The organism is Acinetobacter guillouiae CIP 63.46, from assembly GCF_000368145.1.
GTDB classification, from domain to species: domain Bacteria; phylum Pseudomonadota; class Gammaproteobacteria; order Pseudomonadales; family Moraxellaceae; genus Acinetobacter; species Acinetobacter guillouiae.
On the sequence record NZ_KB849282.1, the window covers coordinates 193,791 to 309,133 of the forward strand.

106 protein-coding genes and 8 tRNA genes (1 of these 114 only partly in view) are annotated in these 115,343 nt (G+C 39.1%); 38 read left to right on the plus strand and 76 right to left on the minus strand.

What is annotated here, in order from left to right:
• The 4 genes from F981_RS03150 to tpiA all read right to left on the minus strand — a co-directional run bounded on the left by F981_RS03150 (position 1) and on the right by tpiA (position 1,405).
• Positions 1-77, minus strand: a tRNA-Met gene (locus F981_RS03150).
• Between the two features lie 44 nt (positions 78-121).
• A tRNA-Leu gene (locus tag F981_RS03155) sits at positions 122-206 on the minus strand.
• Between the two features lie 53 nt (positions 207-259).
• Positions 260-601: a preprotein translocase subunit SecG gene (gene secG / locus F981_RS03160; RefSeq protein ID WP_004718341.1), complete on the minus strand. Its 342-nt coding sequence runs from the start codon at positions 599-601 to the stop codon at positions 260-262.
• A 9-nt stretch (positions 602-610) separates the two neighbouring features.
• The gene (gene tpiA / locus F981_RS03165) at positions 611-1,405 is read right to left on the minus strand and encodes a triose-phosphate isomerase (protein ID WP_004718343.1); all 795 of its coding nucleotides are present in this window, start codon (positions 1,403-1,405) and stop codon (positions 611-613) included.
• Between the two features lie 277 nt (positions 1,406-1,682).
• Here tpiA and pilB point away from each other — a divergent pair, with 277 nt between their 5' ends.
• The 4 genes from pilB to coaE are packed head-to-tail and all read left to right on the plus strand — an operon-like array spanning position 1,683 to position 6,168.
• Complete coding sequence (gene pilB / locus F981_RS03170) at positions 1,683-3,398, plus strand: type IV-A pilus assembly ATPase PilB (RefSeq protein WP_035371771.1); 1,716 nt, start codon at positions 1,683-1,685, stop codon at positions 3,396-3,398.
• A gap of 27 nt (positions 3,399-3,425) precedes the next feature.
• Complete coding sequence (locus F981_RS03175; protein WP_004718347.1) at positions 3,426-4,658, plus strand: type II secretion system F family protein; 1,233 nt, start codon at positions 3,426-3,428, stop codon at positions 4,656-4,658.
• A gap of 2 nt (positions 4,659-4,660) precedes the next feature.
• Complete coding sequence (locus F981_RS03180; RefSeq protein ID WP_004718349.1) at positions 4,661-5,542, plus strand: prepilin peptidase; 882 nt, start codon at positions 4,661-4,663, stop codon at positions 5,540-5,542.
• 26 nt (positions 5,543-5,568) lie between these two features.
• Positions 5,569-6,168: a dephospho-CoA kinase gene (gene coaE / locus F981_RS03185; RefSeq protein ID WP_004718351.1), complete on the plus strand. Its 600-nt coding sequence runs from the start codon at positions 5,569-5,571 to the stop codon at positions 6,166-6,168.
• A gap of 68 nt (positions 6,169-6,236) precedes the next feature.
• Here coaE and F981_RS03190 read toward each other — a convergent pair whose 3' ends face one another.
• The 3 genes from F981_RS03190 to ppnP form a co-directional block, all read right to left on the minus strand.
• Positions 6,237-7,148: a DMT family transporter gene (locus F981_RS03190; protein ID WP_004718353.1), complete on the minus strand. Its 912-nt coding sequence runs from the start codon at positions 7,146-7,148 to the stop codon at positions 6,237-6,239.
• A 38-nt stretch (positions 7,149-7,186) separates the two neighbouring features.
• Positions 7,187-7,942 carry a 23S rRNA (guanosine(2251)-2'-O)-methyltransferase RlmB gene (gene rlmB, locus F981_RS03195; RefSeq protein ID WP_004718355.1) on the minus strand — a complete coding sequence of 252 codons (756 nt, stop codon included), beginning with the start codon at positions 7,940-7,942 and terminating at the stop codon, positions 7,187-7,189.
• 160 nt (positions 7,943-8,102) lie between these two features.
• Entirely contained in the window at positions 8,103-8,426 is a 324-nt protein-coding gene (gene ppnP, locus F981_RS03200; RefSeq protein ID WP_004718357.1) for a pyrimidine/purine nucleoside phosphorylase, read from the minus strand.
• A 530-nt stretch (positions 8,427-8,956) separates the two neighbouring features.
• On the opposite strand from ppnP, the gene recN reads away from it, so the two are divergent.
• The 4 genes from recN (at position 8,957) to F981_RS03220 (ending at position 12,656) form a co-directional block, all read left to right on the plus strand.
• Entirely contained in the window at positions 8,957-10,618 is a 1,662-nt protein-coding gene (gene recN, locus F981_RS03205; protein WP_004718358.1) for a DNA repair protein RecN, read from the plus strand.
• Positions 10,619-10,937: 319 nt separating this feature from the next.
• Positions 10,938-11,492, plus strand: coding sequence for a YqgE/AlgH family protein (locus tag F981_RS03210; RefSeq protein ID WP_004718361.1), 555 nt, complete (start codon positions 10,938-10,940; stop codon positions 11,490-11,492).
• Positions 11,485-11,928 carry a Holliday junction resolvase RuvX gene (gene ruvX, locus F981_RS03215; RefSeq protein WP_004718362.1) on the plus strand — a complete coding sequence of 148 codons (444 nt, stop codon included), beginning with the start codon at positions 11,485-11,487 and terminating at the stop codon, positions 11,926-11,928. The genes F981_RS03210 and ruvX overlap by 8 nt, the downstream gene beginning before the upstream one ends.
• 14 nt (positions 11,929-11,942) lie before the next feature.
• The gene (locus tag F981_RS03220; RefSeq protein WP_004718364.1) at positions 11,943-12,656 is read left to right on the plus strand and encodes an SDR family NAD(P)-dependent oxidoreductase; all 714 of its coding nucleotides are present in this window, start codon (positions 11,943-11,945) and stop codon (positions 12,654-12,656) included.
• A gap of 53 nt (positions 12,657-12,709) precedes the next feature.
• Here the strand turns inward: F981_RS03220 and F981_RS03225 are convergent, their stop codons facing one another.
• The 3 genes from F981_RS03225 to F981_RS03235 are packed head-to-tail and all read right to left on the minus strand — an operon-like array spanning position 12,710 to position 16,065.
• The gene (locus F981_RS03225) at positions 12,710-13,720 is read right to left on the minus strand and encodes an HlyD family secretion protein (protein ID WP_004718366.1); all 1,011 of its coding nucleotides are present in this window, start codon (positions 13,718-13,720) and stop codon (positions 12,710-12,712) included.
• A 51-nt stretch (positions 13,721-13,771) separates the two neighbouring features.
• Complete coding sequence (locus F981_RS03230; RefSeq protein WP_004718368.1) at positions 13,772-13,978, minus strand: DUF1656 domain-containing protein; 207 nt, start codon at positions 13,976-13,978, stop codon at positions 13,772-13,774.
• A gap of 2 nt (positions 13,979-13,980) precedes the next feature.
• Positions 13,981-16,065 carry an FUSC family protein gene (locus F981_RS03235; protein ID WP_004718370.1) on the minus strand — a complete coding sequence of 695 codons (2,085 nt, stop codon included), beginning with the start codon at positions 16,063-16,065 and terminating at the stop codon, positions 13,981-13,983.
• Positions 16,066-16,611: 546 nt separating this feature from the next.
• On the opposite strand from F981_RS03235, the gene F981_RS03240 reads away from it, so the two are divergent.
• On the plus strand, positions 16,612-17,400 hold the full coding sequence (locus F981_RS03240) for an IclR family transcriptional regulator (protein WP_004718372.1): 789 nt from the start codon (positions 16,612-16,614) through the stop codon (positions 17,398-17,400).
• Between the two features lie 313 nt (positions 17,401-17,713).
• Complete coding sequence (locus F981_RS03245) at positions 17,714-18,415, plus strand: NAD(P)H-dependent oxidoreductase (RefSeq protein WP_004718374.1); 702 nt, start codon at positions 17,714-17,716, stop codon at positions 18,413-18,415.
• Here F981_RS03245 and F981_RS03250 read toward each other — a convergent pair.
• Entirely contained in the window at positions 18,400-19,023 is a 624-nt protein-coding gene (locus F981_RS03250) for an alpha-ketoglutarate-dependent dioxygenase AlkB family protein (RefSeq protein ID WP_004718376.1), read from the minus strand. The genes F981_RS03245 and F981_RS03250 overlap by 16 nt on opposite strands.
• A 291-nt stretch (positions 19,024-19,314) precedes the next feature.
• Between F981_RS03250 and F981_RS03255 the strand changes: the two genes are divergently transcribed.
• Positions 19,315-21,117: an ABC transporter ATP-binding protein gene (locus F981_RS03255; protein WP_004718377.1), complete on the plus strand. Its 1,803-nt coding sequence runs from the start codon at positions 19,315-19,317 to the stop codon at positions 21,115-21,117.
• 199 nt (positions 21,118-21,316) lie between these two features.
• Here the strand turns inward: F981_RS03255 and F981_RS03260 are convergent, their stop codons facing one another.
• Genes F981_RS03260 through F981_RS03270 form a run of 3 tightly spaced genes read right to left on the minus strand, consistent with a single transcriptional unit; the run spans position 21,317 to position 23,726 of the window.
• Entirely contained in the window at positions 21,317-21,568 is a 252-nt protein-coding gene (locus F981_RS03260; protein ID WP_004718378.1) for a DUF6587 family protein, read from the minus strand.
• 29 nt (positions 21,569-21,597) lie between these two features.
• Positions 21,598-23,460: a ferrous iron transport protein B gene (feoB, locus tag F981_RS03265; protein ID WP_004718379.1), complete on the minus strand. Its 1,863-nt coding sequence runs from the start codon at positions 23,458-23,460 to the stop codon at positions 21,598-21,600.
• Positions 23,457-23,726: a FeoA family protein gene (locus F981_RS03270; RefSeq protein WP_004718380.1), complete on the minus strand. Its 270-nt coding sequence runs from the start codon at positions 23,724-23,726 to the stop codon at positions 23,457-23,459. Before F981_RS03270 ends, feoB begins: the two co-directional genes overlap by 4 nt.
• A gap of 168 nt (positions 23,727-23,894) precedes the next feature.
• Between F981_RS03270 and xerD the strand changes: the two genes are divergently transcribed.
• From xerD to thrC, 4 genes are all read left to right on the plus strand, one after another.
• Positions 23,895-24,812, plus strand: coding sequence for a site-specific tyrosine recombinase XerD (gene xerD / locus F981_RS03275; protein WP_004718381.1), 918 nt, complete (start codon positions 23,895-23,897; stop codon positions 24,810-24,812).
• A 122-nt stretch (positions 24,813-24,934) separates the two neighbouring features.
• Positions 24,935-25,747 (plus strand): thioredoxin fold domain-containing protein, encoded by an 813-nt coding sequence (locus tag F981_RS03280; protein WP_004718384.1) that lies wholly within the window; start codon positions 24,935-24,937, stop codon positions 25,745-25,747.
• Between the two features lie 125 nt (positions 25,748-25,872).
• Positions 25,873-27,177 carry a homoserine dehydrogenase gene (locus F981_RS03285; protein WP_004718385.1) on the plus strand — a complete coding sequence of 435 codons (1,305 nt, stop codon included), beginning with the start codon at positions 25,873-25,875 and terminating at the stop codon, positions 27,175-27,177.
• Positions 27,178-27,312: 135 nt separating this feature from the next.
• Complete coding sequence (gene thrC, locus F981_RS03290) at positions 27,313-28,452, plus strand: threonine synthase (RefSeq protein WP_004718388.1); 1,140 nt, start codon at positions 27,313-27,315, stop codon at positions 28,450-28,452.
• A gap of 288 nt (positions 28,453-28,740) precedes the next feature.
• Here the strand turns inward: thrC and pbpG are convergent, their stop codons facing one another.
• The gene (gene pbpG / locus F981_RS03295; RefSeq protein ID WP_004718389.1) at positions 28,741-29,796 is read right to left on the minus strand and encodes a D-alanyl-D-alanine endopeptidase PBP7/8; all 1,056 of its coding nucleotides are present in this window, start codon (positions 29,794-29,796) and stop codon (positions 28,741-28,743) included.
• A 232-nt stretch (positions 29,797-30,028) separates the two neighbouring features.
• Between pbpG and gacA the strand changes: the two genes are divergently transcribed.
• The 3 genes from gacA to F981_RS03310 are packed head-to-tail and all read left to right on the plus strand — an operon-like array spanning position 30,029 to position 33,702.
• Positions 30,029-30,664, plus strand: coding sequence for a response regulator transcription factor GacA (gene gacA, locus F981_RS03300; RefSeq protein ID WP_004718392.1), 636 nt, complete (start codon positions 30,029-30,031; stop codon positions 30,662-30,664).
• A 36-nt stretch (positions 30,665-30,700) separates the two neighbouring features.
• Positions 30,701-32,269, plus strand: coding sequence for a sensor histidine kinase (locus F981_RS03305; protein WP_004718393.1), 1,569 nt, complete (start codon positions 30,701-30,703; stop codon positions 32,267-32,269).
• 17 nt (positions 32,270-32,286) lie between these two features.
• The gene (locus tag F981_RS03310; RefSeq protein ID WP_004718395.1) at positions 32,287-33,702 is read left to right on the plus strand and encodes a sigma-54-dependent transcriptional regulator; all 1,416 of its coding nucleotides are present in this window, start codon (positions 32,287-32,289) and stop codon (positions 33,700-33,702) included.
• A 201-nt stretch (positions 33,703-33,903) separates the two neighbouring features.
• On the opposite strand, the gene F981_RS03315 is transcribed toward F981_RS03310, so the two are convergent.
• From F981_RS03315 to lptF, 4 genes are all read right to left on the minus strand, one after another.
• The gene (locus tag F981_RS03315; RefSeq protein WP_004718396.1) at positions 33,904-35,082 is read right to left on the minus strand and encodes a S41 family peptidase; all 1,179 of its coding nucleotides are present in this window, start codon (positions 35,080-35,082) and stop codon (positions 33,904-33,906) included.
• A 30-nt stretch (positions 35,083-35,112) separates the two neighbouring features.
• On the minus strand, positions 35,113-36,660 hold the full coding sequence (gene gpmI / locus F981_RS03320; RefSeq protein WP_004718399.1) for a 2,3-bisphosphoglycerate-independent phosphoglycerate mutase: 1,548 nt from the start codon (positions 36,658-36,660) through the stop codon (positions 35,113-35,115).
• A gap of 154 nt (positions 36,661-36,814) precedes the next feature.
• Entirely contained in the window at positions 36,815-37,885 is a 1,071-nt protein-coding gene (lptG, locus tag F981_RS03325; protein WP_004718401.1) for an LPS export ABC transporter permease LptG, read from the minus strand.
• Positions 37,885-38,985, minus strand: coding sequence for an LPS export ABC transporter permease LptF (gene lptF, locus F981_RS03330; RefSeq protein WP_035371793.1), 1,101 nt, complete (start codon positions 38,983-38,985; stop codon positions 37,885-37,887). Before lptF ends, lptG begins: the two co-directional genes overlap by 1 nt.
• Positions 38,986-39,129: 144 nt before the next feature.
• Between lptF and F981_RS03335 the strand changes: the two genes are divergently transcribed.
• The 4 genes from F981_RS03335 (at position 39,130) to F981_RS03350 (ending at position 42,047) form a co-directional block, all read left to right on the plus strand.
• The gene (locus F981_RS03335) at positions 39,130-40,578 is read left to right on the plus strand and encodes a leucyl aminopeptidase (RefSeq protein WP_004718405.1); all 1,449 of its coding nucleotides are present in this window, start codon (positions 39,130-39,132) and stop codon (positions 40,576-40,578) included.
• Positions 40,571-40,978, plus strand: coding sequence for a DNA polymerase III subunit chi (locus F981_RS03340; protein WP_004718406.1), 408 nt, complete (start codon positions 40,571-40,573; stop codon positions 40,976-40,978). Before F981_RS03335 ends, F981_RS03340 begins: the two co-directional genes overlap by 8 nt.
• A 35-nt stretch (positions 40,979-41,013) precedes the next feature.
• Positions 41,014-41,640 carry a cell division protein BlhA gene (blhA, locus tag F981_RS03345; RefSeq protein WP_004718409.1) on the plus strand — a complete coding sequence of 209 codons (627 nt, stop codon included), beginning with the start codon at positions 41,014-41,016 and terminating at the stop codon, positions 41,638-41,640.
• Between the two features lie 188 nt (positions 41,641-41,828).
• A complete protein-coding gene (locus F981_RS03350) occupies positions 41,829-42,047 on the plus strand; it encodes a hypothetical protein (protein ID WP_004718412.1) in 219 nt (72 codons plus the stop codon).
• A gap of 102 nt (positions 42,048-42,149) precedes the next feature.
• Here F981_RS03350 and F981_RS03355 read toward each other — a convergent pair whose 3' ends face one another.
• From F981_RS03355 to F981_RS03370, 4 genes are all read right to left on the minus strand, one after another.
• Positions 42,150-43,310 carry a hypothetical protein gene (locus F981_RS03355; protein WP_004718413.1) on the minus strand — a complete coding sequence of 387 codons (1,161 nt, stop codon included), beginning with the start codon at positions 43,308-43,310 and terminating at the stop codon, positions 42,150-42,152.
• A gap of 214 nt (positions 43,311-43,524) precedes the next feature.
• On the minus strand, positions 43,525-44,112 hold the full coding sequence (pgsA, locus tag F981_RS03360; RefSeq protein WP_004718416.1) for a CDP-diacylglycerol--glycerol-3-phosphate 3-phosphatidyltransferase: 588 nt from the start codon (positions 44,110-44,112) through the stop codon (positions 43,525-43,527).
• 105 nt (positions 44,113-44,217) lie between these two features.
• Positions 44,218-45,012 carry a thioesterase family protein gene (locus F981_RS03365; protein ID WP_004718417.1) on the minus strand — a complete coding sequence of 265 codons (795 nt, stop codon included), beginning with the start codon at positions 45,010-45,012 and terminating at the stop codon, positions 44,218-44,220.
• 455 nt (positions 45,013-45,467) lie between these two features.
• Positions 45,468-46,361: a LysR family transcriptional regulator gene (locus F981_RS03370; protein WP_016539274.1), complete on the minus strand. Its 894-nt coding sequence runs from the start codon at positions 46,359-46,361 to the stop codon at positions 45,468-45,470.
• A gap of 108 nt (positions 46,362-46,469) precedes the next feature.
• On the opposite strand from F981_RS03370, the gene F981_RS03375 reads away from it, so the two are divergent.
• Together F981_RS03375 and F981_RS03380 are read left to right on the plus strand one after the other, a co-directional pair.
• Positions 46,470-47,120, plus strand: a complete 651-nt coding sequence (locus F981_RS03375; RefSeq protein WP_004718422.1) for an NAD(P)-dependent oxidoreductase — start codon at positions 46,470-46,472, stop codon at positions 47,118-47,120.
• A 23-nt stretch (positions 47,121-47,143) separates the two neighbouring features.
• Complete coding sequence (locus F981_RS03380) at positions 47,144-47,569, plus strand: hypothetical protein (protein WP_004718424.1); 426 nt, start codon at positions 47,144-47,146, stop codon at positions 47,567-47,569.
• Positions 47,570-47,625: 56 nt separating this feature from the next.
• Here F981_RS03380 and F981_RS03385 read toward each other — a convergent pair whose 3' ends face one another.
• From F981_RS03385 to F981_RS03420, 8 genes are all read right to left on the minus strand, one after another.
• Positions 47,626-48,666, minus strand: coding sequence for an IS481 family transposase (locus F981_RS03385; protein WP_004717791.1), 1,041 nt, complete (start codon positions 48,664-48,666; stop codon positions 47,626-47,628).
• A 154-nt stretch (positions 48,667-48,820) separates the two neighbouring features.
• Entirely contained in the window at positions 48,821-50,620 is a 1,800-nt protein-coding gene (gene uvrC, locus F981_RS03390) for an excinuclease ABC subunit UvrC (RefSeq protein WP_004718427.1), read from the minus strand.
• A 110-nt stretch (positions 50,621-50,730) separates the two neighbouring features.
• Positions 50,731-51,558, minus strand: coding sequence for a hypothetical protein (locus F981_RS03395; RefSeq protein WP_004718428.1), 828 nt, complete (start codon positions 51,556-51,558; stop codon positions 50,731-50,733).
• Positions 51,559-51,750: 192 nt separating this feature from the next.
• On the minus strand, positions 51,751-52,248 hold the full coding sequence (locus F981_RS03400; protein WP_004718431.1) for a hypothetical protein: 498 nt from the start codon (positions 52,246-52,248) through the stop codon (positions 51,751-51,753).
• 62 nt (positions 52,249-52,310) lie between these two features.
• Complete coding sequence (locus tag F981_RS03405; protein ID WP_004718433.1) at positions 52,311-52,730, minus strand: PH domain-containing protein; 420 nt, start codon at positions 52,728-52,730, stop codon at positions 52,311-52,313.
• A gap of 135 nt (positions 52,731-52,865) precedes the next feature.
• Positions 52,866-53,489, minus strand: a complete 624-nt coding sequence (locus F981_RS03410) for a PH domain-containing protein (RefSeq protein ID WP_004718435.1) — start codon at positions 53,487-53,489, stop codon at positions 52,866-52,868.
• A 110-nt stretch (positions 53,490-53,599) separates the two neighbouring features.
• Complete coding sequence (lpxO, locus tag F981_RS03415) at positions 53,600-54,544, minus strand: lipid A hydroxylase LpxO (RefSeq protein ID WP_004718437.1); 945 nt, start codon at positions 54,542-54,544, stop codon at positions 53,600-53,602.
• A 227-nt stretch (positions 54,545-54,771) separates the two neighbouring features.
• Positions 54,772-55,764, minus strand: coding sequence for a hypothetical protein (locus F981_RS03420; RefSeq protein ID WP_004718439.1), 993 nt, complete (start codon positions 55,762-55,764; stop codon positions 54,772-54,774).
• A gap of 432 nt (positions 55,765-56,196) precedes the next feature.
• On the opposite strand from F981_RS03420, the gene fadB reads away from it, so the two are divergent.
• The 3 genes from fadB to F981_RS03435 all read left to right on the plus strand — a co-directional run bounded on the left by fadB (position 56,197) and on the right by F981_RS03435 (position 60,552).
• Positions 56,197-58,350 carry a fatty acid oxidation complex subunit alpha FadB gene (gene fadB, locus F981_RS03425; protein WP_004718440.1) on the plus strand — a complete coding sequence of 718 codons (2,154 nt, stop codon included), beginning with the start codon at positions 56,197-56,199 and terminating at the stop codon, positions 58,348-58,350.
• A 12-nt stretch (positions 58,351-58,362) separates the two neighbouring features.
• Positions 58,363-59,535: an acetyl-CoA C-acyltransferase FadA gene (gene fadA / locus F981_RS03430; RefSeq protein ID WP_004718442.1), complete on the plus strand. Its 1,173-nt coding sequence runs from the start codon at positions 58,363-58,365 to the stop codon at positions 59,533-59,535.
• 165 nt (positions 59,536-59,700) lie between these two features.
• Complete coding sequence (locus tag F981_RS03435) at positions 59,701-60,552, plus strand: YajG family lipoprotein (protein ID WP_004718443.1); 852 nt, start codon at positions 59,701-59,703, stop codon at positions 60,550-60,552.
• Between the two features lie 122 nt (positions 60,553-60,674).
• Here F981_RS03435 and F981_RS03440 read toward each other — a convergent pair whose 3' ends face one another.
• Complete coding sequence (locus tag F981_RS03440) at positions 60,675-61,184, minus strand: hypothetical protein (protein ID WP_004718446.1); 510 nt, start codon at positions 61,182-61,184, stop codon at positions 60,675-60,677.
• A gap of 239 nt (positions 61,185-61,423) precedes the next feature.
• Here F981_RS03440 and F981_RS03445 point away from each other — a divergent pair, with 239 nt between their 5' ends.
• Positions 61,424-61,789 carry a MerR family transcriptional regulator gene (locus F981_RS03445; RefSeq protein WP_004718448.1) on the plus strand — a complete coding sequence of 122 codons (366 nt, stop codon included), beginning with the start codon at positions 61,424-61,426 and terminating at the stop codon, positions 61,787-61,789.
• 12 nt (positions 61,790-61,801) lie between these two features.
• Here the strand turns inward: F981_RS03445 and F981_RS03450 are convergent, their stop codons facing one another.
• A complete protein-coding gene (locus F981_RS03450; protein WP_004718449.1) occupies positions 61,802-62,617 on the minus strand; it encodes a DKNYY domain-containing protein in 816 nt (271 codons plus the stop codon).
• A 50-nt stretch (positions 62,618-62,667) separates the two neighbouring features.
• Complete coding sequence (locus F981_RS03455) at positions 62,668-63,417, minus strand: hypothetical protein (RefSeq protein WP_004718452.1); 750 nt, start codon at positions 63,415-63,417, stop codon at positions 62,668-62,670.
• A gap of 191 nt (positions 63,418-63,608) precedes the next feature.
• On the opposite strand from F981_RS03455, the gene F981_RS03460 reads away from it, so the two are divergent.
• Both F981_RS03460 and F981_RS03465 read left to right on the plus strand, forming a co-directional pair.
• Positions 63,609-64,310: a DsbA family oxidoreductase gene (locus F981_RS03460; protein ID WP_004718454.1), complete on the plus strand. Its 702-nt coding sequence runs from the start codon at positions 63,609-63,611 to the stop codon at positions 64,308-64,310.
• Positions 64,311-65,032: 722 nt separating this feature from the next.
• Entirely contained in the window at positions 65,033-66,178 is a 1,146-nt protein-coding gene (locus tag F981_RS03465; protein ID WP_035372393.1) for a hypothetical protein, read from the plus strand.
• Between the two features lie 81 nt (positions 66,179-66,259).
• Here the strand turns inward: F981_RS03465 and F981_RS03470 are convergent, their stop codons facing one another.
• From F981_RS03470 to F981_RS03495, 6 genes are all read right to left on the minus strand, one after another.
• Positions 66,260-66,601: a hypothetical protein gene (locus tag F981_RS03470; protein WP_016539693.1), complete on the minus strand. Its 342-nt coding sequence runs from the start codon at positions 66,599-66,601 to the stop codon at positions 66,260-66,262.
• Positions 66,602-66,730: 129 nt separating this feature from the next.
• Positions 66,731-68,662 (minus strand): molecular chaperone HtpG, encoded by a 1,932-nt coding sequence (gene htpG, locus F981_RS03475; RefSeq protein ID WP_004718460.1) that lies wholly within the window; start codon positions 68,660-68,662, stop codon positions 66,731-66,733.
• 92 nt (positions 68,663-68,754) lie between these two features.
• On the minus strand, positions 68,755-69,096 hold the full coding sequence (locus tag F981_RS03480) for a lysozyme inhibitor LprI family protein (protein ID WP_004718461.1): 342 nt from the start codon (positions 69,094-69,096) through the stop codon (positions 68,755-68,757).
• Positions 69,097-69,263: 167 nt separating this feature from the next.
• Positions 69,264-69,875 carry an OmpW/AlkL family protein gene (locus F981_RS03485; protein ID WP_016539694.1) on the minus strand — a complete coding sequence of 204 codons (612 nt, stop codon included), beginning with the start codon at positions 69,873-69,875 and terminating at the stop codon, positions 69,264-69,266.
• 378 nt (positions 69,876-70,253) lie between these two features.
• The gene (locus F981_RS03490; RefSeq protein ID WP_004718465.1) at positions 70,254-71,672 is read right to left on the minus strand and encodes a Na+/H+ antiporter family protein; all 1,419 of its coding nucleotides are present in this window, start codon (positions 71,670-71,672) and stop codon (positions 70,254-70,256) included.
• Positions 71,673-71,816: 144 nt separating this feature from the next.
• A complete protein-coding gene (locus F981_RS03495; protein ID WP_035372395.1) occupies positions 71,817-72,692 on the minus strand; it encodes an alpha/beta fold hydrolase in 876 nt (291 codons plus the stop codon).
• A 119-nt stretch (positions 72,693-72,811) separates the two neighbouring features.
• On the opposite strand from F981_RS03495, the gene F981_RS03500 reads away from it, so the two are divergent.
• Complete coding sequence (locus F981_RS03500; protein WP_004718468.1) at positions 72,812-73,300, plus strand: PaaI family thioesterase; 489 nt, start codon at positions 72,812-72,814, stop codon at positions 73,298-73,300.
• A 173-nt stretch (positions 73,301-73,473) separates the two neighbouring features.
• On the opposite strand, the gene F981_RS03505 is transcribed toward F981_RS03500, so the two are convergent.
• The 30 genes from F981_RS03505 to F981_RS03650 all read right to left on the minus strand — a co-directional run bounded on the left by F981_RS03505 (position 73,474) and on the right by F981_RS03650 (position 103,283).
• Positions 73,474-73,830 (minus strand): hypothetical protein, encoded by a 357-nt coding sequence (locus F981_RS03505; RefSeq protein ID WP_004718470.1) that lies wholly within the window; start codon positions 73,828-73,830, stop codon positions 73,474-73,476.
• A gap of 396 nt (positions 73,831-74,226) precedes the next feature.
• The gene (locus F981_RS03510) at positions 74,227-74,790 is read right to left on the minus strand and encodes a hypothetical protein (protein WP_004718472.1); all 564 of its coding nucleotides are present in this window, start codon (positions 74,788-74,790) and stop codon (positions 74,227-74,229) included.
• 83 nt (positions 74,791-74,873) lie between these two features.
• Positions 74,874-79,067 (minus strand): DNA-directed RNA polymerase subunit beta', encoded by a 4,194-nt coding sequence (gene rpoC / locus F981_RS03515; protein WP_004718473.1) that lies wholly within the window; start codon positions 79,065-79,067, stop codon positions 74,874-74,876.
• Positions 79,068-79,221: 154 nt separating this feature from the next.
• Positions 79,222-83,310 carry a DNA-directed RNA polymerase subunit beta gene (rpoB, locus tag F981_RS03520; protein WP_004718475.1) on the minus strand — a complete coding sequence of 1,363 codons (4,089 nt, stop codon included), beginning with the start codon at positions 83,308-83,310 and terminating at the stop codon, positions 79,222-79,224.
• A gap of 304 nt (positions 83,311-83,614) precedes the next feature.
• Complete coding sequence (gene rplL, locus F981_RS03525) at positions 83,615-83,980, minus strand: 50S ribosomal protein L7/L12 (protein ID WP_004718477.1); 366 nt, start codon at positions 83,978-83,980, stop codon at positions 83,615-83,617.
• A 48-nt stretch (positions 83,981-84,028) separates the two neighbouring features.
• Positions 84,029-84,535 (minus strand): 50S ribosomal protein L10, encoded by a 507-nt coding sequence (gene rplJ / locus F981_RS03530; RefSeq protein WP_004718479.1) that lies wholly within the window; start codon positions 84,533-84,535, stop codon positions 84,029-84,031.
• A gap of 361 nt (positions 84,536-84,896) precedes the next feature.
• A complete protein-coding gene (rplA, locus tag F981_RS03535; RefSeq protein WP_004718482.1) occupies positions 84,897-85,592 on the minus strand; it encodes a 50S ribosomal protein L1 in 696 nt (231 codons plus the stop codon).
• Between the two features lie 3 nt (positions 85,593-85,595).
• On the minus strand, positions 85,596-86,024 hold the full coding sequence (rplK, locus tag F981_RS03540; RefSeq protein ID WP_004718484.1) for a 50S ribosomal protein L11: 429 nt from the start codon (positions 86,022-86,024) through the stop codon (positions 85,596-85,598).
• A gap of 117 nt (positions 86,025-86,141) precedes the next feature.
• On the minus strand, positions 86,142-86,675 hold the full coding sequence (gene nusG / locus F981_RS03545) for a transcription termination/antitermination protein NusG (RefSeq protein WP_004718486.1): 534 nt from the start codon (positions 86,673-86,675) through the stop codon (positions 86,142-86,144).
• A gap of 7 nt (positions 86,676-86,682) precedes the next feature.
• On the minus strand, positions 86,683-87,123 hold the full coding sequence (gene secE, locus F981_RS03550; protein WP_004718489.1) for a preprotein translocase subunit SecE: 441 nt from the start codon (positions 87,121-87,123) through the stop codon (positions 86,683-86,685).
• Between the two features lie 74 nt (positions 87,124-87,197).
• Positions 87,198-87,273, minus strand: a tRNA-Trp gene (locus tag F981_RS03555).
• 50 nt (positions 87,274-87,323) lie between these two features.
• Positions 87,324-88,514: an elongation factor Tu gene (gene tuf / locus F981_RS03560; RefSeq protein ID WP_004718491.1), complete on the minus strand. Its 1,191-nt coding sequence runs from the start codon at positions 88,512-88,514 to the stop codon at positions 87,324-87,326.
• A 144-nt stretch (positions 88,515-88,658) separates the two neighbouring features.
• Positions 88,659-88,733: transfer RNA gene (locus F981_RS03565), tRNA-Thr, on the minus strand.
• Positions 88,734-88,744: 11 nt separating this feature from the next.
• Positions 88,745-88,820, minus strand: a tRNA-Gly gene (locus F981_RS03570).
• Between the two features lie 33 nt (positions 88,821-88,853).
• A tRNA-Tyr gene (locus F981_RS03575) sits at positions 88,854-88,937 on the minus strand.
• 53 nt (positions 88,938-88,990) lie between these two features.
• A tRNA-Thr gene (locus tag F981_RS03580) sits at positions 88,991-89,066 on the minus strand.
• Positions 89,067-89,164: 98 nt separating this feature from the next.
• Positions 89,165-90,658 (minus strand): anthranilate synthase component I, encoded by a 1,494-nt coding sequence (trpE, locus tag F981_RS03585; RefSeq protein WP_004718493.1) that lies wholly within the window; start codon positions 90,656-90,658, stop codon positions 89,165-89,167.
• A 130-nt stretch (positions 90,659-90,788) separates the two neighbouring features.
• Positions 90,789-91,457 carry an HAD-IA family hydrolase gene (locus F981_RS03590; RefSeq protein ID WP_004718496.1) on the minus strand — a complete coding sequence of 223 codons (669 nt, stop codon included), beginning with the start codon at positions 91,455-91,457 and terminating at the stop codon, positions 90,789-90,791.
• A 94-nt stretch (positions 91,458-91,551) separates the two neighbouring features.
• Positions 91,552-92,274, minus strand: a complete 723-nt coding sequence (locus F981_RS03595; RefSeq protein WP_004718498.1) for an FHA domain-containing protein — start codon at positions 92,272-92,274, stop codon at positions 91,552-91,554.
• 184 nt (positions 92,275-92,458) lie between these two features.
• Positions 92,459-94,702 carry a type II secretion system secretin GspD gene (gspD, locus tag F981_RS03600; RefSeq protein WP_004718501.1) on the minus strand — a complete coding sequence of 748 codons (2,244 nt, stop codon included), beginning with the start codon at positions 94,700-94,702 and terminating at the stop codon, positions 92,459-92,461.
• Positions 94,703-94,743: 41 nt separating this feature from the next.
• Positions 94,744-95,589, minus strand: coding sequence for a type II secretion system protein N (locus tag F981_RS03605; protein ID WP_004718502.1), 846 nt, complete (start codon positions 95,587-95,589; stop codon positions 94,744-94,746).
• Positions 95,589-96,332: a type II secretion system protein N gene (gene gspN, locus F981_RS03610; protein WP_004718504.1), complete on the minus strand. Its 744-nt coding sequence runs from the start codon at positions 96,330-96,332 to the stop codon at positions 95,589-95,591. The genes F981_RS03605 and gspN overlap by 1 nt, the downstream gene beginning before the upstream one ends.
• Before the next feature lie 163 nt (positions 96,333-96,495).
• Complete coding sequence (locus F981_RS03615; protein WP_004718506.1) at positions 96,496-96,822, minus strand: H-NS histone family protein; 327 nt, start codon at positions 96,820-96,822, stop codon at positions 96,496-96,498.
• A gap of 225 nt (positions 96,823-97,047) precedes the next feature.
• Entirely contained in the window at positions 97,048-97,485 is a 438-nt protein-coding gene (locus F981_RS03620) for an acyl-CoA thioesterase (protein ID WP_004718508.1), read from the minus strand.
• Positions 97,486-97,494: 9 nt separating this feature from the next.
• Positions 97,495-98,688: a YfgM family protein gene (locus F981_RS03625; RefSeq protein WP_004718509.1), complete on the minus strand. Its 1,194-nt coding sequence runs from the start codon at positions 98,686-98,688 to the stop codon at positions 97,495-97,497.
• A gap of 4 nt (positions 98,689-98,692) precedes the next feature.
• On the minus strand, positions 98,693-99,523 hold the full coding sequence (locus tag F981_RS03630; RefSeq protein WP_004718512.1) for a hypothetical protein: 831 nt from the start codon (positions 99,521-99,523) through the stop codon (positions 98,693-98,695).
• Positions 99,520-100,302 (minus strand): uroporphyrinogen-III synthase, encoded by a 783-nt coding sequence (locus F981_RS03635; RefSeq protein ID WP_004718513.1) that lies wholly within the window; start codon positions 100,300-100,302, stop codon positions 99,520-99,522. Before F981_RS03635 ends, F981_RS03630 begins: the two co-directional genes overlap by 4 nt.
• Positions 100,303-100,315: 13 nt before the next feature.
• Positions 100,316-101,239, minus strand: a complete 924-nt coding sequence (gene hemC, locus F981_RS03640) for a hydroxymethylbilane synthase (RefSeq protein WP_016539115.1) — start codon at positions 101,237-101,239, stop codon at positions 100,316-100,318.
• 96 nt (positions 101,240-101,335) lie between these two features.
• Positions 101,336-102,073, minus strand: a complete 738-nt coding sequence (locus F981_RS03645; protein WP_004718516.1) for a LytR/AlgR family response regulator transcription factor — start codon at positions 102,071-102,073, stop codon at positions 101,336-101,338.
• A 49-nt stretch (positions 102,074-102,122) separates the two neighbouring features.
• The gene (locus F981_RS03650; RefSeq protein WP_016539114.1) at positions 102,123-103,283 is read right to left on the minus strand and encodes a sensor histidine kinase; all 1,161 of its coding nucleotides are present in this window, start codon (positions 103,281-103,283) and stop codon (positions 102,123-102,125) included.
• Here F981_RS03650 and argH point away from each other — a divergent pair.
• Both argH and F981_RS03660 read left to right on the plus strand, forming a co-directional pair.
• A complete protein-coding gene (gene argH, locus F981_RS03655; RefSeq protein ID WP_004718519.1) occupies positions 103,274-104,704 on the plus strand; it encodes an argininosuccinate lyase in 1,431 nt (476 codons plus the stop codon). The two genes, F981_RS03650 and argH, sit on opposite strands and share 10 nt — an antisense overlap.
• 11 nt (positions 104,705-104,715) lie before the next feature.
• Positions 104,716-104,985 carry an oxidative damage protection protein gene (locus tag F981_RS03660; RefSeq protein ID WP_004718522.1) on the plus strand — a complete coding sequence of 90 codons (270 nt, stop codon included), beginning with the start codon at positions 104,716-104,718 and terminating at the stop codon, positions 104,983-104,985.
• 379 nt (positions 104,986-105,364) lie between these two features.
• Here the strand turns inward: F981_RS03660 and F981_RS03665 are convergent, their stop codons facing one another.
• Complete coding sequence (locus F981_RS03665; protein ID WP_004718523.1) at positions 105,365-106,003, minus strand: sterol desaturase family protein; 639 nt, start codon at positions 106,001-106,003, stop codon at positions 105,365-105,367.
• A 152-nt stretch (positions 106,004-106,155) separates the two neighbouring features.
• Between F981_RS03665 and F981_RS03670 the strand changes: the two genes are divergently transcribed.
• Together F981_RS03670 and aqpZ are read left to right on the plus strand one after the other, a co-directional pair.
• The gene (locus F981_RS03670) at positions 106,156-107,163 is read left to right on the plus strand and encodes an AraC family transcriptional regulator (RefSeq protein ID WP_004718525.1); all 1,008 of its coding nucleotides are present in this window, start codon (positions 106,156-106,158) and stop codon (positions 107,161-107,163) included.
• Between the two features lie 275 nt (positions 107,164-107,438).
• Positions 107,439-108,131, plus strand: coding sequence for an aquaporin Z (gene aqpZ / locus F981_RS03675; protein ID WP_004718527.1), 693 nt, complete (start codon positions 107,439-107,441; stop codon positions 108,129-108,131).
• A 108-nt stretch (positions 108,132-108,239) separates the two neighbouring features.
• Here aqpZ and F981_RS03680 read toward each other — a convergent pair whose 3' ends face one another.
• From F981_RS03680 to F981_RS03690, 3 genes are all read right to left on the minus strand, one after another.
• The gene (locus F981_RS03680) at positions 108,240-108,485 is read right to left on the minus strand and encodes a hypothetical protein (protein ID WP_004718529.1); all 246 of its coding nucleotides are present in this window, start codon (positions 108,483-108,485) and stop codon (positions 108,240-108,242) included.
• 79 nt (positions 108,486-108,564) lie between these two features.
• Positions 108,565-109,587 (minus strand): DNA/RNA non-specific endonuclease, encoded by a 1,023-nt coding sequence (locus tag F981_RS03685; RefSeq protein WP_228129017.1) that lies wholly within the window; start codon positions 109,585-109,587, stop codon positions 108,565-108,567.
• Between the two features lie 598 nt (positions 109,588-110,185).
• A complete protein-coding gene (locus F981_RS03690) occupies positions 110,186-112,066 on the minus strand; it encodes a potassium transporter Kup (RefSeq protein ID WP_004718533.1) in 1,881 nt (626 codons plus the stop codon).
• 121 nt (positions 112,067-112,187) lie between these two features.
• On the opposite strand from F981_RS03690, the gene F981_RS03695 reads away from it, so the two are divergent.
• Positions 112,188-112,278: transfer RNA gene (locus tag F981_RS03695), tRNA-Ser, on the plus strand.
• Between the two features lie 244 nt (positions 112,279-112,522).
• Positions 112,523-113,350 carry a TIGR02391 family protein gene (locus F981_RS03700; protein ID WP_016539111.1) on the plus strand — a complete coding sequence of 276 codons (828 nt, stop codon included), beginning with the start codon at positions 112,523-112,525 and terminating at the stop codon, positions 113,348-113,350.
• A 43-nt stretch (positions 113,351-113,393) separates the two neighbouring features.
• Here F981_RS03700 and F981_RS03705 read toward each other — a convergent pair whose 3' ends face one another.
• The gene (locus tag F981_RS03705; protein ID WP_004718536.1) at positions 113,394-113,609 is read right to left on the minus strand and encodes a hypothetical protein; all 216 of its coding nucleotides are present in this window, start codon (positions 113,607-113,609) and stop codon (positions 113,394-113,396) included.
• Between the two features lie 98 nt (positions 113,610-113,707).
• Between F981_RS03705 and F981_RS03710 the strand changes: the two genes are divergently transcribed.
• A complete protein-coding gene (locus tag F981_RS03710) occupies positions 113,708-114,454 on the plus strand; it encodes an LEM-3-like GIY-YIG domain-containing protein (protein ID WP_004718539.1) in 747 nt (248 codons plus the stop codon).
• Between the two features lie 136 nt (positions 114,455-114,590).
• On the opposite strand, the gene F981_RS03715 is transcribed toward F981_RS03710, so the two are convergent.
• Positions 114,591-115,343, minus strand: the 3' portion of a protein-coding gene (locus tag F981_RS03715; protein ID WP_004718541.1) for a hypothetical protein. The gene runs 81 nt beyond the window's last position; only the last 753 of its 834 coding nucleotides appear in the window; the start codon falls outside the window, past its right edge; it ends in the stop codon at positions 114,591-114,593.

The following is a 115,343-nucleotide window of genomic DNA, read 5'->3' on the forward strand; positions in this document are numbered from 1 at the left end:
TGGTAGCGGGAGCTGGATTTGAACCAACGACCTTCGGGTTATGAGCCCGACGAGCTACCAGACTGCTCCATCCCGCATCAATGTTTTTTCAGCTGCTAACACCAACAATCTGGTTCATTGTTGGTGCGGAAGGGGGGACTTGAACCCCCACGCCCGAAAGCACTACCACCTCAAGGTAGCGTGTCTACCAATTCCACCACCACCGCAGCTGTGACGCATTCTAGTCGCATCATTCAGAAAAAGAAAGAACTAAATGGCATTATTCGCCAGTTTTTGGTGCAGTTGGTGAAGTTTCACCCGTATTGGCTGGCGCAGCTGGTGTCGTTTGAGAACTGGTCTGTACAGATTTTAAACCATACGCATCCGAAGTTTGTTTTTTAGCAAACACCGCCAAACTTAAACTGGTGATAAAAAACAAAGCCGTGAGAATCGCAGTTAAACGAGTTAAAAAGCTTGCAGAACCTGAAGCACCAAATACTGTTGCAGCACCACCGCCACCAAATGATGCACCTGCATCTGCACCCTTACCATGTTGAACGAGGATAAGCCCGATCATCAAAACGGCCAAGATGATATGTACAACCAGCACAAATGTATGCATGCTGAACTCCTATTCTTCTGTTTTAGCAAATGCTTGAGCAATTTTATAAAATGACTCAGCATTAAGTGATGCACCACCAACCAGCGCACCGTTGATATCTGGACAAGCAGCTAACTCTACTGCATTTTCAGGTTTGACACTACCGCCATACAAAATCGCTGTATGTTGAGCTTGGGCCGTAATTTGAGTTAAACCTTCGCGAATTTTTGCATGCATTGTCTGAGCATCTTGTGGAGAGGCTGTTTTACCTGTTCCAATCGCCCAAATGGGTTCATAGGCAATCACAATATTGTGCCACTGCTCTGCTTTTACAACCGCCGCGAGATCACAAATTTGTTGTAAGACCACTTGCTCTGCCTGCCCTGCTTCACGTTGTTCTAAGCTTTCACCTACACAATAAATCACTTGAAGCCCAGCATTTAAAGCATTTGATAATTTCGCTTTAATTTTTGCAACATCATCGCCAAAAATTTCTCGACGTTCTGAGTGACCAATCAATACATAATCAATCTGGCTGTCTTTGAGTAGTTCAGCACTCACTTCGCCGGTATAAGCGCCTGTGCCTGGTATTTGAGAAAGATCTTGTGCGACAACTTTGACTGGTGAATGTGCATCTTTAAGTAATTTTTGCACAGACAGTAATGCAATAGAAATAGGCGCAACACCAATATGACATTGTTGTTCTGTAATCGGTGATTGTTGTAAATACTGATTTAAATCTTGAATGAGCTGTTGCGAATTCGCTTGCATTGGGTTCATTTTCCAATTGCCGACAACCCAAGGAGTAATAGTCGAACCCGACATACATCTAACCTTTTATCGAAAATGTGCACATTCTACACGGAATTTATATTTTTAAAGTATTTTTTCTTTATCAATTCAGTCATCTCATTTAAAGTTATAACTTAATATAAAGCAAAGAAACATAAATCATTTCAAAGATAATGTTAAAAAGCCTGATTGGCTCAAGTTATTTTCAAATATGTTTCTATAAAAAATACGTTTAATTCTAGATATTTCTAAGGATCATCGTATAATTTTCGTATTCAAATTATAAAATGAAATTTAATGTGTTTTGGGGATGTCTATGCAAAATGGTTCACCTAAGTTTTCGGGGTATATCCGTCGCTTAGTCGACGAAGGTTTTTTATCTGCCCAGCAAATGAAAGATGCGCTGAGTAATGCTCAAAAAAATAAAGTGAGTATTGTTGCCTATCTCAGTGAAAAACTAAATATACCGCCACTGATCATTGCTGAAATGATCTCCCAAGAATTTGGAGAACCCATTTTTGATCTGGACAGCTTTAATCCTGAAATGCTGCCCAAGGAGCTTATTGAGCCAAATTTAGTCACTAAACATAAAGTGATTCCTTTGGTACAACGTGGCAATATTTTATATGTCGCCACCAGTGATCCGACCAATATAGAAGCGCTGGATGCCATTCGTTTTAACTGCGGTCTGAATATTGAACCGATCATTGTTGAACATCATAAATTAGAAAAATATTTAGAAAAGCACTTTACTGTAGAGGAAAGCTTTAATTTTGGTGATGAAGATTTTGACGTTGATATCATTGCCACTGATGACAATCCTCCATCAAAAGATGATGACGATGAGGCTTCAGAAGAAGAAGCACCTATTGTTAAATATATCAATAAACTCTTGATCGATGCGATTCGTATGGGTGCATCAGATTTACACTTTGAACCTTATGAAAAAAGTTATCGGGTGCGTTATCGTGTAGATGGTGTACTGAGAACCATTACCAATCCGCCCTTACAATTGGCAAGTCGTTTGGCATCCCGCTTAAAAGTGATGTCTAGAATGGATATTTCAGAAAAGCGTGTTCCACAAGATGGTCGTATTAAGTTAAAACTCTCAAAAACCAAAGCCATTGATTTTCGTGTGAACTCATTACCGACATTATTTGGCGAAAAATTGGTACTGCGTATTCTTGATCCTTCCAGTGCCATGTTGGGTATTGATGCATTGGGTTATGAAGAAAAGCAAAAAGCACTATTTATGGAAGCCTTAGAAAAACCTCAAGGCATGTTACTCATTACAGGACCCACGGGTTCAGGTAAAACTGTTTCTCTCTATACGGGCTTAAATATCCTCAATACAGAAAGTTCAAATATTTCCACAGCCGAAGATCCAGTCGAAATTAACTTGGAAGGGATCAATCAAGTCAATGTCAATCTTAAAGCAGGCCTCACATTTTCTGTGGCACTAAAATCATTCCTACGTCAAGATCCAGACATTATCATGGTCGGTGAGATCCGTGACCTCGAAACTGCTGAAATTGCGATCAAGGCGGCTCAAACGGGGCATATGGTGATGTCTACCCTACATACCAACAGCGCACCTGAAACATTAACCCGTTTACGTAATATGGGCGTGCCTTCCTTTAACATTGCCACTTCAGTCAATCTTGTGATTGCACAACGGTTGGCAAGACGTTTATGTAATCATTGTAAAGCACCCGTTGAAATCCCTAGACAAAGTCTGTTAGAAATGGGCTTTACCGAACAAGACTTAAGCAATCCTGACTTACAAATTTTCCAACCTGTGGGCTGTAGTGAATGCCGTGAAGGCTATAAAGGTCGTGTCGGGATCTACGAAGTGATGAAGGTAACACCTGAAATTTCAAAAATTATCATGGAAGATGGCAATGCACTTCAAATTGCAGCGGCATCGGAGAAATTGGGGTTTGATAATCTAAGACGTTCAGGCTTAATTAAAGTCATCAATGGTTTAACTTCTTTACAAGAAATTAACCGTGTGACCAGCGAATAAATATAATCAATATTCAAGGAAATTATGATGGCAGCTAAAAAAGCTCAAATGATGCCTACATTTGCTTATGACGGGGTTGATCGTAAAGGGATCAAGGTCAAAGGGGAACTACCTTCACGTAATATGGCGCTTGCCAAAGTCACCCTACGTAAACAAGGCATTACCATTAAAACTATTCGAGAAAAAAGGAAAAATATTCTTGAAGGTTTAATGAAAAAAGGCATATCCACTTTAGATATTACCATTTTCACACGACAACTCGCCACAATGATGAAAGCAGGTGTTCCTTTAGTACAAAGCTTTGAAATCGTTGCAGAAGGACTAGAAAATCCCTCTATGCGTGAAATTGTACTCGGGATTAAAAGTGAGGTTGAAGGAGGCAATACATTTGCTGGTGCGTTAAGAAAATATCCACGCTACTTTGATAACTTATTTTGCTCTTTGGTCGAATCTGGCGAACAATCGGGCGCCTTAGAAACCATGCTCGATCGGGTGGCAATTTACAAGGAAAAGAGTGAACTTCTTAAACAAAAAATTAAAAAGGCCATGAAATATCCAATCTCGGTCATCGTTGTTGCGATCATTGTTACCATTATTTTAATGGTAAAAGTTGTGCCTGTGTTTCAGGAATTATTTAACTCCTTTGGTGCAGATCTACCTGCTTTTACCCAACTTGTCGTCAATATGTCGAACTGGATGCAAAAATATTGGTTTATTCTAATCCTTTTTATTGGTGTCGTAATTACTGCTTTTTTAGAAGCAAAAAAGCGTAGTAAAAAATTCCAAAATTTTTTAGATCGTACAGCACTGAAACTGCCTATTTTGGGTGATCTGGTCTATAAAGCCATTATTGCCCGTTATAGCCGTACACTTGCCACGACATTTGCAGCAGGGGTACCGCTCATTGAAGCGTTAGAATCCACCGCAGGTGCAACCAATAATGTAGTTTATGAACAAGCGGTAATGAAAATTCGCGAGGATGTCGCCACTGGGCAACAACTAAATTTTGCCATGCGTGCAACCAATAAGTTCCCCTCTATGGCTATTCAAATGGTGGCAATTGGTGAAGAATCGGGTGCATTGGATGCGATGTTAGATAAAGTTGCGTCACATTTTGAAAATGAGGTCGATAATGCCGTGGATGGCTTAACTTCAATGATGGAGCCTTTAATTATGGCGATATTAGGTGTACTTGTGGGTGGCCTAGTGATTGCGATGTATCTGCCTATATTCCAAATGGGTTCAGTGGTTGGTGGATAATGATGAATATGTTCAATGATTTGTTAAATTTCCTTATTCAATCACCAACAGCACTCTATTTGACAGTTGGTGTTTTAGGGCTATGTGTTGGTAGTTTTTTAAATGTAGTGATTTATCGCACCCCCAAGATGATGGAAAAAGAGTGGCGACAGGAATGGCATGCAGAATGCCAACTACTGGCAGGCTCACAACAGATTGTGATTGATGAAGAGAAACTCAGCCTGAGTCAACCAGCCTCTACCTGTCCCAAATGCAAAACTCCAATTCGTTGGTATCAAAATATCCCCATTATCAGTTGGTTGGCTTTAAGAGGCAAATGCGCTTCGTGTCAAAACCCGATTAGCATCCGTTATCCATTTGTTGAGCTTTTGACTGCGGTGTGTTCATTAACAGTCGTTGTTGTTTATGGCCCCACTTTAGAAATGGTTTTTGGTGTACTACTGACTTGGGTACTGATTACACTTACCTTTATTGATTTTGACACTCAGTTACTTCCAGATCGATTTACCTTAACCTTGGCGGCAATAGGTTTAGGTATTAACTCATATGATCTCTATACAACAGCAAGTGCGGCAATTTGGGGTTATATTATCGGTTTCCTATGTCTTTGGATTGTCTACTATCTATTCAAAATAGTGACAGGCAAAGAAGGCATGGGCTATGGTGACTTTAAGCTGCTTGCTGCACTTGGCGCGTGGATGGGGCCATTGATGTTACCGTTAATTATCCTACTGTCTTCTGTAGTGGGTGCGATCATTGGTATTATTTTACTTAAGATTCGTAAAGAAAATGTGCCTTTTGCCTTTGGTCCTTATATCGCAATTGCAGGATGGATTGCATTTTTATGGGGTGAGCAAATTATGAAAGTATATTTGGGTCAATAATTTCAACACAGTATTAGGAATGCGCAATGACGTTTATCTTGGGTTTAACAGGTGGAATTGGTAGCGGTAAATCCGCAGCAAGTCAGTGGTTTGAAACCCAAGGGATTACAGTTGTTGATGCTGATATTGTTGCAAGAGAAATTGTTGAAAAAGGACAACCAGCACTTCAAAAAATTAAAGAGGTTTTTGGGGATTGGGTATTATTAAGCAATGGTGAACTTGATCGTCGTGCATTGAGAGAACATATTTTTAAAGACCCATTAGCACGACAACAACTGGAATCGATTACCCATCCTGCGATTCGTGCTGAGATTATTCGACAATTACAAGCAGCAACCAGCCCTTATGTGATTTTGGTTTCACCACTACTGTTTGAGACCAACCAATATGAACTCACTCAGCACACGCTACTGATTGATGCCAGTGAAGACATGCAAATCTTACGTGCTTCACAACGAGATGGCCAATCCATCGAACAAATTCAAAAAATTATTGCAGCCCAAATGCCGCGTCATGAAAAACAAAAATTAGCAGATGATATTGTGCTAAATAACGGGCATATTGATCATCTATATGCAAAATTAGAATCTTTACATCAACAGTATCTTAAACAGGTACAGCAGTAAATTGTGTGTCTCATCATTTTAAAATAGGTTTCTATCAATCAATTTTGTATCGATTTAACCTGTTTGATCTATTTCTTCTCGTCCAACTGCTTTTGCAAACTGTCTTTATGTGTCAACCAACGCCACGGTTGTAAAGCACCAATGCCCATACCAATCAAACCACACAGCATTGCAAGGCTTATCGGTTCATTTAACAAGGGTACGGCGATAATTGCGGCAATAAAAGGGGCAAGTGTAACGATACTGCCTGTTTTAAAAGCACCTAATCGTTTAATTGCTTCAACATAGGCCAAAGTCGCAATGATCACCACAAAAATACCGTGAAACAACGTTTGCATGACCAAATGTGCTGTGGACACTTGATCTAAATGTTTAGGCAAAAACAACAAATAAATTGGGACATAAACGATCGCTGACCAAATCGCAACACCTGCCATGGCGTGCCATGCGGATAGTTGCCATTGACGCAGTAATACAGTAAAAGTCCCCCACCAAATTGCACTGATAAAAAACAGTAAATCACCAATACCAAAAGCAACGCCTGTTTCGCTATACATCAAAAAACTCATCACAGCAATCGCAGAGAGCATGATGATTAAACTGATCCATATATGTTTATCAAATGGTTGGCGATAAAGTAAAAAACCAGCTAAAGCTGTACACAATGGAATACAGCCATTTAAAAAAATGGCAGCATGCGCCGCAGGGACAAAGTGAAACGCGCTATATGACGTCAAACAATAGGCAACACCGCCAATCATCGCCAAAATAAACGGTTGTTTGTTAAATAGAAAAGCCGTGTCTTTTTTATAGATTAAAATCGGCATCAGAATACAAAATGCCAAAGAAAAGCGTAATGCGGTGATATCCCATGGACTGATATGCCAAATTGCATTCAGTCTTGAGGTAATCGTAAAACCTCCCCAAATACACATTGTAATGGCGACAAACATGTAGCCTTGGGTACGGGAGGTCATCATGTTGCTTCTCTAATCTTACCGATATAATTTAAATTAAATTATTCACTTTGTTGACGTTGACGGCATGCCTCATACAACGCCATACCAGTAGCCACACTTACATTTAAGCTTTGTAAGTTTCCAGCCATCGGAATAAATACAGTTTGATCACATTGCGATTGGGTGATTGGACGCAATCCAGTATCCTCCGCACCCATCACCACACATACCGGTGTTCCTGTAAAATCAAACTTCTGAATAGGCAACGCCTTTTCATCAAGCATAGTGCCGACCACACGAACATTATAATTTTCTTTGATTTGTCCAAGCGTACGCGCCAAATTGGTGACTTGAATAAACTTCACCTTTTCAGCACCGCCTGCTGCAACTTTACGGGCAGTCGGGGTTAGTGTTGCTGCACGGTCTCGCGGAACAATCACCGCCTCTACACCCATAGCTGCCGCTGTACGGATACATGCACCCAGATTATGCGGATCAGTGATATGGTCTAAAGCCAACAATAAAGGTTGCTGGCTTGACTCTAGAAGCTGATCTAAATCTTTTTCATTTAATACAGGATGTGGGCGAACAGCTGCGACCACGCCTTGGTGAAAAGGTTGACCTGCCAACTTTTCCAAGCTGTCACGACTTGCTTTTTGGACACTGATTCCAAAAGGCTCTGCAAGCTGGAGAATGCGCTGTAAACGCTGATCATCACGACCTTTTAAGGTAAATAAGGTTAAAACACGTTCAGGTTCTAACTCCAATAATGACTCCACTGAATGAACGCCATAATAATATTCGGACTTCGCCATGAACAACCTCATTAACAACATGATGATAGAAATGAAAAATCCTGCAAAGCCAACTTTACAGGATTCTATTTGATGCTTTAGTTTAACCGATTTCGCTTAAAAATTCTTTGCTTAATTTAAAAACGATAGGATAGATATGCTTTAAGCAAAGCTTTTTTCATTAGCCTTCTAAATGGCAAACGTAGTCTAAAACATCATCCGTTTCAATTTTAAAACGACTATTACCAGGCACATAGAATGACTGACCTGCGCGGAACAACTCACTTTCTTCACTGTCTGCGATTTTAACGCGACATTCACCAGAAATAATTTCCATGCGTTCAGGCACATGTGTTTCAAATGTTAAAGCTTCTTCTGTTGGAAGAATGACCCCTAAAGTCTTTTTGGTTCCGTCTTCAAACTGCACAGTGTGGCTAATACATAAACCGCCAAAATATACATTAGATTTTTTAACTACTGATACATGATCATACTGAGCTGACATGCGTATTCTCCAGATAATGCGCATTTATAAAAATTATGTTCGATGTAGTTTAATGTTGCTCCGCAAACTAATCAATCTATGTTTTTAAGCTTAAGCTATTTCTATTTTTAGTCTGTTTTATCAGTTCGCTTAGATCAAAGCTTAAGCTTCTCTAACAATAAAGACCCAAAACCACAATACTTGTCACCAAGCATGCCCACCCAATGCACGATCAATTCATTCCCTACTTAGACTGAAGAAATGTCTTGTTTCAATATTGGCCGATAAAAGATGCAGATCAATAGATTCAAATGTCTATTGCATAAAATCAGTCATAAAAAATCTAGATACCTGCTTCATTTTTTATTTAATTCAATAAGATTTATCTATTTTGATGTTTTTACTGGCAACTTAAGCAAAGGAAATTACATTTTCATATTAAAATTATTTAGAATGCTTAAAATTACTTCGTATTAGAATACGTTCTGACTTGTGACCACAACAAAACTTCACTATCTTAGAACTTCACCGTTCGCAGCTTGGATGCGTTTATGCTGACACACTTAAATCTGATCAATTTTGCTTTAGCCGATAACCTTGCTATTGATATCGAGCAAGGGTTCAACGTGCTTACAGGTGAAACAGGTGCGGGTAAATCATTATTATTAGATGCGTTGTCAGCCTGTTTAGGAGAGCGTACCGATACCAATTATGTGCGTTATGGTGCTGAAAAAGCCGATATTACGGCGGTTTTTAGCTATCAAGTACAGAGTCCAGAAGCCAATTGGCTGAACACTCATGAATTAGATGATGAATCTGGTGAAATTCATTTAAGACGGGTGATCTTTGCAACAGGTCGCAGCAAAGCATGGATCAATGGCCGTCCCAGTAGCCTCGCTGAATTAAAAGAACTTGGACGCCTCTTGGTACAGCTATACAGTCAACATAGCCAACAACAACTGCTTGAACCGCCCTACCCAAAGCATTGGTTAGATCGTTATAGTAATTTTTATCAGCCTGCGCAAGATGTGCGGGATGCGTATAGCACTTGGCAAAAAAATATTCGTACACATCAAGCAGCGATTGATGCACAAGCCAATCGCCTGCAACGTATTGACACTTTAAAATTACAACTTGAAGAACTAGAAGATGTCATTCGTATTGATTATAAAGAAATCGAACAAGAATTTGATCGTTTAAGTCACCATGAACACATCATGCAAGACTGTGGCTATAGCTTAAATGTTCTTGATGAATCTGAACAAAATATTACCCAAGAAATTTCTTCAATTATTCGACGTTTAGAATCGCATGCTGGACGAAGTGAACTGCTGTCTGAAATTTACAATTCATTGATCAACGCACAAAGTGAAATTGATGACGCAACGGCAAATTTACGTCAGTTTATAGACCGTCAAAGTTTTGATCCTGAACGTATGGATGAGCTAAATACACAACTCGAAGTCTTTCATCGCTTGGCACGTAAATACCGTATTCAGCCCGATGAACTCAAACAGCAATATGAAACATGGCAAAATGAATTAGAGCAACTACATCAACTTGAAGATCCTGAAACCCTCGCTGAGCAAGTTGAACAATCTCATCAAGTGTTTGTAGAGAAAGCACAACATTTAGATCAGATTCGTCGTGATGCTGCTGAACCTTTAGCCAAGCAACTGACTGAGCAAGTCAAACAACTGGCGCTACCAGAAGCACATTTTGAATTTAAATTTGAACCGCTGGAACAAGTTTCTGCTGAAGGTTTAAGTTTTATTCAGTTGCTCTTTACTGCCAATAAAGGGATTCCACCTCAACCGCTGGCACGTGTTGCTTCTGGTGGTGAGCTGTCACGTATTGCATTGGTCATGCAAGTGATGAATGCCGAAAAAACTGAAGCAGAAGTATTAGTGTTTGATGAGATTGATGTCGGAATCAGTGGCGGTACCGCTGAAATTGTCGGGCGCTTATTGGCAGGCTTGGGGCAACACGTTCAAATTTTATGTATTACCCACCAAGCTCAGGTTGCGGCCCAGTCCGATCAACACCTATTGGTGAAAAAACTACAAACAGATCCTGCAAGTAGTACCATCGTTGCACTAGAAGAAGAGCAACTTATTTTAGAATTGGCTCGTATGACAGGTGGTATTGAAATCGGTGAAACTACCTTGCAACATGCAAAACAATTAAGACAATTGAAATTTCAGCAGTCTTAATACCTCAATCTAGTGTATAAAAAATAATACCCATATAAAAAACCAGTCAGCACGCGACTGGTTTTTTATTCCTATTTTGGAATAGAAGCACTTTCATCTATTCATTCGCCCTATTGTCATCGCTTTTATAGAGACGCACATTTTTATTTGGACACCATTTTGTTTATATTTTAAACATATTGATGAAAAACTTAGGCTGTTTTTGCAGGCTTTTAAAATATTCACAACCTATTGATATTAATTGTGCTATTTATATAGATATAGATTTTATTTAAACAATTAAAAATATTTAAGCGGATTGAAAAGGAGTTGCATATCGGTGCCAAAACAATATCTTTCTCATCGCTGCTTGATTGCACCACCTGATCTTGCTGATGATTTCTTTGCCAATACAGTAATCTATCTTGCCCGTCATGATGAAGATGGTGCGCAAGGTATTATTATCAATCGACCTTCAGGTATTCAAGTCAAAGAACTTCTGAATGACTTAGAAATTGAAGCAGATAATGTGCATCCGCATGAAGTCTTACAAGGTGGTCCATTGCGCCCTGAAGCGGGTTTTGTGATTCATACAGGACAACCAACCTGGCACTCTTCGATTGCCGTGGGTGAAAATCTGTGTATTACCACCAGCAAAGATATTTTAGATGCGATTGCACACAATGAAGGTGTTGGTCGTTATCAAATTGCATTGGGCTATGCCAGCTGGACTAAAAATCAACTTGAAGATGAAATTACCCGTGGCGATTGGTTGATTTGTGATTCGGATATGGATTTGGTGTTTAATTTGCCTTATACCGACCGTTGGGATGCTGCTTATCGTAAAATAGGGATTGATCGTACTTGGTTATCTTCTGAGATTGGACATGCCTGATTTTAATTCCCCACAACTGATTATTGCATTTGATTTTGGTACACAAAAAACGGGAATGGCTGTAGGCTCCTCCATGATTGAAAGTGCAACACCGCTTGCACTTTTCCCAATGAAAGATGGTATCCCCAATTGGGATGAACTGCTTAAGATCATCAAACAGCATCAACCGAATTTATTTCTGGTTGGCTTACCGTTAAATATGGATGATTCCGAGTCAGAATTATCCACACGCGCACGCAAATTTGCACGACGTTTACGTCATCAAACCAATATTGAAACCCTAATGGTCGATGAGCGCTTAACCACACGTGAAGCACGAGATGAACTCGATCATTACCACGCGCAAGGTCGAGCAAAGAAATTAGCAGCGGATAGTATTGCAGCTGCTTTATTTATTGAAAGTTGGTATCGAAACCCTGAAGGAATTACCCCTTAAGCTGAGCATTAAAAATGTCAAAAACTTATGTCATCTACGGTGTAAGCAAAGGCTTGGGACAAGCTATTTTACACGCAGTACCTCAAACACAAGATCTGGTTTTTGGTATTTCACGTTCTCAACCACAGTGTGAGCATCCTCATTTCAAATGGATCTCTGCTGATTTATCAAAACCTGAACATGCTCGGGATTTAGTTAAAAATCAAATTCAAAACCAGCCTATAGATTATCTGATTTACAATGTCGGGATCTGGGAAACAAAAGCCTTCCAAGCAGATTATGACTTTGAACAATGCACTGACATTGAAATATCAAATTTAATTTATACCAATATTCAGTCCTGTATTTTGGCAATTCAATCCTTGATTGAGAATCTTAGACTGTCTCCAAATGCAAAAATTATCTTGATTGGTTCAACCTGGGGACTAGATAATCATAACGGCAAAGAAGTGGTGTTTTCAGCCAGCAAATTTGCCCTCAGAGGCATTGTCCACGCCCTCCGAGAAAGTTTACGCAAAGACCAGATTGGAGTAAGCATATTAAATCTAGGCTACTTGGCCACTGAGTTTGATCTGGATACATCTGTAGATGAAGTTTTACAACAGAGTGGTCATGAGTTAATTCCCTTACAAGACGTTATTCTTGCCATCAAATTTATCTTATCCACCAGTCAAGCCAGCTGTGTTAAAGAAATTAATATGCCCGCTATGGCAGACCTAAATCTATAAAAAAACCCATTTTTCAATGGGCTTCAAGATCAAAGTTTAATGATGGATACTGCTTATTTTTTTGCTTTTTCCAAAATATGTACTGTCACGGTACGCCCTGCAACAAAGGCCAATGAATCATGGGGAACTTCATCTAAAATAATTTTCACAGGTACCCGTTGGGCCAAGCGCACCCAGCTGAATGTTGGATTCACATTGGCCAATAGACCCGATGAAGTTGTTCGTTCGCGGTCTTCAATCCCAGACGCAATCCCTTGAACATGGCCTTTATATTTCAAAGAATCGCCCATGAGTTGTACTGTTGAAGGATCACCTAGATGTATTTTATTGAGTTTGGTTTCTTCAAAATATCCCACAACATAGAGCTGTTTACGATCAAGTAAAGCTGCAACAGCTTGCCCAACTTTGACATAATTCCCTGCACGCAAATCAAAATTTGATAATGTTCCATCTGCTGGTGCAATCACTTCTGAACGTTGCATATTCAATTGAGCCAAATGCACACTACTGGTTGCTGCCTCAATCAAAGCTTTTTGTTGTTTGATATTGGCTTCTGCTTGTTGTACCGCAGCTTGCAATTGTTGATGCTCTGCATGGGACTGATCTCGTGTAGCAAACATCTGATCTTGTTCTTGTTTAGAGATCGCACCATTCATCAGGTCTGCATATCGATGTGCATTTTTATCTGCAAGATTGATATTGGCTTTTGACTTCACAATATTGGCTTTTGCCTCAGCAAGCCCCGCTTCTGCTTCAGCCAGTCCTGACTGGGCTTTTGCAAGATCTGATTTTGCTTGTTCCACGTCTAAAGTTTGGCGTGCTAAATCAATTTTAAAAAGCACCTGCCCTTTTTTCACTGTTTGGTTATCTTGAACCATCACCTCTGTGACTAAGCCAGCAATATCAGAAGACACTTGAATAACATCGCCACGGACACGCCCATCACGTGTCCAAGGTTCTGCATTATAGTAATTCCAGATATGCAGCGCACAAAATATCGCAATAATCACCACGATACCCAATGATATCGGCCGGATTGCCTTACGTATATCAAACGTATTCATTTCAATTTTCCAATCATTAAACTTAAAAGTAAATCAGCTCTATTGCAGCGGCTAAGTCGTCACCTGAATAAATACCCAATGAATCGACCATAATAAAATCAAATAGATACAGATGTTAAAAATTCCAGGTAATGCAATCCATTCTTTTTCAACCAAGCGATCTGTGCCAATACACACCACTTTCCAGATGATGAATGCCAGAATTGCTTGAATTAAAAATATTGGGACATAAACACCATAAATGTTGAGCTCACCCATATTTATGCTCCCAATAAAACAGTTGAAGGTTGCGCATCAACCAGATGAATATGACAAATACTATTGCGAATATTATTCACAGAAATTTCTATACGCTGTCGGATATCTTGATCACCTACCGCTTGCGCATCTTGTAAGACTTGATCAAATTGCTGAATCAATGCTTGTCGTAAGTTATCATCAGGCTGAGTTACTGCTTTTTCGCTTAACCACTGGTTAAGTAAGCCTTGTAATTTAACAATTGCACTGGTCGTCGTAGATTCAGGCGACAATTTTTGGACCAACTCCTGCAAACGAGTTAAATCAATTGCGGCACTCGACTCAATCAAAGCATTGTTAATTTCGATTTTGAGCTGTTCTGACTGAATCAATTTGGTATTTAACACGCCAATACGATCAAGCATGCTGCGTAAATGAATTCTAAAGCCCGTTCCATAAGACATCGCAATACTTTCCCGCATGGCTTTATAGTGTAAAGCCAACATCCGTTTTACTGTCATTTCAGGGGACATTGAACGTACCATTTGCATAATACAAACCGTGATAATCGGCCCAATCACGGTTGCAATCGAAGCATCAAAAAAGGTGATCTGATCCATCAAATAACGGTTTTGCAGATTTAACCCCATAATCGTACTCATAATCAGCGGTAAGCCCAGTGCATGCAAAGGCGGATGTAAATACAACATCACACAGAACATAATAAAGGGGGCTAATACAACGGCTAACTCCCAAAATGCGGTGATATGCGGAAAAATCCCATATGCATAAATAAAAACCAAAATAGCGGCATAAATACTGGAGCGGATAAATATTTTTAGCGCAGGTACAGGGTCATCTAAAAAGGTCAAAATACATGCTGTAATTGCGGCCATTTCTGCCACCATAAAGCCCATTTTCCAGCCACTTAAAATCCAAAATGCACAGGCAATGTTGGTGGTTAAAAATGCCGATATCCCGCCACGAACCGCAACGCCATAATCACGATGTAAACTGGGATAGGTTGTGGTTAAAGGTACAATGGACTCAGGTAAGCTATGATTGCCTTGTTGCATGCATTGCCAAATAAACTTCACTGCACGAACATTTTGAATAAAATGGCGAATATCCATTTTTAGACTGCCCAAAATCACCTGTTGTTTAGCAGTTGCATGTTCAGTGATGGTTTGAAATTCTTGGTCAAAATGTTCAGGTAAGTGCTTGAGCTCATCTTCAAGAATGGCATTCTCACCTTCTAAAAAATCATCAATCTTTTGATGAAACTCAAGCAGATACGGACGATAAGTTAAATCAATTTGATCCAGTTGCTTGATCCGTTCTGACATTGCGACCAAGTTAGCCACTAACATCGTCACTTGATGTAGCAACTCTTGGAGTGGTTTGGTCATGCCCTTAAATTTTGAAGTTTCATAACTTAAATGCACAGCCATACTATGAATATCTGTTGTATCACGCGTGATATTGGTCAATAGCTGAGTATAATTATCTGTATGTGCCGGATCAGACAAAATTGAGTCAAAAGCCTGTTTAGTGTCTTGCATGGTTTTAGTGACACGGAGTTCGACCACAGGCCCAATATGCATAGGAAATATAGTGGCAGAGACCACAGCACTACACACCACACCCAATGAGATTTCTAAGAAACGACCCACAGCCATGTCGAAAATAGACACCGTCTCGATATAATAAATCGAGTTAAAACAAATAATCACTGCGGTATAACCCGCTAACATCACCACATAACTGCGTGGTGATCGGTCAATTAAAGACAGATATAGACAGATCCCCACCCAAGTTGCCAGTACAAAGGTAAATAACCAAGGGGTATTAACCAAATGAGGCATCACTGCGATAGCAAAAATTGCTCCGATCAAGGTTCCTAAAATTCGATAGATACTTTTTGATGCCATCATGCCCGAATAAGGATTGGCAATCACAAAGACTGTACCAATCGCCCAAATCGGATAGCTCAGGTTGAGTTCAAATGCAATATAAAGTGCCAGCATTCCTGCAATGAAAGTTTTGCTCGCAAAAATCCAATCGAGTTTATTGGGTCTAAAAGCCAATAAGGGTTTGATCAGTAACATGCAAGCAACTCACTATAAATTCAATTTCATTGATTTTCTCTGTCATCTCTAGCTCTCTAAGATCTAGGAAGCTGATATTCACCACTTTTATAAGGGCTTGTTGTACACATCACATTTTCTTTTCTTAGCGACCAAAAAACCGCACTGCTTAGTCAAATAAACAGTGTGGTTTTAAATAAAGATGTGAATAGAAGAACAAATTTAGGCATTTGCTCAAATACAACGATTGAGTAGAGAAGGACTCAATTTATGATAAAAATTTATACTTCTAGAAAAGTATAAATTCACCATTGGATATTCATATCAGCAATAATCTCAAAAAAAACACAAATAATCAATAAAAATATCTCATTTTGATAATACAACCAAATATAATTTACTTTAATGTTCAAATGTAGTGCTTTTTCTCAAAATAACCACTAAAGTTAAAAATGTAGAATCATTTGCATTTACAATGCAAATTCCACTGTTTTTTCTTGAACAATTTGTTATAAAGTAACATTCATTATTATTTTTTTTGATTCTCACTAATTGAGTAGGTCATCAATGGCACTTTCCAGTTTTGGCAAAATTCTCACCGTATTGGATTTATTTTCGGTGTCTCGCCCAGTAATTAATGTCGATGTGATTTGTGAAGAGCTTGGTTTATCTAAACCGACCAGCTATCGCTATTTAAAAGAATTAGTTTCGGCTGATATTTTGCAACGCTTAAATGGAACTTCAGGCGATTACACCCTTGGTCCTAAAATTGCTGTGATGGACTATATTTCTAGAACCACCGATCCATTGGTTCAAATCAGCAAACCATTTATGCAAGAAATTTCAGAACGTACAGAGCTTTGCTGTTTACTGACATATTTAAATGATGACTATTGTATTGATGTTCATCATGAGGTGTATCGTGATGAAACTTTACTTTCTTATGGTCGTGGTTGCCCTCGTCCCGTATTTATGGGCTCTTCACCTAAAGTGATCATGGCGCATTTATCTAAACAGAAAATTCATGAATATTACCTTCGCTTTGCAACACAATTAACTGAAGTTGGTTTTGCTGAAAATGAAGAAACCTTTGTTAATAAAATGAAAAAAATAAAAAAACAAGGTTATTATTTTTCACAAGGCGAACTTGATCCAAATGTTTCTGGCTTATCGATCCCAGTGAAGTTTTCAAGTAAAGAAGCGCCTTTAGCATTGACCGTACTTGCTTCAAAAAATCGTTTTGAATACGTCAACACCCCAAAACTAATTGAAACCTTGCAAGAGTCTGCTGCACAGATTGAAAAACGCTATCAAGCACTCTCTGCCAATGACCAATTATCTGAATTTCACCCATAAGCGCAATCATCTTGATAATTTAACATTTTGTAATGTTTTTATCTCTTGATAATGTTTTTATATTCTCATAATATGATTATGTTCTTCAGTAATCCATGATTTTTTGGACATTGTTTTTGCGAAGACAATTCCTCCTCAGAGTAAAAAAGCCTATGTGTTTAAACATAGGCTTTTTTATGTGCAATTTTTTTATCCATTGAGTTTACTTTTAAGCCATTAAAAAAATAATTAGAGTAATTGGCGAATCATTTTCATTGAGGAATAATCTAAACCAGCCAATAACAATGATGCATAATTTTAATTAAGGAATGTTATGAATATTCTCATCGTCCATGCACACCCCGAACCCCTTTCATTTACAACCGCGATGAAAGATCATGCTGTTGAGGTCTTGGAAAAATTAGGACATCAAGTTGAAGTTTCAGACTTGTATGCCATGAATTTTAATCCAATCGCATCACGAGAGGATTTCTCTGAACTGAGCCATCCTGAATATATGAATTATGCTTTGGAACAACGCCATGCTTATAAAAATAAGCAGATTGCCGCAGACATTCAGATTGAAATTGAAAAAGTACAAAAAGCAGATTTAGTGATTTTAAGTTTTCCCATGTATTGGACATCTGTACCTGCCATCTTAAAAGGCTGGATTGATCGCGTATTCGTTTCGGGTATTTTCTATGGTGGTAAACGTTTTTATAACCACGGCGGCATGGTAGGGAAAAAAGCCTTGTTAAGCTTTACCTTGGGTGGCCGTGAACATATGTTTGGTGATCATGCGATTCATGGTTCAATTGAAGATTTATTACTGCCGATTCAACGTGGAACTTTAGCTTATGCAGGCTTTGAAGTGCTGCCACCATTTACCGCTTACCATGTCCCTTATATTTCTAATGAAGCACGTCAACAAATCCTGCTTGATTATCAGCAATATTTACATGACTTAGAAAATTTACCTGCATTAGACTTTCCTAAACTTGAACAATTTGATGACAAGCTTTATCCACTTGGATAAAAGTAACGAAAGGTCAAATTTACACGAGGCGCTAAAATTCGTGTAGATTTGGCGAGGGTATGTTTCCAATAACGTTGGGTCTGTCCTTGCATCACAATCAATTGACCACTGTGTAAAAGTAAATCTACTTTTTTAGCTTTCCACTTGTGCTTAAAACTGAATTTTCGAGTAGCACCTAGACTCAATGAAGCAATCACCACATTGTGGTTGGGCGCTTCCAATGATGGCTCATCATCACTATGCCAACCCACGCCTTGTGAGCCATTTTCATATAAATTTGCCAAACAGGAATTATAAGTTTGCCCTGTGAGTTGCTCGATATGCTGTTTGAGTCGATATAAAGCGGGATTCCAGATATGGGCTTGTTTTGCCATACCTGAATAATGATATTGGTAATCATCATCGCCATACCACACCACTTTGCGCTCAGTTTTATAATATTGGCCATGCAAATAAACTTCATCATGTTGCCAAGCCAAATGCTGTAGGAAATAATTTAAATATTTTTGACTTTGTTCATGATCCAAAATTAAGCCAAAGTCTTTTACTACCCCATCATAAGGCAGTAAATTATCTTGTGCTTCAGGTTCAAATAAATCTAAATTCATTGTCTAAAATGAGCTACGGGTTCATCCAACAATGAATCAATATTTAACATGAAACAAGTCATTTTTGATCAAAATTGAACAACTTTAATATGAAGAATAGTAGGTCATATCATGGGTAAATATTCAAATTAACTCAGCAAGTTGACGAATTTAAATAGGATTTTGATCGTGAAGATTTGGACTAGTGTAAGACATTATTAAAATCTTTCACAATTCAAAACATAGCAATCACTTGTAGCAACGTTTATTCAGCTTTAGACTAAAACCAAGCTGATAAAAAGCAAAAAACCTATGAATTTATGGCAATTATTTCAAAAATTACGCCCCTTTGTACGCCCCTACCGCTGGCTTGTCATCGTCACCTTAGTGTTAACGTTGATTGGCTCACTCACCGCTCAGGTCAATGCTCTTACACTTAAATATGCTGTAGACAGCATTAACCAACTGATCCAAGCAGGACAAGGCCTAGCGGATGGATGGCACATTATCATTACCATTACTGTGGTTTTATTGGCCAAAGAAGTCATCAATGCAATTGTTCAGTTTGGGCAAAAATCATTTGGTGAAAAACTCAGAATTTTAATTTCACAGGACCTATCTCAAGGTATTATCGAAAAGTTTATTACCTATCGATTGGCCTTTTTCGATCAGAAAAATAACCAAGCAGGAAAATTACAAACCCGTATCGACCGGGGAGTTAGCTCACTCACCCGACTGGTACAAATCTTTTTTATTGATATTTTACCGTTATTTACCAGCGCAATTATTGCTTTAGCCCTAATGTATTATGCCAATTTTTGGGTGGGTGTGGTCGCAACAATCATTGTACCAATTTACTTTTGGCTGACCTTTAAACAATCACAAAAGCTTTCTGGCAAACGTCGAGCCTTGCGCGATAACATGGAAAAGAAGAATCAAGGTATTTTGAGTATTATTAACTCAATTACAGTGATTAAATCTTTTAATAAAGAGGCTGTTGAATCCACCAAGCAACTGAACTTACAAAAGTCACTGACTGAAAATCAGATGCAAACTCGACAAACCAGCTATATCTTTGATGGTTTAAAAACCTTTATCGAACAAGTTGGTGTAGTCCTGATCATTATTTTAACTGCTTACTTTGTTTTAGATGGACAAATGAGTATAGGGATGATCATGTACCATGTATTGTTGTTCAATAACGTGTCTGCACCAATCCGCTCTTTGCACCGTATTTATGATGAAATTAACTCGGCAATGATCTATTCAGAAAGCTTCTTTAGTATCTTAGAAGCAGATCATGAAATCGAAGCCAGTGGCTTAATGAAACCTCAAATTCATGGCAAATTTGAATTGGAAAATGTTGATTTTATCTATCCGAATGGTCATCAAGCCTTACATCGGATTAACATGACTATTCAACCCAATAAAATCACAGCTTTAGTCGGCTTATCAGGTGCGGGAAAATCAACCTTAATCAGCCTATTGGATAAATTTTACGCCCCGAATTCAGGCTGTATCAAACTCGATGGGATTGATTTAGAGCAACTCGATACACACTATTTAAGAGAACATATTGGCTTGGTATTGCAAAAAAACCATATTTTCCAAGGCTCAATTTTAGAAAATATTCGTTATGGTAAGCCCCATGCAAGCAATGAAGAAGTCATCGCAGCTGCAAAAAAAGCCTCGATTCATGAGCAGATTTTAAAATTACCGCATGCCTATGAAGCAGATGCCTTGCTATTGTCTGGCGGACAACAACAGCGTATCGCACTTGCTCGAATGTTCCTTAAAAACCCGCCTATTATCTTTTTAGATGAGCCCACAGCGAGTTTAGATGCCATCGCTTCAGAGCAAATCAAACAAAGCTTAGATGAGATTAAACAAGGTCGAACTGTGATTATGATCTCGCATAGCCTTTCACAAATTATTGATGCCGATTACACCTATGTGATGAAAGAAGGACAAATCGTTGAGCATGGTGAACATCATGATCTTTATCATCAAGATGGTGCTTATAAGGAAATTTTTGATGCGATGGCTAAAAGCTTAAATATCGAAAAAATTGCACGAACTTTTGAAGATGATGGCGAGGAGGAAACCCATAGCTAAAGTCTAGTTAGTGCTTTGTATAAACCTACAGAAGCTCATACTGATTAAATTGATTTCTGCAGCATTGGATCATTCAAGATATGCCTATCTGCAAACGAGATAAATTATCTTTTATGAACTATTCCCACGTACAAATAAAAAGCCACTCTATGTTCTAGAATGGCTTTTTTCTTTTTAGGCTAATGAATTTAGAGGCCTATCATTTCCATTTTACGGCTTGGACTTCAACCTTTTTAGGATTGTCCGTTTCAGCACTACTGCAACCACAACCGCCACCGCATCCACTCACCATCGCAGGCTGAATCCATTTGGCTAAACGATTCCAACCTTGCGACTGACAAAATTGAGCCAGTTTAGAAAACACCGAATACGCTGACTTTGGAAAGACTTTCTTAAATACAAAAATTGCACTCCAAATCACCAATACCGCAATAATCAATAATTCAATCATCTCTAGCTCCTTTGCTTCAAGATTCTGGCTTATAGACCAAAATAACCTGACGCAATTTGATAAGTGAGGAAAGCCATTAAATAAGCCAAACCAAATAGATAAACTGTCATACCAGCAACAGTTTTCCAAGAACCTGTTTCACGTTTTACCGTAGCCAATGTCGCTAAACAATGCGGTGCATAGATAAACCACACCAACAACGATAAACCTGTTGCAACTGACCAGCTTAAATCACCCTGACTGATCAGATGTGATAAACCTTGAGCAACTGCATCATCATCCGCTGCGGATAACGCATAAACCGTACCCAATGCTGCAACCACAACTTCACGTGCTGCCATCGCTGGAATTAAAGCAATACAGATTTGCCAATTAAATCCAAGCGGTTCAAAGATTGGGTGCATCACATGCCCCAGCATCCCGGCAAAAGAGTAGTCAATATCTGGTAAAGTTGCACCCTCTGGCGGTTGAGGGAATGTACATAAGAACCATAATAAAATCGATAAAGCGAAGATAATGCCACCGACGCGCTTTAAGAAGATCTTGGCACGGTCTAACAAACCAATCCATACACTTTTTATATCTGGGATACGATAGCTTGGTAATTCCATCAATAAAGCATGTTGTGATTTATCTTTCTGGAAAAATTTCAGCACGGTCGCAACAATGAGCGCGCTCACAATTCCCGCCATGTATAAACCGAAGAGCACTAAACCTTGTAGATTAAGGAAACCCCAAACCATTTTCGCTGGAATAAATGCAGCAATCAGCAAGGCATAAACCGGCAAACGCGCTGAACATGTCATCAAAGGTGCAACCAGTATCGTCACCAAACGATCTCGTGGATCGCTGATACTTCGAGTCGCCATGATCCCAGGTACAGCACAGGCAAAACTGGATAACAGTGGGATAAACGCCCGACCACTTAAGCCTGCTTTAAACATTAATTTATCGAGTAGAAACGCCGCACGCGGTAGATAGCCTGACTCTTCTAAAACCAAAATAAAGAAGAACAGAATTAGAATCTGTGGCAAAAACACCACTACACTACCTGCACCTGCAATAATCCCATCGACCACCAAGCTGTGAAGTAATGGCTGGGTAATAAATTGCCCAATCCAGCCACCAAACCAGCCAAAAAATTCTTCAATACCATCCATAAATGGCGCTGCCCAAGCGAATACCGCTTGGAAAACAATAAACATCATCAGCGCAAGGCTAAGAAGTCCTAAAACGGGGTGTAAAAAAATCTTATCGAGAAAATCAGTACGTTTATCTTCATGATCTAAAAAAACCACCACATCTTTTAAGATTTGGTCAATTTTTTCATGATTGGAACCTGAAAGCTTAACATCACTCAGTTCTGCACTTGGTGTGTGGAATTTTTCATTTTCCAAAGCACCCATCAAGTTTTCAATCCCTGCATTACGTACAGCAACCGTTTCCACCACAGGAATACCTAAACGCTGTGATAATTTTTGGGTATTGATCTGCATACCACGACGACGCGCTTCATCCATCATGTTTAATACAAGCAGAATCGGTTTGCCTTGTTCAATGACTTCAAGGACAAGTCCCAAATGTAATTTTAAGTTGGTTGCATCCACCACACATAAAAATGCCTGTTGATCTTGTTCACCGGCAATTTTCCCTAAAACGACATCACGGGTAATGGCTTCATCAGGACTGGCTGCATCGAGGCTATATGTTCCAGGCAAATCTAGAACACGCACCGCACGACCAGAAGGTAAATTAAATGTACCCACTTTACGTTCAACAGTCACCCCAGCATAGTTGGCAACTTTTTGACGTGTACCGGTTAAATGGTTGAAAAGTGAAGTTTTACCGCAGTTAGGATTTCCCACTAAAGCAATACGTAAAGTTTCGCTCATGCGGAAGCTCCTTCTAATGCCTGATGTATTTCAATTTTCTCGGCTTCAATCTTGCGCAACGCAAATCGAGTAAAACCAATTTGAATGAGAATAGGATCACCACCAAAAACACCTTTTGTGATCACTTGTACACGTGTGCCAGGCACAAAACCTAGAGTTTCTAAACGACTCGCCACTAAATCTGGCTGATTGACATTATCTTGTGAGGTACGATTGACCTTTGCGATAATGGCAGTTTGCTTTACTTTCAAGTCTGACAAACGCACAGCAATTAACCCTAAAATTTACACGATAGACAGACTATTATACATACAAATGAGAATAATTACCAAGTAAGGTTTGATTACAATTCTCATTCAAACACGATATTCGACTTATGTTTTCTTTTAGTCTACATTCCATCAACAAATAAGTTTTAAACACCACCGAAGCCCATGCTAAATAAGAAACCACGTATTCCTGCCGCTGTTGCTATTCCTGAAAATCTAGGCTTTTTACAGGGATTCCGTGACTATTTAATTGCACAAACGGTCAGTCCGCATACAAGAAACGCCTATTTATCTGACTTAATTCAATGTAGTGAATGTGTAAATTCTTACCTTCCGAATTGGACACATGAAGACATCTCCGATGTGCTTATTCAACTCACCAAACAAGGCAAAAGCCCTCGGTCAATTGCCCGTTCACTTTCTGCTTTACGTTCATTTTTTAAGTTTTTACGTGAACAAAAGATTCGTTTAGATAATCCTGTCGCGACCCATAAAACCCCAAAACTCGGACGAGCATTGCCTAAAGATTTATCGGAGCAGGACGTTGAAGCACTGATTCAGGCACCAGACGTCACAACAGCGTTGGGTTTGCGTGATCGCGCCATGTTTGAAGTACTTTATGCTTGTGGTTTACGTGTTTCAGAGCTTTTAAATTTAAGGTTAGATTTGATCAATTTAAAACAAGGTTATTTAAGAATCACAGGTAAAGGCAATAAAGAACGTCTGGTGCCTTTAGGCGGGATGGCGTGTGAATGGGTGGAAAAATATTTAACAGAATCTCGCCCACAACTGTATAAATCCGCTACCGATTATCTATTTCTAACCCAACATGGTGGCATCATGAGTCGTCAAAACTTTTGGTATGCCATCAAGCGTTATGCCTTACAAGCTGGAATTCAAGCTGAGCTATCACCACATACCTTACGCCATGCTTTTGCAACGCATCTTTTAAATCATGGCGCTGACTTACGGGTGGTGCAAATGCTTTTGGGGCATAGTGATTTATCGACCACACAAATTTATACCCATGTCGCACAAATCCGTATGCAGCAACTGCATGAAAAATATCATCCACGCGCTTGATGGCTGAGCATGACGTGTATATCGGCAATTTACATCCCTTAATCAAGTTTTAAAGTACACTATTAAAAATTTTGTTATGCTAATTCCCTCAAATCATGCTGAAGAAACATAAAGAGTTATTTATGCAATTGAATCGTTCAAAATTGATGTTGGCTTGTCTTATTGCAAGCACGATGGCAGTGAGTGCTTGTTCAAAAAATCCAGACTCAAAAAAAGATGACACTTTAACTGCGACAGCACCTGCAACAGGTGAGGCATCGAATTTAACTGAGCGTGATGCAAAACAACGTCTAATTCAAACATTACAAGCCAATTTCAAAAAGGCTGGCGTTCAAGCCAAAATTTTAGATGCTAAACCGACTGAAATGCCCAATCTTTATTGGATCAGTATGGAAGGCATGAGCTCAGTCTATGCAACATCTGATGGTAAATTCCTGATCCAAGGCGATGTAATCCGTTTAGGTGGCGATAAACTCAGTAGCATTGGTGACAAAATACAAGCTGCAGAAAACAAGAAATATCTTGCTGACTTAAATATTAAGGACCTCTTGGTTTACCCTGCGCAAGGTAAGGTTAAACATGTAATCTATGTATTTACTGATGCAAGCTGCCCTTATTGCCATAAACTTCATGAACATATCAGTGAAATCACGGCTAAAGGTATTGAAATACGTTATATCGCATGGCCACGTGGTGAACAATTTATACCGACGATGGAAAGTATCTGGTGTAGTGCAGACCGTAGTGCTGCATTTAATCAAGCCATTGCTGGTACTGCGCTTCCACCTGCAAGTTGTAAAAATCCAGTTCGTGACCTGTATGCTTTAGGTCTAAAAATGGGTGTGAATGGTACCCCTGCGATCTACAATGCAGAGGGTGAATATCTGGGCGGTTATATGACTGCTGACGAAATTGAAAGCCGTTTAAATAAATAATTTTTATCAGTAAATTTACTATTATTTATAGCTCAATATAAAGATGCGTCAGGCTCTAGAGTCTGGCGCATTTTTTAGCTATGATCTAAGCTTAATATAATTTATATACATAATTGGAGTGTGACGTGAAACCAGTTCGTCTGGCAATACTCGGTCTTGGAACCGTAGGCGGTGGTGCCCTTAAACTACTACAAGAAAACGCTGCTGAAATTAGACGTCGCACCGGTCGAGAAATTGAAATTACCCACGTAGGCACGCGTCGTCCACGTCCAGATCTAAATTTACCAGCAAGCATTAAACAGAGCGCTGATCTGCTAGATATCGTCCGCCAGCCTGATGTTGATGTTGTCGTTGAAGTCATGGGCGGTATTCACCCTGCTTATGAAGTCATGATGGAAGCTATAAAACATGGCAAGCAAGTTGTAACGGCAAACAAAGCCTTACTGGCAGAACATGGAAATGAGCTATTTAAAGCGGCTGATGATCACCACGTACAAGTTGCCTTTGAAGCAGCGGTTGCGGGTGGTATTCCAATTATCAAGGTCATTCGTGAAGGCCTAGCAGCCAATAAAATTGAATGGCTGGCTGGTATCATCAATGGTACAGGTAATTTCATTCTGACTGAAATGAGTGAAAAAGGTCGTGCCTTTGCAGACGTACTCAAAGAAGCTCAAGAACTTGGTTATGCCGAAGCAGACCCAACATTTGATGTTGAAGGTATTGATGCTGCGCATAAGCTGACTATTCTTGCGTCATGTGCCTTTGGTATTCCTTTACAGTTCGATAAGGTTTATACCGAAGGTATTACCAAGATTACTGCACAAGATGTGAAATACGCTGAAGAGCTTGGCTATAAGATCAAACACTTGGGTATTGCACGTCGTTCTAGCAAAGGCATCGAACTTCGCGTACACCCAACCCTGATTCCTGAAGAAGAGCTTCTTGCCAATGTAAATGGCGTGAAGAATGCAGTTCTGGTTCAAGCCAATGCAGTTGGTCCTACATTGTATTATGGCGCAGGTGCAGGCGCAGGCCCTACTGCTTCTGCGGTTGTGGCGGATGTGGTTGATATTGTCCGTGATATCATTTACACAGAAGATGGTTCAGGCACTATTCCTCAGCTTGCCTTTGAAGCTCTTTCCGACTTGCATATCTTGTCGAGTGATGAGATGACTACAGGTTATTATTTGCGTTTAAATGCTGAAGACCAAACTGGTGTACTCGCAGATGTAACAACAATTTTAAGTCGCACAGGGATCAGTATTGATGCCATCATGCAGCAACCTCGCTTAAAAGATCTGATTCCTATCGTGATTTTGACTGATCCGATTGTCGAATCGAAAATGAATGAAGCGATTGCACAAATTCAAGCCTTACCTGCTATCCATGGCGAAATCGTACGAATTCGTTTAGAATTGCTCGATAACTAATCGGGTTTTAAACTCCTCTAAATTTGCAGCAATACCCTGCAAAGCGCCATTCAATGAATGGCTCAGCCTCTCCGAGTAGAGGCTTAGAGGTTAAAAGAATATCTTATTTGCTCTACACACAATTGGAACACCATCATGTCTAATGCCAATCGCTATACAGGACTTGTTGATCGCTATCGTGACCGCTTACCAGTATCGAAAACTACACGTGCTATTTCTTTAAATGAAGGTAATACGCCTCTCATTAAATTAGACAATATTCCCGGTATTATTGGTAAGAATGTTGAAATTTATGTGAAGTATGAAGGTTTAAACCCGACAGGTTCGTTTAAAGACCGTGGTATGACCATGGCAGTGACCAAAGCAGTAGAAGAAGGCTCTAAGGCGATTATCTGTGCATCTACAGGCAATACCTCTGCTGCTGCTGCTGCATATGCTGCTCGTGCGGGTATCAAAGCATTTGTGTTAATCCCAGAAGGCAAAATTGCCATGGGTAAAATGGCACAAGCGATGATGTACGGCGCGATCACCATGCAAATTCGCGGGAACTTCGATGACGGCATGCGTTTGGTTAAAGAAGTTGCAGACCAAGCGCCGGTAACGATTGTTAACTCAATCAACCCATACCGCTTACAAGGTCAAAAGACCATTGCTTATGAAATCGTAGAAGCGTTAGGTCGTGCGCCTGACTACCACTGCTTACCTGTTGGTAATGCGGGCAATATCACTGCGCATTGGATGGGTTATACCGAAGCAGTTGCTAATCAACCTGTTGAAGCATTTGAACAAGTGGTTTATGACCCTGAAACAGATAAGTTTACCGGTCCAAACCCTGAAGGTCGTCCGGTCATGGTCGGTTATCAAGCTTCTGGTGCTGCGCCATTCTTACGTGGTGGTCCTGTTGAAAACCCAGAAACAGTTGCAACAGCAATTCGTATTGGTAATCCTCAAAGCTTTAATCATGCTAAAGCGGTCGTTCGTGACTCAAATGGCTGGTTTGATGAATTAACTGATGCAGAAATTTTAGAAGCGCAACGTCTGCTTTCTATGTATGAAGGTGTATTTGTTGAACCTGCTTCTGCGGCATCTATCGGTGGTGCAATTCGTGATATCAAAGCAGGTAAAATTGCTGAAGGTTCTGTGATTGTGTGTACTGTGACAGGTAATGGTCTAAAAGATCCTGATACCGCAATTAAACAATGTGAAGATGCAGTGATGTTATCTATTGATGCAACAATGAATCAAGTGAAAGACTCTATTCTTTCAAATATGTAATAACGCATTCACATCTAAAAAACCAGTTGTGCGCAACTGGTTTTTTATTTGCTCAAGCTCAACATTGTTCTTCTTCATATTAGTCATAATTTAGATCTGATTCAGTCACACTATCTGCCTTTAGTATCAATTGCTTTGTCAGCACGATTTGAAAGTGCCACCCAAACACCAGCATTCCAAATTTACACATCTCATAATCTATTTTTTATGCTTAATTTAAGCATAAAAAAGCCCTTCATATTGAAGAGCTTTTTGTCATTTGGCTGGTTAAGTGCTGTGAGAAACTGATTAGATACGTTTCGGTAAATTACTGACCCAGTTTAATAAATTGGTTGCATCATTGGTACGTGCCTGAGACGAACTTGCACCTAATAACACCACCACAGCGGGACGACTATTTACAGTGGTGTGCATAACCACGCAACGCCCTGCTTCATTGATATAACCCGTTTTAGAAATATTAATATTCCAGCCGCCATTACGTACTAAGGCATTGGTATTATTTGATTTCAACACGCGATAACCTAAATTAAAGTCATAATGTGCTGTTGTTGAGAATTGACGGATCAAGCCATATTGCGATGCAGCACTGACTAAAATCCCCAAATCTCGAGCAGAAGAAACATTACGTGGATCTAAACCAGTAGATTCAACATAATGAGTTGAATTCATGCCCAATTGACGTGCTTTTGAATTCATTGCAGCAAAAAACGCTTGGCGACCACCTGGGTAAGTACGCGCTAAAGCTGCTGCAGCTGGATTTTCAGATTTCATCAATGCCACAAGTAACATTTCAGCACGATTCATGGTATCGCCAACTTTTAAAGTTGAACTTGAATTCTTACCACCAGCACCCGCAAAATCGATTTGTTGCAAAGTAATGTCTTCAGACATATTTAAACGGGCATCTGCGGTAATCACTGCTGTCATCAACTTGGTAATTGATGCGATAGGCAATGCCATATTGGTATTTTTACTAAACAGGACTTCACCTGTTTTTGCATCCATCACCAACGCAGCACGTGCATTTACCGATGGTTGGCTGTTATAGGTATTGGTGTCATAAATCTGTACAGACTTATTGGTCAATGTTGTCGGTGCAGCATTTGACGCACGAATTGTTGTGGTTAAGGTAGTTGAGCCTTTTGGAGAAATATCCTCGCCATCATCATCCAGAGAGTCACCATTGAGTAACTGGCTGGCATCTGAAGAAGACCAATTTACAGTTGCTTGTCCGCTCCCCCCCGATGAGTTCATAATGATTTCAGCAAAACCGGTAGAACTCAAACTGAGTAGTACTGACAAACTCAGCACATGCATTAACGTTTTTTTTGGTTTTTTCACGATAACTTACTCACCTCAAGGAGGTATTCACAAACTTGCTAATTACCTCAAATATGACTTACATTTACACTCAAACGTGACTATATTAAAACAAATATTTCAATCACGCCGTATTATGCGTAAATATTGAATGGATATTAGGAATAGGATTGCCAATTTTGTTATGTCTTTGCAAGTCTTTTTTGCTTTATGTAACAAAAATGTCGATATTGAGAAATTTAAGGAGGTGTAAGTGATTACTGTTTTAGTGGTAGATGACCATGAATTAGTAAGAACCGGCATCTGCAGAATGTTAGAAGATCAGACCGATATTCAAGTCATTGGACAAGCAGAATCTGGTGAAGAAGCAATTACGATTGTAAGGCAACAACATCCCAATGTGGTTTTATTGGATGTCAACATGCCTGGAATTGGTGGTGTAGAAACTACCCGTCGTTTGTTACAAACCGCACCTGATACCAAAGTACTCGCTGTGAGTGGTTTGGCTGAAGAACCCTATCCATCGCTATTATTGAAAGCTGGAGCTCGTGGTTACATTACCAAGGGCGCGCCAATCACTGAAATGGTTCGCGCAATCAAAAAAGTCATGCAAGGCGGTAAGTATTTTAGTGCCGATATTGCTGAACAACTTGCAAGCTCTTATTTATCCGATACACAAACCTCACCTTTTGACGCGCTGTCAGAACGTGAAATGCAAGTTGCCATGATGGTGGTAAATTGTGTCAGTGCACAAGAAATTTCTGACAAACTCTTTGTCAGTGTAAAAACAGTCAATACTTATCGTTATCGTATCTTTGAAAAATTAGGACTTGATAGTGATGTAAAACTCACCCACCTTGCGATACGTTATGGTTTAATTAAGCCATAAATTGATTAAAACAATAATTTATCTTGAGTACGATTTATGTCGCCTACGGTAACGGTTCCTATTTATCAAACAATTTACCGTCTAGGCACACTGTATTCAGGGTATAGATTGGTTATTGCCTTTTGCTTAGTCATTATTTTTCTGATTACCCTTGAACATCAGCCCGTACATTACGAATATCCCAGCTTATATTTTTATTCTCTAACCGCATTTACGCTGATCGCAGCATTACAAATGATGCTGCTCAAGTTCTATCCGCATGGGGTTGGGCGGCAATTTATCGGTTTTTTTATTGTTGATATTCCCTTTCTAAGTACCTTGGTATTTGCCCTCAATGGGCCAAATTTAGCCATCAGTATTTTGTTCGTAATTGCCGTTTTTACCGCGAATTTTCTGCTGAGTAAAAATAAAGCGCTATTCGTAACACTGGTTTCTGTGATTGCAATTATTTACCAACAGTTTTTAGGCAGCTTCTTCGATTTTTCAAATTTAAATAATATTAGTAACAGTGCCTTATTGGCTTTTTTATTTTTTATGGTCTATGGCATTGGACAGATTGCAATTAATCGCTTCCAAGTTTTAGAGTCGTTAAATACCTATCAATCTCTTGAATTATTTAAGTTACAGAACATTAACCGCTATATTTTAGAACAGATTGAAGTCGGTTATTTGGTGCTTGATGAAAAATGCAAAATTATCGTCAGTAACCCTGCCGCCTGTTTACTTTTGGGCATTTCACCGCTTTACGCACATGAGCAATATCATTTATCCAGCTTTCAACCGGACTTATATGAAATCTTAAAAGATGCCTTGTTACGTGATGGCGAACGCTTCCAATTTGAATCCCAACAGTCCTCGTATACAGTCGATATTCGCGTACAAAAATTGATTGTTCCGCATCAAGCACTCACGCTTTTAGTCCTCGAAGATGCACAAAAAATTAATCAAAAGGTACAACAACTCAAACTTGCCGCACTTGGTCAATTATCGGCCAGTATTGCCCATGAAATTCGCAATCCACTTGCTGCCATTGCGCAGGCCAATGATCTCTTTATCAGCAGCGACCCAGAACAACAAATCATTTTAAATCAAATGATTACCAAACAGACCATCCGTATCAATAATATTATTAAAGATACCTTAGATATGGCAAAAAATAAAAAGATCCATACCTCAAAAATTAATTTTCAAGAATTTGTTGATGACTTATTACGCCATGATTTAGGGGATGCTCAGGAAAAAATCAAATTAGAAATTCAAGCTGATGTTTGGATCTATTTTGATGACTCCCACCTCAGACAAGTTTTAATCAATTTAGTCCGTAATGCATTACGTCATAATGATCAAAATGCTGAACACATTTTAGTGCAAACGTTTAAAAATGAATCACATGTATATATCGATGTGATTGATTATGGGAAAGGCGTCACAAAACAAGATCTTTCGCAATTATTTCAGCCATTTTTTAGTACCGAAATCAATGGAACTGGTTTAGGATTGTACCTATCGCAGACGATATGCGAAGCGAATCAAGCGAAACTAATTTACGTAGAGCAAAAACAACAAGGGGCGTGCTTCCGTATCGAATGCCCACTCATGGATTAGATTAGGTTTTTGGGGATATGACTACACGACAACCATTGGTTTTACTTGTAGATGATGAACAAGATTTATGTATGTTAATGCAAATGAGCCTTTCTCGGATGGGCATCAAAACGCATATGGCACACCATTTACAACAAGCCAAATATTTTTTTAGTGAATATAAATATGATGCCTGTATTACCGATTTAAACCTCCCTGATGGTAGTGGTTTAGATTTGGTTAAGCATGTATCACAGCATTATCCTAAAACGCCTATTGCAGTCTTAACTGCATATGGAAATATGGAAATTGCGATTGCCTCGCTGAAAGCAGGTGCTTTTGATTTTGTCAGCAAACCGATTAACCAATTACATCTGCAACAGCTTTTACAAAAAGCTTTGCATGTACCACAGTTAAGAGAAACTATCAACGATGCGCCGCTTGAGGAATCAATGCTCATCGGTGATTCACAGGTCATTCGTAAGTTAAGAGAATCGATTAAAAAAATTGCTCGTTCACAAGCACCAGTATTTATCACGGGTGAATCTGGAACAGGTAAAGAAGTAGTTGCCAATCTCATCCATCTACTCAGCAACCGCAGTGATAGCCCTTTTGTGGCGATTAATTGTGGTGCAATTTCTGAAGAGTTGATGGAGAGTGAGCTATTTGGGCATAAGAAAGGCTGTTTTTCAGGTGCAACTCAAGACAAACAGGGCCTTATTCAAGCTGCCAATGGCGGTACCCTGTTTTTAGATGAAATTGCAGAACTTTCTTTGGCCATGCAAGCCAAATTGTTACGGGCTTTGCAAGAAAAGAAAATTCGTCCTCTAGGCAGTGATACCGAAATCGAAGTTGATTTTCGTATTATCAGTGCAACACATCAAGATATTGAAGCATTCGTTGAACAAGGCAAATTCCGTCATGATCTGTTCTTTAGAATTCATGTGATGGATATTGTGCTCCCGCCATTGCGCGAACGTGATTGTGATATTCTAATTTTAGCCAATCATTTTCTTCAGCAAATTTGTACAGAGTGGCGTATTTCAACCAAGTCTTTCACTGAACAAGCCAAAGCTTTTCTTTTGCAACAACATTACTCAGGCAATGTTCGTGAATTACGCAATATCATCGAAAAAGCCATTACCATGAGTGATGAAGACTATATTGATATTCAACAGCTGCAACCAGCTCCACATCGTGGTATCCACAAAGTCGAACAGCATGATCTGATGCAAAGTAAAGCCTTGCCTATCGTCATGCCGAATAAAGCACAAAACATTCCAGAAGAAGGTTTGGAGCAATATTTGGAAAAAGTCGAAAAAGAGGTGCTGTTATCTGCGTTAAATCAAACCCATTGGAATCGTACTTTAGCTGCGAAGAAATTGGGCATGACGTTTCGTTCTTTACGCTACCGTTTGAAAAAGTTTGGTTTAGATACCGATGATGATGAATAAAGGCAGCCTATATTCTTCATCATAATATCAATTCAAACGCTTTTGCTTTTTACATGGTTACAGCGTGGCGATATGGATGTTGTCGTTGGGGAGGGAGGGTAGAACACCCCTTGCCCAACACAACATGATTTAACTGCCGAATGTCAGATATAGCAGCATAAACTGCTACAGTGTTATAAATTCACTTTTCTGCACTCAACTTTATCTATCACGATGTTTTAATAGTTGATCTGCAACATTATTTAAATAAGTTTCTTCTTTTAGATCCAAAGCCCATGGATATTCCAAATTAGGGCGAATGCCCTGCCCGTCAATCATATTGCCATTAGGCGTATAATAATGCGAAACCGTCATTTGTAATGCAGCGCCATTTGGCAATGGAAATAACTTCTGTACAACGCCTTTGCCATAGCTTTTTTCACCAATGACCCAAGCACGCTGATGCTCTTTCATTGCAGCCGTAAAAACTTCTGCTGCAGATGCCGAACGACCATTAATCAAAATACCTAATTTGGTATTGGACGACTCATCACCCGGTAAGGCTTGGAATTGTTGATTGCCTTCTGAACGGCTTTTGGTAGAAACAATCGTTCCCTGAGTTAAAAACAGATCAGCCGTTTCAACAGCCGCTGAGAGTAAACCACCGGGGTTATTACGCAAATCGAACAACACGGCTTTTACTTTTTGAGTGCTATATTCTTCAATTAAACGTTTAATTTCATTGGCCGTATCTTGTTGAAAGACTTTGACTTTAAGAACCAAAACCTGATTATGCAACATAACCGGCTCTATATCCGCCACTTCCAATTTTCGATTTCTGACCACAGTGATTGCTGGGCTTTTTTCATTCAGTTGCAACTGAAAAGTTGAACCAATTGAACCATGTAATAAGTCTTCGACTTGCTGAGCATTTAAGTTCTTAAGCTCTTGATTTTCAATTTTAAAAATAGTGAAGCCATTTTTTAAACCGAGTTTAAATGAGTCTGAATTATCGCGTAAATTCTTCACTTTCCATTGATGAATATGATTATCAAAAGCCAATTCAAAGTCAGCAGTCGCAAGGTCACTTTCCGTATATTGCATCAACTGTTTATATTCTTCAGGACTTAGATAACGTGAATAGCGATCTAAACCACCTACCAGCCCTTTGATTGCCTGTAAAAACAAAACATCATCAGGTTTTTCCTGAACATAATTGTCTTTAACGATACCGTAAATTTGCACAAACTGCTCAATCGATTCAATGGGCACTTCGGCAATACTTTCTTCGACATCACCATCAAAATCAAGTGCGGCAGCATTTTCTGCTGCCCAAACTGAATGGCTTCCACAGGCCAACAATCCTGTTAATACAGCAATATATTTCCAAGCTTGAGCCATTCACGCACCTAGTTTTTAATAGAGATAATTTTATGCTTTCAATGTAATTAGATTACGGCCTTGCATTTCTGTCGGTACAGGGAGATGCATTAAACTTAAAATAGTCGGTGCAACATCTGCTAAAACTCCACCTTCAGCAATCGTCGCTGAGGTTGGTCCAACATAAATGAAAGGTACAAGTTCAGTGGTATGCTGTGTATGGACTTGACCACTCACATAGTCCTGCATTTGCTCGACATTACCATGATCAGCGGTAATCAGCATGTGACCATGCTTTGCCATTACAGCTTCATATAAACGACCAAGGCTTGTATCAACCGCTTCAACTGCTTTCACAGCTGCATCAAACACGCCAGTATGGCCCACCATATCGCCATTGGCATAGTTCACCACCAAAAGGTCAAACTCGCCTGAATTGATCGCATCAACCAGCTTGTTGGTGACTTCTGGCGCGCTCATTTCTGGCTGTAGATCATAAGTCGCCACTTTAGGTGATGGGATTAGAATCCGTTTCTCACCTGGATATTCATCTTCGCGACCACCACTAAAGAAGAAAGTCACATGAGCGTATTTTTCTGTTTCAGCAATTCGTAACTGCGTTTTGCCTAAAGAAGATAAGTATTCACCAATTGAATTTTTTAAGCCTTCTGGCATATATGCCACTGGCGCATCTATCGTCGCTTGATAACGCGTTAACATCACAAATTTAGATAGATATGGTACTACTTTACGCTCAAAACCTGCAAATTCTTGCTCTACAAAGGCTTTGGTAATTTCACGTGCACGATCCGCACGGAAATTCATAAAGACCACACTGTCGCCATCTTGGATTTTTGCAATTTCACCAATACGGGTCGCTTTAACAAATTCATCATTTTCATTGGCTGAATAAGCTTGCTCTAAACCATCAACTGCTGAATCAACAACACGTAAAGCTTCTCCTTCAGTCATCAGACGGTAAGCTTGTTCCACACGATCCCAACGATTATCACGATCCATGGCAAAGTAACGTCCAATCATCGTGGCAATACGGCCTTGATTTGGATATTGTGCAAATACCGCATCGAGTTTTTCTAAAGAAGGTTTTGCACTGCGTGGTGGTGTATCACGACCATCTAAGAACGCATGTAAATAGACTTTTGCCCCACGCTTCAAAGCAAGCTCACACATCGCAATAATATGGTCTTGATGAGAGTGGACACCACCCTCTGACAACAATCCCATGATGTGTAATGCACCATTTGCCGCTTTGGCTTTTTCTACCGCATCAATCAGAACTTCATGCTCGAAAAAATCGCCTGTACGGATGTCTTTGGTAATACGAGTAAAATCTTGATACAGCACACGACCTGCACCCAAGTTCATATGACCAACTTCTGAGTTACCCATTTGCCCATCTGGCAAACCGACATCTTCACCTGAACCTGAAATTAAACTATGCGGATGCTTTTCTTGCATCATGGTTAGATTTGGCGTTTTTGCTGCTAAAAACGCATTATCTTCGACCGCTTCACGATGACCCACACCATCCATAATCACCAGAACGTGAGGGATTTTGCCAGCAGTTGCATCCGTCATGATTTACACTCTTTACTGTTTACAAATTAATCGTTACATCTTACCGTTTTTTTACGGCAGACTCTATGCTATGACGATGGCAAAAACGGGTTGCCATCATCTAAATTTCTAATCTAGTTAAAATCCCACTAAACTAAGCAATTGATTCATCAAATTATCTTGCTCTATACAACAAATAACTGCCGATACCAAACATCAATACAATTGGCAAAAATACAAACCAAGCTGGCGATGGTGCATAGACCAAACTCGCATAGCCCAAGAAGTCTTGTATGTAATAGAAGCCCAAACCAACAAATAATGCGATCACTAAACGAAAACCCATAGATTGTTGACGCAAAGGCCCAAAAATAAATGAACAGGCAATCAACACCAAAGCAAGCAATGCAAATGGTGAACCAATATTTTTCCAGAAAGCCAACAGATACGTCTTAGGTACTTGACTATATTCATGCATATATTGCATAAAACTCAATAACTGCGTAGGGGCTAAGTCCTCAGGATTGATGGTCACCATATGCACATATTTCGGTTGCAATGCGAGTGCTAAATCCTGTTGGTTTTTATTGACAACCTGAGCTTGACCATTGGCCAATAAATTGACTTGGGCACTGTGTTTTAAATTCCATTGACCTTCTTTTAAGAACTGCCCTTCTTCCGAATTTAACAATGATTTCATTCGATAATTTTCGTCAAAATCGACAACTTGAACTTGTTTTAACGTCCCTTGTGAATTGGCATAATCAATATAAATAAAGCGTTGGCCTTCACGTGTCCAATAGCCTTTAACTTCCCCAAGCGCCGCAACACTGCGATGGCTTTTAATACTTTTCGCCTGCTCATTGGTATAAGGAATCACAAATTGCGTCAATAAAAATGAAAGCACCACCAAAAGCATAGCAGAACGCATCACCCAACCGACAATACGCCAGAGACTAATACCCGCTGCTCGCATCACAATCAATTCACTGTTGGAAGCCATTGAGCCTAAGCCCAATACAGCGCCGATCAAGGCAGCAATTGGAAGAATCTCATACAAATAACGAGGTGCACCCCATAAAACATATTGCAGTGCATTCCAAGCGGTATAGCCTTGTTTTAGATCACTTAACTCACCCAAATAGGTAAATAAGATCTGTAAGCTGGCAAGGACTGCTGTTGCACCTAACATGGCGAGCAAAGTGGTTTTCGTCACATGTTTTGCGACAATTCTACGTGCTAACATTATGATTTTACTCGCTGTATTTGCTTTTTAATCTTAGGTGCTAATTTCTGTTTTCTTGAAAATAGAGCGGCAGCAACAGCATAGAATAATAACACTGCAGGATATGCCCAAACACCCACCTCATCCTTACTGATACGAGTTCGTATTGCCATAAGTGCTACAATTAAACTGGCAAAAATTAATAATGCTGGAAAAAGTTTGAGATAGCGACCTTGTCTTGGGCTGACTTCACATAATGCTGTTGCCAGCATTAAGGCGACAATAATAGAAAATGGAACAAATAAGCGCCATCCCAACTCACTTGCCACAACGGGGTCATTTCTATTTTCAAGCAATTTGCCAAATGATAGCCCCTCGACTTCATCACTTTCAAACTTGGCTTCTTTATTATTTTCTAAACGCAAACGATATGATTGGAATTCAGTTTGACTATATTTAGGTGTTCCAGGATAAATTTCATAACGACGACCTTGAACTAAATCGACAACACTGGCAGTTTCATTGGCAATTTCAATCCGTGTTGCTTCCTTTGCCAAAATCATGACATCAGGTTTACCTTCTTTTTCAGCACGTTGATAAAAGAAAATATCTTTTAGATTTTTACGATCTTCAGATAAAGAGCCAGCATAAATCGTATAAGCTCCCGAAGAAATAAACTCACGTGGCCGAACTAAATCAAAGCCCGTTCGTACCGCTTGTGTAGAGATCAGTTGCTCATATTGACGAATTCCCCATGGAGACATCCAGATCATTAAGACACTTTGTACACACAAGTAAATAACGGTCAGTGGGATCAATAATCTGGCGACTTGAATACGGCTAATACCACTCCCGTTCAGTACCGCCATTTCATGATCGACATATAAACGACCAAAAACCAGCATCAACCCAATAAAGAAACCCAAAGGAAGAATTAAAGTCAAAAACTCAGGTAAACGAAAACCGATAATACTCAATAGAATACTCGGATCTACACGCCCCATAGCAGCTTGACCAAATCGTTTAATCAATTGCCCACCCATCATAATGACTGTCAGTAATGTGACAACCACAAGAGAGGTCGAAACGACTTGTTTGACAAGGTAACGTCGAATAATCAAATTAATCTTCCAAATAAGGGTAATATCGTGATGTAGCGCTAGTTTACCCGAAGTTAAAATTATAAAACTAGATTGAAATTCTACCATTTGAAGTGGTTCAATGGTTTAATGATTTGAAATGTACAAAAGGCACAAAGACAACACATGAAACTTACGATCAATACGTCATTTTCAGCGTCTACATCTAGCCAGTCGTTATTTATTCTGGTGGATTCTGAAAACGCTAAGCAAGCTCAAGAAACATATAAAATCAATGACTTGAGCAGCATAATTGAAGACACTCAATTCAAAGCAAGTTTAAACGAAACTCTACCACTTATCGGAAAGCTAACTCAAGTTACGCAATGTACTTTAGTCGGCATAGATAAAGCCTCCGAAATTAAAGCCGCGAAATTAGCAAAAATCGCACAAACCATTATCAAAGCTTCACAAAAAAAATTCCAAAAAATTAGCATTGATATTTCGGCTTTGTCGTCTGAGTTACATTATCTATTTGCATTAAATTTGACGCAAGCTGCGTATGCTTATGATGAATTCAAATCGAAGAAGAATGAATTTACTTTAGAAAATATTGAATTTATTGCAACGCAATCGAGTCTGAGTGCAGAGCAGATCACGCTTATTGAAGCTGTTCAAAAAGGACAAAACTTTGCTCGTGACTTAGGTAACTGCCCTCCTAATATTTGCTTCCCTGAATATTTAGCAGAACAAGCACATGCTTTAGCAGCTGAATTCCCTGAGCTTTTACAAGTGACTGTGCTTGAAGAACAACAACTTGCTGATCTAGGCATGCATGCTTTTCTTGCGGTAAGCAAAGGTTCTGATCGTCCAGGACGTGTGATTACGCTTGAATATAAAGCCAATCCTGATCAAGCACCGATCGTGCTCGTGGGTAAAGGTGTGACTTTTGATACAGGTGGTATTTCATTAAAACCAGGCTTAGGCATGGATGAAATGAAATTTGATATGTGTGGTTCAGCATCTGTACTGGGTACGATTCGTGCACTCTGTGAAGCGAAACTCCCCATTCATGTTGTCGGTGCAATTGCCGCCGCTGAAAACATGCCTTCTGGTCATGCAACTCGCCCTGGTGATATTGTAACCACCATGAGTGGGCAAACGGTTGAAATCCTGAATACTGATGCCGAAGGTCGTTTAGTCCTTTGTGATACCTTAACCTATATTAAGCGCTTTAATCCTGCATTAGTGATTGATATTGCAACACTGACTGGTGCTTGTGTGGTCGCTTTAGGTTCAGTGGTTTCTGGTTTATTTACACCAGATGATGAACTTGCAGAAGAAATTACAGCAGCAGGACACACTGCATTTGACCGTGTATGGCGTATGCCCGTATATGACGATTATCAAGAACAACTTGATTCGCCATTTGCCGATATTGCCAATATTGGGGGTCCAAAAGCTGGCGCAGTTACAGCGGCCTGTTTCTTACAACGCTTTACCCGTGACTATCGTTGGGCACACTTAGATATCGCAGGTACAGCGTGGAATTCTGGTGCAAATAAAGGTGCAACAGGACGTCCAGTACCATTGTTGATGCAATTAATTGCCAACCGTGTACAAAAGAATGGCTAAAATTAGCTTTTATTTGTTTGAAAAAAGCCCTGAACGGCAGGTGGAAAGTGCCTGTCGTTTATGTCGTAAAATTTTACGAAATGCAGCCAAAGTTTGGTTGCATTGCCCTGATGTAGAAATGCAGCAACAACTGGATGAACGTTTATGGAGTTTTGATCCGACCAGTTTTATTGCGCATGGAATTGATCAAATTGATGCACCGATCTGTATTTCTTCAAGATTACCTGAGTCTTTAGACTGGATCGTGTTTAATTTTAACAATCAAGCACTTGAACAAGTGACACAATTTAGTCACATTATAGAAATTATTGAAAATGCTGAGTCAGCAAAACAAATTGGTCGAGAGAAATATAAAGCCTATCGACGAATGGGTGTTTCGCCTCAAACATTTAAACTTTAATTCTTCATTCTCATTTTATATCAAGGAGATGCGTGGTGACATTAAATGTCGGTCAAGATTTTAAAAAGCGCTGGTTAGATACGCCTGAAGCGGTACGCCAAACTTTTGTAGATGACCTCAACCGCATCTGTGACCTTCTCAGCCCGACAACAAATGTACAGGACTGGCTAAGTAACGACCAACGCCAAATGCAAGTGGCGCAACTCCAAGTTGAACACGCCTATGCTGAGCTAAAAGCCCAGCTGATTGAAGAAGCGCGAATCCGTAGACAATTGGTTCTTGAAAAATCTTTAGCTGAAAAACGAGCATTACAGCACGCATATAATTTAGAACTACAACAAGATGAAATTCAGCAGTTTGAACATCAACAATTGACCTTACAAAATTTACGTCAACAAATTGATATTGAAATTTCAGAATATAGTGAAAAATACACTAAAAATCCTGATTATCCAGCAATAGATTATGCCAATGGGCAATTCCGCATCACAGATGCACAAATGACTTCAGAGTTGGAAAGTGTTCGTCTACGTCTTGAGTTAGAAGCAGAAACGCTAATCGAACAGAGCCTAAATGCTTTACGTAGCAAACTGCAAACTGCTGCAAAAGAAGAAATTGAATATATTTTGGCAAATTCAAATTTTTCGACAGAAAAAAAATAAAGTTTATTTATTTTAATCGGATATCCAAGTTTACTTGTCACGAAAATGCAATATTAATGTCACATGATAGTCATCTCGGATGGCTTTAAAGCTTATGTGTACAGGTTAAAAATATTTTAAGTGATCAACTCAGTGAGTTTTTATTTTCAATATAAAAATTTCCAATCACTTGCATCAGGATGAATAAAATGGATCTGCTTAACCACATTTCGAACCAAATTGCGCGACTACATTCAGGTGAAAAATGGACTGTTTCTATACAAGATTTACTGATTAGTCGTGTAGATTTTCAATCGCTTTCAGTATTTCTTTCTCGGGAATCTGAAAAAGGGACGTTCTCACTGACTGATATGGACAAGCTAAAATCACACTTTGAACATACTTCACTAACGATTATCAAAAACTAATTAAGCCTGATACTTTGTCTCCTTCTCAAAGCAATTTCTAAGATAAACCAAAGCCTAATTTCGGCTTTGGTTTATCTAAATATAGTGTGGAAACACAAAACCTCAACAGATAATTTTTGAAATTAGCTTTGCTTCAACCCGCAAGGTCTCATTGTTGTTTTGATCAATTTCAACCAAATATTTTCCATTGGAATAAAAAATAGAATTGTCTTTTAGAGCAAAACTCATCACGCCCTTTTTTAATACGATCATCTCACCAGAAGCTGTCATTTTGATCAACTCCCACGAGTTTGGAATCATCCCAGGATATTTTTCGCCAGCCTTCTGATTACGTTCTAAGTTTTGCTGAGCCTTAATTAAATTACCTTCAACAAATAGTTCTTCTTCTGACTTTTGTTGCGATTTGGCTGGATTATTTCCAGACGTTGTTTTTAACGATTCACCCGTATAGCGTTGAGTAAAGAAATCTAACCACCCCACAATCGCACGAATAATTTTAAAAGGCGCAAAAATAATATCTTTGAACGTTGTTAAAGGAGATTGGTGAGAACCATCACGGGAATATGGGCGCTTAATAAAGTACAAATTGCCCAGTCCATCCATTTTCGGTTTAAAGAAATCAAACTTTGGATTTGAAGCGATTGTTTGCAACTCGCCTGTTCCCATATCCAAATGAAAAATTTCTTTGGGACTATAGGCAATACGGTGTTCACCATAGGCTAAACCACACGAATCATAATATAACTGCATGGTATCTCGCGGATCAAAACATGGATTTGAATCCTGACAATCCCCTTCGGTCAAATACTGTGTTCGATTGGCGTCTAAAGGTAAAATACAAATATGTCGTTCATAGCCCTGTGTGTTGACGGATAGTGCTAAACGCTTTTTAGACTCATCATAAGCCATGTCCTGCACCACAAAATCATTCTTTCTTAACACTAAGCCTTCGGTTTCTTGTAAATCTGTCAATGATTTGATATTGATCGAAGTGCCTTCTTGCAAACAAGCGGTATAAATCATTTTACGATCAGTAGTCAGAGCAACATCTGTTGGGAAAATATGGGTTAAATCGACTTCATCATCTTGTGAAGATGTTCGCATGAACTGTGCACCCGTACCTTTGGTTTTCCAATCTTTACGTTGTTGAATCTCAACTAAATTCTTTTTATATAAGTCAATCGCTTGGCAAGGAACCGTAATACTTTTATTCCCATCCAATAAATACAGATTTTGATTCGATAAATAAAGCAATGCTGCCATGTGTATTCCTTAATTTTACCTGCAATGGCGTGTTTCTCAATATTCCAGTTACAGTGTTTCTTGTAATTTGATGGATTTTCAATATAGCACAAGATGATGTCAGACAATTTGAATCTGTGTTCATCAATTTTCCCATTGTACTGACTTTCAAGCACAAAAAAAGCCTTTCACGAGAGAAAGGCTTTGATCTGTATACTGCTTTCTATTGCGTAGATTAAGGCTGTTTTAAATAAGGCCACGCTGCTTTTAAATAAATAAACATCGACCAGAGTGTCAAGATGACCGCGGTATATAGCAAAGCATAAGCCAGTATTTCAAGCGGCTGCCAATTCAATAAAAACACCGTGATTGCAATCATCTGAAAGGCTGTTTTATATTTACCCACCGTGGAGACGGCCACATTGGTACGCGCACCTAATTCAGCCATCCATTCACGTAGTGCTGAAACTGTAATTTCACGTGAAATAATCACAATTGCAGCAAATGCCATAGTGATTGATGGTTGCCACTGCACTAAAACAATCAGTGCTGCTGCCACCATTAATTTATCTGCAACTGGATCTAAAAACCGCCCAAAAGCTGAGGTTTGATTTAAAGTTCGTGCCAGATAACCATCAAACCAATCTGTGACTGCTGCAACAACAAAAATTGCAGTCAAGATAATATGACGCGTCATACCACCTGTATGTCCAGCCACACCAATTGCAGGTGGCCAATAGGCAATTATTAAAAAAACAGGAATTAACGCGATTCGAGCAAGCGTCAAGATATTTGGAATATTCAGGATACGACCTGTAGTCATAGACACCGCCAGTGAGTCCCCTACTTACCCGAATGAAGGTAAATAATAATTTAGAGTAAAGCTCTATTTCGTTAGTACTTTAAACGATTCACATGAAACTGTCGACTAGGTAAATACCGTAACCGTCTGTCTTGCAATCGCAATGAGTCGATTTTGTTCATCCCAAAGATAGGCATGTTCTGTTGCATATCCATGCTCAGCAAAGTCTGTAATCACTTTATACTTAAACCAATCATTCAACTGATTTTGTAAAGGATGGATAAACGTTACTTGCCAAGTCAGTGTACTTGCAGGCGCAGGCAGTTTAAACATTGGCAATACACCCGGAGGCCAAACGTCCATTAAGGTCATGATATCTGAGACATTCATTGCTCGATTGGCATGTAGCTCAGGGTCAAAACGACACCAACCTGAGAAATCAGGCTGCTTACTGCCTGACATTGGATAATTCCCTTCAGTCCATGCCAGTTGAAAATTTTTTACACACTCAGGAAAAGGTAAATATTTAGGGACAATATTAATCTGGTCAAGTGGCGGAAAATCAGGAGCTTGAGGCTCTAAAGACACTTGAATTTTAGAATCGCGTTGGCTACCAAAACTTGCAATTAAAATACTCTGCACAGCTTCATTTTGCCACAGTCTGACTTCAATTGTGGTAACTGACTTACCCTGTCTCAGAATTTCAGCAGTCAATTTCACTGGCGTTTCTTCAACAGGCCCAACAAAAGTGACACTACAACTTAACAACTTTTTAACTGGATCATGAATGGTTGCAATTGCTTTATAAACCAACATACCTGCAACAAGACCACCAAAGATGGTGCGCCCCTGCAACCACCCTTGAGGAATATCAATCCACTCTTCTTGTTCAATCTGCTGAAATAGCAATTCTAATGACATGATCCGTCCAATTTTCCGATCTTTGCTGTACTGTTTCATATTTAACGTGAGATGAAAATGATCAGTGACTCATGCGTCAATGGTTGTTTTGGCAAATGCGGTTAAGATCGATCTCTTTAACTCAGACTCCAAACCACTTAAATGGCGTCTATAACGACTAGAATAAGGTTTTAACACATTGTATTATATATATAATCAATCTTTTTTTTAAATAGACTATCTAATTACAGAAAAAGACAATCCTACAGGACTTGAATATTTCCAGAAGCAGCATCTCTTGGCAGCAATAGCAGTTTATATAGGCTCTACTTTACATTCGAAATAGGATGACATGATCCTGCGTTACCCAAAATACTAAAACGTGCTTTTTACTATTACGAATTGCTTGATCAACTATGCAAGCATTATCTTTGCTCATAAAGTCATGAACAATCTTATCAAGATTCAGAGCAGCACTATTTCAATATCAATTGTTTTTTTATATGTTCAATTACCTGAATTACCTTCGCTGATTGTGCTTTCCTGTGTGTTGTCACTGCCCAAATATTGGTTTCGCCTAAATGCCACTGCGGTAATATACGGGTCAATCTTTGCTCCTTGACTGATTGCTCTACTTCAAACTCACTTAGAGTACAAATTCCATACCCCTGTTCACACATTTTCCGAAGAAGTAAAATATTATTAATTACAAACTTCGGTTTCATTTCCACTGTAAAATTCAAATACTCATATTCATTAAAGAAATGTAATTGTCTCAATCCTGCACTATTGAATTGCACGTGTAACCATTCACAATTTTTTAAATCAGTTGGGTGACTAGGTATACCATTTTCTTCTATCCATCCCAGAGTTACATACAACCCCATTCGCATTGTTCCAATTTTGTGTGCGATATAAGAAGAATCTGGCATCTCCCCTATCCGTATAGCTAAATCAACTCTTTGTTCAATTAAATCAATATGGTCATCATGAACCTGTAGATTTATACTTAAGTGTTGGAATTCTTGACTCCATTCTCCCAAACTGCTGACCAAATAAGTGGCCAACCCAACAGGAGCTGCTATACGAAGCTCGCCAAAGGGTTCCTCTATTTCAGATTCCAATACTGCCTGAGCATTATCTGCAGCCTGACATAACTGCTGACAATAGTAATAATAGCGTTTACCAACGTCCGTTAGAGTCAATTTTCGAGTTGAGCGGTGTAATAAAGTGATACCACTATGATTTTCTAAATAGCGAATTTGCTGACTTATAGCTGAAGGTGACATATCCAATAGCCGCCCTGCTGCACTCATTGAGCCTTGCTCAACAACTTTGGTGAAAATAACCATCCGTTTGTAATGATCCATTTTAAACTACAGCTTCAAGGTGGTAGATCAAAAACACTACTATTTTCGCTTATGAGTTTCAAATACTATTTTAATTAAGAAGTAATTTTAATTATTGAGTAATCTGAAATGAAAATAGCTCTAATTGGCGCAACTGGATATGTAGGATCAGCTTTATTTACAGAATTGCTTGATCGTAAATATCAAGTAAAAGCACTTGTTCTTGACCCAAGTTCGATAAAAGCAGGAGATAATTTAGAGATTATCCAAATAGATGTAATGCATGAGGATTCATTAGTATCTGTTTTAGAAGATGTGGATATAGTTGTGAGTGCATTTAATCCAGGTTGGACTAATCCTAATATTTGTGAGGATTATCTAAAAGGCTCACGCTCCATTCTAAATGCAGTAAAAAGAGCAAAAGTTAAACGCATTTTGATCGTTGGTGGTGCGGGTAGTCTTTATGTTGCACCAGGTGTACAAATAATTGACACTCCAGAATTCCCCAAAGAATATTTCGAGGGAGCAAATGGTCCCCGAATTCTACTTGACGAGTTGAAAAAAGAAACGCAATTGGATTGGACAATGATCAGCCCTCCAATTGGATTCTCGCCAGCAAATCCTGGGGTTCGGACTGGAACATATCGTTTAGGTACTGATTCACCATTAATGAATGAGAATCAGCCAGGTACAATTTCTGCTGAAGATTTAGCAATTGCATTAATTGATGAAATGGAACAGAAAAAATTTGCATGTCAACGTTTCACTGTCGCTTACTAACCAAGTAAAGCAAAATAGAATTCATGAAAATTTCAATTGAAAACCAAACATATATTTTAGATCCTGATAAGCTAGAACATTATTGTGAAAATATATACATCTATAGTGATTTATTAGTCAGCCCTAAAAATAAGGATGGTTATGAAATAATTCATGAAAAAAATATTATACTAATAAATGTGGAAACTTATATTCCACTGCAAAATGCTACACTTCCTCAAACGGAAGTGCAGCATCAGTTTATAAGCAGAAAATTAGCCAATATTCTCAATGGTTTAAAAAAATTGGATGTTGAGCTGACTAAACAAAAAAGTGACACTGTAATATTACAACCCGATTTACAACTAAGTCTGGGGATGGTTAGTGCGGTAGCAAATAAAGAATTTGATAGAAATATGCTAATTAATATACTTGATTCAGGTGCAGAATTTTTCGTAACCAGAAATTAAGTGTACTAGCTCAAACCAGATCTGACAGTTACCCATTTTTTAGTGTGCCTGTCAGGTTAAATTTGAGCTAAATTCTTCTCAGCCCAAATTCGCTTCCCATCAAGTAATGTTTCCAGTGGTGTGCGACCACAGCACATTTTTCCCTGATGAGTTCGTTCAGTATTATAGAATTTTTGCCAAACGTCTAGATCAGCTTGTAATTCCTCTAATGTACTATATAGCTTCTTCCTAAATGTAATTTGATAAAACTCCTGCAAGATCGTCTTATGGAAACGCTCGCATATTCCATTCGTTTGTGGGGATGCTGCTTTTGTTTTGGTGTGATCAATATCATTGATGGCTAAATATAGCTCATAATCATGTTGTTCAACCTTACCGCAATATTCAGTACCTCTATCTGTCAGGATACGCAGCATTGGTAGATCCTGCGACTGATAAAATGGTAGTACACGATCATTTAACAGATCTGCCGCTGTAATCGGTGTTTTCGTTGTATAGAGCTTGCAATGAACGACTTTGCTGTAGGTATCGATGAAAGTTTGTTGATAGATTCGACCGACACCTTTCAGATTGCCAACGTAAAATGTATCTTGGGCTCCAAGATATCCTGGATGGTGTGTTTCTATTTCGCCACAAGCAACATCATCTTCATGTTTACGCTCAAGTGCAGCAATCTGATGATCATTTAACTCAAAGCCATCTTGTGCCACTTTGGCTTCTAAGGCTTTCAATCGCTTTTTAAAATTCTCTAAATTGTGGCGAAGCCAAATAGATCGAACCCCGCTACCTGAAATGAATACACCATTTTTACGCAATTCATTACTACTGCGGTGTTGACCATAAGCTGGATATTGGATTGCGAAATCAATAACGGCTTGTTCTGTCGCATCGTCTACACGATTCTTAAGATTCGGTACTCTTCGGGATTTATTGATGAGTGAATCAACATCACCTGATTCAACGAGTTCCTGATAACGGTAAAAGGTATCTCTAGAGACACCCATGACTTTACAAGCTCTGGATACATTTTGAAGTTCTTCAGCTAAATTGAGTAAGCCTACTTTGTGTTTGATGATTTGATTGTTAGTATGCAACATAAGAAAGTTACCTTTGTTTGATTAAGATTCGACACCTTTATCAAAACGGGTAACTTTCTCTTTTTCAAGATCAATGTCTGATCAGATCTGAACTAATACAAATTAAGCAACTACTAAATTAATCCTATTCCGCTTTATTTCTAAAATAACTGCTTTATTCATGCAACACTTTATAAATCATTCGTGCCATAACATCGCCTAGACCGGGAACATTTTTTAAGTCATGTTCAGAGGCTTTAAGCACCCCTTGAATACCACCAAAATGGGTCAGTAAATCACGACGACGTTTTGGACCTAAGCCCGGAATAGCCTCAAGTACCGAACCTCCACGACGCTTATCTCGTTTAGCGCGATGTTTGGTGATTGCAAAGCGATGTGCTTCATCACGGACCTGTTGAATCAAATGCAGAGCTTTATGGTCTTCAGGAAGCTGAATCTTCGTGCCATCGGTAAAATGTAGTGTTTCTAAACCGGGTTTACGCCCTTCACCTTTGGAGACACCCACCATAAATGCATCTAAACCAAGCTCTTGCATAACTTCCATCGCCATATGAAGTTGCCCTTTACCCCCATCAATCAATAATAAATCGGGTAACATGGCTTTTTTATAACGGCGTGTTAAGGCTTGGCGCATTGCGGCATAATCATCACCGCCAGTAATATCTTCAATCGCAAATTGGCGATAATCGCGTTTACGTGCGCCACCTGCATCAAAAACCACACATGATGCAATGGTCGCTTCGCCCATAGTATGCGAAATATCAAAGCATTCAATACGATCAACAGGTCGCCCACAAACTTGTTCCAATTGATGAAAACGCTCATTTAATTCTAAATGATTGGCTAATTTTCCTTTGATCGCATGCTGAACATTCATCTCAGCCAACTCAAGCCATTCAGCACGAGTTTCACGAACATTGTGTTTAATCTGAATTTTCTTTTCAAACTGTTGATGTAAAGCCGCTTCCAGTTCCTTTCGGTCTGTCACATTCACATTGACAATCAGTTCAGCAGGAACTTCATCTGCAACTTGAAAATAAAAATTGGCGATAAAATCAGACAACATTTGCCCCAAATCATCATCTAACATATCTGGAAAATAACTTTTTCCACCCAGCATTTTCCCATTACGCACATGCATGATCTGTACACAGGTCACACCCGCTTGATAGGCAATGGCGAGAATATCAGCTTCACCTTTGACTTTATAAATGGCTTGCTGTGCTTGGACATCACGCAGTAAGGCCATGCGGTCACGGTAAAATACCGCTTTCTCAAATTCTAAATTTTCTGCAGCTTGTTCCATTTTTTGAATCAATTCCTGATTCAGTTCTTTGGTATCACCATTTAAAAAACGAATCGAGTTTTGTACGTCTTCATTATAAGCTTCGGCTGAAATCAGCCCTACACAAGGCGCAGTACAACGCTTGATCTGATATTGCAGACAAGGACGTTTACGCTGTGAAAAATAGCTATTTTCACATTGACGAACATTAAATAATTTTTGTAGAACTAAAAGTGTATCTCTTGCATTATAAGCGCTTGGATAAGGGCCAAAAAACTTACCCACTTGATGTTTGCCTTTGCCCCGTCCTGAAGCAATACGTGGATAAGGTTTATCTGCGGAGACAAAAATATAGACATAGGATTTATCATCACGCAACATAATGTTATACGGTGGGCGATGCAGTTTTATTAGATTCTGTTCGAGTAATAAAGCTTCCGTTTCAGAACGGACGACAAGGGTTTCAATATTATAAATACGTGCAACCAAAGCCTGTGTTTTCGGATGTTCAATGGTTTTGACAAAATAACTCAGTACGCGATTTTTTAGATTTTTGGCTTTTCCGACATATAATAATTCACCCTCTTTTCCCAGCATTTTATACACACCAGGTAAAGTCGTCATATTGGCTAGAATCTTTTCGATATTTTCACGTGCGTTTTCGTTCACAGTAGACTTTTAACTTTGGACTATAAATGGATGATGTAGTTAGATCATCCATTTTTCAAGTCTACTTGAGTGAATTACTTGCGCTTTCTATTGGAACATATCTTGATTTTTCATTTTTTAAAGGGCTGATTCGCAGCTTTATAGGCGATCCTGTTCATCCAATTACACGCCAATTCATCAGATTTATGATAAAAAAATTCATTTTGAGGATGATATTTTCCACGATAGTCGTTTCCATCTATTGTGAGCTTTACATTGCTATATAGGGTGTTTTCCTTGTCTTTGAATCGCGTCCAAGCCACATTATTCCAATTTCCTGTTGCTTCTATTTCTAAATCTGCAAATACCTTTGCATCAACGATATACGGTAAGAACTCAATATATTCCTGATTACTATTGGCTGACAAACTTTGCCAACAAATAGAGCCTTTTGGAAATACTTCATTTGGCGAATAACCTAACCCTAAGATTGCAAGTAAAATCTGACCTGTCACACTACTCCTCATTTGACGGATTGGATTATAAATATCATCCGTAATCAATTGCCCAGAGACATCAATTTTCTTATATTGATAAGATAAAACCAAAGGTTGTTCAGCAATATAATTACTCACGGAATATTGTAATTTCGTTCCATCAAATGTTGCAGACTCACCCAGCAAGTATGTATTTTGATCTAATTGTGGTGGGGTAAATGTCGAAATCGCATTTTGTGTTAGATAATATTTTGAAGTTTCTTCTATAGAAGCATCTTGAACCAAGAGATTTTTATTTTCATTAATATGGTAAGTTTTTGCTCCGAATAGTAAGTCAATGCCTCCACCTTGAAATGAATATAGGGTATCAAATTTATCTGATTCGCTTTTTGAATCATCCGATCCACCACCACACGCTGTTAAAATTAAAGCATTGATTATAAAAAATATTGTTTTTTTCATTATAGCAGTTCACTCGACTATTTATTTTGAATCATTATTAACCAATATTTCATAAAATCACAAGTGAAAATTGCTTAAAATTTGACTGTTTTTATTTCCATATAGTTGATTATTAACATTATTACAACCTTGCTTAGGCCTTATCATTTATCTTTCATCTCTATAAAAAAGCTATTTTACCGTTTATGAAAATCAGGCTTGAGGATGATCTTTATCATGATATTGTCTCATCACTTTCTCTTTATAGACTTTAAATGCATTAAAGCCTTGTGAAAGCACAAGCAACATTTCTGCTGCACTGTTCACCCATACAGCATCATTCAAATCGGGAATATTGTGTTGATCATGATTAGTAGCTGGAATGATATACATGGGATTAGTTTGCGGATTGACGATCAGCATTTTTCCAGCCACGCACAGATCATAAATAAAGATGCATTCTTCTTCACTTAGTGTGGCATGGTATATTCCACCTGTAATAGGTTCAGATTGCTCTAATGGGTCTAAATATAAATCACTCAAATAACCATTAAAAGCTAAAGCCTTTTCATTCTGATCAACTAATGCTCCACTACCTACTTGAGTATGAACATATAATTGATTTTCCGCTAAAAATCTGGCGAGTCCATCACGATCGGCATCGACTATCTCCTGATTTTTTATCCGTATAAACAGTAGAGAAAAGCCCATAATAGATTCCTTTATGATAGTTTTAAAATATTTATCACAAACGATCGCTATTCTCTATTTATTTAAATCTGAGTACGACCGACTTCTACTGCCTGACGGAAGGCCTGTTGATCTCTTGGAGAAACCAAGACCTGTTTGATTTTTCCATCTTTCATATATTCGATTTTCAAACGATCTAGAGATAAGGCAGGTGATGAAATCGAATTATTGGTTTTGCTGATGTTTTGAATATTTTTCAATGGGATATGCCATTTTAAAAATAGACTATGAATGATCAATGCTTCATTTTCAATGATATAGCGTGTATTGAAAACCGGCCACCAAATCACAGCAATAGTTAACATATACACCGCTGTATGCTCAGGATATTCAACCATAGTGCCTTTTGCATACATGGTATAAAGCAATTGAATCAGTAGACCTGTCATTGCGATTAAAAAGCCTAAAATCCACCAATCAATTTTAGTATGAAATTTTTGCATCACGCTCTTCAAAGTTTCCCCATACAAAATATTATTCTATCTGAATTTCGAGTTAAATATGACTATAAAATCATCAATTTACATAATAAAAAACGCCCTTTCGAGCGTTTTAATTTTTGACTAAATGTTTAAACATCAATTTTTTAAATAGCGATCAAAAATTTCAGAAAAATCATAATTCTCAATTTGTCGAATACGCTGATTGGCATAATCTTCAACTTGTTGTGCAGTCTGATTGATGATTTCAGGTAAATTTAAAATTGCCTGTTCACTAAGCTCTCTTAAATTAAACATTTTCTGCACATTGTCAGTGCTTTGTAATAATACATTACGTTTACGATTGATCTCTTTGCAGGTTTCACCAATGGTAAATAATGCTTTATAGAGATCGCGAATTTTCTCGATTTGTTTTTTATCAATATCGATAGAGAAATGCTGTTCACCTAATTGAAACTTGATTTCAGCATCTAAATCCACGGTACCTGCTGTTTCTAAAAGTACATTTTTAATTGGATTGTGCTTATACAAGTAACGATACAACATGCGTTTTTTACTGATCGCACTTTTACCATCTAGGTGCATAAAGGCCACATTGGTAAAGCAATATTCATCTGTTTTGCTTTTAATGACAAAGAAAATTTTCTCGTTATCTTCATGAAAAATATAATCATCAATATCTGTTTTATTGAAATCATGTGGCTCAATAATTGTTCCAATATCACTCATACCCATCATTTCTGAGGCTAAATTTTTAAACATTTTGTGTTTTCCAGCGCTTTTATAAATTATGAAAGTAAATTAAAAAAAACGAGCGTTAAACTCAAGTCAAAATTTGTTATTAAAAAAAACGCCCTGACGGGCGCTTTAAATCAAATCATTTTTTCAAAAAATGCAATGATCTGTGACATATATGGTCGAATAAAAATCAGGAAGAAAATCCCTAACATCAAGAACCACTTTAAAAAGTAATACAACTGACGATTGGTTTTTTTCAAGGCTTTGGCTTTAATGCGGATTTGGTACACATAACCAAAAACTTTGTTTAACCCTCCTGTTTGATCGCCCGCCTCATTTGGAGAGCTGGCAGCTGTCATCACTTTTTTACCAAACCAGTGGTTAAAGCGCTGCATAAACCTTGTTTTTAATGGGCGCTCTACATCAGCAAAGAAGATAATACGATTTTGGTCCGTGGTATTTTCAGCATAATGAATATAGGTTTCATCAAAAACCACGCTTTCACCATCTCGCCATGAATAACGCTGACCATCTACATCAATAAAGCAACGATCATCATTTGGTGTAATGAGCCCCAAGTGATAACGCAATGAACCTGCATAAGGATCACGATGGCGCACTAATCGACTATCAGGTGCAAGCTCTGTAAACATTGCCGCCTTAATACTTGGCAAGGTTTTCAACAATTCAGTTGTTTTCGGGCAGAGTTCTGCTGCTGACGGATGCGCTGAGTCATACCATTTTAGGTAAAAGCGTTTCCAACCTGTTTTAAAGAATGAATTAAAGCCTAAGTCATCATATGTACTTGAAGCCTTAATTCCACCTTTGGCATATAACGCTTGCGCCTCTTCACGAATCATTTCCCAGTTTTCATCTAACACTTTTAAATCTTTAAAATGTTGTGTGTCGATATACGGCTGATTCGGCACTTTTGAAAACATATACATGAGAAAGTTAATTGGCGCGAGTATCGTTGAATGGTCAAAAAATTGACGATAAAACGAATGTCGCACTTTACCGCGATTTTGGATATACAAAGCAGAAATCACAAAAATCGCCAATATGATCCATTTAATCATACAGCACTCTTTTCATTAATCAGGTTAATCAAGCAACATGTGCTGATAGAATTTTAAATCTCAAAAAGGGAGAATGTTTCTACAAATTATAACAAATCTATAAATCAAAAAGCCACAATGATCTAATTGGATGTTTTTTATTAATTATTATTAAAAACAAACCAAATTTGTAGAAGTGACTACAAATTTGGTTTAAGTTTTATTAGACAGACATCTAAGTTGTTTTCTTATTTATTCCAATCAATAAGTCTTAAAGAAGCCAAAGCTGATGCAGCTTGCGTGTTATATATAAAACACCCATTCTTGGACTGTTCAATATTTAACGTTGCTGTTCTTCTTTGTTTGTCTGTTGTCGCTGCAGCTAGCAGTTTTTCCCATTGTTTAATTTCTTTGGCTCTCGTCCATTCAATGTCACTATCGTAATCAGCCAAATATGTTTTATTTTGATATTTAACCGCAACTGCACTTTTATCCCTCACCCCCGTATCAGTTTCATAAATAGTTGTCCAAGGAACATTTTGCCAATTACCACTTGAATAACGATAAGTTATACCGAATGCTTCATATGTTTTATTCAAATAGTTCTCATAGCTAAGATTACCACTATCAAACTCTTCAAATGTTTGATTAAACTCATCATCTGTATTAAAACTAAAATAATCTTGGTTGTTCTTTCTGGAAATAAAACGATAACAGTTACTCCCCTGTGGAAAACGATCATTACCGTATGAAGCTAATAATTTTCGTGCTTCAAAATAACTATTTTCACTATCGAAACCTAAACTACGATAGCCTGGTAAAACTGTATCAAAAATATTTTTTCCTGAGACATCAACTTTTTCTAATTTAATATCCGTTTTAACATTACCAAAGAATGTTAATGTCCATGAAGTCATAGAATTTAATGCAACTGTATTCGCAGCAATCTCTAGCGGAGTATATAATTTGTTGGCTGTTAATACATATATATTTAAGCTCGTGTTGGTTGTCTCATCCTTAAACTGTTTATTGAAAATTTCAAAATATTTCATCGTTAAGTTATCGGAACCCTTATTCAATGCGTAATCAACTGAGTAATAGCGTGTTCCATTATCCAAGCTGTCTTGTGCTGTTGAAGGTTTCGAATTATCTGATGAAGAGTCACCACCTCCACCGCATCCAACCAAAGACAAGGATAAAAAAATAGCTGTAAATACGAGGTTCTTGTTTTGTGTATTCATAATGGGTTCTTTTTTTGAGTAAATACCAAGCAAATATTACATATATAATACAAAACATTCAATAGATTATAAAGATTTTCTAAAGATATAATTAAATTTTACACCAATTGACCTAAATGACAAAAAAAATGAATCACTATGGATGGCTATTCTTATTCATTTTTGTAAAGAAATGCTCAAAGGAATTCACATTAAATAAATAAATTTCAAATATTTATGCAAAAAACCTATAAAATTCTTAAAATTTAAAAGCTTAATTTAATCTTCTACTCAAAAAAAATTGATGACCCTTGCGTCACGGCTTGATACAACTTGTTAGGTTATTTTTAGATATAGTTATCGTAAGATTAGTGAAGTCGAAATGTGTGCGGGAATTGCATACACACTTCAAAACATCAACTTAAGAAGTCCTCCAAAAAAGGAGATCAGGGCATGATCCACGCTGGCAATGCCATTACCGTCCAATTGCTTTCGGACGGAATTGCAGAATTCCGCTTTGACTTACAAGGTGAGTCGGTTAACAAATTCAACCGTGCAACGATTGAAGACTTTAAAGCTGCTATTGAAGCTGTAAAAAATAACAGTGAAGTGAAAGGTCTAATCGTTACCTCTGGTAAATCAACATTTATCGTTGGTGCAGACATTACTGAGTTTGGTGAAAACTTTAAGCAAGGTGAAAGTGCAATTGTAGAATGGGCAATGCCTGTTCACGAGATTTTTAACGCTTTTGAAGATCTAGAGATTCCTAAAGTTGCTGCGATCAATGGTATTGCATTGGGCGGCGGTTTTGAAATGTGTTTGGTATGTGACTACCGCGTAATGTCAAATGCTGCAACAGTGGGCTTACCAGAAGTTAAACTAGGTATCATTCCTGGTTTTGGTGGTACTGTTCGTCTAAGCCGTTTGATTGGTATTGACAATGCGGTTGAGTGGATCGCGACTTCGGCAAACAAACGTCCAGATGCTGCGCTGAAAGACGGTGCAGTAGATGCAGTTGTTGCGGCGGATAAACTCCAAGAAGCTGCGATTGATCTTGTTAAACAAGCAATCTCTGGTCGTTTAGACTGGAAAGCAAAACGTCAAGAAAAATTAGAGCCTGTTAAATTAGACATGCTTGAACAAATGATGGCGTTTAACTCATCTAAAGGTGTGGTCCTTGCGAAAGCAAACCCTGCTCAATACCCTGCGCCAAAACTTCTGCTTGATTCACTTCAAGCAGGTGTAAGCCAAAAACGTGATGAAGCGTTAAAAATTGAAGCTGAAGCATTTGCTAAAGCTGCGATTACACCACAAGCAGGTGCATTGATCGGTTTATTCATCAATGACCAAGTTGTGAAAAAAGCCTCTAAAAAACATGAGAAAGGTGCTCACCCTGTTAACCAAGCAGCTGTTTTAGGTGCGGGTATTATGGGTGGCGGTATTGCTTACCAAGCGGCAAGCAAAGGTACACCAATCATCATGAAAGACATTGGTAACCCACAGCTTGCTTTGGGCATGTCTGAAGCGAATGGCTTGTTGACTAAACAAGTTGAACGTAAAAAGATGACACCTGCAAAAATGGGTGAAACACTTGCACGTATCCGTCCTACTTTAAGCTATGACGAGTTTAAAGAAGTTGACATCGTGATTGAAGCAGTCACAGAGAATCCTAAAATCAAGGAAGCTGTGTTACGTGATACAGAAGCAAAAGTTCGTGACAATACAATCATTGCTTCAAATACCTCTACGATTTCAATCACGCGTCTTGCAAATGCATTGACTCGTCCTGAAAACTTCGTGGGTATGCACTTCTTTAACCCAGTTCACATGATGCCTTTGGTTGAAGTGATCCGTGGTGAGAAAACATCTGAAGAAGCAATTGCGACAACTGTTGTTCTTGCTCAGAAAATGGGTAAAACACCAATCGTTGTAAACGACTGCCCTGGCTTCCTTGTAAACCGTGTATTGTTCCCTTACTTTGGTGCGTTTGACCTTCTGCTTAAAGATGGCGCAGACTTCCAACAAGTTGACAAAGTCATGGAAAAATTCGGCTGGCCTATGGGACCTGCTTATTTGATCGACGTTGTTGGTATCGACACTGGTGTGCATGGTGCTGAAGTTATGGCTGAAGGTTTCCCAGACCGCATGAAGCCTGACTATAAAGGCGCGATCGAAATCATGTACGAAAACAAACGTCTTGGTCAAAAAAATGACATCGGTTTCTACAAATACGAGCTTGATCGTAAAGGTAAGAAAGCGAAATCTATTGATCCAACTGCGTATGAGCTTGTTGCAACGATGGCAACAACTGAAAAACACGAGTTTGATGCTCAAGAAATTATTGACCGTATGATGCTCGCGTTCTGTAACGAGACTGTTCGTTGCTTAGAGGACAACATTGTTTCTACTGCTTCTGAAGCAGATATGGCAATGATCATGGGTGTAGGTTTCCCTCCATTCCGTGGTGGTCCAGCGCGTTACATCGACCAAACAGGTGTTGCTGAATATGTTGCGCTTTGCGACAAATATGCACACTTAGGTAAGGCTTATGAAGCGCCACAAATGTTGCGTGACATGGCTGCAAACAACAAAAAATTCTACGGTTAAGGAGCAACGTGAATGGCTACTTTAAATCCACGTGACGTTGTCATCGTTGATGGCGTACGTTCTGCAATGGGTAAAACCAAAAACGGTATGTTCCGCAATGTACGTGCTGACAGCTTATCTGCTGAATTGGTTCGTGCTTTAGTTGCTCGTAACCAGTTTGATGTAAATGAAGTTGAAGATTTGATCTGGGGTTGTGTTAACCAAACCCTAGAACAAGGTATGAACATTGGCCGTAACATCGTGTTATTGGCTGACTTGCCGAAGACTGTTGGTGGTCAAACTGTAAACCGCCTCTGTGGTTCTTCTATGCAGTCAATCCATACTGCTGCGGCGCAAATTGCAACCAACCAAGGTGATGTATTCATCATCGGTGGTGTAGAGCACATGGGTCACGTTGGTATGATGCACGGCATCGACCTTAACCCAGAAGCATCTAAGCATTATGCGAAAGCATCTAACATGATGGGCTTAACTGCTGAAATGTTAGGTCGTATGAATGGCATTAGCCGTGACGAACAAGATGCGTTTGGTGTTGAATCTCATCGTCGCGCTTGGGCTGCAACTCAGGAAGGTCGTTTCAAAAACGAAATCGTGGGTGTTGAAGGTCATGATGCCAATGGCTTCAAAATCCTTTGCGACATCGACGAAGTAATTCGTCCAGATGCAAACCTTGAAGCATTCAAAGCGTTACGTCCAGTATTTGACCCTAAAGGTGGTACTGTAACTGCTGCGACTTCTTCTGCATTGTCTGATGGTGCGTCTGCAATGTTGTTGATGTCTGCTGAACGTGCTCAAGCTTTAGGTCTTAAGCCACGTGCTGTGATTCGCTCTATGGCGATTGCAGGCTGTGATGCTGCGATCATGGGTTATGGTCCTGTTCCTGCAACACAGAAAGCGCTTAAACGTGCTGGCTTAACGATGGAAGACATTCAAACCATCGAGTTAAACGAAGCATTTGCTGCTCAAGGTCTTTCTGTAATGAAAGGCTTGAACATCTATGACAAGCAAGACAAGATCAACTTAAACGGCGGTGCGATTGCATTGGGTCACCCATTGGGTTGTTCTGGCGCACGTATCACCACTACATTGTTGAACGTGATGGAACAACAAGATACACAAATCGGTCTTGCAACGATGTGTATCGGTCTTGGTCAAGGTATCGCGACAATTATTGAACGTGTTTAATTCTTAATTAAATACCAAGATAAAAAATCCCCGCTTAATGCGGGGATTTTTTAGTAAAAAACAATAATAAAGCTTTTTTAGACTTTATTATTAATAACATCTAACCTAATCTGTTTATTCTTTACACAGAAATTAAATCTTGCTTAATAATGACCGAACGTAGCTATGAAAAAAATTTTATTCCCCCTTGTTGCAAGTTTTGTATTTACAGGCTGTGCAACAACAAAAATTTCCACTGAAACTCGTAACCAACTTAATCAAACACAAACAGCACTGAAAGCTAAACCTGTGGCTATTTTAGTCAATAGTTGCTTACTCACCAATGAGGTGGGCAAAGATCTTATTCTGAATCAACCCTCACAATTAACCAGTGAAAAATTTATTCAAATATTTTCTCAACAATTAAACCAGAACGGTGTTCAAATTGGTGAAATTGCATCACCGTTTATTTGTGGTTCTATGCCAGAAGAACAGCTTAAAAAGTATGATTTTCTTGCAAATAAAGATTCAAAACGTACAGAAATCATGACCTATCCGCTTTTGAATGCACATCACTCAAATATGAATACTGATCAACAAAAAGCTGTTTTAGCATTTAACCAATTTATTGCAAAATCGAATGAAGTTATTTTGACAAACGCTCGAAACAAAAAAGTGACTTTAGCACTTCCAGTACTTGAAGCAGAGACAGTAAATACCTTAAAAGATTGGTCAAAGTCGAATTATATTTTTGTGGTATCGATTGATGGTTTAAAGGCATCAACAGGTTCTAAATTGGCGATGGGTGCATTAAGTGTTGGTGTAACACTTGCAACGATGGGAGTAGGTACAGGTTTGGTAACGACTTATATGCCACAACAAGGTCAATTTTATTCAGTAAGTGTATTTGATTTAACCAAACAAGAATTTGTATGGAATAAACATAGCATGCTCAAGGGAAATATTTTTTCCACTAAAAATCATTCAACAGAAGCAGATGCAATCTTGGATCCTTTATTTGAAAACAAAGAAAAATAAATGGGTGTTCTTCACGATATAGCAAGAATGATTCAATCCATTTAATTTTCAATCAAATGGCTAGATATAAAAAAGCCAATCCGCAGATTGGCTTTACAATATTCTTAAAATTTAAAAGATTATCACTTAGGCAGAGCACTTCGCCATTTATCACCTAACATCAAATCTAAACGGTCAGCATCAATATTCAACTTAAAAGTTCCATTACGAACTGCTTCTAAGGCTTTCTCGCGATTCATCCCCATCGAAAGTGGTTCCATCATGGTAAACAAACCTGATGTAGGATCAGAGGACTGTAAACCAGCAGCCACAGCCAAAACATACTCTCTGAGTAATGGTGAAGAAATTTGATTTATATTCGGTTCAGAGGCTTTGGGCTGCATATCAAGCACAGCAAAATTATCGCCTATCACATAATTTTGGATCTCATTCTCTTTTTTAATGATCTGATGTTGTAACGCTTTACGTACATCCTTATCTTCTTGATAAGGAACAACACCTACAGCTTCTTGACGCAATTCAGAATCCGCCATCACTTTAATGGTAGGCAATGAGGCAACTTCTTCTGCCTGTACAGTGGGTAACCAAACAGAAAGAGCAGTTACAAGTATCGAAACTTTGATAAAGTTCATACATTTCACCTAAAAAATAAATCATCCTATACATTCAATAAAATGATTCAATACATTTAATATTGTCTATTAAATAGGCTATAACAAATTATAGCGAGATTCACTAAAGCTCAGATAAACGGTAAATACTGTTAAAATTCTGAAATAAAGATTAAATAGGTTTTGCTCACTCAACAGCTTGAATAGAGCCACCGATAAATTTTTTCAACTGATCCATTTCAGTTTATAAGAGGTCTATTATGAATCTTGCTAAAGTTGCTGAAATAACTAAAGTTAGCCCGCGTATGCTCCGTTATTATGAAGAGCTAGGATTAATTCGTCCGCAACGAACAGCGAATCACTATCGAGATTATAATCAAGCAAACATCGAGGATATTCAAAAAATTAAAGTTCTCAATGATGCCGGCATGCATTTAAAAGACATTAAATTATTATTGCCATGTTTCGATTTGGCTGAGGAAAAACTTACCTTATGCCCAGTTGCCAAAGAGACATTAGAAATGGAGTTAGAACATATTTCAGAAAAATTAGCCAAACTCAAAAAATCTCAAAGCTTATTAGCATCTTTTTTAATGCAAGGAAAAGTTGAAGAAACCAAGCGCTAATCGAGATCAACCTCATTGAAGCGCTTTGACTCGCTCTTTTTCTTCACTATTCATATCCTTCCAAGCTTTTCGATCATTCCAAAACCAATAGCCATTTTTATCCTGTGCAATACATCCCGCATCAGATTTAGTTTTAAAACTTGCATAATCAGCATCGTCAAGTTTGCCAAAACGTTCTTCATAAATATTGTGCTTGTCTTTTGCATAACAATCTCCGAGCAACTCAAAACTACTGGCATCTGCACCCTCTAAAATAGAAAAACTGCCCCCATCCAGCATGCTAAAGTAGCGATAAACATGCCGTTTATCTTTATACAAATTAGAAGGGTTTAACTGCGTGAAGCTCGCTAAATCTATAGTGTCATTCAAAGAAGGCCCATCTTCACCACCAAAACCCAAATGTCGATAAAAACGCTCACCCATGATCGACAGGCTTTTGCTAGGCAGAACATGTTCAGATAGAAACATGCTACAACGATTTGCATAAGGAAACTTTAAAGCCAATTCTCGTTGAGGATTGATATATAAATTGTCCCGCACAAGGTTCCATTGCTGTTTTTCCTGCTCAGCATTTAAAGCCGCTTGCTTTTCCTCCTCGACACATTGGTCATACACAATTTGTTCAGCACATAAAATAGGGGCTAAGCCTAAAAAATGCTTCCATCCATAAACCTTTTTATAAGTATCGACATCCAGAATGGAATCTCGGTCAATTTGATAAACACCAAAATGATAACGATATAAAGCAACACTTTTACAATCCTGCTGAACGAGAATTGGCGTCTGGTAGACATAGCCAATCCCACCCAGCAATAGCAGTATAAACATTGTAAAAAACAACCATATTTTTATATTTTTCATTCATCTACTTCTAAAATTTACAAGGCTTCTTCTAATACTTCCGCATTTTGCTCTTTTTTCTGATTGATTTGGCTATTCAATTTCAGTACATCCTGAAATAACTGATTAAATTGTTTCACTTGAGCATCTTCTTTAAACAAAATTTGATTGCCCTGCTTCTGCCACTCATATTTTTTTAACAAATCAAACATGGTTTCAGCTTTACCTAAAATTTGTAGCTCATTTAGGATTAGGGTATTTTCAGGGTCAAGTTCAGCATTCTGTTCGAGCTTATCCTGTAAGGGTTTCTTGAGGTCTTTACGCAAATCTATTTTTTTTAATTCGTTTAAAGCCTCGGTTTTATTTTGTCTATTTTTTTGCTGATATTGCTGCATTGCTTGTCGTACAGTCACCAGCATCTGTGTTGTTTCTACATAGTTCTGTTTACGGTCTGCATCCAAACGATTTACATCTAAAAAATGATCCCATTTGGCCGCTGCGAGCTGATTTAAATAAGTGTTCCGTGTATCAACATTCTTGGCCCAATATTTCAATAAAAACTCAGACAAGGTTTTGTAATCACCTTTGAGCCGATTATCATGGATATCAATATTGACTGGTTTCGAGCGGTCTTGAGCTTGTTCAGAAAGTTGCCGCATTTTTTCAGTCATCACCAAATCAAATGCTTGGCGATTGGCTTCTTCATTCTTTACTGAAGTATGGTCATAGTAGAAAAATCCAATAACAGCCAGAAAAATGATACCGAAAACAATCAAAAGTCGACGCATACCAAGCTCCGAACATCCTTATAGATTACTTAGAATATCCTAAGCGACTCTTTTTTGTATATTAATTATGCAAAATAACAATAAATAACTTTTGCTGAATAAGCTTAAAATGGGCATCACTTAAAAGTTTCACTTTAAATTTATGCAAACAAACCCCATCATAATCCAGAATTAGATTGTAGAGATTTCCCATGCGCGTAGATATTTGGTCAGATGTGGTTTGTCCTTTTTGCTATATCGGTAAAAAACGTTTAGAAGCTGCTGCTGAACAAGCAGGTATTGAACTTGAAGTCCATTGGCACAGTTTTGAACTTGATCCTGAAGCACCTACGCGTCAAGAAGTTTCAAACTCTGAACGTCTTGCGCAAAAATATGGACGTAGCATCCCTGAAGTCGAAGATATGCAACGCAATATTGCAGCAATGGCAAAAGAAGAAGGCATCCAATTTAACTGGGAAAATGCCAACTCAGGAAATACCTTTAATGCCCATCGTATCATTCACCTTGCACAAAGTAAGGGTTTAGGTTCAGAAGCGGAAGAAGCTTTTTTCTATAGCTATATGACACAAGGCCTACCGATTGGTGAGCGTGAAACAATTGAAGATGTCGCATCTCGTATTGGCTTAAATCCGATCGAAGTTGATGATGTTCTAGACTCTGAAGAATATGCTGACTTTGTAAAATTCGATGAACAAGTTGCTCATGAACAATTAAAAGTAACAGGTGTACCATTCTTTGTCTTTGATCAACGTGTGGCTTTAGCGGGTGCTCAACCACGTGAAGTCTTTGTACAAGTGTTAGAAAAAGCCCTTGAAACTGCAAATGATGCTGAGATCGAGCAACAGGATGGCCCTGTTTGTGCTGATGACTCTTGTGAAGTTCCAAACAAATAAAATCAGCTACTGGAGAAATTCCTTGAAGGAGTTTCTTCAGTATTCAATAAGCATAGTAATATTTAAGAAAAAGGTTAAAAAACCAACATAAACTGATAATAAAAATATACTAATGATTTCTACGCTTTATTTTTAATGGGTCATTTTTTAAAATTTTACGTGCCATTTTTGCAATACAGCGTTGCAGAAAAGGAACTATTCATCGTGTTTTTCTTAGACTAAGATCTGTAAATATTTTTCGTTCCCACGAAATTCATGCGCTGTAGTTTCATTTTTAATTTTCTTATTTTTTAAGACACAACACCTCCTCTTTTGGAGGTGTTTTTATTTATGCCACAATAAAATCGGCCTTGAGGATAAAATTAAAGTTATCCACAACAGCGTATAATTTTTCTTCATTCTCGATTTTCAAACGTTTATGGGATCTATTCACAATCGCTTATCTATTCTTCTTGGATAAGTGCATATTTTGTACCTAAAGCAATTTTTAGCTTAAAAGCTTTACTACAATTGGGCTGTGGATAATAAAAGCACTGATCTATTAAAAAACAGCTTAAACTGCGCTTTGGTTCGCGATATCGCTGATAGAATGCGTTTCATTTTAAATAAATTTATGTTTTTTGTACTTAAAATAGCGATTCCATTGAAATTCAGTGTTTTTTTAAGGCATAGTTATACTGAAAATTAAAAACTGAATGACTCAAAGTTTAAGAAGTGTGCATATGAATAAAATATCAATCTTCTCAAAACTACCTTATGTCTTAATATTAGGCGGTTTTTTTGGGAACGCTGCATTTGCAGAAGTAAATAGCAGTCTTGAAGCGAATGCTAAAACGGGGAAAGTCGATCAGCAACCTTCTTTAGCCACCACCAAAGAAAATGAGATCGGCTTGCTCAACTATATTCCAAAAATTGTTGACTCAACACCGACCATTTTTCCTGAACAATCTGATCAGGTTATTGTTCCCCCAACAGATGCGACAGAAGATCAAACCTGGGCCGACAAAAAGCAGAAAAAGATTAGCAATTGGGCAGACCGTACAGCCAATAAAATGGACAACTGGTTTGGAAAAACTGATCCGGCACATCCAGCATCAGCAACGTTGCGGATCATTGTTGATAATCAATGGAACAAACATGATGGTTATGATGTCAATCCACGTATTCGAGGGAAAGTAAAATTACCCACACTTGAAAACCGTTTAAGTGTGGTCTTTGGTGATGATTCATTAGATGATGAAATTTCCAATAATATTGCGATCAATAACAATCATGCTGATGGCAATCCAGATAAACGAGTGGATGGTAAACAAATTCGTGATGATAACAGCTCGATTGCTTTACGTTGGTCACAGCTTTCTAAACGCTTACCTTTTGACATAGATGCAGACCTTGGTATTCGTTCAGGCGATGATATTTATGCACGTTTAAAGGCCCAAAAGGATTGGAAACTGGGGAATGATTTTACTTTTCATGCAGAACAAATTTACCGCTATGGGATCGACAGTGAAAACTATTTAAGAACCAACTTAGAGCTAACCCATGCTCGCCCCAATCAGCCCTTTATTTCTAACCAATTCTATGTGACGTATGCAGATGAACAAGACGATGATTTAACTTGGGATAACCGTACTTATCGTCAACATCAGTTCTTTAAAAACAATCGCTTTAACTACGGTATCTACACTGGCGGTTATTATAATGATAATGATCTTAAATTAAACAGTTGGGGGCCTTTTGTGTCTTGGCGGCAACCTGTTTGGCGTGAATGGTTTTACGTACAAGGTGATTTAAATTATTTTAATGATCGTCGTGAAGATCGTAGCCATTTCCCAAGTGCTTTGGTCCGTTTAGAAGCGTTATTTTAAGCATAAGCTGAATCTTTAAGCTGAACTGTGGATAAGTTTCGACTTATCCACTGATGTTGATAAAACGCCTGCCACATCCTTTTAATTCAATGAGGCAATTGAAAACAATTCAAAAGTAAAACTATAAGCGGGACCAAAGTCGCTAGAATTTGGCATATACATTGTTTCGTAAGTCATTCGCCCAATCGCCCTAACTTCTTTATCGACTAAAGCATCGTCTATTTTAAGACTTGGATGTACTGCTATAGGTAACGCCATTCCCCCTTTCCCATCATTAGCTGCAAGTTCATAGTTCTGACCATTTTTTTTCAATATACCAATCACAGCAGCCTGTGTGTTTTGTCGTAAGAACATGGCGTTATGTACTGAAAGATCTGTGGTATTTGCATTGCGCTTTTCAACAGCTGGAAGTTCATATGCCATCACTACTGTTGTAGCTAAACTGAGTAATACAGAACAGCCTATACATTGAATTCTTTTAAATTTATTCATTTAATCTTATTAATAAAAAAGCCTATCTCTAAGATAGGCTCTGTTAAAACAAATGACGACTTATTTAAGCAATAAATTGTTAATACGTTTTACATATTCCGCAGGATCATCAGGTAAACCACCCTCAGCAATTACTGCCTGATCAAAGATCACATTGGCTAAATCATCAAACTGTGCCGAGCCTTCCAATTTTTTCACTAAAGGATGTTCTGGGTTAATTTCCAGAATTGGCTTAGATTCAGGTACAGCCTGACCCGCTTGTTTTAACATACGAATCAATTGTGGAGAAAGCTCACCATCGCTGGTCACTAGACATGCTGGTGAGTCCACCAAACGCGTTGTCACACGCACTTCTTTGGTCTTAGCTTTTAATGAATCAGAGAGTTTTTCAACCACAGGTTTAAACTGTTCTGCGGCAGCTTCAAGTGCTTTTTTCTCTTCAGCATCTTGTAAATCACCAAGATCGACTGCACCCTTTGCGACATTTTGCATAGGTGTACCATCAAAGTCATGCACAAACTCCATCGCCCATTCATCAACACGGTCTGCCATAAGCAAAACTTCAATGTCTTTTTTACGGAACAATTCAAGTTGTGGTGAGTTTTTTGCAGCCGCTAAGCTATCGGCAGTCACATAATAGATGGCTTTTTGCCCTTCTTTCATGCGTGCTTTATACGCTTCCAATGATGTTGAAACTTCATCATTGCTCGAAGTAGAGAAGCGTAAAAGTTTTAGAATACGTTCACGATTACCAAAGTCTTCACCTAAACCTTCCTTGATTACTGAACCAAATTCAGCATAGAAGGTTTTAAATTTGTCTTGGTCAGCTTGATCTTCTGATTTTGCTAAAGCATCCAGTGTAGTCAATACACGACGTGCATTTCCTTCACGGATGGTTTTCACATCACGGCTTTCTTGTAGAATCTCACGACTTACGTTAAGCGGCAGATCAGCACTATCCACCACACCTTGTACAAAACGTAAATAATTTGGAATCAGATTGTCTGCATCATCCATAATAAATACACGTTTTACATAAAGTTTGATGCCTGCTTTAGCTTCACGTGTGAAAATATTACTTGGTGCTTTACTTGGAATATAAAGCAATTGGGTATATTCAGTGCTGCCTTCAACTCGGTTATGTGCCCAAGCCAATGGTGCATCAAAGTCATGAGTTAAATTCTTATAGAATTCTACATACTGCTCTTCTGTAATTTCGCCTTTGCTACGTGTCCACAAAGCACTTGCTGAGTTAATCGCTTCCCATTCATCTGTTTTAACATAATGACCTGGTTTTTTCTCTTCGCCTTCAGCAGCTTCTTCTTCCTGCCAAACTTCCTTCTGCATTTCGATAGGTAAGCTGATATGGTCAGAGTATTTATTGATAATTTGTTTAACTTTATAAGATTCTAAATAATCCAGCGCATCATCACGTAAATGCAAAATAATCGATGTTCCACGTGAAGTCTTCTCAATTTGTTCAACTTCAAAATCACCTGTACCGCCACTGATCCAACGTACACCTTCTGATGTATCTAAACCTGCACGACGAGATTCAACGGTAATCTTATCAGCAACGATAAAACCAGAATAAAAACCTACACCAAACTGACCAATCAGTTGCGCATCTGCTTTTTGGTCACCAGATAGCTTTGACATAAAGTCTTTGGTGCCTGATTTAGCAATCGTCCCTAAGTTATCAATGGCTTCCTGTTGGCTTAAACCAATACCATTATCTGAGATGGTGATTGTTTTAGCATCTTTATCTAGGCTTACACGAACATGTAAGTCTGGATCATTCTCATAATATTCAGGATGGTTAATTCCTTCAAAACGCAACTTATCACATGCATCTGAAGCATTTGAAATCAGCTCGCGTAGGAAAATTTCAGGGTTAGAATAAAGTGAATGCGTCACTAAATGTAAAAGCTGAGCCACTTCTGCTTGAAAGCTATGCTTTTTTGAACTGTGTTGTACGTTCTGTTCACTCATAAAATCACTCCGTAAATTCATAACGCTTTTTTATTGAATGCATTAGAAATGGAGTGGTTTAAGCATATTTCAATAGGCAAATTTATTTTTTTTTAAAATGGGCCTTGTTGGTAAACTCGATTCATATAAATCTCTAGTTTTTGCTGGCGCATCTGATACGCATCGGTTAAACAACGTAGATTGTCCTGACATTGATTGCGCAGTTGTAACCATTTCACTTGCTGATCCTGTATCACGCCCCGTGTTCCCATCGGAACGAGTTTACGGATAATGGTATAGGTGGTCGCCATTTTGACATCTGCATCGTTTAAACTGCGATGCTCACAAATGGCATGTTCGCTTTTGGTCTGGGCACGCTCACAATTAAAACTTGCAGCATTGGCTATAGTGCTACTGCTTAACCCTACAAATATTATAAAAATTAAATTTTTCATATCATGTCAAAGTCTTATTGATGTTCTGATAGATTAAATGGATTTAATCGGCGCTTATATAGCTAAAAATAACTATTTTTTATTGCTTCTTGTTTCAATATATAAGGCTCTGTAAAAATAAGAAAACTCGGTAAATTTACCGAGTTTTTTATGATTCTAAAGCAAACTTAGAATCTATAGCTATAACCCAAAGTATAGATAACTGGATCAATATCTAAATCAAATTTTGCAGCAGTGGTATTACCCGCTTTAACAGTCACTTCTGGGCTTAATTGAGCATAACGGGCATCAAAGAAAACACCCCAATTTTTTGCATCAGCAGGTTGGAAGTTAAAACCGATTTGACCAGCAAAACCAAAATCTTCTTTAACTTTAACCTTAGTGCCCGCCAATGCCCCAGATGATTCCTCATCCCATGCAAGGAATGCTGTACCACCAACACCAATATACGGTGTAAAACGTGTAGAGTTTTTAAAGTTATATTTAAACGTTACAGTTGGTGGTAAGTGTTTAAGGTTAACTGCTTTTTCACCATCTAATTTCACATCGTGGCTAATTGGTGTAGCTAATAAAACTTCCGCAGAGAAAGGTGTTTCACCAAAGATGTATTCTACAGAAGGCGTAAAAGCATATTCATGGTCTGCCTTCACAGTCCCAACACCAGCAACTTTGGTGTCTTGTGTTGGTGCAATCACCGAACCACCAACTTTGACTTGCCAATCTGCAAATGAAGCAGAAGAAATTGCCATTAATGCAATAAGAGCAGTTTGCTTTAACATTATAAATACCCCAGCGTTGTTATTAATAAGCATTAAACATAGGTATTAATAATATTGCAACATTTATTTAAATCAAAAATTATCATATATTTTCAAATAATTGTTATATAAGTAAATTTATTTTAACCATATCAATATGGTTGGTTTTTAAACCCAACTTAATTAATCAAGTTTATTTAATTAAAACCAAGTATTTTAATCAAGATAATATTATCGATTGGTTAGTTATTTTAAATAAATAAAATCATAACTATTATTTTATTTTTTAATATTTATAGGAAATTTCTCGCAAACACAAGTTATTTCAGACTAAATAACCATAAAAAAGGAGATTCATCAATCATTTAATGAATCTCCTTATGTTTGATCAATGCCGGCTTATAAAACCATCGCTGCAATCCAACCAAACACCAATAATGGAATATTAAAATGGATAAATGTTGGAACAACTGTATCCCAAATATGATCATGTTGCCCATCTACACCCAAACCAGCAGTAGGTCCTAAGGTCGAATCTGAAGCTGGTGAACCCGCATCTCCTAGTGCTGCCGCAGTACCAATTAAGGCAACAGTTGCAAGCGGAGAGAAGCCGAATTGTACACATAAAGGAACATAAATGACTGCAAGTACAGGCACACTTGAAAATGATGAACCAATTCCAATCGTCACAAATAATCCAATAAATAACATCAAGAAAGCAGCCAGCGCTTTATTGTCACCAATCAAATGAACAACACCGTTAACCAACTGATTTATGTCCCCAGTATGGGTCATCACAGATGCAAAACCCGCGGCAGAGATCATAATAAAACCGACCAATGCCATCATACGCATCCCTTGTACAAAAACATCATCCGCTTCTTGCCATTTAAAAATCCCTGCGGCAGAAAGAACAGAGAATCCAACCAATCCACCAAGAATCATCGAGCCTGAATACAATTGAGAGATCAGGGTTAAAATGATTGCCAGCAATGCCATAACAATAGTTTTCTTGGCAATCACAGGAGCTTCTTGTTTGGCTTCTTGCTCTAAGGCAATGCCATCAGCTTTTAATACCTCAACATTTACCGCACGAAGTGGTTTATCTAAATCAATCGTGGTAATTGGTGCAACATTACGATCAACATAAATACGCGGTTTGCGATAACTGACAAAAACAGCAAATAAAGTACCAATCACCATACCCAATACAGGAATAGCCATCCCCATAGGCATCATGCTTCTTTCAACATGTAGATGATAAGCAGCGCCTATTTTGTTGATATTCCCCATCAGAATTTGTTCAAGAAAAATTGCACCAAAGCCTACAGGCAAGAAGATATATGTGCCGACCAAACCTAAGGTCAGTACACATGCTGCGGCACGACGGTCGAGTTTCAAGTGATTCATCACTTTTAATAACGGTGGAACAAGCACAGGAATAAACGCAATATGCACAGGGATTAAGTTTTGTGAACAAATCGCGGCAATCAGTAAAATACCCAATAATAAGAATTTTACTTTGGTTGCTTGTTTCTGCGTGGCTTCCATACCGAGTAAGCCAATCAGTTTATATGCCAATAAATCGGGCAAGCCTGACTTTGAAAGTGCCAAAGCGAAAGCGCCTAATACCGCATATGCCAAGGCAACTTCTGCACCATCACCTAAGCCCGCATTAAATGCTGTAACTGTATCTGACAGACTTAAACCTGCAACCAACCCACCTATAATTGCTGAAATAACCAATGTTAAAACAACAGAAACTCGTGCCAGTGACAAGATAAACATCACGGCAATCGCAATAACGACAGCATTCATGGAGAAATTTACGAAAATTTGAAAGCCGATATTTTATCAGATTCACTACAATGAAGCTGTAATTTAGTCGAACTGGTCATAAAATGAATAGGCCATGTGAAAACATGCCTATTCTTACAAGAACTAATCATCACTTTGAGTAAATCAACTCTCACTATTTTTGAGTGCAAATTCTTGAATATATTGTGCAATCTCTTGTGGTTGGCTAAGTATCGCCCAATGGTTTGCATCAACTTCTACACGTTCAAAATCTGTTGCCCATTTAGGCACTTCATCAATCAATTCTGGGCTTACAAATTTATCTCTTAACAATACAACCGCCTGCACAGGACATACTGCATAACGCTGACGTGGTCGAGTTAAACGTGGTAGAAAGTTAGCACGGTATAGACCGATACCATGTTCACCATCTTTAGCAATATTTTGGTTTAACGGTAAGCCTTTCTTTTTCTCAAGTTGCGTTAAAATTGCGCCCCAGCGTTGTGGACTAAAGAAATGCCAAACGGTCGGTGCAAGAAATGGTAACTGGAATGCAACGATATACCAAGATTTAAATAACTGCTTAAAAAATTTAGGCTTTTCATGCAAGAACTGTTCGCGCATCCAAAAAGCAGCATGATCTAAGCAAGGTCCAGACATGGTGGTATAAGACAAAATACGATTTTTAAATTTAGGTTCAGTCACAGATTCCCACGACTGAATCGAGCCCCAGTCATGCGCTGCAAGATGAAAATTACGATTGGGCAGTAGCTCATTTACCACGCACTCTAAATCCAGAGATAAGCGTGCTAAGCCATAATCACGAATTCGTTTCGGTACAGAAGACTGTCCTGCCCCACGCACATCATAAGTAATGATGTAAAATTTTGAGATCAATTGTTCAATAATCGGTTCCCAAACTTCCTGATTATCAGGATAGCCATGCACTAAAACCAATGCAGGGTTTTCAGCATTACCCCATGTTTTTGCATAAAGTTTTTGCTTATCTTGTGTGGATATCCAATAAGTTTGCACTTGCATTGAGTCACCTTTTATTGTTTTACCATTGGCTGTGATTTCGTTGTAGAGGGCATTTGGATCAATGCCACATTCCATTCAGTTCTTTATTATGGTTTAAAAATCGATAACTAGAATTGACCATGAATGCGCTAATCAAAAAACTACAGACAATCCCATTTGTTTCCAAGTTTATGTTGAATCATTTTTCTCCATATAAAGGTGCAGGGATTGAAATCGAAAAAATTGATCTAAAAAACTATCATGTTCGGGTCAAAATGCCACTGACACATAGCAATCAAAATATTGTTGGTGTGCACTTTGGCGGTAGTTTGTATTCAATGGTTGATCCATTTTATATGCTTCTTTTAATGCATCATCTGGGTCCGAAATATATGGTTTGGGATAAAACCGCAAGCATCAATTTCCTTTCCCCTGGACGTAGTACGGTTTATGCAGATATTCGTTTAGATGCGATTGAAATCGAACATGTCAAAGATTTAGCGGAAAACTATAATCCAGTCTATCGTAACTATACCGTGAATATTTTTGATGATTCTGGTTTAAGAATTGCTGAGGTACAAAAAACCGTATATATCCGTCGTAAAAACCCCCACCCCTTAAAACGCTAAACAAGATTAAAATCAGTCTTGCTAATGCGAAATATCAATAGGATGCCGCAATAGTACTAAGATGGTCAGATCTTTTAAGCTTAGATATGAATAGGGATAAAAAATAAGCGCATCACGTAATCAGCAATGCTAATACGTTGCGCTTATTTTTATTGAGTCTTGGGTTTAGACGCTTACTTATTTTGCTCAATAGCAGCACCAGCACCACCACCGATCGCGCCACCAATTGCAGCACCGGCATCACCGCCAAGAACACCCTTACCAAGGACTGAGCCAATACCCGCACCGATACCACTATAGGTTGCATTGCGATTTGAACCATTATTGGCTTTGCTTCCTACAGCAGCACCACCGCCTGCACCAACAGCAGCACCAACGCCATTACCTGCATGATTACCTACACCGCCACCAACAGCACCACCAAGGGCCGCTGAAGCAATACGCTTATCATTTGCTGACATGTTTTCACAACCTGTAAGCATCACAATAGGTAAACTCACACACATCATAGTCATTACTATTTTTTTCATGTTATTCATCCTTTCTATCTGAACTTACAAATGCAGTTGATTACCACTGATTGTATGAAAACACTAATTTATGGATTAAATTAAATTTTCATGTTGCCATTTGTAGTCTTTGATTATCAAAGATGCACCATCTAATTTAAATAACATTCATGTTAATAAGAAATTATTAGATCGTTTTCATAAATCAAAAGATGATCATGTTGAGTGAATTATTATATTGGTATTGAAAGTCCCTTCTCGCTTTGGGAGAAAGCTAGGATGAGGGAAATTTCATGTTGATTTATCGTTTTAAAAAGGCGTTATGAAAAAAGCCTATCTTTGAGTAACCGCTTTCTAGTTAAAATTTTAAAACAAGGGGTTAACCATCAAATACCTCATACTGAATTTTAATTTTGTTTATTTAAATTTTTCTTTGAGAAAATGATAACTTGCATAAACAAGCATCAAGATTGCCAGCTGGCTGAATACCAAGAAAAGCATAAAAAAGAGTTCAGCAAAGACAACACCAAGTTGATAGTGATACAAGGATTGGAATAAATAGCCATTTCGACCTAAACCTATGGTCATATCTTGTTTCGCGAAATGCCATTGCATCATCGAAAAACTAAACCAGATAAACCCAAGAATACATACAACCACAAGCACGCCATCCCACAACTTAAACTGCGCTGTCTGGGGCGTTGTTTGAAGTGTAGTTTCACGCTCTTCTTGCCAAATCATGCAAAATAAAAAAACGGCCCAAATGCTGCTCAATAGTGAAAAATATGCAGTCACCGATACAGTATAAAAAGCCAAGGGACCAAACCTTCCCGTTTGAATCTTTAATTTTTCTGTGATGAATTGAAATACATCGTGCTGCCAATTCATTTCTGGCTGAGCAGGTAAAAACATCAACAAACAGACGGGAACGAACATGACTGCCAGTAAAACTACCCATATATTTCTAATTTTAACTGCCATTTTTAATGTTTGTGACTGAGGTCTACTCAGTATATAAAAAAAGACGCCCTAAGGCGTCTTCTTCATTTCAAAAGCTGTTTAACTTAGAAAGAATCTTCGTTTAAAGCTTGAGAGAATGCTTGATCTACTTCAGAGAAGTCATTTACAAGCTCATGCTCTGCAGCTTCTGCTTCTTGACGACGACGCTCTAAGTGGTATGCAAGACCAGTACCTGCTGGAATCAAGCGACCTACAACAACGTTTTCTTTCAAGCCGCGTAAATCATCTTCTTTACCTGTTACAGCCGCTTCAGTTAACACACGTGTTGTTTCCTGGAACGATGCAGCAGAGATAAACGAGTCAGTAGAAAGCGATGCTTTGGTAATACCCATCAATTGACGTTCATACTTCGCAGGGAACTTGTTCTGAGCCAATACCGCTTGGTTTTCGCCCACAACGCGGATGTAATCCACTTGTTCGCCTTTGATAAAGCTTGTATCGCCACCGTCGGTAATGTCAACTTTACGCAACATTTGACGAACGATTACTTCGATATGCTTATCGTTGATTTTTACACCTTGTAAGCGGTAAACGTCTTGAACTTCGTTCACGATGTAGTTGGTTAATGCAACTTCACCTTTCAAACGCAAGATGTCATGTGGGTTTTGTGGACCATCAGAAATGGTTTCACCACGGTTCACATGCTCACCTTCAAACACGTTAATGGTACGCCATTTTGGAATCAACTCTTCATAAATTTCAGAGCCATCATCTGGTGTAATCACTAAACGGTTCTTACCTTTGGTTTCTTTACCAAAGCTTACAACACCTGAGATTTCAGCAAGAATTGCATGTTCTTTCGGCTTACGTGCTTCGAACAAGTCAGCTACACGTGGCAGACCACCGGTAATATCACGAGTACGTGAAGTTTCTTGTGGTACACGACCAATAACGTCACCAACACCGATCGTCTCACCATCACGAACAGTCACGATCGTGTTTTGTGGCAAGAAGTAGAACTGTTCGCCGCCATCGGTTGTATCCAACACGATTGCAGGACGCAAATCTTTACCAGAAGCAGGACGTGCTGTTACAGGTAAAATTTCAACAGTGGTCATACCCGTTGCATCATCAGTTTTCGATGTTGCAGTTACGCCATCCGAAATTTGGCTGAAGCGTGCTTTACCAGCAACTTCTGTAACCAATGGATGTGTATGCGGATCCCAAGTTGCAACAATACCGCCGCCTTCTACAGGTTGACCATCTTTAATCAAGATAGACGCACCGTATGGAAGTTTATAACGCTCACGTTCGCGACCTAAATCATCAGCGATACCGATTTCACCTGAACGTGAAACAGACACCAAGTGACCTTTGGCATGTTGAACAGTTTTAACGTTATGGAAACGAACTGTACCTTTGTTACGTACTTGTACGCTATTTGCAGCAGACGTTCGGCTTGCAGCACCACCTACGTGGAATGTACGCATGGTTAACTGTGTACCAGGTTCACCAATTGATTGCGCAGCCATAACACCGACAGATTCACCTGGATTTACCAAGTGACCACGCGCCAAGTCACGACCATAACATTTAGCACATACACCGAAAGTCGAAGCACAGTTTACAACTGAACGTACTTTAACTTCATCGACACCCGCATCTTCAAGATACGCAGCGATTTTCTCGTCAATCAATGTGTTACGTGGAAGAACAACTTCATCTGAACCCGCTTTTTTCACGTCTTCAGCAGTTACACGTCCTAATACGCGTACACTTAATGGCTCAATGACATCGCCACCTTGAATGAACGGAGTCATTACAAGACCTTCCAACGTACCACAATCTGGCTCAGTAATAACCAAGTCTTGCGCAACGTCGACCAGACGACGTGTCAAGTAACCAGAGTTTGCTGTTTTAAGTGCTGTATCGGCCAAACCTTTACGCGCACCATGTGTTGAAATGAAGTACTGAAGTACTGTCAAACCTTCACGGAAGTTTGCTTTAATCGGTGTCTCAATGATCGAACCATCTGGTTTCGCCATCAAACCACGCATACCTGCAAGCTGACGGATCTGAGCTGCCGAACCACGGGCACCTGAGTCAGACATCATATAGATACTGTTGAATGATTTTTGCTTCTCGTCTTCACCCTGTTTGTTTTTAACAGTCGTGAATGACAAGTTGTCCATCATCGCTTTGGCAACTTGGTCGTTAGTACGCGCCCAAATATCGACAACTTTGTTGTAACGCTCACCCGCAGTTACGAAACCTTGCTCGAATTGTTGTTCAATTTCACGAACTTCAACTTCTGCTTTTTCGATAATTGCTTGTTTTTGTGGTGGAATCAACATGTCTTCCATACCCACAGAAACACCAGAACGTGTTGCTTGACGGAAGCCCAAGTACATCAATTGGTCAGCAAAGATAACTGTATCTTTCAAACCTAATTTACGGTAGCAAGAGTTAATCAACTTAGAGATGTTCTTTTTAGTCATCTCAACGTTGATTTGTTGGAAATCCATACCTTCAGGAACAACTTCCCAAAGTAAGCAACGACCAGGTGTCGTATCTACAACAATAGTTTGATGCTCACGGTTACCGTTTTCATCAATCACTGTTTGGTGTACACGTGCTTTTACACGTGCATGTAAGTCAACTTGACCTGTTGCAAGTGCACGGTTTACTTCGTGAGTATCCGCAAACACCATGCCTTCACCTTTGGCATTGATTGCATCACGTGTGATGTAATACAAGCCCAAGACAACGTCCTGAGAAGGTACGATGATCGGCTCACCGTTGGCAGGTGACAAGATGTTGTTGGTCGACATCATTAACGCACGAGCTTCTAATTGAGCTTCAAGTGTTAATGGAACGTGAACCGCCATTTGGTCACCATCGAAGTCGGCGTTAAACGCAGCACAAACGAGTGGGTGTAAACGGATCGCTTTACCTTCAATTAGAATAGGTTCAAATGCTTGAAGACCTAAACGGTGAAGTGTTGGCGCACGGTTCAACATCACTGGATGTTGACGAATTACAGATGCAAGAACGTCCCAAACTTCAGGAGTTTCACGCTCAACCATTTTCTTCGCAGCTTTAATGGTTGTTGCTTGGCCAGAAGCTTGTAGCTTAGCAAAGATAAACGGCTTGAATAATTCAAGTGCCATTTTCTTCGGAAGACCACATTGGTGTAAACGTAAAGTTGGACCTACAGTAATTACCGAACGACCAGAGTAGTCAACACGCTTACCAAGTAAGTTTTGACGGAAACGACCTTGCTTACCTTTGATCATATCTGCCAAAGATTTAAGCGGACGTTTGTTCGAACCGGTAATAGCACGACCACGACGACCATTGTCCAATAACGCATCTACAGACTCTTGTAACATACGTTTTTCGTTACGTACGATAATGTCTGGTGCAGCAAGGTCAAGAAGACGTTTTAAACGGTTGTTACGGTTGATCACACGACGATAAAGGTCGTTCAAGTCAGAAGTCGCAAAACGACCACCTTCAAGCGGTACCAACGGGCGAAGATCAGGTGGAAGTACTGGAAGTACATTCATCACCATCCATTCTGGCTTGTTGTTCGATTCTTTGAACGCTTCCATCAACTTCAAACGTTTAGAGGCTTTTTTAAGCTTCGTTTCTGAAGTTGTGTTCGGAATTTCTTCACGTAAACGAGAAATTTCAGCTTCAAGATCGATGTCTTTCAACAAATCTTGAACTGCTTCTGCACCCATTTTCGCGCTGAATTCGTCACCATGTTCTTCTAACGCTGTGAAGTATTCTTCATCGTTAAGAAGTTGGTACTTTTCCATTGGCGTCATGCCAGGATCAGTAACCACATAAGATTCGAAGTACAATACACGTTCGATATCACGTAAAGTCATATCAAGTAATAAACCGATACGGCTTGGTAATGATTTCAAGAACCAAATATGCGCAACTGGAGAAGCAAGCTCGATGTGACCCATACGCTCACGACGAACTTTTGCAGTTGTTACTTCAACGCCACATTTTTCACAAATGACGCCTTTATATTTCATACGCTTGTATTTACCACACAAGCATTCGTAATCTTTTACTGGACCAAAGATTTTGGCACAGAATAAACCATCACGTTCTGGTTTAAACGTACGATAGTTAATGGTTTCTGGCTTTTTAACTTCACCGTGCGACCATGACTTAATCATTTCTGGTGACGCAAGACCAATACGGATACGGTCAAACTCTACTGGAGCATGACCATCTGAATCCGTCTTTTTGCGCATGATATCGAGCAAGTCTTTCAATTTTTTTCTCCGTGTGTCGAAGCGCTTTTCAGGCTACGACTGGGTCACAAATATTGTTTTTTCACTGAATTTTAATCCCCCTTGATCCCCCTTTTTCTAAGGGGGAAAGTCCCTCTTTCATAAAGAGGGATTTAGGGAGATTCAATGGTGAAGTTTAGTCACCATTTTTCAGTTCAATGTTGATACCTAAAGAACGGATCTCTTTGGTCAATACGTTAAACGATTCAGGCATACCCGGATCCATATAATGGTTACCATCTACGATGTTCTTATAGATGCGAGTACGACCTTCAACGTCATCCGACTTCACAGTAAGCATTTCTTGAAGTGTATAAGCAGCACCATAAGCTTCTAGTGCCCAGACTTCCATCTCACCGAAACGCTGACCACCGAATTGTGCTTTACCACCAAGCGGTTGTTGAGTTACAAGTGAATAAGAACCAGTAGAACGTGCATGCATCTTGTCATCAACCAAATGGTTCAACTTGAGCATGTACATATAACCAACAGTTACTGGGCGGTCAAAACGCTCACCTGTACGTCCGTCATACAATACTGTTTGACCTGTACGTGAGATACCACCAAGCTCAAGTAACTCTTTGATCTGACTTTCTTCTGCACCATCAAATACTGGCGTAGCTAAAGGAACACCTTTACGCAAGTTACCTGATAACACCAAGATTTCTTCATCAGTTAAGCTATCAAGATCTTCTTGCTCGCCACCAACTTTGTTATAAATCTTGTCTAAGAAATCACGAAGCTCAAGAACGGTACGTTGCTCTTTCATCATCTTGTCGATCTTATCGCCAAGACCTTTTGCAGCCATACCTAAGTGAGTTTCAAGAATCTGACCCACGTTCATACGTGATGGTACACCCAATGGGTTAAGTACGACATCAACTGGAACACCATGGATGTCATGCGGCATGTCTTCAACAGGCAAGATGTTTGATACAACACCTTTGTTACCGTGACGACCCGCCATCTTATCACCAGGCTGGATACGACGTTTTACAGCTAAATAAACTTTAACAACTTTCAAGACACCTGTTGTAAGCTCATCACCTGTAGAAAGTTTGCGTTTTTTCTCAGCAAATTTCTCATCAATCTCGTAGCTCTTCTCTTTCAAGAACACTTGAATTTGAGTTAAGCGTTCAGCGATGCCTTCATCTGTTGGTTGAACTTCTAAAAGATCAACAAGCTCTAAACCAGACAATACATCTTCAGATAGCTTATCACCGCGCTTAGTAGTACCGCCGCCATTCGACTCTTGGCCTTTTAACAAACGGATAATACGTTCACGAGCTGCTTCTTCGAAGATTTTGAATTCTTCTTTCAAGTCTTTACGGTAAGCATCAAGCTGCGCTTTCTCAATCGCTTGAGCACGTTCATCTTTCTCGATACCGTCACGTGTAAACACTTGAACGTCGATGACTGTACCTTTAACGCTTGAAGAAACACGTAAAGATGAATCTTTAACGTCTGCCGCTTTCTCACCAAAGATTGCACGAAGTAATTTTTCTTCAGGGGTTAATTGTGTTTCACCTTTAGGCGTCACTTTACCAACAAGAATATCACCCGCTGCAACTTCAGCACCGATATAAACAATACCTGATTCATCAAGTTTAGATAACGCTGCTTCACCTACGTTAGGAATATCGGCAGTGATTTCTTCCGCACCTAACTTCGTATCACGCGCAACACATGATAATTCTTGAATATGAATTGAAGTTAAACGATCTTCTTGAAGAACACGTTCAGATAATAAAATCGAGTCTTCGTAGTTATAACCGTTCCAAGTCATGAACGCGACACGCATGTTCTGACCCAATGCTAATTCACCACCATCAGTTGATGGACCATCAGCAAGAACGTCACCACGGCCGACTTTATCGCCCATGCTCACAAGCACTTTTTGGTTAATACATGTGTTTTGGTTTGAACGCGTGTATTTGATCAAGTTGTAGATATCTACACCTGCTTCACCCGCGATCATTTCATCTTCGTTGACACGAATAACCACACGTGATGCATCTACAAACTCAATGCGTCCGCCACGTTTCGCGATCACACATACACCAGAGTCGTGCGCTACGTTTGCTTCCATGCCGGTACCCACAAGTGGTTTATCAGCAAGCAATGTAGGAACAGCCTGACGTTGCATGTTTGAACCCATCAATGCACGGTTGGCATCATCGTGTTCAAGGAATGGAATAAGTGATGCAGCGACAGATACAACCTGTTGAGCAGATACATCCATATGCGTCACTTTTTCAGGTGGCATACGAACGAAGTCACCTTGGTGACGTACTGAAACGAAGTCTTCTGTTAAATGTCCATCTTTATCCAATGCAGAATCGGCCTGTGCAATAACAGTACCTACTTCTTCAATTGCAGATAAATATTCAACATCATCTGTTACACGACCATCAACAACGCGACGGTATGGTGTTTCCAAGAAACCGAAGTTGTTCGCTTTTGCATAAACAGAAAGCGAGTTGATCAAACCAATGTTTGGTCCTTCAGGTGTTTCAATTGGACATACACGACCATAGTGAGTTTGATGTACGTCACGTACTTCAAAGCCCGCACGTTCACGTGTCAAACCACCAGGCCCAAGCGCAGATACACGACGTTTGTGTGTAATTTCTGACAATGGGTTGTTTTGATCCATAAACTGTGACAATTGGCTTGAACCAAAGAATTCTTTGATTGCAGCAGCAACTGGTTTCGCATTGATCAAATCTTGTGGAGACAAGTTATCTGTTTCAGCTTGGTTTAAACGCTCTTTAACAGCACGTTCAACACGAACTAAACCAACACGGAATTGGTTTTCTGTCATTTCACCAACAGAACGTACGCGACGGTTACCCAAGTGATCGATATCGTCGACTTCACCTTTACCGTTACGAATTTCTACCAGTGTTTTCAGTACATCAATGATGTCATCGTTAGAAAGAATACCTTCTACTTCACGAGACTTCTGATCTGTACCTACTTCGTAAGGACGACCCAAACGACGGTTAAACTTCATACGACCCACAGGCGATAAATCATAACGCTCTGTAGAGAAGAATAAGTTATTGAATAAGTTTTCAGCCGCTTCTTTCGTTGGTGGCTCACCTGGACGCATCACTTTGTAGATTTCTACAAGTGCTTCTTCACGACCAGATGTTGTATCTGCACGTAAGGTGTCAGCAACAAAAGAACCACGATCGATGTCATTGGTGAACAGGATATTAAATTGTTTAATACCACCTTCAGCAATTCTGACCAAAATCTCATGACTTAATACAGTGTTAGCAGTAATTACTTCACCGTCTTTAAGTACGATATCTTCAGCAGTAATACGCTCATACAAATATTCATCTGGAACTGGAAGTTTAGTTAAACCAGCAGCTTCCATTTGACGTACATGGCGAGCATTAATACGTTTACCTTGTTCAACAATGGCTTTACCATCATTGTCCACGATATCAAATTGAGCCATTTCACCACGAAGACGTTCAGGCACAAGGTCAATCTGATAGCTACCCATATCAAGATATACAGGTACTTTTTCGTAGAACATATTCAGAATTTGTTCATTGCTATAGCTCAATGCACGCAACACAACAGTCGCAAGCAATTTACGACGACGGTCAATACGTACAAAGACTAAATCTTTAGCATCAAACTCAAAATCTAACCATGAACCACGATAAGGAATAATACGTGCTGAATAAAGCACTTTACCGCTTGAATGCGTTTTACCTTTATCATGGTCAAAGAATACGCCTGGTGAACGGTGTAATTGAGATACGATTACACGCTCAGTACCATTGATGACAAAGGTACCATTCTCAGTCATGAGTGGCATTTCACCCATGTACACTTCTTGTTCACGTACGTCTTTAATAGATTTCGTTTCACGATCTTTGATGATCAAACGAATTTTAACGCGCATTGGTGCCGCAAAGGTTGAGCCACGAAGAATACATTCGCGAACATCAAACTCTGGTTTACCAAGACTATACTCAACGAATTCTAAAGCAGCATTGCCCGAATAACTTTCAATAGGAAAAACTGAACGAAATGCAGCTTGGAGACCGATATCTTCGCGATTTTTTGGTGTTTTGCCGTCTTGCAAGAATGTTCTGTACGAGTCGACTTGAATCGAGAGCAGGTACGGAGCATGCATGACTTGGGGCAATTTACCAAAATTCTTACGGATCCGTTTCTTTTCGGTATATGAGTATGCCATCTGGAGTCCTCGGAAAGTAAACTAAGTCCGCCTGCAGAACGAACTTAGAAGGAATTACGCAGGTCGATATGACCACCACTTTTATACAAATGCTGCAAATTTCAGTGGTACAAAACGCTTAGCAATATTTTTAAAATGGAAAAATATTGGTAAGCGTTTGATTGTGTTTATTTATTTTTAAAATTGATGGTTTTTCTACCAATCAATCTAAAATCGAGCCGATTATTGTAACGCAAAAAGGCTGATGACCCAAGAGCCATCAGCCAATTTTTGGGGTCAAATTAAAATTCGACCCCTAGCGAAATTACTTAACAGTAACTGTAGCACCAGTTTCTTCAAGTTTTTTCTTAAGTTCTTCAGCTTCTTCTTTAGAAACGCCTTCTTTAAGATTTGAAGGAGCGCCTTCTACTAAGTCTTTAGCTTCTTTCAAGCCAAGACCAGTAACTTCACGTACTGCTTTAATTACAGCAACTTTGTTAGCACCGAAAGAAGTCAATTCAACATTGAATTCTGATTGCTCTTCAGCAACAGCAGCAGCAGGACCTGCAGCTACAGCTACAGCAGCAGCTGATACGTTGAATTTCTCTTCGAAAGCAGAGATAAGTTCAACAAGTTCAAGAACAGTTTTTTCAGCAACTGCGTTTAAGATTTCTTCGTTAGTTAAAGCCATGAGAATAACTCCAAATGGATATTGAATGGTGTGTGAAATTTATTAAGCTTATGCAGCTTCTGACTCGTTTTTCTCTTTGAGCGCTGTAATAAGGCGACCCAATTTCGAAATAGGAGCTTGAAGAACATTGGCAAGCATAGTAAGTGCTTTTTCTTGGTTCGGAAGATTCGCGATAACGCTAACGTCAGCACCTTGATAAAGTTTGCCGTCAAATGCAGCAGCTTTAAGTTCAAATGCTTTGTTAGTTTTAGCAAATTCTTCAAACAAGCGAGCAGCTGCGCCCATGTCATCTTCAGAAGTTGAAAAAGCTAGAATAGTTGGACCAACAAGGTTTTCGTCTAAGATATCAAATTGAGTACCTTCGAAAGCACGTTTAGCCAAAGTGTTACGCACGATACGTGTCTTAACACCTAACTTACGAGCTTCAACACGAAGTGTAGTCAATTGTTCAACTGTTAAACCTTGGTAGTCAGCAACAACAGCAGCAAACGCGGTAGAAGCAACTTCATTTACTTCCGCAACGATCTGTTTTTTGTCTTCGATAAGAAGAGCCATTGTAAAACCTCCTAACGGTGATTTATGCAATCCACGGACTGCACTCCCAATTCGTAAATCAATCTCTTGACTTACACGCGGAGGAGGAATCAATCACACCACCGCGTCTACTCAGACTGGTATTTTAAGAAGCGAATCCGAAGACTCCCCTCGCCTGAGGTCTTTGACGCTGATAAATTTACATCTATCAATTCAAAGTCCGCCTGATGATCAACAAAGCCATGCTTTATCAATCCACAAGAAGAAAAGCTCAACCTCAATAGAAGCCATCACTCTTTCTTGCGTAAAATTTGAAGTAACACTTCAAATTTCACTCAGGACTTTAAAATTCTTTTATCGCAATATAATTATTGAAAAATAATTATTTAGAAACGTTTTGTACATCAACAACAAGACCAGGACCCATAGTTGAGCTCAAAGTGATCTTTTGGATGTAAATACCTTTAGAAGTGGCAGGTTTTGCTTTCTTAAGGTCAGCGATAAGCGCTTCAACGTTTGAACGAACAGCTTCAGCAGTGAAACCTACTTGACCGATCGCAGCGTGGATGATACCCGCTTTGTCTACACGGTAACGTGCTTGACCAGCTTTTGCATTTTTAACTGCAGTTGCTACGTCAGGAGTTACAGTACCCACTTTAGGGTTTGGCATTAAGCCACGTGGACCAAGGATCGTACCTAACTTACCAACAACACGCATTGCATCTGGAGCAGCAATCACAACGTCGAAGTCTAAGTTACCCGCTTGAATGCTTTCAGCAAGATCATCAAAACCAACGATGTCCGCGCCTTCAGCTTTAGCAGCTTCAGCAGCAGCGCCTTGAGCAAACACAGCAACACGTACAGTTTTACCAGTACCTGCAGGAAGTGTAGTCGCGCCACGAACAACTTGGTCAGATTTACGAGGATCAACACCTAGGTTTACCGCAACATCCAAAGATTCTTTGAATTTTGCAGCAGGTAGGCTGCTAAGAACTTGTACTGCTTCTTCCAAAGTGTAAACTTTGTTTGCTTCAATAGCTGCAGCAATGGCTTTTTGACGTTTAGTTAACTTTGCCATGTCTTATAGCTCCACTTCCAAGCCCATAGAACGCGCAGAACCAGCAATGGTACGTACACGTGCGTCTAAATCAGCACCAGTTAAATCTGGTTCTTTAGTAGTCGCAATTTCTTCTAACTGAGCGCGAGTCAACTTACCAACTTTAGTTTTGTTTGGTACAGCAGAACCCTTTTGGATACCAGCAGCTTTCTTAAGAAGAATCGCAGCAGGTGGAGTTTTCATGATGAATGTGAACGACTTATCGTTGTACACAGTGATCACTACAGGAATTGGAAGACCTTGTTCAACTTTTTGTGTAGCAGCATTGAATTCTTTACAGAATGCCATGATGTTAACACCACGTTGACCTAGTGCAGGACCAATCGGTGGAGATGGATTCGCTTTACCAGCTGGAACTTGCAGCTTGATATAGCCGTCAATCTTCTTAGCCATTTCAAATTACCTCTGGGTACAAACGCCTTTTAGAGCTCCCCAACATTTCAAGTAACGATACCGTTACAACAACAATGCCCGATCCATAACAAATCGGGCGCTTTCAAACAGTGCAAATTAAATTGTTTTTTCGACTTGGCGAAATTCCAATTCAACTTGAGTTGGTCGATTAAATACATTAATCGTCAACGTTAAACGTGATTTTTCGTACTGAACTTCTTCCACCACACCTTTAAAGTCTGTGAATGGACCGTCAGTAACAAGTAATTCTTCACCCGGCTCAAACATCGTCTTAGGACGAGGTGCTTCACCTTTATTGTGTACACGTGCAAGAATCGCATCAGCTTCTTTTTGCGTAATTGGTGCTGGCTTTTCAGCTGTACCACCGATGAAACCTAATACTTTTGGACATTCTTTAACAATGTGCCAAGTTTCATCATTCATTTCCATTTCAACTAACACATAGCCAGGAAAGAATTTACGCTCTGATTTACGCTTCTTACCATCCTTCATCTCTACCACTTCTTCGGTAGGAACAAGGACTTCACCAAAACTATCAGCAACAGCGCTACGCTGGATTCGATCATTAAGTGAACGCATCACTTGTTTTTCATAACCTGAATAGGCATGAATAATGTACCAACGTTTCATAGCTCTCTTACCCGATAATAAACTTCATAAACCAACCGATGATATAGTCAAAACACCACAAAATAATTGCGGCAACTACAACAACGAGGAGAACTTGCCATGAAGTGGTTACTGTTTCATGTTTCGTAGGCCATGTAACTCGACGCAATTCGATACGAGAGTCTTTAAGCAAACGAACAAAGCCTTTGCCTTGATGGGTGGCGTATAATAAACCTAAAGCTACGATGATACAAGCTAAAATTACCCCAATACGCACCCAGACACTATTTGCAGGTGCCCAATACGCTGGAAGATATTGATTTGTCATCAACGCACCGCCAAATAAAGCCAATGCTATGATCCACAAAATAAAATCAAATGGAGAACTTGTCTTCACCATTTCAGCAGAATTGTTGCTTTGAGGAATTGCCGCGCCGCCCATTGCGTCACGTGATTTATCATTCGACATTTTTGTACTCGTCGTAGGTTTCGCGACTTATTATATGACCAGTTTAGCCGACATCAAGTTTTTTATTTAAAAAATGGCAGGTCAGGAGGGACTCGAACCCCCAACATTCGGTTTTGGAGACCGACGCTCTACCAATTGAACTACTGACCTATAAACAAACCGAGAGCCTAAACTCTCGGTTAGAACAAACATATTAGCGGTTATGCAGTTACTTTAGCAACTACACCAGCACCAACTGTACGACCACCTTCACGGATCGCAAAACGTAGACCTGGGTCCATTGCGATTGGGTGAATTAGTTCTACTGACATTTCAACGTTGTCACCTGGCATAACCATTTCAACGCCGTCTTGTAATTGGATTGCACCAGTTACGTCAGTTGTACGGAAGTAGAACTGTGGACGGTAACCGTTAAGGAACGGAGTATGACGACCACCTTCTTCTTTAGAAAGTACATATACTTCTGCGTCGAATTTAGTGTGCGGCTTGATTGTACCTGGTTTAGCAAGTACTTGACCACGTTGTACGTCTTCACGCTTAGTACCACGTAAAAGAACACCACAGTTCTCGCCCGCACGACCTTCGTCAAGAAGTTTACGGAACATTTCTACGCCAGTTACAGTTGTTTTAACTGTATCTTTGATACCAACGATTTCAACTTCTTCGCCGACTTTAACGATACCAGATTCTACACGACCTGTTACCACTGTACCACGACCAGAAATAGAGAATACATCTTCGATTGGCATCAAGAATGCTTTATCGATAGCACGTTCTGGTTCTGGAATATAAGAATCAAGCGCTTCAACAAGTGCAAGTACAGCTGATTCGCCATATTGACCAGCATCACCATTAAGTGCAGCAAGTGCTGAACCACGGATGATAGGAGTGTCATCACCAGGGAAGTCATAAGTAGAAAGAAGTTCACGAACTTCCATTTCTACTAATTCAAGTAATTCTTCATCATCAACAAGGTCACACTTGTTAAGGAATACAAGAATATAAGGTACACCTACTTGGCGAGAAAGAAGGATGTGTTCACGAGTCTGTGGCATTGGACCATCAGTCGCAGCACATACAAGGATCGCACCGTCCATCTGAGCAGCACCAGTAATCATGTTTTTAACATAATCGGCGTGACCTGGGCAGTCTACGTGAGCGTAGTGACGAATTGGAGAATCGTATTCTACGTGTGAAGTATTAATTGTAATACCACGTGCTTTTTCTTCTGGTGCAGAATCGATTGCTGCGTAGTCTTTAGCTTCACCGCCGTAAGTTTTTGCACAAATTGTTGCAATTGCAGCAGTTAAAGTTGTTTTACCATGGTCGACGTGACCAATTGTACCCACGTTTACGTGTGGCTTATTACGTTCAAACTTAGCCTTAGCCATTTGCTCTTCCTCGTTTATGTCGAACACGAGTTAAACAACTCAGCATCGACAATCGTCTAAAAAACTAGACACCTAATACTTGAAAAGCAGACTAATAAGCCTGCTTTTGAGAAACTAGTGTAGAATAATCTACCAAATTGTATCTGGAGCTCTTATCGAGATTTGAACTCGAGACCTCTCCCTTACCAAGGGAGTGCTCTACCACTGAGCTATAAGAGCATCATCTTCGATGGAGCGGGAGACGAGGGTCGAACTCGCGACATGTAGCTTGGAAGGCTACCGCTCTACCAACTGAGCTACTCCCGCTTAATGTTGGTAATTAACCACTTATCGAAGTAATGGTGGTGAGAGAAGGATTCGAACCTTCGAAACTTTCGTGGCAGAGTTACAGTCTGCTCCCTTTGACCGCTCGGGAATCTCACCTTTACACTTACTTTCAGTGTCGTTCTTCAATATTATAACACAAAACCTTAAGATGGTGCCGGCACACGGATTCGAACTGTGGACCTACTGATTACAAGTCAGTTGCTCTACCAACTGAGCTATGCCGGCGTTTCTTAGTGTTTCGTACGTTTCGTATCGGAACGGTGTGCAGTTTAGCAAAACTCAGAATCCTTGCAAGTGTTTTTTGCAAAAAAAACCTCAAAAACTCATAAAATCAATCCGTTTGACGATAATTCAACCGCTTTGATCACTGCGCGAGCTTTTATTTGGGTTTCATTCCACTCTGATTCAGGATTTGAGTCGACAACCAAGCCTGCACCAGCCTGTACATAGACCTTATTTTCACGAATAACACAGGTTCTGATCGCAATCGACATGTCCATTTCGCCATGCCAGCCCAAATAACCCACTGCGCCACCAAAAATTCCACGTTTTACCGGCTCAACTTCGTCAATAATTTCCATTGCACGAATCTTTGGGGCACCTGAAAGCGTGCCTGCTGGAAAAGTTGCCTTAAAAACATCCAAAGCATCGACATCATCCAACACTTCACCTTGTACATTGGAAACAATATGCATGACATGTGAATAACGTTCGATCACCATTTGATCAGTGACTTGCACTTTACCGATTTTCGAGACACGCCCCACATCATTACGGCCTAAATCAATCAGCATTAAATGTTCCGCAATCTCTTTTTCATCGGAAAGCAAATCTTTTTCAAGCGCCAAATCTTCTTCTTTGGTTTTTCCTCGCGGACGTGTACCTGCGAGCGGACGTACAGTCGCGATCCCATTTTCGAGTCGAGAAAGAATTTCCGGTGAAGACCCTACGATATGGAACGGCTTTTGATCTAAAAGGGTCTGCCCTTGCACCAAAAATAAATACGGTGATGGATTGAGATGTCGTAATGCGCGATAAACCTGTAAAGGCTCACCATCAAAATCCGACACCATACGATGCCCAGGAACAACCTGCATCACATCACCAGCACGGATGTATTCTTTAACTTTCTCAATTGACTCAAGGAATTTGTCATGCCCAGTCAGTGACTCAAAATGCGGAGCGGTATGTTTTTTAGCAACCAAGCTGATTGGCATAGCCAATAATGCCTCAATCTCATCCAGCTGTTGCTGAGCCTTGGCATAAGCCTCTGTATCATTAACATCTGCATGTACGATTAAAAACAAAGTATCTTTTAAGTTATCAAACACAATGACGGTTTTAGACAACATCATCCATAAGTCAGGCAGTCCAACGGGATCCGCCTCAGGCACATTCTTTAACCGTGGCTCAATATAACGTACTGCGTCATAGCCAAAGTAGCCCACCAAGCCGCCAGTAAAATTAGGTAGTGCGGGTAAATCTTGCTGGGTGGGTACTTTAAACTGCGCTTGAAAATCACGGATATATTGAAAGGGATCTGCACATGGCTGGGTATCTATCGAGCCATCTACCGATTTTATCGTGAGCTGTCCTGCATTACAGGAAAATACGATTGACTCACCCAGTCCAATAATTGAATATCTTGCCCAGTTTTCACCACCTTCGACAGATTCAAAAAGATAGGCTTGTTGATGCTGTTTTAAACGTGCAAATACAGACAATGGCGTATCTGTATCGGCTAAGCGTTGGCGGTATACAGGGATAAGGTTATAACCCGCTGATTTTAGTTGTTCAAATTGCGCTAAGGTTGTCATCAGGAATTCTCTCTATTTTCGATAATACTAAGTATGGATGTCTCTGCATTTCACTTAGTGACGCCATCGAAAAGTGCGTTTGCTATTCATTCCTCTTCCCTTTTTTCGCAACAATTTAAATATACCGGTGTTAAGCCAAAAGCTCTGTTAAATCATCCACCACTTGTTGTGGTTGACAGAGTTGAATATCTTCACCGTGATTATAACCATAGCTGACCACAATACAATCAACCTCTGCACGGCGTGCAGCCTCGACATCATTACTTGAATCGCCAATCATCAAGGTTTTGTCCGTTGATGACTGATAAGTTTCAACACAATACAACAATGGTTTTGGATGAGGTTTGCGCACTTCAAAACGATCACCACCTATTACATCGACAAAATAGTGATCCATTTGCAATTCTTCTAAGATTTTTCGAGCGGGCTGTTCTGGTTTATTGGTCACACAAATCAATTTCTTATTGTTTTCAATTCCCCATTCTAAAAATTCTAAAATTCCAGAGAATGGTTTGGTATCGACACAAGGTTCTGCATTGTAAATTTCCAAGAATGTATCCAAAAGCTGTTGATGCAGTACAGGATCCACCTCACCCTTTAAATACTTCAATGTACTTTCACAAAATAATGAGGTGCCTTTACCAATCCAAACCCGAACCTGTTGTTCAGTGACTTGGGGTAAGTTCAAACGCGCTAGACTTAAGTTCATGGCACGATATAAATCAAATGCTGAATCAACCAAGGTCCCATCCAAATCAAATAAAATCAGTTCGCGTTGGTCTAGCTTTGCCACATTCATGATTTACACCTAAATCGAGTTTTAATTTTTAAAAACGAAAATACAAAAAACAAAGGCATGCGATTGCATGCCTTGAGTGTAGCGCATTCGCAAATTATTTAAACAATAGCCATGCAATAATTGCCAAAATGATCAAAATCACCAGTGTTGCCAAACCTAACTTTGCATTTTTCTGGGTTTCGACATGTTCTTCTGCAACAAGTTCAGCTGCTTTGACCTGCTCTACTTTTGGTTGTGTAGCCGCATGAATATCAACACCTTCTGGAATTGGTGCAGGTTTAGGGATTGCTACACCAGACGGCATACCTTCACGGTTGATTTGAACATTGCTATCACGCTCTGAAAGCTCAGGCATGCCCTGTTCATTCATCTGGTCTGCCACTGTACGTTCTACTGGGGCAGCTGGTTTAATTTCAGCAGTCGCCACAGCCTCTGCAGGTTGTTGAACCGGCGTTTCTGCTGGAGCTACAACGGGTTGAACTTCAACCTCAGGCGCTGCCTGTTCAGGTTGCAAAACAACAGGTTTCACGGGTGCAAGCACATTAAATTTAACACTGGCAAATTGAACAATATCACCATCCATCAACATTTTATCTTGATCGATACGGATATCATTCACAAAGGTACCATTGGATGACTTTAGATCTTGAACCCAAAGCGCATCTTCTTTTAATAAGAATGCAGCATGGCGACGTGAAATTTCCGCAGCTTGTAATAACAGGTCTGCATCTTGATGGCGTCCAACCAGCATATCACGGTCAATCGTGACTTCCTGCCCTTCTAACTCACCTGTAATTGCTTGTAATTTCCAAGTCATGATTATCTTCCCATTCTAATTCAAGTCTATCTTAGCATGACATTTCTACAGTGCTAAATCAGCGCAAAACCAAGCTTTATGTTGCCCACGCCACAACAGAACACACCACAATACTTTAATAAGCTATTTTAAATATCAAATAAAGCATGCGATTAGAAGCACTTGTTACGCGAAGCCCACAATGCTACTGCTTACGGATATCATTTGGTTCCTCTGCAACGGGTGTAGTCACCGCATTGCCTTGTACTGCACTTGTCTTGGCACCTGTAGGCACTTTTTGATACTGACTTGATGGTTGTGCTGTCGGTTGTGGTTGTACCAGCTTAGGCTGCGAACTTGGTGTGGAGCTAAACGGCAGTCGTTGCTGAAAAACATCATCAACATTGGCTGGGAGTTTGGCAAAATTACCATCTTTATCCATCGCCAATTGCAGACTATACAGTTGATCATAACGTTGTTGAGATACACGGCGTATATCTGCATTATCACCAATTATCGTTGGGTGGATAAACACCAATAAGTTACGTTTAGCATTCGATTTGCCTTCCGCTCTAAATAAACGGCCTAAGCCCGGGATATCACCCAAGAAGGGTATAGATTGGCGTGTATGAGCTGTATCATCTGAAATCAAGCCGCCTAAGACCACGGTTTGACCATGATCTGCAAGCACAGAGGTCTTGATAGAACGTTTACTGGTGACCAAATCCGTTGCCTGCCCTTTATTTTCAGCAACTGCAGAGACTTCTTGTTCTACCTCTAAACGAATCGAACCGCCCTCACCAATATGCGGAATTACCTTTAAGGTCACCCCCACATCCTTACGTTCAATTGAGGTATATGGATTGACAGTACCCCCTGTCCCAGTACTGACTGAACCTGTAACAAATGGAACGTTTTGCCCAACGACAATATACGCTTCTTCATTATCCATTGTGACAATCGATGGTGTAGATAATAAATTTGACTTGGTATTGGCTTTTAAAGCCTGAATCACTGCACCATATAGTCTACGTGAACCGTCTGCACCTTCTTTATAATCTCCTAAGACAAGAGAAGCACCTGGACCAACAGCACCACCTAAACCAGCTGCACCACCTGATAGATAGCCTGCTGCCAATTTAGCTAAACTTGTACCCACTTTATCAAAGTTAATTAAACCCACACCACTACTTAGATCACCCATTGCCCATTGCACACCGAGTTGATCAGTATCATTACCCTCAACCTCAATAATCGTCGCTTCAATCAATACTTGTTGACGACGGACATCGAGCTGTTGGATGGCAGCTTCTATTTCTCGCATCAGTTGTGGTTCAGCTTTAACCACCAGCGCATTTTGAGCACCATCTGCAATAATGCTCACACCATTGGCATTAAAACTAGTGATATTATTTTGATTATTGTTATTTGAGTTGCTGTTTAAATTAATTGCTGGTGTTGAAATACTACTTCCAGTGCTTGAGCCGGTATTCGATGATGAATTGTTATTATTGTTAAAACTATTGCTGTTGTTAGAACTACTATTAGAAGAATTATTTGAATTAGAATTGACTGCCTGACCTGTGACTAAGCCTTGTAAAATTTCAGATAAATTCTTTGCACTGGCATATTTTAATTTAAAGACTTTAAGACCACCTAAACGATCTGCAGAAGGCACATCCAACATTTCAATCATATTGCGGATACGTTTACGCGTACCTGTATCCCCTTTAATCAAAATACGGTTGGTCCGTGCATCAGCAATAATACGAACCCGTGCCCCAGCAAAGTCTTTCGATGCGCCTGTCGAACTCATGGCATCCAATTGCTTAATGATCTCTTCAGCCTGACTCTGTTGTAAAGGAACAGCTTCAATATCATTTTGCCCAGTACCATCTAAGTTGCGAATAATGGTTTCAAGTTGATAAATATTCGCTGCACGATCAGACACAATTAACGCATTGGTGCCTTGTATTGCCGCCAAATGCGCAAATTGTGGCATTAAAGGACGTAATGCTGGGATCAAATCATTGGGGTTGGTATTTTCCAACCAGATCACCCGTGTTACAACCTGATCACCACGTGCATTATTGCGTGGGTCATAAGGTACACCCGAGTTTTTTACATTACTGTCTGGTACCAAGCGAATGGTATTCCCCGATGGAATAGCCACCACGCCATTGACATTCAACACCCCTAAAAATAGGTCATAAACTTCATTTTTATTTAGAGGTTTATTTGAAATAACCGTGACATTGCCACGTACACGGGGATCGACTGCAAAATTTTTGCCCGTAATATCTGCAACTTCGTTGATAAAAGCCGTGAGATCAGCATCGCGTAAGTTAATTTTCCACGTCTGTGCATGTGCTGCTGTACTGACCGCAACCATCATTGGTGCCGCTGCAACTAAAGCCCAAAGTGGTCGATTGTGATTCAAAAAAGCCATAACTTATTATCTATCCTAATTTTATTTGTAGTCCTAGCCACTTACAAACTTTGCTGAATGGTCATCACCTGATCACCACGCTTAATTTCAATTTTTACTTTGCCATCACGCTTTGCTTGTTCTAGCAGCTGAACATCACTCTGTCCTTGACCTACTGATTGTCCATTGAGTGAAAGAATACGATCTCCAGATCTTAATCCCAGTTTATTTCGGAGCGCTGCGGGGGTCTGATCTGTCACTTCATAGCCTTGACCGCCACTTGCGTTAACCCCCATGTTCTTTAGGTATTCGTCCCGATTTTCATTCATCCTTTCAATCGCCTGCCCTAAAGCATTTTGGCTTGAATTTTGCTGTGGCGATGGCACAGGATTACTTGCTGGCGGGCTGGTATTTTGATCTGTAGATTGCCCTGGCATAGGCTGATACAAACTATCCAGCCCGGTAAAACGTAACTCTTTACTGTTATTTCCATTTTGACTTAAAACAATATGATCCCAATATACTTCGGATAACTGATAACTGGTACCCTCAATTGGATCACCCACCGCATAACGATCTGCTGTTTCTTTGACTTTAATCACCGCTGAAGAGAAACGCGCAGGATAACTCACGACTACACCTTGCAAGACCATCGGAATACTGTCATCTGCAGTCGCACTAGAACCCACTTCTTCAAACAATGAAAAGCTTGAAATATTGGGCACTTGGATTTGTTGTGAACCTAGACTCACTTGCTCTGGTTGCATGACTTGTGGCGGTGCAACCACCCACCAAAAAATCGAAGCCAGTTTCCAGCACAATGCTAAAATTAAAAGAAATAAAACAACAGGTGCAAGGTGCTCTGTTTTTTTCCAAGAAATATTTTCAAAGCGTTCTTTTATATTCATTAGAAACCACCTTGAATGAGTGGTTGTCTAGAACTAATCACAAAAGTATCTAAACCAGCCTTTCCATCATAGGAAGGCACATTGAGTAACATGCGTTGGGTTAATTGCACATCTAACATCATGGTTGGATCTAAGCTGATATTGGCCATCTTCTGGCTACGTTGATCTTGTATATCCAAAATCAGTTTACCCGCCTCATCTTTAAGTTGAGCATTTAAAGACGGGATATTCATTTGGTCTTGACGCTGTCCAAAAGTATAACCAAGCTCACCACCACCCCAATGCAATTGACCATCTACATCACTAAATCCAGTGTCTTTTTTAAAACGTAGGGTCATATCTGAAATTTGAATTGCATTCGCTGGCCATTGCCAATTTGCAATATTCTTTAAGGTTTCTGGTGCAATCTGACCTTGCATCTGATTAATAATTATTTTTTTACCAATACCATAGCCGACAACCCCATTTAGCTGAGTTTGCCCACTATGCACTTCAACATTTGCACCCACACGTAATAAAATCAGATCCCACGGGCGTGTTCTCCACGAAACGGAACCACGTAAATTACCTTTGCGCCAATCTGCTTGCCCTTGCCAAATATTCCCACTGACATTTTGTAAGGTTTGATTGTTCTTATAAAATTTAGAAATCAGCCATGTTGCAGGGACTTGCAAAAGTACAAAAATTAAAAAAGCGACAACTCCAGTAATCCACCACGTGATCTGTTTTGATTTTTTATTCATTCATCTTTACCATCATTCATTTATTCTTCCATGCAAGATGATGCCCTCTTGTTTATACATTATGCATAATTTTTGCATAACGCCAATTCACTCGTATAAAAAAACCAAGCAGATTTGCTTGGTTCTTTGATTTTAAGGTCTTTGAATGACACTTAGATGAAGATTAGATCAAGAAATCTTCTAATTTTGCACCTTTTTCGATTTCTGCAACCAACCAACGTGGTTGTTTACCGCGTCCAGTCCAAGTTTCAGAAGTATCTTTTTTATTGCGGTAACGCGGCTCAACAGCTTTACGCGTTGTCTTTTTACGCTTTTGCGCGCCGTATTCAATAAACTGTTCTAAAGTTAAACCAGCAGATTGCGCAATTTCAATAATTTTATTATAGGCATCTTCAACTGCTTGGTCTTTTTTACTTTCAATTAAAGCTTCTGCTTCAGCTGTTAACTTTCTTAACTCTTCAACCGATAAATTACTAATATCAGGCATCATTAACTCTCCACGTAAATTTCTTAATACTTATTTAAAATAACTTCATAGCAATAGTATTTTCATTTATTCCAATAAGCAATACATATATTCCCCAATAAACACATAAAACAACAAAAAGATTATTATAATTACCTCAAAGCGCTTATTTTTAACATCAAAATAAAGCGAATGCAAAAGAATATGCTGTCTTATGTTTTAAATATAATGATGATAACTGAGGCATTTTTATGTATTTGCCAAATCATTATGCACTGTAGCTTCTAAATCAATTATAACTTTTCGCAACTGTTGAGGAATTAATGCTTTTTTCATCGCTACTTTATCGACAAAAACAATAACTGCTTCTCCGTCAGCCACAATCTGCTGTTGTTGCTGACTGAATAATACATAATGCATGCGTATAGCACTATTTCTCATTTCTTCTACCCGCGCACCAATATGTAGCACATCTGGATAAAATACAGGTTTTAAATATTTGCATTGACTTGAAGCAACAACAGTTAAAACATCTTGGTCAAATACATTTAAACGATCAAAATATTCAATACGTGCACTTTCAATATAACGATAATACATCACATTATTTACATGACCAAAAGCGTCCATATCGCCCCATGCAACCTTTTGCTCATAAACGATCGGGAATTGTGTCAGTGGGTTCATGCTAGGTTCTCAAATTTTAAATTGAATATAATTGCTATCTTTTTCAAAAATTGAATTCAATTGTTGAATTAATTCATCATTTCCATTTAAAGTGGACTTGATTCTTAAATAATTCATTAGAATATCATTTGGATATAATGACAGAAGTTGATCTGCTTCATATTCCCGCTGTGTTGCAATATATATATGCCATTTAGCAAAGCAAAAAACAGGAATGTTCATATATTTAGATTCAAGATTTATAATCTGTTGCTCTAAATACTCATAATCTGGATTCTGTCTAAGCAACTGTTGCTGGAACCATAAGTGGAACACATCTTGGTCAAATTTTTCATTAAGTATTTGAATCACCAGCTGCTGTTGTTGCTGAGCAAGTTCGGGTAAGCGGGTAATAATTTTTAGCCAAAGCACTTTTGTCTCATAAGGCATTTGATCGAGTTGCGGTTCTATCTCTAAAAATTTTTGCTGTAATAGTTCAGTATCTTCAAAACTTGCTTGGTCATAACAACCCAAAAGCTGTATTAACCACTGCTGTTTAGTCGCAGTTTCCAATTGTCCGAATTGAGTTGAGTGTAAATATTGCCACGGATATTGCAGGGCAAATTGTCCCCATAATTTTTGCACGGACAATTTATAACTTTCTGAAAGCTGATTCAGCCACGGCGAAAGCTCATGTCCATTTAAAAACTCTAAATGGGTCAGCGCTTGTTGACTGTCCTGTTGGGCCAAATAAATTTCGATACGTAAAATTTCCGCCAATTCAAAAGCGGATGGAGAGCTATGTTCTAAAGCGTTTAATGCTTCTGAATAATGCAGTTGTTTGAGTAATAAACGGGATTGCACAATCGGCTTTAATAAACCAGATTGATCAAAAATCGTTTGAATCACCTGCTCTTGTTCATCTTCACCATCTAATAACCACAATACACCGAACTGTTCAAATGGGTGCAACGTGTTAAAACTCAGTACTTGTTCTAATTTTCTTTTTTCTCGGCGAATATAACGATTGAGGAAATACCATGCCACATGCATCAAAAAACTGATGCCAACGCCAGCAAATGTTAACAACCATAAATTGGTTTGAACTTGAATATTGTGCCAGAGCACATAGACATAACCTGACCCTGCGGTATAACTCAATACACTCAGTACAGCCAGAATAATCAGGCTAATAAAGGCATAGATCAGAAAAATATGTTTCATCGATCTACCCCAAAACAGCCAAGCTATTCAGCTTAGGAATCGGCGGCTGCGATGTTTGCTTCATTTTTAATATTTTTTGCTTAATCTTCTGACTAGCAGCATCGGGTAATATATCCAATTGTTGAATCATTTGATTCAGCATCTCTTGGTATTCAGCAGTTTGCCCTTTAACTAATAATTGTTGTGCCAGTAATAATCTTAATTGGACTTCTTTTAAAATAAATTTACGGTTTGCCAATGCAGGAGTATTTGTTTCAACAATATCGACTTGAAACCATTTTTCCCAAAAGTATTGCGACTGATCTTGATCTGGTTTCAGTTGATTATTTTTCAATTCAGTGATGAGTGCTTGATCAACTTGTTTAAGTAAAGCCTCTAGTTGATCTCGCTGGGCATTTCGTTCAATCACAAAGTGTTGAATACTCTGAATATCTTGCGCAATGGTTTGATGTAGGCTTTGTTTTACTGCATCTGCCAACGCATACTGATCTAAAGATTGATTTAACTGAGTAAGATGCTCAAGTGCATACACAAACTGTTGTTGTTGCATAGCAAATTGCACCAACTCTAGTTGCTGTTTAACCACTACACTAGGATGAATACCAGCAATAGGCGTTTGAATCGAAGCGGTTTTCTTTGCCACCTCTTGAGTCGGTTCATCTGTTTGTCGTTTTACTGCCACCAATTGATCATTCAAACTGGCATTCTTTTGTTCACTTTTATGCAGCGTTTGTTGAATATCATTGAGTTGTTGTGAAACATGATAGAAGTTATAACTCAACTTAACGAGCCATCCTAAAGCGATCAACAATAAGACATAAATAAACTTCTTCATAACTTCCTTTGCAACTGCACTATGGTTTGTAGAATGGTTTCTGGCGCTAAATTTGAAATTTGAGTGCTATTCAAACAGGCCTGAGCTGCATTTTTACCATGTCTTAATAATTGATACAAACGCTCACCCAAAACTAAATAATGACAAGCACTCACGATCTCTTGATGATCTCGGGTCAAAGCCAGCCAATTGTGCCAACTGGCTTCACTGCTGATACAACTCCAATAGGGCTTTTCAAATTGCTCAATTTTGTTCACAAAATCTAAAAATTGTGCATGAGTTTGTTGAGGAAATGCGCGGTCATATAAAACAAAGTTTAAAACATCAATATGACGCGCTTGGCATTGTTGCATCATAAATTGACGCCCACCTTCACCACGCCAAAACGCAATTCTCTTGAGCTCTTTTACCTGATTAAACAGCGGCAAGCTTAGCATGCCTTCGGATGTTTCCACCGCAGGAACATGGCTTTCCACCCCATAATCTAAGAGTCGTTGCGCAGTTTTTTTCCCTACAGCAATCCACTGAATATGCTGGATCTGTGCAAGCGACAAACCCGATTGCTGAAGATATTGCATACCAATCTGAACAGCTGTAGGACTGACCACAACAATAATTTGAGTCGATAACAGCTGTAAATAAAGTTGTTGTAATGTGTTGTTATATGGACGTGGTGTTAATGCCAATAATGGCAGATCAACCACGTCAAAACCTGACTGGCGCAGACATTCGGTTAACGGCTGAGCCCGATCGATGGGACGCGTATTAATAAATAGCATTGAAGCCTAAAAACTAAGCTTGATAAAGTGCTTTGAGTATTTCTCCAGCACCTTGTTGAAGTAGCTTTTGTGCAAGTTGCACACCTAACTGCTCTGCTTGATCTGGCGTACCACTGACTTGACTACATAACAGGGTTTGTCCGTCCGCACTCCCCACACGCCCTTCCAAAGACAATGTTTGATCCTTCAATGTGGCAAAACCTGCGATAGGCACTTGGCAGCCACCTTCTAGATAAGCATTAAAAGCACGTTCAGCACGGACACAGGCATTGGTTTCAACATGCATTAAAGGCATGATTAAATCCAAAATCTCTTGATCAGCTGAACGACACTCTAAACCCAGTGCACCTTGGCCTACCGCAGGTAAGCTAATTTCTGCTGGTAGCGTATGCCGAATACGGTCTGAGAGTTCTAAGCGTTTTAAGCCTGCACTGGCAAGGATGATGGCATCATATTGACCTGCATCTAGCTTGGATAAGCGTGTTCCAACATTGCCACGTAAATCAATCACATTTAAATCAGGGCGCTGTTTTAAAATCTGACATTTACGGCGTAAGCTCGATGTTCCAAGTGTTGCGCCTTGTGGTAAATCATCAAACTTTGCGTAATGGTTAGAAACAAAAGCATCAAAAGGGTCTTCACGCTCACAAATGACCGCAAGCTCCAAACCTTCTGGTAATTGCATCGGCACATCTTTCATGGAATGAACGGCTAGATCTGCACGACCATCCATTAAAGCAGCTTCTAATTCTTTGACAAATAAGCCTTTACCACCAATTTTGGCCAAAGGTGTATCTAAAATTTTGTCACCTTGGGTTACAAAGGTAACCAATTCTACTTTTACATGCGCGTGTAATTGCTCTAAACGATCACGAATATGCTCAGCCTGCCACATTGCGAGCGGGCTCTGGCGAGTTGCTATTTTCAAGGTTTTCATCATTTCAGCTTTGCCAAACTTTTAAACACTCTAAACTTACTCTGCAATCGTAAAAATGCAAGTAAATTATCAAAATGATTTAAGCTTCCCATCAAACTATAAATTCTGCATCCGTTCGCGCAGTAACGGTAAGTGGCGACGACTGACTGCCAAACGCTCGTCTAACTCGCGGCATCGTACCTGATACTGACCGGAGGACACCATTTCCAACCCATCTAAATAATCTAGAGAAATTAAAGCATTACGATGAATACGAATAAATCGATCTACGAACTCTGTTTCTAAATCTTTGAGCGTTTCATCAATAAGCACACTGCCATTTTTATGGCGCACGGTGACATATTTTTGATCTGCTAAAAAATAGTAAATATTTTCAACAGGAATTAGCTCCAAACCTCGATAGGTTTTTGCAGCAATTTGCTGTCTTTGCACTTTTTCTTCCATGAGTTCTTTTTTTTCTAAGTGAGTTAATTGAGCTTGAGTCAGTTTAGTGACACTCTCCAAAACCGTTTCCAAATCATCCTTGGCAATTGGTTTTAATAAATATCCTTTTGCTTGAGATTGAATGGCTTGCAAAGCATGTTCATCAAATGCCGTACAAAATACGATGGCTGGCGTCGGATTAAAATGTGCTAAATGCTGCGCACAGCTTAAACCATCCATTTCTGGCATTTGAATATCAAGCAACACTACATCTGGCTCGAACTGCTGAACCATTTCCAATGCCTGTTGACCATGTTGCGCTGTTGCAATAACCTGATGCCCAAGTTGCGACACCAATCGTGATAAGCGTTCCACTGCAAGCGGTTCATCATCACAAATCAGGATGTCCATTGCTCCTCCTTACCCAAATATATCGTCTTTATTTTAATGAATTTCCCAATCATCTATTTTTATACTGATATTGGATTACCATTGTAAATAACCCATTCCCTGCATAATTCCGAAAATAAACAGAATCGCCAAAATGTGCTTTTAGACGCTGTTTTACATTTTCTAAAGCAATTCCATGCCCTTCTCTTACTTTTATTCTATCTTGTAAAAATGGGTTGGTAATGACTATGTTGACTTGATTTTGCAATATTTCAACCAGTATGCCGATCTTGGCATCGATAATCTTTTGCTCAACCCCATGAAAAATACTGTTTTCAATTAAAGGTTGTAAGGTTAATAAGGGAATTTTGACCTGATCTAATAACAGCGGTTGTTGAATATTCCATTCCACATTTAAACGATCTCCCAAACGAATTTGCTCTATTGCAATATATTGTTGAGATAACTGTATTTCTTCTTTTAAGGTCACGAGCTTTAATTCTTGAAAACTGGCTCTAAACAATTTGGATAAATCTATCAGCATTTGTTCAGCTTTATCAGGATCAATCGCAATTAAACTCACCACGCTATTTAAACTATTAAATAAAAAATGTGGATGAATACGTGCTTGCATGGCCTGAATACGCGCATTCAATTCACTGTTTTGCTGCAATACTGCTTGTTCACGGATATACAAGTAGCGTAAACAAAATGCGCCCAGTAATACCCCATAGCTGACATGCAAAATAAGATTATGCGAAATGTCTTGCATGGAAATATTTTGTAAAGAAAAATGCGTTCCCCAATAATGAATAATATTTAAAACCAGTGTTGTACACAGCACAATCGCCTGTAAAAGGATAAAACTGAATATTGAAATAGATAAATAGGTATATTGCGATAGCCTCTTTTCAAATACATCCTGAAAAGCGGCAAAGGCCAATAATATCCAATTAATATATAAAATATATTCTAAAACATGCCAAAGATTTAAATTGCCCCATGATTGTGCTTCGGCCAATGCCAATAAAAAAGCCAATACATTACTAGAGATAAATAATTCGAATAAATACTTGCGATGCCCCATTTTGCTAAAAAAATAAGACTGATAAAAACCGCGCCCAGATTTTATTGATGAATGATTGCGCTTTACTTCGGCAAGTGAGGCTGAATTTGTTATACTGCGTTTAGTTCTACTGCTTTTTTTCCTACTGAGCCGATATGACCACATCTTCTAATTCCTCTAATCCGTCACAAGCCCAAACTTCAGGCATGTGGGGCGGTCGTTTCTCTGAAGCTACTGATGCCTTTGTTGCTGAATTTACTGCATCAGTTCAATTTGACCAACGCTTTTATAAACAAGATATTGCTGGCTCGATCGCACATGCGACTATGTTAGCAAAAGTTGGTGTCCTTACAGAACAAGAACGTGATGACATTATCAATGGTTTAAACACAATTAAAGCTGAAATTGAAGCAGGTCAATTTGAATGGCGCATTGATTTAGAAGATGTGCACATGAATATCGAATCTCGTTTAACTCAGCGTATCGGGATTGCAGGTAAAAAATTGCATACCGGTCGTAGCCGTAATGACCAAGTTGCCACAGACATCCGTTTATATGTACGTGACGAAATTGATGCAATTTTGACTTTACTGGAAAAATTACAAAAAGGCATCTTGGGCTTAGCAGCGAACAATACTGACACCATCATGCCAGGCTTTACCCATTTACAGACTGCGCAACCTGTGACTTTTGGTCATCATTTGATGGCGTGGTTTGAAATGTTGGTGCGTGACTCTGAGCGTTTAATCGACTGCCGTAAACGTGTCAACCGTATGCCTTTAGGTTCTGCTGCGCTTGCTGGAACAACCTATCCTATTGATCGTGCTTATACTGCAGAATTGTTAAACTTTGAAGCCGTTGCTGAAAATTCTTTAGATGCAGTATCTGACCGTGACTTTGCAATTGAGTTCAATGCTGCTGCATCTTTAATCATGATGCATTTATCACGTATGTCAGAAGAAATGATTCTTTGGACTTCTGCACAATTTAAGTTTGTGAATATTCCTGACCGTTTCTGTACTGGCTCATCGATCATGCCACAAAAGAAAAACCCAGATGTTCCTGAACTAATTCGTGGTAAAACTGGCCGTGTCTATGGCGACTTAATGAGTCTGCTCACCCTCATGAAGGGTCAACCTTTGGCCTATAACAAAGACAACCAAGAAGACAAAGAACCTTTGTTTGATGCGATTGATACAGTGCGTGGTTCATTGATGGCTTTTGCAGATATGATTCCTGCACTTGTACCAAATATTGAAATCATGCGTGAAGCGGCGCTACGTGGTTTCTCTACCGCAACAGACTTGGCTGATTACCTTGTAAAAAATGGCGTTGCTTTCCGTGATGCACATGAAATCGTAGGTAAAGCCGTGGCTTTAGGTGTGCAAGAATCGAAAGATCTTTCTGAGTTAAGCCTTGAGCAATTACAACAATTCTCAGATTTAATTCAAGCAGATGTGTTTGAAAAAGCTTTAACCCTTGAAGCATCTGTCAATGCACGTAATCATATTGGTGGTACTGCGCCTGCACAGGTTGCTGCTGCCATTGAACGCGCTTATATCCGTTTAGAAAAACTTTATGCATAAGGAGTTTTGATATGACTCGACAAGTATTTTGCCGTAAATATCAAAAAGGGTTAGAAGGTTTAGACTTTGCACCCTTTCCAGGTCCAAAGGGTCAAGTGTTATTTGACACAGTGTCTAAACAAGCTTGGCAAGAATGGTTAAAACACCAAACCACGTTAATCAATGAAAAACGTTTAAACGTGTTTGAACCAGATGCAAAAAAGTTTTTAGAAGAACAGCGTGAAAAATTTTTGGATAATGATCAATCATTGGAAATGGCGGAAGGCTTAAAGCCGGAGTAATGACCGAAGCCTCCTAAGGCAAAAATCCAAAAATGATGTGCATCTTATGCTCATCTAAAAAATCCCCGTCAGGGGATTTTTTTATTGCTTCATCGTACAAGATAATCTCGATCACATGAGCTTATAAATTTAATCTTATATATATTTACTTTTCCCACGCATAAAAAAAAGGAGTCTTGGAGACTCCTATAAAACTTAAAACACGGCAGTGGGTACATGCTGTGCAATCAATATACATCGATGGCATGACTTAATATTGACCAAAGATACCGAAAACGCTGACCAATCACGACAAATTATAGATTTTACACGACGCATCCAATTCATTTCACAGCAGTTTTAAACAGATCAGAACAAGCAACAACGTTGAAAAAACAAATTAAGCCACAGAATCATTGAGCTTTTGCGTATTTTCTTCAACCAATAGCGGTTTTTTCTCTACCCATTTGGCTGGAAAATATTTTTCTATGCTGGATGATAACCAGTTTGCGATTGGCTGAGGCAATTTCACACCTAAAGGATTCTGCTCTTGCAGATCCGCAGAAGAAATCACCCGTGTTCCCATCAGATAATCAAACCAAGGCTTAGTGACACACCAATTGGCATCTTGGTTCGAGTTCATGTGGTGATCATAATGCCAAGGAATCTTCTTCATCGCCCAATCCGGCTCTAAATGTGCACGGCGATGGATATAATAATAATTACACGCACTATAAAGCGATGCAGCAACCATTCCTTTCGAAATCGGGTAGAAAATCAAACTTGCCGCACCAGCAACCACCGCCAAAGAAACGATTTCATTTTTGGTCCGCCAATTTGAAATCCCTTCTACATAGCCATCATCATGAAAATCTTGTTTACGCACTTCACGATGGTGTTCCCAATGCGATTTCATACTGCGTGGCACTGGACTGAAACGTGGTTTCCCTGGGCGATGTTGACCATGTAAAATATAGTTATGCGCAACCCATTCAAAACCATTTGCGACGACCAATCCGACTAAAAAACCTTTTAACATAATCAATCCCTCTTGCTTATTGTGAATATAAAACATGCTGGGAAATAGGTATTGACATCAAAAAGTATTTTCATTGACAAATTACGACAAATTAAAATAGTATAATGTTTAAACTACAGCTGACGTAGATCACACAATAACAAGATGTGTAAATGATACAATTAAAGGACTATGCGGGCTCGATATATGGCGGGCTTGGGCAATTACTCTATACTTTTAGTGAAGCTAAAGGTCTAAAGATCTCATCCAAACTACAACAGATTCAAAATGTTGAACGCTTTGACTATACCGTTTGGCGTGAAATCTTGGATGACATTCAATCACAAGTACAAAGCCCAGCTTTGGGTCTAGACATCTCTAAATATGTACAACCCAAACATATTGGTATCATTGCCTATATTGCACAATCTTGTGACACGCTTGGAGAGGCACTCACCCGCTACCATGATTTTCATCGATTGATTTATGATGGAAGCCCGCTGAAAGTTGAATATTATGATGAACAGCACATCTCGGTACGTTGGGAAAATCTACCCACCCATTTAACCACTCAAATTACTGATGAAATTGCGATGGCCGTGGTGATTCAGTTTTTAAGACAATTTATATCCGATGATATAACGCTGTATCAGGTTAATTTTATTCATCCTCAACCTAAAAACAGCATGCTGTATCAAGCATTCTTTAAGTGTCCTGTGCTCTTTCAGCAAGAAAAAGTCGAACTGATCTTTCCCATCAGCGCACTTGCGATTTCCTTTAAACGCAGTGATCAAACCCTGCAAAAACTACTGATGCAACAAGCACAGGCCTTGCTTGAAAGCTTACCCAATGCCACCCAGTTAGATGAGCGCTTACAACAAAGTATTTTATTGGGATTACAAAAAAACAATTATCAAATCGAAGCGATTGCCAAACAACTGAATATGTCGATACGCCAGTTACAACGTCATCTACAAAGTCAGAACACCACTTATCAACAACGTGTTCAAGATGTCCGCCAATTATTGGCCTTTCAATATCTGCAAGATCCTCATTTAGGTCTGCATGAAATTGCCCTGCTTCTCAGTTACTCAGAACAAAGTGCTTTCCAACGTGCTTTTAAACAATGGACAGGCTTAACACCGCAACAATGGCGTCTTCAGCATCGAGAGTTTAAGTAATTGTGTATTAAATTTATAGATAAAAACAGCATGTTTCACCATTCTCACCACTCATTTTTTTAGCATTAAATAGCTGTAAAATATAATTTTTTAAAATAAAATCAGAACATTAGCCGATATTGATATGAATATTTTTTATTTGTGATTTTATTTTCATATTTTTAGACTATTATCTTTATACAGAAAATAAAAGTTGTATCCACCCCACGGTTATCAACTATCTAAAAATAGTCATATAACCCCATTCCGTGCAAAAAAATAATTTAGGAATCAATATGAATAAATATCTCGCAGAATTTATCGGAACCTTTTGGCTGGTGTTTGGAGGATGTGGTAGCGCAATATTTGCCGCTGCTTTTCCAGAACTGGGTATCGGTTTTGCTGGTGTTGCACTGGCATTCGGTTTAACCGTACTCACAGGCGCTTTTGCTTTAGGGCATATCTCAGGCGGGCATTTTAACCCTGCGGTCAGTGTGGGTTTATGGGTAGGTGGTCGTTTTAATGCCAAAGACTTAGCCCCTTATATTATTGCTCAAGTCATCGGTGGTATTTTGGCCGCATTTGTTTTGTATTTAATCGTACAAGGTCAGGCGGGATTCACAGGAACTGGTGGATTCGCCAGCAATGGTTTTGGTGATTTATCCCCTGGAAAATATTCTTTAGTCTCTGCATTGTTAATTGAAATCGTATTAACCGCCTTTTTCTTAATTGTTATTCTCGGTTCAACAGATAAACGTGCACCTGCTGGCTTTGCCCCGATTGCCATCGGTTTAGCACTTACTTTGATTCACTTAATTAGTATCCCCGTTACCAATACTTCAGTTAATCCAGCACGAAGTACTGCTGTGGCTTTATTTGCTGAAACAGCAGCACTGAGTCAATTATGGTTATTCTGGGTGGCACCAATTGTCGGTGCAATCATTGGGGCATTGATTTATAAGGTTGTGGGTAATGAGCCTCAATCCTAAATAGATTTTCAATGTAAAAAAACCTGCTTCGGCAGGTTTTTTTATACATATAAACCAATGAATTAGAACATAACTAATTCAAAAATGGCTTAAAAATAAATATGGTCTTTAAAGAAATGGATTCTCTATTTCGCCTTCGCTTTGACGCGCAAGCTGTTCTGGTAGATCACTTTGCTTCTCTAAACTTGCTACAACTTCATTGAGATAGTTTTGTAAAAGCTTAGCCGCTTTTAAGCCAGCTTGATCTTTGGTGATCTGTAAATTGCCATAAATACTGACACAGTCAGTTTGATTTTCTAAGGTTAAATCATGAATTGAATGTGATTCGGTGCCATTCTCAAACGGTTTAAACATTTTTAATTTTCTCAATTTTTTTCGATCTTATTCACAGTATAAATAGATTCTCAAAAGATACTGCACCATCAGCGCTGAATTATTTCAAAATTTGTAAAATATATTGCAACAACGCTTCAACCAATTGTTTCACCAAGGCATCTTTGGTTTCAGGATCGACTTTTGGTAATTGCATATCCGATGTAGCGGTTGAACTACTTTTTGGTTGGAACTGCTTTTGCAGTGCGGTGATTTTATCCTGACTGACCTCTTCTGCACATTGGCTTTCCGCATCCCAATGCGAGTACTCAATTTCTTTATTAACCTTGACCTGTTTTGCGTTCAAAGGCAATTTATAGGTATTACGCTTTTGTTCTTCAGTCAGTTGTGGAAATAAATTCATCCCCAACTGTTCTTCTAAATAGCATACGCTGACCACTTTAACCTGAAGTGAATCATTATTTGGCGCATAGTACGCACCAATGATCCCGTGTTTAGGCAAGTAAATCGCTTTATAGATCGCGGTCGGAACAATCACACCCTTTCCAATGGTTTTTAGTTTTTTCCCAGAAAAAACTGGGCCAGTGACCACATAAACATCTTTCTTTTGCTTGGTGACAATTGCACGAGTTGCTTCTTCTAACTCACGCCAAACTTGTTGGTTATTTTTAGCAGCTTGCGGCACCATATTGGCCAAAGAAAAGCTGTCGAACTGTGATTCCTTATTGGGCATATCGGCATTGGGTGACATATGACCACGGTCATAGCCTGAACCACGATAATCCGATAATAATGCACGATGTGTAGCGGTTACACGTGGCTCTTCGTGGAAATTATCTTCACGTTTAATCTTTTGACTTAAGCGCTGTGGAGATAAATATTCTGCTGTCCATAACGGTGTTTTAGAAACACCCGAATACATTACATTAAACCCGTTAAAACATAAGGGATAACTGTTTTTCTTTAAACTTTCTTTGATTAGAACAGGTGGTTGCTCTCGATAGAACTGATTTAAACACGTAGAGTTATTGGTACTACTTTGGGTAAATGGCAGTAACTGAAAAATTTTCTCTTGGCCAAACGCAATCGCAAAACTTCCAGTAGCAACAACACCCAACACCATTTTAACTACTGAATTTTTCAACAAAGGCTTCCTAAACAAGGTTAAATAAACAATCCACTCAAAATCCTTACAGATTAAGTTTTTGAATTTAAATAGCTTAACAAGTCAATAAACTGAAAGATATTGTGTCGACCTTCAACCGAGTAAAGCTTCTACGATTCGTGCTTAACTAAACAACATTCCATGTAACAATTTATTGTTTATTTCACAAAAAATGCTAGAAAATCAAATATCTTACAGATGCTTTATTGCACTTGCGAAGATGATTATGTCATGTTGCGCAGTGTTGTTCGACAGCCTTACGACACAGTTTGTCGTATAGGATCGTTTTATGCGGATATCTCGTGATTTACTGGGGAGAATTGAATGATGGAACCATTCAAACTAAGCATTCTAAAGGGTTTGATACTATCTCAGTGCAATATCAGCCTATCTACTTTTACGGGATCAAGAATACCGAAGATAAGAATTCGTATTTTCAGGATTTAGAGAAAATATCTCTGCCAAAAATAAAGTGATTTAATGTAATACACCACCCCATAAAACCCATGGGCAAAAAAAAAGCCAGAATGACTTCTGGCTTTTGATTGATATGAATTTAGATTTCGATCTGGCTGCCCATTTCAACCACACGGTTTGGCGGGATTTGATAAAAATCACTCACTGGGCTGGTATTACGTTGCATCGAAATAAACAGTTTTTCACGCCATGGTGCCATTCCATCACCCACGGTATGAATCAAACGATCACGTGAGATGAAGAAACTGATATGCATCATGTCAAATTCAACTTCGAGTTGCTTATAAGCCAATTCTAGTGCATTTGGAATATCAGGTTGATCCTTAAAGCCATAGTAAACAAAAACACGTTGGAAGCGCTTATCTAACACTTCAACACGAATTCTTTCTTGGTCTGGTACATACGGAACATCACGAGTAATCACCGTCACCATAATATTGCGTTCATGCAGGACTTTATTGTGCTTGATATTGTGCAACATCGCATGTGGAACAATATTTGGATTACCGGTTAAGAATACCGCTTGACCGGGTACAAACTGAGTTTCATCACTTAAACTGACACTTTTAATAAATAGATCCAGTGGCAAGGCATCTTTTTCCAAACGGTTAAAGACAATTTCTCGCCCAGTTTTCCAAGTCATCAGAATAGTAAATACGATTGCACCGATCAGGATCGGAACCCATCCGCCTGAAATAATTTTTAATGAAGTTGACCCAATAAAAATACTATCAATCACTAAAAATGGGATGGCGAACAATGCCACTTTCCACTTTGGCCAACGCCAAAAACCATATGCCAAGATTGAAATCAAAATCGTATCGCATAGCATGGTCATGGTGACTGCTACACCATAAGCATTGGCAAGATTGGCACTGTTTTGGAAAATCACAATCAATAAAAGAATCGAAACGTAGAGTATCCAGTTGATAAAGGGCAAATAAATCTGACCTTGTTCTACATCAGAAGTGTGGTGCACGGTTAATCTTGGCAAATAGCGTAGCTGAATGGCTTGGTTTGCCATTGAAAATACACCTGTAATGACCGCTTGTGAGGCAATCACCGCTGCCGCTGTGGCTAGGGCAATCATGGGGTATAAGCCCCATTCAGGTACAAGCAAATAGAATGGGTTTTCAATCGCACTTGGATTACGCAGCAATAACGCACCTTGCCCTGCATAATTTAATAACAGACAAGGCAGCACAATGATAAACCAGCCTAAACGAATCGGCAGCCGTCCAAAATGCCCCATATCTGCATAGAGTGCTTCACCACCCGTCACCGTCAAAATCACCGCACCCATGGTTAAAAACGCCACAAAGGGTTGATGAAAAATAAAGTTCAGCGCCCAATGTGGACTGAGCATGCTTAATACATAGGGGGTTTGGCTAATACTATGAATACCGATTAAACCGATAGAGGCAAACCAGGTTAAAGTGATTGGGCCAAAAAACTTACCCATGGTTCCCGTACCATGTCTTTGTACCAGAAACAGTGCGGTAAGAATCCCGATTGCCAAAGGCATCAGCCATTTGTTAAACATGGGTGTGGCAATACTCAGCCCTTCAATCGCTGAAAGTACTGAAATTGCTGGGGTAATAATGCCATCACCAAAAAACAGTGATGCACCAATAAATCCCAAAGCAATTAAATAGATTTTGCGATTATCTGCGATACGATTAGAGCGTAAGTTCAGCGCCAGCAAGGACATGATACCACCCTCACCATTGTTATCTGCTCGCATGATAATGGTGACGTATTTAAAGCTGATGGTGAGCATCATGCACCAGAAAATCAGTGACAAGATCCCAAGCACGGTCGCTTCGGTGATGGCAATGTGTGCAGTCAGAAAACATTGGCGTAGGGCGTACAAGGGACTGGTTCCGATGTCTCCAAATACCACCCCTAATGCTGCGAGTGTGATCGCAGGTAACGCGGCTTTTTTTGCAGTACTTTGCATAGATTCGTCTTCAAAAATTTAGACACTATTTTTGCGCAATCATATCACTGTGAAATTTTTTTTGCTCTAAATCAATTGTTGCTTGGCAGAAATCTTTTTTTTGGTTATTATCCCACGCCTTGGTGAAGTGTCCGAGTGGCTTAAGGAGCACGCCTGGAAAGTGTGTATACGTTTATAGCGTATCGAGGGTTCGAATCCCTCTTTCACCGCCAGAATTGAAAAAACTGCATGCCGATGCAGTGGGGAAAGGCTTAGATCTTAAGGGTTTAGGCCTTTTTTGTGTCTGAAAAATTGTATTTTAATATATGCAGTTTTTGTAGAAGTACTACATTGCTTATATATTCACGTTTTATAAATAAAAATCTAATAAAATCTATATCATAGCTGTTTAAAATTCTAGATTTTTATTTATACTCCATTATTCACTCTACCCCTGATAAAAAGAAATGATAAATGATGTTTCAAACTAAAAATTATTATCATGTTGAGTATTTAGGTGAGGCCGGCATTACACACACCTGCTTGCTGGCCCTTTGTAATCTCATACAAACTCATTCTGATCTCTCTTATGCATTACTTCTTACCAATGATCAATCGCATGCCTTGATCCTTAAAGATCAATCTGAAAGTTATTACATTATCCGTTCAGGCTTTACATCTGGTTATCCTGGCGAAGGTCCAAAAGGATTAGCGACAGCTCTAACCATATTAAATAAACATGAAATTGAAACCGAAGAAACTCTAATTACATCAAAAATGATGAAGAAGCTGAATAACTCATTACTAAGTGATGAGGATATTGATTTAATTTTTAAGCAGAAAATTATTCGTCCTATACAATTGCACGACTATATCTATCCTTTTAGAAATAAAGTTTCATCAACTTCTAGCCTAAAACGTTGTTATCCTCTCGAGCTTCCCTATTCAATCATTGATGACAGAATTTTTGATTTAGCTTTGCTCTTTAAAAACGATCCAGATTCAGCGCTGTTAAAAGCATATAAACGCTTAGAAGATATTGTAAGAACAAGAACAGGACTAAGTGAACACAGCAGTAAATTGTTCTCTCAAACTTTTGCATCACCTAATGCCCCTCTTACTTGGGACTTACCAGATAAATCTGAAATTATCGGTCATGCAAACTTATTTATTGTTGCATATCATGACTTTAGGAATGCACGGACACATAGAGAGAAGCCTGAAGAAAATTTAGTTCACCAATATCGTGAATTTTTATTGATCAATGAACTATATATACTAGAAACAGAATCAAAAAATTTATAACTCAAATAAAGAAAAGGTCTTTAAGACCTTTTCTTTATTCTTATCAAGATAGTTCTTTACCATTACTTAAAATAAATGTTCGTAAAAGCTTCTCAACTTTCACATTGACTTTTAAAGTTGGGATTTTTACTCCTTCTTCTTGTTCAAAATACTGTTTAGCTTTTTCTTTATTAACATAATTCAACAGCTGCCCAAAGCGCCCAAATTCATCAATATTATTTTCATTCACATAGGCATTCATCAATTGTTTCAGTTTCACGTCACAATACCTAAAAGAATGAATAAAACATAAATGCCAATCGAGTACTGACTTATTTTTACTTATTATTATAAAGACTTAATGACTTATAAGTGAATATGATGAGTAGAGAGTGCTTTCGAGTAGGTGTAGTGGAACACTTGCAATATTATGTTTATCGCCTAATTGATCCTAGAGATGGGCAAACATTTTATGTTGGAAAAGGTAAAGGAAACCGTATCTTTAGTCATATTTATGACGAACAAATATCTAAAGAAGGTGATAGTTTATCAGATAAAATTCAACGTATCAGAGATATCAAGGCATCGGGGCTAGCAGTTCTTCATGTCATTCATCGCCATGCTTTGGATGAGAAAACTGCTTTTGAAGTTGAAGGGGCATTAATTGATGCCTATTTAGGATTGTCTAATATTCAAAATGGTTCAGGGAACAGTGAAAATGGAGTCATGCATGTTCATGAAATCAACCAGAAATATGCAGCTATTGAAGCTGTCTTTGAGCATAAAGTTTTATTAATCTCAATCAATAAAGGAATTAAGAATAGCTCAATCTATGATGCTGTTAGATTTGCATGGAGAGTGAATAAAGATAGAGCTGGAAAAGCAGACGTTATCCTTGCTGTTGCTCATGGAATTATTCGTGGTGCTTATATTAATGCTACTTGGTTGGAAGCTACTACTGATAATTTTCCAATGCATTTCGTTCAAGAAACTGATTTGAACAGATTTGGTTTTATAGCTGATGAAGCTTCTGACAATATTAAATCTCTATACATAGGCAAAAAAATTCCTAAAGAATTTGAAAGAAAAAAAGGAGATATCTCCCCTATTAAATATACTTACTAGTGTACATTTAACAAACACAGTCGTTATACGAGCCAACATGTAACTCGAAAGTAAAAATGTCCGCTTTTAGAATATGCACTTTTGTGATTTTCTTAGCGGACGATTTGGACTAATACCTTCTTTCAAAAGATATGAATTACTGTTCTATCACCAGCACAAAATTTGGTAACACTACCCCTTTGTTGGTCTTTAACACACCTACACATAAATTTTCAGGCGCTGAAATAAAAGTGATACCCGAGAAATCGCCCGTTGATTTACATTTTTTCTGATCTACTTCACTGGCCGCCTCAAGGTTTAATTGATGCTGTATATCTAATACAAGAACCTGTGCTAATGCGTCAAAAGCTTTATTTGCTTGTGTAAAAAAGACCGTATTATTATTTGCATCCCATTCAGTTAATGGTGCTTTTTTCTGGCTGATATAATTGTATAAACGCTTTGCAGACTTATTATTGTCAGCAGCATTTTTAAATTCAGCTTTCAATCCAAATACTGCCTTGACATCAGGTTTTTCTTTAAAAGAAAGCCGTGCAAATGGGACAATTTTAACGTCAGAAGCCTGATTTGAAGTCATTAGTTTAAGAGAAGTATCTGCTTGATTCTCCTGTAAAGCCGAGCTAATTTTTTTATTCACGATCTCATCAAATTTAATGGCTTGCTTTAAATTACTGTTAGAGATAGCTGCGCCATTATTTCGTTTATCAATCGCTGTAGCAACACCAACACCAATCAGTCCAAATGCATTTGATGCAGGGTTGGAAAGCGCATTGCTTGCATCTCCGACAGTAATTTGGCTTCCCTCAATAAAATGATCACCACCACCAGATTCCGTCATCGCTGAAATTTGTTCAGATGATACTGAAATTGTCGTGTTGCTGCCTTTTGC

Coding starts and splice junctions, on each gene's coding strand:
- pgsA (WP_004718416.1), bottom strand. CDS start 44,112: ATGACTACAGGTCGTATCCTGAATATTCCAAATATCTTGACGCTTGCT.
- F981_RS03280 (WP_004718384.1), top strand. CDS start 24,935: ATGCAATTGAATCGTTCAAAATTGATGTTGGCTTGTCTTATTGCAAGC.
- F981_RS03450 (WP_004718449.1), bottom strand. CDS start 62,617: ATGTTTATACTGCTATTGCTGGGTGGGATTGGCTATGTCTACCAGACG.
- F981_RS03605 (WP_004718502.1), bottom strand. CDS start 95,589: ATGAATATAAAAGAACGCTTTGAAAATATTTCTTGGAAAAAAACAGAG.
- F981_RS03235 (WP_004718370.1), bottom strand. CDS start 16,065: ATGTTACTGATCAAACCCTTATTGGCTTTTAGACCCAATAAACTCGAT.
- F981_RS03405 (WP_004718433.1), bottom strand. CDS start 52,730: ATGCAAAAATTTCATACTAAAATTGATTGGTGGATTTTAGGCTTTTTA.
- fadA (WP_004718442.1), top strand. CDS start 58,363: ATGGCTACTTTAAATCCACGTGACGTTGTCATCGTTGATGGCGTACGT.
- tpiA (WP_004718343.1), bottom strand. CDS start 1,405: ATGTCGGGTTCGACTATTACTCCTTGGGTTGTCGGCAATTGGAAAATG.
- F981_RS03180 (WP_004718349.1), top strand. CDS start 4,661: ATGAATATGTTCAATGATTTGTTAAATTTCCTTATTCAATCACCAACA.
- F981_RS03175 (WP_004718347.1), top strand. CDS start 3,426: ATGGCAGCTAAAAAAGCTCAAATGATGCCTACATTTGCTTATGACGGG.
- rpoB (WP_004718475.1), bottom strand. CDS start 83,310: ATGGCATACTCATATACCGAAAAGAAACGGATCCGTAAGAATTTTGGT.
- gspD (WP_004718501.1), bottom strand. CDS start 94,702: ATGGCTTTTTTGAATCACAATCGACCACTTTGGGCTTTAGTTGCAGCG.
- F981_RS03595 (WP_004718498.1), bottom strand. CDS start 92,274: ATGACTTGGAAATTACAAGCAATTACAGGTGAGTTAGAAGGGCAGGAA.
- F981_RS03455 (WP_004718452.1), bottom strand. CDS start 63,417: ATGCGTCGACTTTTGATTGTTTTCGGTATCATTTTTCTGGCTGTTATT.
- F981_RS03690 (WP_004718533.1), bottom strand. CDS start 112,066: ATGCAAAGTACTGCAAAAAAAGCCGCGTTACCTGCGATCACACTCGCA.
- F981_RS03680 (WP_004718529.1), bottom strand. CDS start 108,485: ATGTTTAAACCGTTTGAGAATGGCACCGAATCACATTCAATTCATGAT.
- F981_RS03190 (WP_004718353.1), bottom strand. CDS start 7,148: ATGATGACCTCCCGTACCCAAGGCTACATGTTTGTCGCCATTACAATG.
- F981_RS03485 (WP_016539694.1), bottom strand. CDS start 69,875: ATGTTAAAGCAAACTGCTCTTATTGCATTAATGGCAATTTCTTCTGCT.
- F981_RS03505 (WP_004718470.1), bottom strand. CDS start 73,830: ATGAAAAAAATAGTAATGACTATGATGTGTGTGAGTTTACCTATTGTG.
- lpxO (WP_004718437.1), bottom strand. CDS start 54,544: ATGATTAAATGGATCATATTGGCGATTTTTGTGATTTCTGCTTTGTAT.
- rlmB (WP_004718355.1), bottom strand. CDS start 7,942: ATGGCGAAGTCCGAATATTATTATGGCGTTCATTCAGTGGAGTCATTA.
- F981_RS03645 (WP_004718516.1), bottom strand. CDS start 102,073: ATGGACATCCTGATTTGTGATGATGAACCGCTTGCAGTGGAACGCTTA.
- coaE (WP_004718351.1), top strand. CDS start 5,569: ATGACGTTTATCTTGGGTTTAACAGGTGGAATTGGTAGCGGTAAATCC.
- F981_RS03220 (WP_004718364.1), top strand. CDS start 11,943: ATGTCAAAAACTTATGTCATCTACGGTGTAAGCAAAGGCTTGGGACAA.
- secE (WP_004718489.1), bottom strand. CDS start 87,123: ATGTCGAATGATAAATCACGTGACGCAATGGGCGGCGCGGCAATTCCT.
- F981_RS03410 (WP_004718435.1), bottom strand. CDS start 53,489: ATGTTTAAAAATTTAGCCTCAGAAATGATGGGTATGAGTGATATTGGA.
- F981_RS03480 (WP_004718461.1), bottom strand. CDS start 69,096: ATGAAAAATTTAATTTTTATAATATTTGTAGGGTTAAGCAGTAGCACT.
- tuf (WP_004718491.1), bottom strand. CDS start 88,514: ATGGCTAAGGCTAAGTTTGAACGTAATAAGCCACACGTAAACGTGGGT.
- F981_RS03465 (WP_035372393.1), top strand. CDS start 65,033: ATGAATAAAATATCAATCTTCTCAAAACTACCTTATGTCTTAATATTA.
- ruvX (WP_004718362.1), top strand. CDS start 11,485: ATGCCTGATTTTAATTCCCCACAACTGATTATTGCATTTGATTTTGGT.
- F981_RS03500 (WP_004718468.1), top strand. CDS start 72,812: ATGAATGCGCTAATCAAAAAACTACAGACAATCCCATTTGTTTCCAAG.
- F981_RS03665 (WP_004718523.1), bottom strand. CDS start 106,003: ATGTTAAAAGGTTTTTTAGTCGGATTGGTCGTCGCAAATGGTTTTGAA.
- F981_RS03630 (WP_004718512.1), bottom strand. CDS start 99,523: ATGAAGAAGTTTATTTATGTCTTATTGTTGATCGCTTTAGGATGGCTC.
- pilB (WP_035371771.1), top strand. CDS start 1,683: ATGTCTATGCAAAATGGTTCACCTAAGTTTTCGGGGTATATCCGTCGC.
- F981_RS03385 (WP_004717791.1), bottom strand. CDS start 48,666: ATGTTGCATACTAACAATCAAATCATCAAACACAAAGTAGGCTTACTC.
- F981_RS03350 (WP_004718412.1), top strand. CDS start 41,829: ATGGATCTGCTTAACCACATTTCGAACCAAATTGCGCGACTACATTCA.
- F981_RS03510 (WP_004718472.1), bottom strand. CDS start 74,790: ATGGCAGTTAAAATTAGAAATATATGGGTAGTTTTACTGGCAGTCATG.
- argH (WP_004718519.1), top strand. CDS start 103,274: ATGACCACATCTTCTAATTCCTCTAATCCGTCACAAGCCCAAACTTCA.
- xerD (WP_004718381.1), top strand. CDS start 23,895: ATGCTAAATAAGAAACCACGTATTCCTGCCGCTGTTGCTATTCCTGAA.
- F981_RS03435 (WP_004718443.1), top strand. CDS start 59,701: ATGAAAAAAATTTTATTCCCCCTTGTTGCAAGTTTTGTATTTACAGGC.
- F981_RS03625 (WP_004718509.1), bottom strand. CDS start 98,688: ATGAAACATATTTTTCTGATCTATGCCTTTATTAGCCTGATTATTCTG.
- F981_RS03470 (WP_016539693.1), bottom strand. CDS start 66,601: ATGGCATATGAACTTCCAGCTGTTGAAAAGCGCAATGCAAATACCACA.
- F981_RS03670 (WP_004718525.1), top strand. CDS start 106,156: ATGATACAATTAAAGGACTATGCGGGCTCGATATATGGCGGGCTTGGG.
- htpG (WP_004718460.1), bottom strand. CDS start 68,662: ATGAGTGAACAGAACGTACAACACAGTTCAAAAAAGCATAGCTTTCAA.
- F981_RS03685 (WP_228129017.1), bottom strand. CDS start 109,587: ATGGTGTTGGGTGTTGTTGCTACTGGAAGTTTTGCGATTGCGTTTGGC.
- F981_RS03710 (WP_004718539.1), top strand. CDS start 113,708: ATGATGAGTAGAGAGTGCTTTCGAGTAGGTGTAGTGGAACACTTGCAA.
- F981_RS03650 (WP_016539114.1), bottom strand. CDS start 103,283: ATGTGGTCATATCGGCTCAGTAGGAAAAAAAGCAGTAGAACTAAACGC.
- fadB (WP_004718440.1), top strand. CDS start 56,197: ATGATCCACGCTGGCAATGCCATTACCGTCCAATTGCTTTCGGACGGA.
- gpmI (WP_004718399.1), bottom strand. CDS start 36,660: ATGACGGATGCAACTGCTGGCAAAATCCCTCACGTTCTGGTGATTATG.
- F981_RS03660 (WP_004718522.1), top strand. CDS start 104,716: ATGACTCGACAAGTATTTTGCCGTAAATATCAAAAAGGGTTAGAAGGT.
- F981_RS03260 (WP_004718378.1), bottom strand. CDS start 21,568: ATGATTGAATTATTGATTATTGCGGTATTGGTGATTTGGAGTGCAATT.
- recN (WP_004718358.1), top strand. CDS start 8,957: ATGCTGACACACTTAAATCTGATCAATTTTGCTTTAGCCGATAACCTT.
- F981_RS03310 (WP_004718395.1), top strand. CDS start 32,287: ATGACTACACGACAACCATTGGTTTTACTTGTAGATGATGAACAAGAT.
- F981_RS03620 (WP_004718508.1), bottom strand. CDS start 97,485: ATGAACCCACTGACACAATTCCCGATCGTTTATGAGCAAAAGGTTGCA.
- gspN (WP_004718504.1), bottom strand. CDS start 96,332: ATGAATAAAAAATCAAAACAGATCACGTGGTGGATTACTGGAGTTGTC.
- feoB (WP_004718379.1), bottom strand. CDS start 23,460: ATGAGCGAAACTTTACGTATTGCTTTAGTGGGAAATCCTAACTGCGGT.
- F981_RS03335 (WP_004718405.1), top strand. CDS start 39,130: ATGAAACTTACGATCAATACGTCATTTTCAGCGTCTACATCTAGCCAG.
- aqpZ (WP_004718527.1), top strand. CDS start 107,439: ATGAATAAATATCTCGCAGAATTTATCGGAACCTTTTGGCTGGTGTTT.
- F981_RS03700 (WP_016539111.1), top strand. CDS start 112,523: ATGTTTCAAACTAAAAATTATTATCATGTTGAGTATTTAGGTGAGGCC.
- nusG (WP_004718486.1), bottom strand. CDS start 86,675: ATGAAACGTTGGTACATTATTCATGCCTATTCAGGTTATGAAAAACAA.
- F981_RS03365 (WP_004718417.1), bottom strand. CDS start 45,012: ATGTCATTAGAATTGCTATTTCAGCAGATTGAACAAGAAGAGTGGATT.
- F981_RS03495 (WP_035372395.1), bottom strand. CDS start 72,692: ATGCAAGTGCAAACTTATTGGATATCCACACAAGATAAGCAAAAACTT.
- F981_RS03590 (WP_004718496.1), bottom strand. CDS start 91,457: ATGAATGTGGCAAAGCTAGACCAACGCGAACTGATTTTATTTGATTTG.
- F981_RS03245 (WP_004718374.1), top strand. CDS start 17,714: ATGAATATTCTCATCGTCCATGCACACCCCGAACCCCTTTCATTTACA.
- hemC (WP_016539115.1), bottom strand. CDS start 101,239: ATGAAAACCTTGAAAATAGCAACTCGCCAGAGCCCGCTCGCAATGTGG.
- F981_RS03460 (WP_004718454.1), top strand. CDS start 63,609: ATGCGCGTAGATATTTGGTCAGATGTGGTTTGTCCTTTTTGCTATATC.
- secG (WP_004718341.1), bottom strand. CDS start 601: ATGCATACATTTGTGCTGGTTGTACATATCATCTTGGCCGTTTTGATG.
- F981_RS03305 (WP_004718393.1), top strand. CDS start 30,701: ATGTCGCCTACGGTAACGGTTCCTATTTATCAAACAATTTACCGTCTA.
- rplA (WP_004718482.1), bottom strand. CDS start 85,592: ATGGCAAAGTTAACTAAACGTCAAAAAGCCATTGCTGCAGCTATTGAA.
- rplK (WP_004718484.1), bottom strand. CDS start 86,024: ATGGCTAAGAAGATTGACGGCTATATCAAGCTGCAAGTTCCAGCTGGT.
- F981_RS03255 (WP_004718377.1), top strand. CDS start 19,315: ATGAATTTATGGCAATTATTTCAAAAATTACGCCCCTTTGTACGCCCC.
- rplL (WP_004718477.1), bottom strand. CDS start 83,980: ATGGCTTTAACTAACGAAGAAATCTTAAACGCAGTTGCTGAAAAAACT.
- trpE (WP_004718493.1), bottom strand. CDS start 90,658: ATGACAACCTTAGCGCAATTTGAACAACTAAAATCAGCGGGTTATAAC.
- F981_RS03615 (WP_004718506.1), bottom strand. CDS start 96,822: ATGATGCCTGATATTAGTAATTTATCGGTTGAAGAGTTAAGAAAGTTA.
- F981_RS03490 (WP_004718465.1), bottom strand. CDS start 71,672: ATGAATGCTGTCGTTATTGCGATTGCCGTGATGTTTATCTTGTCACTG.
- F981_RS03375 (WP_004718422.1), top strand. CDS start 46,470: ATGAAAATAGCTCTAATTGGCGCAACTGGATATGTAGGATCAGCTTTA.
- F981_RS03250 (WP_004718376.1), bottom strand. CDS start 19,023: ATGAATTTAGATTTATTTGAACCTGAAGCACAAGATAATTTACTGCCT.
- F981_RS03315 (WP_004718396.1), bottom strand. CDS start 35,082: ATGGCTCAAGCTTGGAAATATATTGCTGTATTAACAGGATTGTTGGCC.
- rplJ (WP_004718479.1), bottom strand. CDS start 84,535: ATGGCTCTTCTTATCGAAGACAAAAAACAGATCGTTGCGGAAGTAAAT.
- F981_RS03395 (WP_004718428.1), bottom strand. CDS start 51,558: ATGAAAAAAACAATATTTTTTATAATCAATGCTTTAATTTTAACAGCG.
- F981_RS03370 (WP_016539274.1), bottom strand. CDS start 46,361: ATGGATCATTACAAACGGATGGTTATTTTCACCAAAGTTGTTGAGCAA.
- F981_RS03240 (WP_004718372.1), top strand. CDS start 16,612: ATGGCACTTTCCAGTTTTGGCAAAATTCTCACCGTATTGGATTTATTT.
- F981_RS03445 (WP_004718448.1), top strand. CDS start 61,424: ATGAATCTTGCTAAAGTTGCTGAAATAACTAAAGTTAGCCCGCGTATG.
- F981_RS03440 (WP_004718446.1), bottom strand. CDS start 61,184: ATGAACTTTATCAAAGTTTCGATACTTGTAACTGCTCTTTCTGTTTGG.
- thrC (WP_004718388.1), top strand. CDS start 27,313: ATGTCTAATGCCAATCGCTATACAGGACTTGTTGATCGCTATCGTGAC.
- F981_RS03340 (WP_004718406.1), top strand. CDS start 40,571: ATGGCTAAAATTAGCTTTTATTTGTTTGAAAAAAGCCCTGAACGGCAG.
- lptG (WP_004718401.1), bottom strand. CDS start 37,885: ATGTTAGCACGTAGAATTGTCGCAAAACATGTGACGAAAACCACTTTG.
- F981_RS03230 (WP_004718368.1), bottom strand. CDS start 13,978: ATGGGTGAGCTCAACATTTATGGTGTTTATGTCCCAATATTTTTAATT.
- F981_RS03225 (WP_004718366.1), bottom strand. CDS start 13,720: ATGAATACGTTTGATATACGTAAGGCAATCCGGCCGATATCATTGGGT.
- ppnP (WP_004718357.1), bottom strand. CDS start 8,426: ATGTCAGCTCAGTATGATCATGTATCAGTAGTTAAAAAATCTAATGTA.
- F981_RS03635 (WP_004718513.1), bottom strand. CDS start 100,302: ATGCTATTTATTAATACGCGTCCCATCGATCGGGCTCAGCCGTTAACC.
- F981_RS03400 (WP_004718431.1), bottom strand. CDS start 52,248: ATGGGCTTTTCTCTACTGTTTATACGGATAAAAAATCAGGAGATAGTC.
- F981_RS03380 (WP_004718424.1), top strand. CDS start 47,144: ATGAAAATTTCAATTGAAAACCAAACATATATTTTAGATCCTGATAAG.
- F981_RS03355 (WP_004718413.1), bottom strand. CDS start 43,310: ATGGCAGCATTGCTTTATTTATCGAATCAAAATCTGTATTTATTGGAT.
- F981_RS03420 (WP_004718439.1), bottom strand. CDS start 55,764: ATGAATACACAAAACAAGAACCTCGTATTTACAGCTATTTTTTTATCC.